This window comes from Echinicola jeungdonensis (assembly GCF_030409905.1).
Taxonomy (GTDB): Bacteria; Bacteroidota; Bacteroidia; order Cytophagales; family Cyclobacteriaceae; genus Echinicola; species Echinicola jeungdonensis.
On sequence record NZ_JAUFQT010000001.1, the window covers coordinates 3,048,015 to 3,163,357 of the forward strand.

At 40.0% G+C, this 115,343-nt stretch carries 91 protein-coding genes, 1 other RNA gene, 1 pseudogene and 1 riboswitch (2 of these 94 cut by a window edge); of the genes and pseudogenes, 44 read left to right on the forward strand and 49 right to left on the reverse strand.

Going from position 1 to position 115,343, the window contains the following annotated elements; translation table 11 throughout:
- Positions 1 to 1,294: the 3' portion of an adenosylhomocysteinase gene (gene ahcY, locus QWY93_RS12715; RefSeq protein ID WP_290248637.1), read on the forward strand. It extends 23 nt beyond the left edge of the window; 1,294 of the gene's 1,317 nt are visible here — the last part of the coding sequence; its start codon lies beyond the left edge, outside the window; its stop codon occupies positions 1,292 to 1,294.
- Between the two features lie 96 nt (positions 1,295 to 1,390).
- Positions 1,391 to 2,263 carry an SDR family oxidoreductase gene (locus QWY93_RS12720; RefSeq protein WP_290248638.1) on the forward strand — a complete coding sequence of 291 codons (873 nt, stop codon included), beginning with the start codon at positions 1,391 to 1,393 and terminating at the stop codon, positions 2,261 to 2,263.
- A gap of 172 nt (positions 2,264 to 2,435) precedes the next feature.
- On the opposite strand, the gene QWY93_RS12725 is transcribed toward QWY93_RS12720, so the two are convergent.
- The gene (locus QWY93_RS12725) at positions 2,436 to 2,975 is read right to left on the reverse strand and encodes a hypothetical protein (protein ID WP_290248639.1); all 540 of its coding nucleotides are present in this window, start codon (positions 2,973 to 2,975) and stop codon (positions 2,436 to 2,438) included.
- 88 nt (positions 2,976 to 3,063) lie between these two features.
- Positions 3,064 to 3,252, reverse strand: coding sequence for a CPXCG motif-containing cysteine-rich protein (locus QWY93_RS12730; RefSeq protein ID WP_290248641.1), 189 nt, complete (start codon positions 3,250 to 3,252; stop codon positions 3,064 to 3,066).
- A 261-nt stretch (positions 3,253 to 3,513) separates the two neighbouring features.
- On the opposite strand from QWY93_RS12730, the gene QWY93_RS12735 reads away from it, so the two are divergent.
- From QWY93_RS12735 to QWY93_RS12760, 6 genes are all read left to right on the forward strand, one after another.
- Positions 3,514 to 3,900, forward strand: coding sequence for an HYC_CC_PP family protein (locus QWY93_RS12735; RefSeq protein ID WP_290248642.1), 387 nt, complete (start codon positions 3,514 to 3,516; stop codon positions 3,898 to 3,900).
- A 275-nt stretch (positions 3,901 to 4,175) separates the two neighbouring features.
- Positions 4,176 to 8,000 (forward strand): efflux RND transporter permease subunit, encoded by a 3,825-nt coding sequence (locus QWY93_RS12740; RefSeq protein WP_290248643.1) that lies wholly within the window; start codon positions 4,176 to 4,178, stop codon positions 7,998 to 8,000.
- Positions 7,997 to 9,238 (forward strand): TolC family protein, encoded by a 1,242-nt coding sequence (locus tag QWY93_RS12745; protein ID WP_290248644.1) that lies wholly within the window; start codon positions 7,997 to 7,999, stop codon positions 9,236 to 9,238. Before QWY93_RS12740 ends, QWY93_RS12745 begins: the two co-directional genes overlap by 4 nt.
- Position 9,239: 1 nt before the next feature.
- Positions 9,240 to 11,033, forward strand: a complete 1,794-nt coding sequence (locus QWY93_RS12750; protein WP_290248645.1) for an efflux RND transporter periplasmic adaptor subunit — start codon at positions 9,240 to 9,242, stop codon at positions 11,031 to 11,033.
- Between the two features lie 42 nt (positions 11,034 to 11,075).
- Positions 11,076 to 11,696 carry a DUF3347 domain-containing protein gene (locus QWY93_RS12755; protein ID WP_290248647.1) on the forward strand — a complete coding sequence of 207 codons (621 nt, stop codon included), beginning with the start codon at positions 11,076 to 11,078 and terminating at the stop codon, positions 11,694 to 11,696.
- A 173-nt stretch (positions 11,697 to 11,869) separates the two neighbouring features.
- Complete coding sequence (locus tag QWY93_RS12760; RefSeq protein WP_290248648.1) at positions 11,870 to 13,948, forward strand: copper-translocating P-type ATPase; 2,079 nt, start codon at positions 11,870 to 11,872, stop codon at positions 13,946 to 13,948.
- A gap of 4 nt (positions 13,949 to 13,952) precedes the next feature.
- On the opposite strand, the gene QWY93_RS12765 is transcribed toward QWY93_RS12760, so the two are convergent.
- Entirely contained in the window at positions 13,953 to 15,248 is a 1,296-nt protein-coding gene (locus QWY93_RS12765; RefSeq protein WP_290248649.1) for an acetyl-CoA hydrolase/transferase family protein, read from the reverse strand.
- Positions 15,249 to 15,597: 349 nt separating this feature from the next.
- Here QWY93_RS12765 and QWY93_RS12770 point away from each other — a divergent pair, with 349 nt between their 5' ends.
- The 6 genes from QWY93_RS12770 (at position 15,598) to QWY93_RS12795 (ending at position 23,585) form a co-directional block, all read left to right on the forward strand.
- A complete protein-coding gene (locus QWY93_RS12770) occupies positions 15,598 to 18,978 on the forward strand; it encodes a methylmalonyl-CoA mutase family protein (protein ID WP_290248650.1) in 3,381 nt (1,126 codons plus the stop codon).
- Positions 18,979 to 19,038: 60 nt separating this feature from the next.
- Entirely contained in the window at positions 19,039 to 19,455 is a 417-nt protein-coding gene (locus QWY93_RS12775) for an OsmC family protein (RefSeq protein WP_290248651.1), read from the forward strand.
- Positions 19,452 to 19,691 carry a hypothetical protein gene (locus QWY93_RS12780; RefSeq protein WP_290248652.1) on the forward strand — a complete coding sequence of 80 codons (240 nt, stop codon included), beginning with the start codon at positions 19,452 to 19,454 and terminating at the stop codon, positions 19,689 to 19,691. The genes QWY93_RS12775 and QWY93_RS12780 overlap by 4 nt, the downstream gene beginning before the upstream one ends.
- A 27-nt stretch (positions 19,692 to 19,718) precedes the next feature.
- On the forward strand, positions 19,719 to 20,501 hold the full coding sequence (locus QWY93_RS12785) for a GAPES1 domain-containing protein (RefSeq protein WP_290248653.1): 783 nt from the start codon (positions 19,719 to 19,721) through the stop codon (positions 20,499 to 20,501).
- A gap of 370 nt (positions 20,502 to 20,871) precedes the next feature.
- Complete coding sequence (locus QWY93_RS12790) at positions 20,872 to 21,987, forward strand: PAS domain-containing protein (protein WP_290248655.1); 1,116 nt, start codon at positions 20,872 to 20,874, stop codon at positions 21,985 to 21,987.
- Between the two features lie 71 nt (positions 21,988 to 22,058).
- Positions 22,059 to 23,585, forward strand: a complete 1,527-nt coding sequence (locus tag QWY93_RS12795) for an ATP-binding protein (protein WP_290248656.1) — start codon at positions 22,059 to 22,061, stop codon at positions 23,583 to 23,585.
- 119 nt (positions 23,586 to 23,704) lie between these two features.
- Here the strand turns inward: QWY93_RS12795 and QWY93_RS12800 are convergent, their stop codons facing one another.
- The 5 genes and pseudogenes from QWY93_RS12800 to QWY93_RS12820 all read right to left on the reverse strand — a co-directional run bounded on the left by QWY93_RS12800 (position 23,705) and on the right by QWY93_RS12820 (position 29,725).
- Entirely contained in the window at positions 23,705 to 24,994 is a 1,290-nt protein-coding gene (locus tag QWY93_RS12800; RefSeq protein WP_290248657.1) for a dihydrolipoamide acetyltransferase family protein, read from the reverse strand.
- Between the two features lie 82 nt (positions 24,995 to 25,076).
- Entirely contained in the window at positions 25,077 to 26,333 is a 1,257-nt protein-coding gene (locus QWY93_RS12805) for a competence/damage-inducible protein A (RefSeq protein ID WP_290248658.1), read from the reverse strand.
- Positions 26,333 to 26,845 (reverse strand): dihydrofolate reductase, encoded by a 513-nt coding sequence (locus tag QWY93_RS12810; RefSeq protein ID WP_290248659.1) that lies wholly within the window; start codon positions 26,843 to 26,845, stop codon positions 26,333 to 26,335. Before QWY93_RS12810 ends, QWY93_RS12805 begins: the two co-directional genes overlap by 1 nt.
- A 695-nt stretch (positions 26,846 to 27,540) precedes the next feature.
- The gene (gene fmt, locus QWY93_RS12815; RefSeq protein ID WP_290248660.1) at positions 27,541 to 28,467 is read right to left on the reverse strand and encodes a methionyl-tRNA formyltransferase; all 927 of its coding nucleotides are present in this window, start codon (positions 28,465 to 28,467) and stop codon (positions 27,541 to 27,543) included.
- A 44-nt stretch (positions 28,468 to 28,511) separates the two neighbouring features.
- Positions 28,512 to 29,725, reverse strand: a pseudogene (locus QWY93_RS12820) (exo-beta-N-acetylmuramidase NamZ family protein).
- Between the two features lie 41 nt (positions 29,726 to 29,766).
- Between QWY93_RS12820 and QWY93_RS12825 the strand changes: the two are divergent.
- Positions 29,767 to 30,987 (forward strand): ABC transporter permease, encoded by a 1,221-nt coding sequence (locus tag QWY93_RS12825; RefSeq protein ID WP_290248661.1) that lies wholly within the window; start codon positions 29,767 to 29,769, stop codon positions 30,985 to 30,987.
- On the opposite strand, the gene QWY93_RS12830 is transcribed toward QWY93_RS12825, so the two are convergent.
- Positions 30,971 to 31,720, reverse strand: coding sequence for a polyprenol monophosphomannose synthase (locus tag QWY93_RS12830; RefSeq protein WP_290248662.1), 750 nt, complete (start codon positions 31,718 to 31,720; stop codon positions 30,971 to 30,973). The two genes, QWY93_RS12825 and QWY93_RS12830, sit on opposite strands and share 17 nt — an antisense overlap.
- A gap of 364 nt (positions 31,721 to 32,084) precedes the next feature.
- On the opposite strand from QWY93_RS12830, the gene QWY93_RS12835 reads away from it, so the two are divergent.
- The 3 genes from QWY93_RS12835 to QWY93_RS12845 all read left to right on the forward strand — a co-directional run bounded on the left by QWY93_RS12835 (position 32,085) and on the right by QWY93_RS12845 (position 34,360).
- On the forward strand, positions 32,085 to 32,258 hold the full coding sequence (locus tag QWY93_RS12835) for a hypothetical protein (RefSeq protein ID WP_290248663.1): 174 nt from the start codon (positions 32,085 to 32,087) through the stop codon (positions 32,256 to 32,258).
- A gap of 594 nt (positions 32,259 to 32,852) precedes the next feature.
- A complete protein-coding gene (locus QWY93_RS12840) occupies positions 32,853 to 33,278 on the forward strand; it encodes a heavy-metal-associated domain-containing protein (RefSeq protein ID WP_290248664.1) in 426 nt (141 codons plus the stop codon).
- Positions 33,279 to 33,301: 23 nt separating this feature from the next.
- Complete coding sequence (locus QWY93_RS12845; protein ID WP_290248665.1) at positions 33,302 to 34,360, forward strand: globin family protein; 1,059 nt, start codon at positions 33,302 to 33,304, stop codon at positions 34,358 to 34,360.
- A 99-nt stretch (positions 34,361 to 34,459) separates the two neighbouring features.
- Here QWY93_RS12845 and hisB read toward each other — a convergent pair whose 3' ends face one another.
- The 10 genes from hisB to argS form a co-directional block, all read right to left on the reverse strand.
- Complete coding sequence (hisB, locus tag QWY93_RS12850; RefSeq protein WP_290248666.1) at positions 34,460 to 35,557, reverse strand: bifunctional histidinol-phosphatase/imidazoleglycerol-phosphate dehydratase HisB; 1,098 nt, start codon at positions 35,555 to 35,557, stop codon at positions 34,460 to 34,462.
- Between the two features lie 55 nt (positions 35,558 to 35,612).
- Positions 35,613 to 36,680, reverse strand: coding sequence for a histidinol-phosphate transaminase (hisC, locus tag QWY93_RS12855; RefSeq protein WP_290248667.1), 1,068 nt, complete (start codon positions 36,678 to 36,680; stop codon positions 35,613 to 35,615).
- Between the two features lies 1 nt (position 36,681).
- Complete coding sequence (gene hisD, locus QWY93_RS12860; RefSeq protein WP_290248668.1) at positions 36,682 to 37,974, reverse strand: histidinol dehydrogenase; 1,293 nt, start codon at positions 37,972 to 37,974, stop codon at positions 36,682 to 36,684.
- Between the two features lie 26 nt (positions 37,975 to 38,000).
- Positions 38,001 to 38,861, reverse strand: a complete 861-nt coding sequence (gene hisG / locus QWY93_RS12865) for an ATP phosphoribosyltransferase (RefSeq protein ID WP_290248669.1) — start codon at positions 38,859 to 38,861, stop codon at positions 38,001 to 38,003.
- A gap of 276 nt (positions 38,862 to 39,137) precedes the next feature.
- Positions 39,138 to 40,424: a glutamyl-tRNA reductase gene (gene hemA, locus QWY93_RS12870; protein ID WP_290248670.1), complete on the reverse strand. Its 1,287-nt coding sequence runs from the start codon at positions 40,422 to 40,424 to the stop codon at positions 39,138 to 39,140.
- 334 nt (positions 40,425 to 40,758) lie between these two features.
- Positions 40,759 to 41,112, reverse strand: a complete 354-nt coding sequence (locus tag QWY93_RS12875; RefSeq protein WP_290248671.1) for a translation initiation factor — start codon at positions 41,110 to 41,112, stop codon at positions 40,759 to 40,761.
- Positions 41,113 to 41,114: 2 nt separating this feature from the next.
- Complete coding sequence (locus QWY93_RS12880; RefSeq protein ID WP_290248672.1) at positions 41,115 to 41,963, reverse strand: universal stress protein; 849 nt, start codon at positions 41,961 to 41,963, stop codon at positions 41,115 to 41,117.
- Positions 41,964 to 42,098: 135 nt separating this feature from the next.
- Entirely contained in the window at positions 42,099 to 43,010 is a 912-nt protein-coding gene (locus QWY93_RS12885; RefSeq protein WP_290248673.1) for a 1,4-dihydroxy-2-naphthoate polyprenyltransferase, read from the reverse strand.
- 50 nt (positions 43,011 to 43,060) lie between these two features.
- Complete coding sequence (locus QWY93_RS12890; RefSeq protein WP_290248674.1) at positions 43,061 to 43,651, reverse strand: glutathione peroxidase; 591 nt, start codon at positions 43,649 to 43,651, stop codon at positions 43,061 to 43,063.
- A 1-nt stretch (position 43,652) separates the two neighbouring features.
- Positions 43,653 to 45,443, reverse strand: a complete 1,791-nt coding sequence (gene argS, locus QWY93_RS12895; RefSeq protein ID WP_290248675.1) for an arginine--tRNA ligase — start codon at positions 45,441 to 45,443, stop codon at positions 43,653 to 43,655.
- Between the two features lie 515 nt (positions 45,444 to 45,958).
- A riboswitch (SAM riboswitch) is annotated at positions 45,959 to 46,068 on the forward strand.
- A 111-nt stretch (positions 46,069 to 46,179) separates the two neighbouring features.
- On the opposite strand from argS, the gene QWY93_RS12900 reads away from it, so the two are divergent.
- Both QWY93_RS12900 and QWY93_RS12905 read left to right on the forward strand, forming a co-directional pair.
- Positions 46,180 to 46,668 (forward strand): hypothetical protein, encoded by a 489-nt coding sequence (locus QWY93_RS12900; protein ID WP_290248676.1) that lies wholly within the window; start codon positions 46,180 to 46,182, stop codon positions 46,666 to 46,668.
- Between the two features lie 272 nt (positions 46,669 to 46,940).
- The gene (locus QWY93_RS12905) at positions 46,941 to 48,329 is read left to right on the forward strand and encodes an arginine decarboxylase (RefSeq protein WP_290248677.1); all 1,389 of its coding nucleotides are present in this window, start codon (positions 46,941 to 46,943) and stop codon (positions 48,327 to 48,329) included.
- A 175-nt stretch (positions 48,330 to 48,504) separates the two neighbouring features.
- Here the strand turns inward: QWY93_RS12905 and QWY93_RS12910 are convergent, their stop codons facing one another.
- Both QWY93_RS12910 and QWY93_RS12915 read right to left on the reverse strand, forming a co-directional pair.
- A complete protein-coding gene (locus QWY93_RS12910; protein ID WP_290248678.1) occupies positions 48,505 to 49,629 on the reverse strand; it encodes an alanine racemase in 1,125 nt (374 codons plus the stop codon).
- Positions 49,630 to 49,638: 9 nt separating this feature from the next.
- On the reverse strand, positions 49,639 to 50,673 hold the full coding sequence (locus QWY93_RS12915; protein WP_290248679.1) for an alpha/beta hydrolase: 1,035 nt from the start codon (positions 50,671 to 50,673) through the stop codon (positions 49,639 to 49,641).
- A gap of 361 nt (positions 50,674 to 51,034) precedes the next feature.
- Between QWY93_RS12915 and QWY93_RS12920 the strand changes: the two genes are divergently transcribed.
- Complete coding sequence (locus QWY93_RS12920; RefSeq protein WP_290248680.1) at positions 51,035 to 51,604, forward strand: hypothetical protein; 570 nt, start codon at positions 51,035 to 51,037, stop codon at positions 51,602 to 51,604.
- Positions 51,605 to 51,662: 58 nt separating this feature from the next.
- Here the strand turns inward: QWY93_RS12920 and proC are convergent, their stop codons facing one another.
- Together proC and QWY93_RS12930 are read right to left on the reverse strand one after the other, a co-directional pair.
- The gene (gene proC, locus QWY93_RS12925) at positions 51,663 to 52,463 is read right to left on the reverse strand and encodes a pyrroline-5-carboxylate reductase (RefSeq protein WP_290248681.1); all 801 of its coding nucleotides are present in this window, start codon (positions 52,461 to 52,463) and stop codon (positions 51,663 to 51,665) included.
- Between the two features lie 147 nt (positions 52,464 to 52,610).
- Positions 52,611 to 55,244: a valine--tRNA ligase gene (locus QWY93_RS12930; RefSeq protein ID WP_290248682.1), complete on the reverse strand. Its 2,634-nt coding sequence runs from the start codon at positions 55,242 to 55,244 to the stop codon at positions 52,611 to 52,613.
- A gap of 172 nt (positions 55,245 to 55,416) precedes the next feature.
- On the opposite strand from QWY93_RS12930, the gene fahA reads away from it, so the two are divergent.
- Entirely contained in the window at positions 55,417 to 56,691 is a 1,275-nt protein-coding gene (fahA, locus tag QWY93_RS12935) for a fumarylacetoacetase (RefSeq protein ID WP_379945459.1), read from the forward strand.
- Positions 56,692 to 56,904: 213 nt separating this feature from the next.
- Positions 56,905 to 59,166, forward strand: a complete 2,262-nt coding sequence (locus QWY93_RS12940) for a helix-turn-helix domain-containing protein (protein WP_290248683.1) — start codon at positions 56,905 to 56,907, stop codon at positions 59,164 to 59,166.
- A 343-nt stretch (positions 59,167 to 59,509) separates the two neighbouring features.
- Here QWY93_RS12940 and QWY93_RS12945 read toward each other — a convergent pair whose 3' ends face one another.
- The 14 genes from QWY93_RS12945 to QWY93_RS13010 form a co-directional block, all read right to left on the reverse strand.
- Positions 59,510 to 61,147, reverse strand: a complete 1,638-nt coding sequence (locus tag QWY93_RS12945) for a sulfatase family protein (RefSeq protein ID WP_290248684.1) — start codon at positions 61,145 to 61,147, stop codon at positions 59,510 to 59,512.
- A 15-nt stretch (positions 61,148 to 61,162) separates the two neighbouring features.
- Positions 61,163 to 62,746: a glucoamylase family protein gene (locus tag QWY93_RS12950; protein ID WP_290248685.1), complete on the reverse strand. Its 1,584-nt coding sequence runs from the start codon at positions 62,744 to 62,746 to the stop codon at positions 61,163 to 61,165.
- Positions 62,747 to 62,794: 48 nt separating this feature from the next.
- Positions 62,795 to 64,600 (reverse strand): family 43 glycosylhydrolase, encoded by a 1,806-nt coding sequence (locus tag QWY93_RS12955; protein ID WP_290248686.1) that lies wholly within the window; start codon positions 64,598 to 64,600, stop codon positions 62,795 to 62,797.
- Positions 64,601 to 64,739: 139 nt separating this feature from the next.
- Positions 64,740 to 66,980 (reverse strand): beta-glucosidase BglX, encoded by a 2,241-nt coding sequence (gene bglX / locus QWY93_RS12960; protein ID WP_290248687.1) that lies wholly within the window; start codon positions 66,978 to 66,980, stop codon positions 64,740 to 64,742.
- A gap of 8 nt (positions 66,981 to 66,988) precedes the next feature.
- Positions 66,989 to 67,969 (reverse strand): metallophosphoesterase, encoded by a 981-nt coding sequence (locus QWY93_RS12965; protein ID WP_290248688.1) that lies wholly within the window; start codon positions 67,967 to 67,969, stop codon positions 66,989 to 66,991.
- On the reverse strand, positions 67,966 to 69,555 hold the full coding sequence (locus QWY93_RS12970; protein ID WP_290248689.1) for a glucoamylase family protein: 1,590 nt from the start codon (positions 69,553 to 69,555) through the stop codon (positions 67,966 to 67,968). The genes QWY93_RS12965 and QWY93_RS12970 overlap by 4 nt, the downstream gene beginning before the upstream one ends.
- A gap of 12 nt (positions 69,556 to 69,567) precedes the next feature.
- Complete coding sequence (locus QWY93_RS12975) at positions 69,568 to 70,377, reverse strand: carboxylesterase family protein (protein WP_290248690.1); 810 nt, start codon at positions 70,375 to 70,377, stop codon at positions 69,568 to 69,570.
- Between the two features lie 12 nt (positions 70,378 to 70,389).
- Positions 70,390 to 71,889 (reverse strand): sulfatase family protein, encoded by a 1,500-nt coding sequence (locus QWY93_RS12980; protein WP_290248691.1) that lies wholly within the window; start codon positions 71,887 to 71,889, stop codon positions 70,390 to 70,392.
- Between the two features lie 71 nt (positions 71,890 to 71,960).
- Positions 71,961 to 74,273, reverse strand: coding sequence for a beta-glucosidase BglX (gene bglX / locus QWY93_RS12985; RefSeq protein WP_290248692.1), 2,313 nt, complete (start codon positions 74,271 to 74,273; stop codon positions 71,961 to 71,963).
- A 66-nt stretch (positions 74,274 to 74,339) separates the two neighbouring features.
- A complete protein-coding gene (locus QWY93_RS12990) occupies positions 74,340 to 76,301 on the reverse strand; it encodes a glucoamylase family protein (protein WP_290248693.1) in 1,962 nt (653 codons plus the stop codon).
- 67 nt (positions 76,302 to 76,368) lie between these two features.
- Complete coding sequence (locus QWY93_RS12995; protein WP_290248694.1) at positions 76,369 to 77,460, reverse strand: LamG-like jellyroll fold domain-containing protein; 1,092 nt, start codon at positions 77,458 to 77,460, stop codon at positions 76,369 to 76,371.
- Positions 77,461 to 77,499: 39 nt separating this feature from the next.
- A complete protein-coding gene (locus QWY93_RS13000; RefSeq protein ID WP_290248697.1) occupies positions 77,500 to 79,041 on the reverse strand; it encodes a RagB/SusD family nutrient uptake outer membrane protein in 1,542 nt (513 codons plus the stop codon).
- A 19-nt stretch (positions 79,042 to 79,060) separates the two neighbouring features.
- A complete protein-coding gene (locus QWY93_RS13005; RefSeq protein WP_290248698.1) occupies positions 79,061 to 82,162 on the reverse strand; it encodes a SusC/RagA family TonB-linked outer membrane protein in 3,102 nt (1,033 codons plus the stop codon).
- A 302-nt stretch (positions 82,163 to 82,464) separates the two neighbouring features.
- Complete coding sequence (locus tag QWY93_RS13010) at positions 82,465 to 84,351, reverse strand: 7TM diverse intracellular signaling domain-containing protein (RefSeq protein ID WP_290248699.1); 1,887 nt, start codon at positions 84,349 to 84,351, stop codon at positions 82,465 to 82,467.
- A gap of 167 nt (positions 84,352 to 84,518) precedes the next feature.
- Here QWY93_RS13010 and QWY93_RS13015 point away from each other — a divergent pair, with 167 nt between their 5' ends.
- Entirely contained in the window at positions 84,519 to 85,424 is a 906-nt protein-coding gene (locus QWY93_RS13015) for a flavin reductase family protein (RefSeq protein ID WP_290248700.1), read from the forward strand.
- A gap of 197 nt (positions 85,425 to 85,621) precedes the next feature.
- Here QWY93_RS13015 and QWY93_RS13020 read toward each other — a convergent pair whose 3' ends face one another.
- The 4 genes from QWY93_RS13020 to ffs all read right to left on the reverse strand — a co-directional run bounded on the left by QWY93_RS13020 (position 85,622) and on the right by ffs (position 87,668).
- A complete protein-coding gene (locus QWY93_RS13020) occupies positions 85,622 to 86,332 on the reverse strand; it encodes a cell division ATP-binding protein FtsE (RefSeq protein WP_290248702.1) in 711 nt (236 codons plus the stop codon).
- A gap of 6 nt (positions 86,333 to 86,338) precedes the next feature.
- Positions 86,339 to 86,542, reverse strand: a complete 204-nt coding sequence (locus tag QWY93_RS13025; protein ID WP_290248704.1) for a fructose-6-phosphate aldolase — start codon at positions 86,540 to 86,542, stop codon at positions 86,339 to 86,341.
- 268 nt (positions 86,543 to 86,810) lie between these two features.
- Positions 86,811 to 87,470: a fructose-6-phosphate aldolase gene (gene fsa, locus QWY93_RS13030; protein WP_290248705.1), complete on the reverse strand. Its 660-nt coding sequence runs from the start codon at positions 87,468 to 87,470 to the stop codon at positions 86,811 to 86,813.
- Between the two features lie 106 nt (positions 87,471 to 87,576).
- An RNA gene (ffs, locus tag QWY93_RS13035) (signal recognition particle sRNA small type) lies at positions 87,577 to 87,668 on the reverse strand.
- A 142-nt stretch (positions 87,669 to 87,810) separates the two neighbouring features.
- Here ffs and QWY93_RS13040 point away from each other — a divergent pair.
- Positions 87,811 to 88,095: a hypothetical protein gene (locus tag QWY93_RS13040; RefSeq protein WP_290248706.1), complete on the forward strand. Its 285-nt coding sequence runs from the start codon at positions 87,811 to 87,813 to the stop codon at positions 88,093 to 88,095.
- Positions 88,096 to 88,107: 12 nt separating this feature from the next.
- Here QWY93_RS13040 and QWY93_RS13045 read toward each other — a convergent pair whose 3' ends face one another.
- Entirely contained in the window at positions 88,108 to 88,338 is a 231-nt protein-coding gene (locus QWY93_RS13045) for a hypothetical protein (RefSeq protein WP_290248707.1), read from the reverse strand.
- Positions 88,339 to 88,743: 405 nt separating this feature from the next.
- On the opposite strand from QWY93_RS13045, the gene QWY93_RS13050 reads away from it, so the two are divergent.
- The 13 genes from QWY93_RS13050 (at position 88,744) to hisIE (ending at position 100,810) form a co-directional block, all read left to right on the forward strand.
- Positions 88,744 to 90,159 (forward strand): anthranilate synthase component I family protein, encoded by a 1,416-nt coding sequence (locus tag QWY93_RS13050; RefSeq protein ID WP_290248708.1) that lies wholly within the window; start codon positions 88,744 to 88,746, stop codon positions 90,157 to 90,159.
- A 484-nt stretch (positions 90,160 to 90,643) separates the two neighbouring features.
- Entirely contained in the window at positions 90,644 to 91,210 is a 567-nt protein-coding gene (locus tag QWY93_RS13055; protein ID WP_290248710.1) for an anthranilate synthase component II, read from the forward strand.
- 100 nt (positions 91,211 to 91,310) lie between these two features.
- Positions 91,311 to 92,321, forward strand: a complete 1,011-nt coding sequence (gene trpD, locus QWY93_RS13060) for an anthranilate phosphoribosyltransferase (RefSeq protein ID WP_290248711.1) — start codon at positions 91,311 to 91,313, stop codon at positions 92,319 to 92,321.
- A 9-nt stretch (positions 92,322 to 92,330) separates the two neighbouring features.
- On the forward strand, positions 92,331 to 93,149 hold the full coding sequence (trpC, locus tag QWY93_RS13065) for an indole-3-glycerol phosphate synthase TrpC (RefSeq protein ID WP_290248712.1): 819 nt from the start codon (positions 92,331 to 92,333) through the stop codon (positions 93,147 to 93,149).
- Position 93,150: 1 nt separating this feature from the next.
- The gene (locus QWY93_RS13070) at positions 93,151 to 93,780 is read left to right on the forward strand and encodes a phosphoribosylanthranilate isomerase (protein WP_290248713.1); all 630 of its coding nucleotides are present in this window, start codon (positions 93,151 to 93,153) and stop codon (positions 93,778 to 93,780) included.
- A gap of 11 nt (positions 93,781 to 93,791) precedes the next feature.
- Positions 93,792 to 94,973 carry a tryptophan synthase subunit beta gene (trpB, locus tag QWY93_RS13075; RefSeq protein ID WP_290248715.1) on the forward strand — a complete coding sequence of 394 codons (1,182 nt, stop codon included), beginning with the start codon at positions 93,792 to 93,794 and terminating at the stop codon, positions 94,971 to 94,973.
- A 70-nt stretch (positions 94,974 to 95,043) separates the two neighbouring features.
- Complete coding sequence (trpA, locus tag QWY93_RS13080; RefSeq protein ID WP_290248870.1) at positions 95,044 to 95,820, forward strand: tryptophan synthase subunit alpha; 777 nt, start codon at positions 95,044 to 95,046, stop codon at positions 95,818 to 95,820.
- Positions 95,821 to 95,823: 3 nt separating this feature from the next.
- The gene (gene aroF, locus QWY93_RS13085) at positions 95,824 to 96,843 is read left to right on the forward strand and encodes a 3-deoxy-7-phosphoheptulonate synthase (protein ID WP_290248716.1); all 1,020 of its coding nucleotides are present in this window, start codon (positions 95,824 to 95,826) and stop codon (positions 96,841 to 96,843) included.
- Positions 96,844 to 97,019: 176 nt separating this feature from the next.
- On the forward strand, positions 97,020 to 97,817 hold the full coding sequence (locus QWY93_RS13090) for a phenylalanine 4-monooxygenase (protein WP_290248718.1): 798 nt from the start codon (positions 97,020 to 97,022) through the stop codon (positions 97,815 to 97,817).
- Between the two features lie 221 nt (positions 97,818 to 98,038).
- On the forward strand, positions 98,039 to 98,623 hold the full coding sequence (gene hisH, locus QWY93_RS13095) for an imidazole glycerol phosphate synthase subunit HisH (RefSeq protein WP_290248719.1): 585 nt from the start codon (positions 98,039 to 98,041) through the stop codon (positions 98,621 to 98,623).
- Between the two features lie 3 nt (positions 98,624 to 98,626).
- Positions 98,627 to 99,343 (forward strand): 1-(5-phosphoribosyl)-5-[(5-phosphoribosylamino)methylideneamino]imidazole-4-carboxamide isomerase, encoded by a 717-nt coding sequence (gene hisA, locus QWY93_RS13100; protein WP_290248720.1) that lies wholly within the window; start codon positions 98,627 to 98,629, stop codon positions 99,341 to 99,343.
- 52 nt (positions 99,344 to 99,395) lie between these two features.
- Entirely contained in the window at positions 99,396 to 100,151 is a 756-nt protein-coding gene (gene hisF, locus QWY93_RS13105; protein ID WP_290248721.1) for an imidazole glycerol phosphate synthase subunit HisF, read from the forward strand.
- 53 nt (positions 100,152 to 100,204) lie between these two features.
- Positions 100,205 to 100,810 (forward strand): bifunctional phosphoribosyl-AMP cyclohydrolase/phosphoribosyl-ATP diphosphatase HisIE, encoded by a 606-nt coding sequence (gene hisIE / locus QWY93_RS13110; protein WP_290248722.1) that lies wholly within the window; start codon positions 100,205 to 100,207, stop codon positions 100,808 to 100,810.
- 149 nt (positions 100,811 to 100,959) lie between these two features.
- On the opposite strand, the gene QWY93_RS13115 is transcribed toward hisIE, so the two are convergent.
- Positions 100,960 to 102,297, reverse strand: a complete 1,338-nt coding sequence (locus QWY93_RS13115; RefSeq protein WP_290248724.1) for a S41 family peptidase — start codon at positions 102,295 to 102,297, stop codon at positions 100,960 to 100,962.
- Between the two features lie 121 nt (positions 102,298 to 102,418).
- On the opposite strand from QWY93_RS13115, the gene QWY93_RS13120 reads away from it, so the two are divergent.
- Positions 102,419 to 103,084 (forward strand): TetR/AcrR family transcriptional regulator, encoded by a 666-nt coding sequence (locus QWY93_RS13120; protein ID WP_290248725.1) that lies wholly within the window; start codon positions 102,419 to 102,421, stop codon positions 103,082 to 103,084.
- Positions 103,085 to 103,089: 5 nt separating this feature from the next.
- Complete coding sequence (locus QWY93_RS13125; protein WP_290248726.1) at positions 103,090 to 104,409, forward strand: ABC1 kinase family protein; 1,320 nt, start codon at positions 103,090 to 103,092, stop codon at positions 104,407 to 104,409.
- Positions 104,410 to 104,454: 45 nt separating this feature from the next.
- On the opposite strand, the gene QWY93_RS13130 is transcribed toward QWY93_RS13125, so the two are convergent.
- Positions 104,455 to 105,669: a PQQ-dependent sugar dehydrogenase gene (locus tag QWY93_RS13130; RefSeq protein ID WP_290248727.1), complete on the reverse strand. Its 1,215-nt coding sequence runs from the start codon at positions 105,667 to 105,669 to the stop codon at positions 104,455 to 104,457.
- Positions 105,670 to 105,766: 97 nt separating this feature from the next.
- On the opposite strand from QWY93_RS13130, the gene abc-f reads away from it, so the two are divergent.
- Together abc-f and QWY93_RS13140 are read left to right on the forward strand one after the other, a co-directional pair.
- Positions 105,767 to 107,701: a ribosomal protection-like ABC-F family protein gene (abc-f, locus tag QWY93_RS13135; RefSeq protein WP_290248728.1), complete on the forward strand. Its 1,935-nt coding sequence runs from the start codon at positions 105,767 to 105,769 to the stop codon at positions 107,699 to 107,701.
- A gap of 159 nt (positions 107,702 to 107,860) precedes the next feature.
- Positions 107,861 to 109,123: a type IX secretion system plug protein gene (locus QWY93_RS13140; RefSeq protein ID WP_290248730.1), complete on the forward strand. Its 1,263-nt coding sequence runs from the start codon at positions 107,861 to 107,863 to the stop codon at positions 109,121 to 109,123.
- A gap of 35 nt (positions 109,124 to 109,158) precedes the next feature.
- Here QWY93_RS13140 and cas6 read toward each other — a convergent pair whose 3' ends face one another.
- The 5 genes from cas6 to QWY93_RS13165 form a co-directional block, all read right to left on the reverse strand.
- Positions 109,159 to 110,076 (reverse strand): CRISPR-associated endoribonuclease Cas6, encoded by a 918-nt coding sequence (gene cas6, locus QWY93_RS13145; RefSeq protein WP_290248731.1) that lies wholly within the window; start codon positions 110,074 to 110,076, stop codon positions 109,159 to 109,161.
- Between the two features lie 104 nt (positions 110,077 to 110,180).
- A complete protein-coding gene (gene ychF, locus QWY93_RS13150) occupies positions 110,181 to 111,278 on the reverse strand; it encodes a redox-regulated ATPase YchF (RefSeq protein WP_290248732.1) in 1,098 nt (365 codons plus the stop codon).
- Positions 111,279 to 111,284: 6 nt separating this feature from the next.
- Positions 111,285 to 112,376 (reverse strand): AI-2E family transporter, encoded by a 1,092-nt coding sequence (locus QWY93_RS13155; RefSeq protein WP_290248733.1) that lies wholly within the window; start codon positions 112,374 to 112,376, stop codon positions 111,285 to 111,287.
- A gap of 131 nt (positions 112,377 to 112,507) precedes the next feature.
- Positions 112,508 to 112,849 carry a DUF3276 family protein gene (locus QWY93_RS13160; RefSeq protein ID WP_290248735.1) on the reverse strand — a complete coding sequence of 114 codons (342 nt, stop codon included), beginning with the start codon at positions 112,847 to 112,849 and terminating at the stop codon, positions 112,508 to 112,510.
- Positions 112,850 to 113,044: 195 nt separating this feature from the next.
- On the reverse strand, positions 113,045 to 113,392 hold the full coding sequence (locus QWY93_RS13165) for a 4Fe-4S binding protein (RefSeq protein ID WP_290248736.1): 348 nt from the start codon (positions 113,390 to 113,392) through the stop codon (positions 113,045 to 113,047).
- A gap of 168 nt (positions 113,393 to 113,560) precedes the next feature.
- Between QWY93_RS13165 and QWY93_RS13170 the strand changes: the two genes are divergently transcribed.
- Positions 113,561 to 114,574: an acyl-CoA reductase gene (locus QWY93_RS13170; RefSeq protein WP_290248738.1), complete on the forward strand. Its 1,014-nt coding sequence runs from the start codon at positions 113,561 to 113,563 to the stop codon at positions 114,572 to 114,574.
- A gap of 499 nt (positions 114,575 to 115,073) precedes the next feature.
- Positions 115,074 to 115,343 carry the 5' portion of a TIGR00366 family protein gene (locus tag QWY93_RS13175; RefSeq protein ID WP_290248739.1) on the forward strand. Its footprint extends 1,044 nt past the window's final position, so only the first 270 of its 1,314 coding nucleotides appear in the window; it begins with the start codon at positions 115,074 to 115,076; its stop codon lies off the right edge, out of view.

A 115,343-nucleotide genomic window follows, 5' to 3' on the forward strand; every position in this document is an offset into this window, starting at 1 on the left:
CGTCAAGTATAAAGTAAAGGATATTTCCTTGGCTGATTGGGGCCGAAAAGAAATCAGATTAGCAGAGGCAGAAATGCCAGGTTTGATGGCCTTGAGAGAAGAATATGGTGCTTCTAAACCCTTGAAAGGGGCGAAAATTGCTGGATGTTTGCACATGACCATCCAAACTGCCGTTTTGATTGAAACCCTAATCGAATTGGGGGCTGAGGTGACTTGGTCTTCCTGTAATATTTTTTCTACCCAGGATCATGCCGCCGCAGCCATTGCCGCTGCAGGAGTTTCTGTCTATGCATGGAAGGGGATGACTGCTGAAGAGTTTGACTGGTGCATCGAACAGACTCTTTTCTTTGGAGAAGAAAAAGAACCATTGAACATGATTTTGGATGATGGTGGTGACTTGACCAATATGGTATTGGATAAATATCCAGAATTGGTAGCAGGCATCAAAGGACTTTCTGAAGAGACAACTACCGGGGTTCACAGACTTTATGAAAGAATGAAAAATGGAACCCTGCCAATGCCTGCCATCAATGTGAATGACTCGGTAACCAAATCCAAGTTTGATAATAAATACGGTTGTAAGGAATCCTTGGTGGATGCCATCAGAAGAGCAACCGATGTGATGTTGGCCGGGAAAGTGGCTGTTGTGGCTGGATATGGAGATGTAGGAAAAGGTTCTTCGGCCTCTTTGAGAGGAGCAGGAGCTAGGGTGATTGTTACTGAAATTGATCCTATTTGTGCCCTTCAGGCTTCTATGGATGGTTTTGAAGTGAAAACCATGATCAATGCAGTAAAAGAGGCAGATATCGTGGTAACTGCTACTGGTAACAAAGACATTATTACCGGAGAACATTTCAAAGCCATGAAAGACAAAACCATTGTTTGTAACATTGGCCACTTTGATAATGAAATTGATGTTGCCTGGTTGAATAACAATTATGGAGATAGCAGAGATGAAATCAAGCCTCAGGTTGATCTTTACAATGTAAATGGGCATGATATTATCCTTTTGGCAGAAGGGAGATTGGTAAATTTGGGCTGTGCTACCGGCCACCCATCATTTGTGATGTCCAATTCATTTACCAATCAGACATTGGCACAATTGGAATTATGGTCCAATACAGATAAATATGAAAACAAGGTTTATGTATTGCCTAAACACCTGGATGAAAAAGTGGCTGAGCTTCACCTGAAAAAATTGGGTGTTGAATTAGAAACGTTGACTGAAGATCAAGCCAAATATATTGGTGTGGAGGTAAATGGTCCATTCAAGCCAGATTACTACAGATATTAATATTTTATTACCAAATATTTTTAAAAAGCCGCCGTTGAGCGGCTTTTTTTATTTTTATAGGTATATTGATACTATGACTTTTAATTGTTTAGACTTATGAAAAATTTGGAAGGAATGCTCAAAGAAGATGCTCTGGAAGGAAAAACCATCCTGATAACAGGTGGTGGGACAGGCCTTGGGAGATCTATGGGAAAATATTTTCTCCAATTGGGTGCCAATTTGATCATTGCAAGCAGGAAAAAGGATGTTTTGCAAGAAACAGCCAAGAAGCTTGAAAATGAAACGGGTAGGCAGGTTTTGCCCTTGGTATGTGATGTCAGAGATAAGGTTCAAGTGGAAACCATGTGGGCAAAAGCTAGTCAGGAATTTGAAGAAATTAATGGTGTAGTCAATTGTGCTGCAGGAAATTTTATCTGCCCAACCGAACGGCTTTCTGCGAATGCATTTGACACCGTGGTGGACATAGTTTTGAAGGGTACTTCTAATATGACCCTAACTGCCGGAAAGCATTGGATCCATAATAATCAGGAAGGGGTGTTTTTAAATATTGTTACCACTTATTCCTGGACGGGCTCGGCATTTGTTGTTCCTAGTGCTGCTGCCAAGGCAGGGGTTTTGGCCATGACCCGCTCTTTGGCTGTGGAATGGGCCAAATATAATATCCGTACCAATGCTATAGCTCCTGGTCCATTTCCTACCGAAGGGGCTTTTAGTCGGTTGATGCCCGGAGAGTTGGCAGATGAATTTAACCCAGCCAGGAAAATCCCACTCAAAAGGGTAGGAGAGCATCAGGAGTTGGCCAATTTGGCAGCTTATTTAATGTCTGATTATTCGGGATACATCAATGGGGAGGTAGTCACAATCGATGGAGGAGAATGGCTCCAGGGGGCTGGGGAGTTTAATCATTTAAGGAATATTCCAGAAGAACTTTGGGATTCTTTGGAAGAGGTTAGGAATAAGAAAAAATAAAGGTGAGGGGTTAGATTTGAGTCCCCTGCTTTGCACTAGCCCACCAAACCTAGTGAATTAACAAAGCCAATATAAAAAAAATGAAAATTAAGAATGAATTGTCTTTTTGACTTAGCGTAACCCTCCGATTCGACGATCCCACGGTTTTACAATTCGACAAAATTCCTGATAATTACAAATGAGGTGAAATTGCCCTTTCTGATTGCTTGGCCACAAATTCATCTGAACCCTTTGGAAATAAACTGATTGATCCATTCCAAGTGGGTAAATATTGATGTATGTTTGTTTCGTCAATCACCGATGCATCAATAAAATACCATTTTCCTGAATTTTCATTGGAAACCGCAATAAGGGTGTTTTCGGAAATCAGTTTACCTCCCGGTACGTCCAAAATGGATTTTACAGGGATCAAGGCATGAATTTCACCATTTGATTTGGTTATCTTTTTGGCCTTTCCCATTTTAATTTCCTTTAATTCCACCCCAGTGGATTTTTGAAAATCAATGATGTCCACCAAAGCATTCCTTAAAGCCTCTTTTCCTCCTGATTTTTGAAGAACATATGGGTAGGTGAAATCAATCAATGTTTCCACATCTTCCGATAATTGTGCTTTTGAATATTCCTGGGCAGCTTGATCCAGGGATGTTTGTTGCGCTTGACTACCTGTATAAGAAACTAATAAAAAAAGAGGTAGGATTAGGGACTTGATCATTCAGATGGATTTTGTTTTTCGCAAAGGTAAAGTATTAAATGTCTGAATACAAGAAGGTTAAAAATGTTTACGGTTTTGGTAATTTTCCTTATTCCTCAAGTGAATTTGTTGAAAAAAATATAATTTCTTCTCCATCTACTTCGAAACTGATTTCAATGGGCCGGCAACAAACTTCGCAATCTTCAATATATTTTTGCCTGGGGACACTTAGGTCCAAAATCACTGAGATTGTGGAAAAACAATAAGGGCAGGTAAAGAATTGTTCTTTGGTTAGCATGTTTCTGATAATAGTCAATACATAAAAATAGGTTTTTGGGAGGAAGGAATCAAGTTGTCTTATCCAGGGGAATAGTTTTTCCTTTTGAATATTTATTAAGGAATCCGGCTTAAGTTAATGGATAATTTGCCCAAACTACCCTATAAAGTCCAAGTTTTTGAGTTGCCTTCATTTCTAATTAAATAGTAGCGTATTAATTTTAACAAAGATTATATAAAACTTCCCAGAAAACCTTTTTTATATTTGTAAGTAATATTTGTCATGAGACGATTGCTTCAAATATCGCTATTGTTGATCTACCTGATGCTGAATGCTGGTTTGAGTTATTCCTTGCATTTTTGTGGGGAGGACTTTGCTAGGATCAATTTATTTGGAGAAGACAAAACATGCTGTCCTGAAGGGGAGGAAAAGCCGGGGTGTTGTGATGATATTTCCCATATTGACCTCCAAAATGGAGATGAAAACCCAACCTCAATCCCTCATTATCAATTTTTGAAAGCTGAAATAGCTCCTGTCCCTAAACTACTTTTTGATATATTGGATTGTCTTTCTCAAAACCTGGAATTAAAACCTCTACTTTATCAGGAGGATAATGCACCTCCTGAGGAAAACTCCCTTCATATCCGTCATCAGGTGTTTTTGATTTAGCATTTTTCGAGTGATTAATGGTTTTTCCCTATTGAATGCTGCTCAATGCCATTAAGTTATTGAAACAATGGTTTTACGCAAAGATGCAATAGGCAGTAAAGTTTTCTTATTTATAAACCTTTAAAACTTTGCGACTTTTGTTCCTCCGCGTGGAATTTTAAATTTCTTCATTTAATAGCAGGGCATTGCAGTTGGAGATGCCATGCTGAAAAGTTCAAATAATCTGGACTTACCTTCCTAATTTATTCTTTAAATTACCTGTTTGGTATTTTATCATGTTAAATAAGATTATCAAATACTTCCTAGAGAACAAACTGGTAACCGTTCTCCTGATTTTGGGCTTAATCATTTGGGGGATTGTGACTGCCCCATTTGGTTGGAAATTGGAGCCATTACCCTCCGATCCGGTACCGGTAGATGCCATTCCCGATATTGGTGAAAACCAACAAATTGTTTTTACCCAATGGGCAGGTAGGTCTCCGCAGGATATTGAGGATCAAATCTCCTATCCCTTAACTACCTATCTTTTGGGAATCCCCGGGGTAAAATCCATTCGAAGTACCTCCATTTTTGGGTTTTCCAGCATATATATCATTTTCAATGAGGAGGTGGAGTTTTATTGGTCCAGATCAAGGATACTTGAAAAGCTCAATGCACTCCCTGCAGGTTTGCTTCCAGAAAGTGTTCAGCCTGCCTTGGGGCCGGATGCAACCGCCTTGGGTCAGATATTTTGGTACACCCTCGAAGGCCGGGATCCGGAGGGAAATCCAACAGGTGGCTGGGATTTGCATGAAATCCGGTCTGTTCAGGATTTTTATGTGAAATATGGATTAAATGCCACAGAAGGAGTTTCTGAAGTAGCTTCAATTGGGGGCTTTGTTCAAGAGTACCAGGTGGACGTGGATCCTGATGCATTGAAAGCTTATGATATTTCGCTTCATAAAGTAATGCAAGCCGTCCAAAAGTCTAATAAGGATGTTGGGGCTAAAACCATTGAAATTAATCAGGCGGAATACCTTGTTCGGGGTTTGGGCTATGTGAGAAAAGTGGAGGATATTGAAAAAGCAGTAGTTGCCGTTCAGGACAATGTTCCTATACGCATCCAGGATATTGGAAGAGTCAGCTTAGGGCCTGCTACCAGAAGGGGTATTTTGGATAAGGATGGAGCAGAAGTCGTTGGAGGAGTGGTGGTGGCCAGGTATGGTGCCAATCCCATGAAGGTTATCAATAATGTAAAAGCAAGGATCAAGGAGATTGCACCTGGCCTTCCTCAAAAGACTCTGGGCAATGGGGTGAAAAGCCAACTGACTATTGTGCCTTTTTATGACCGCTCCGAATTGATCCATGAAACTTTAGGGACCCTTGAGGAAGCCTTGTCTTTGGAAATATTGATTTCCATTTTGGTGGTGATTGTGATGGTTTATAACCTGAGAGCTTCCTTGCTGATATCCAGCTTGCTGCCTATTGCCGTATTGATGGTATTTATTGCCATGAGGTATTTCGGGGTGGATGCCAATATTGTTGCCCTTTCCGGGATCGCCATTGCTATTGGTACCATGGTTGATTTAGGTATTATTCTGTCCGAAAATATCATTAAACACATGGAGGAGGCACCGGAAGGGCAAAGCCTAATAGAAACAATTTACCGTGGAGCTTCCGAAGTGTCGGCAGCAATATTGACAGCAGTTTCAACTACAATTGTCAGCTTTATTCCAGTATTTACCATGCAGGCTGCCGAGGGGAAATTGTTTGGGCCATTGGCCTTTACCAAAACCTTTGCCCTTATAGCTGCCCTGATTGTTTCCCTTTTGATACTGCCCACTTTGGCCCACTGGTTTTTCGGGATCAACATAAAAAATCCGAAGGCAAAACAATGGAGCAATATTGCATTGTTGGGGATAGGCCTGGTTGGGCTTTTATTGGGGCATATATGGGCCGGAACTGTTTTGGCGGTTTATGGAGCCGTTTTCATCTTGAAAAAAAGATTTTTGTCCAAGGAAAATCCAGTAAAAAACTGGAAGGGAAAGCTCCTTAAAAATGTGGACCTCATCATCATAGGTTTAAGTGTGGTCTGGCTTTTGGCCAAATATTGGCTGCCACTGGGACCTGGAAAAAGCTTGATCCTCAATGCTCTTTTTGTTTTCCTTTTGGTAGGGCTTATTCTTGGGGCATTTATTCTGTTGGAATATTATTATAAATCCCTTTTGAAATGGTGCCTTGAAAATAAAGGTAAGTTTTTACTGATCCCCAGCCTTTTCATAATCCTGGGTTTAAATATTTGGTTGGGATTTGATAAGCTATTTGGGTTTGTGGCCAATGGCCTTGAAAAAGTGGGTTGGGAGATCCGCAATACTTCCGTTTGGTCAGGTTTGACCCACCAATTCCCTGGAATAGGAAAGGAGTTTATGCCTTCTCTGGATGAAGGGAGTTTTCTGTTGATGCCTACTTCTATGCCCCATTCAGGAATTGCCTATAACCGGGAAGTATTGGGGCAAATGGACATGATGCTGACCAATATCCCTGAGGTAGAGCTGACAGTGGGTAAACTGGGAAGGGTGGAATCAGCCCTGGATCCTGCACCCATTTCCATGTTTGAAAACATTATCAATTATAAACCGGAATATGTGCTCAATGAAAAAGGATTTAGGGTCCGTTTTAAAGTTGATAAAATGGACCGATTCATTTTAGCATCAGGTGATAGTTTGTCAAATGAAGATGCCTTAAATCAAGGGGTTACAAAGGATCAGTTGATTCAGGATGATAATGGGCAATATTTCAGGAATTGGCGTTCCCATATCCAATCTCCGGATGATATTTGGGAGGAAATAGTCAAAGTTACCCAGATTCCGGGGATTACCTCGGCACCAAAACTCCAACCCATTGAAACCCGCTTGGTGATGCTTCAAACCGGAATGCGAGCTCCAATGGGGATAAAGGTCTATGGGCCTGATCTGAAAACCATCGAACAGTTTGGCCTACAATTGGAAACCATTTTAAAGGAAGTCCCTTCGGTCAAGAGTGAGGCAGTTTTTGCTGACCGGATCGTGGGTAAACCTTACCTCCATTTGAATATCAACAGGGAGGAAATTTCCCGGTATGGGTTGAATGTGGAGGATATACAGCAAACCATAGAAACGGCAATTGGGGGAATGAAAATTACTTCTACTGTAGAAGGAAGAGAGCGGTATCCGGTCAGGGTGCGGTATCCGCGGGAATTGAGAGATGACCCTGAATCACTGGGTAGAATACTCCTTCCAACCCCAACGGGTGCTCAAATACCTATCCGGCAGGTGATTGATTTTGAATATGTAAGAGGTCCACAAGCCATTAAAAGTGAGGAGACTTTTTTGGTAGGCTATGTCCTTTTTGATAAACGGGATGGAAATTCTGAAGTGGGTGTAGTCCATGAGGCCCAAAATTACATCCAGTCCAAGATTGATTCCGGGGAATTGGTAGTTCCTCAGGGAATTAGCTATAAGTTTTCTGGAAGTTATGAAAACCAGGTCAGGGCAGAAAAAAGGCTTTCTATTATCGTTCCCCTGGTTTTGGCTATTATTTTCCTGATCCTTTATTTCCAATTCAAATCAGTGGCCAATTCATTAATGATATTCTCGGGAATACTGCTGGCTTTTTCCGGAGGATTTTTGATGATCTGGCTTTATGGTCAGGGCTGGTTTGCCAACTTTTCCATTTTTGGAACCTCCATCCGCGACCTTTTCCAAATGCATACTATCAATTTAAGTGTGGCTGTTTGGGTAGGGTTTATTGCCTTGTTTGGTATTGCTACCGATAATGGGGTCTTAATTGCGACTTACCTGGATCAGAGTTTTAAAAGAAACCAACCCCAAAACCTACAAGAAACCAGGGAAGCGGTTATTGAAGCAGGAATGAGAAGAATCCGGCCAGCACTTATGACTGCAGGAACTACCATGATAGCCCTTTTGCCGGTGTTGACTTCCACCGGAAGGGGAGCGGATATCATGATCCCAATGGCTATCCCTTCTTTTGGAGGGATGGCACTTTCACTGATCAGTGTATTTCTGGTGCCGGTGCTGTATGCCATGAGGATGGAGTACAAACTAAAAAAACGACAATCATGAAAATTTTCATTTATATAAGCCTTTTATGCATGTTTTGCCTTTCCCCTTTGTCGGCCCAAACGCTGGAGGATTATTTTAGTATCGCTGCTCAAAATAACCCGGGGTTAAACGCCAAATACAGGGAGTTTGAAGCCTCCCTGGAAAAGGTTAACCAAGTAAATACCTTGCCTGACCCTACTTTTTCCTTTGGGTATTTTATTTCTTCTGTAGAAACCCGGGTAGGGCCTCAACAGGCCAAATTTTCTCTGACCCAAATGTTTCCATGGTTTGGAACTTTGGAGGCCAAGGGGCATGTGGCTGCTTTAATGGCAGAGGCCAAATACCAAGCCTTTTTAGATGCCCGGAATCAATTGTTTTATAAAGTGGCTTCTTCTTATTATCCCCTGTATGAATTGGAGCGGTGGAAAAAGTTGGAAATGGAAAATATCCAACTATTGGAGTCTTATAAGACTATTGCCACCAAAAAGTTTGAAAATGACCGAGGAAGCATGGTAGATGTGGTCAGGGTTGATTTAATGTTAAAAGAAGCTGAAACCAATTTGGAAATCCTTACCCAAAAAGAGGCACCATTAAAAGCCCAATTCAATCAATTCCTCAACAGGGATGAAAAGAAAGAAGTACAAGTCAATGAATCCCTTGAAGTTGAACTTATTCCGGAAAAATATCGAAGGGACTCCTTGTTGTCCATTAACCCGGGCTTGGAGGAATTAGAGATAAAAATAAAAGCCAGTGAAGCCCAAGAAAAAGTGGCCGCTAAGGAAGGCCTTCCCAAGTTGGGTATTGGTTTGGACTATGTCTTAGTGGGGGAGAGTCAGGGTACCGGAATGACTGTACCTGAGGAAAGTGGAAAAAATGTCTTTATGCCCATGGTATCAGTAAGCCTACCCATTTTTTGGAAAAAATATAAGGCAGCAAAAAGGGAAGCTCACTTGATGCAGGAAGGTTTTGCCTTGCAAAAGGAAGAATATTCCAATTCCCTGAAGTCAAAATATGAAATGGCAAGTTTTGAATTGGAAAAACAATTGTCACTTGTCAGGCTTTATGATCAACAAATACAAGAAACCCAACAGGCTTTGAATTTAATATTTTCAGCTTACAGCAATTCGGGAAAAGAATTCGAAGAAGTGTTAAGGATGCAACAACAATTGTTGAAATATGAAAAAATGAAAGCTTCAGCAAAGTCCCAGTATCAAATAACCCTTGCTCAATTGAATTACCTTACAGCCAAATCATACTGAAATGAAACCTAATCAAAAAATAATAATTGCAGCCCTCAGTACCTTGGTAATAGGCTTGGTTTTGGGAGGCTTGATCTTTGGTGGAGGAAACGCTTCCGAAAAATCAGCGGAGCATATTCATGCAAATGAAGAAAAGGAAGCAGGAGAAGTCCAAACCTGGACCTGTTCCATGCACCCCCAAATCCGTAAAAATGAACCAGGGAAGTGTCCCATATGTGGCATGGAACTGATTCCCTTGGAAAACGAAGAAAATGGCTTTCTGGACCCAATGGTCGTAAGTATGTCTCCAACAGCTATGGAATTGGCCAAGGTAAGTACTATTAGGGTAGGAGGAACCGAAGCAATAAAGCAAATAAGATTGAATGGAAAGGTCCAAACTGATGAGCGGTTGGTTTTTTCCCAGTCTTCCCATATTCCGGGCCGTGTCGAGGATTTACAAATCAATTTTACCGGGGAATATGTGCAAAAAGGACAAACCATTGCCAGAATCTATTCCCCTGATTTGGTTACCGCCCAAGAAGAGTTGTTTGAGGCTCAGAGTATTAAAGATACACAGCCTCAACTGTTTCAATCTGCCAAGGAAAAGTTGCTGAACTGGAAGCTAAGCCCAGATCAAATTGATCAAATTCTGAAAAGAGGAACTCCGCTGGAAAATTTTGCTGTTCAAGCGGATGTTTCGGGTTATGTTACAAAGAAAAATGTCAACCCTGGAGACTATATTAGGAAAGGGGAGGCTATCTACAAAATTGCCGACCTCTCCAGGGTTTGGGTGCTTTTTGATGTTTATGAATCAGAAATTCCTTGGATCAAAAAAGGGGACAAAGTGGAGTTTACTGTTTCCTCCCTTCCAGGGGAATTGTTTCAGGAAACTATTGATTATCTGGATCCAGTGATTGATCCCAAAACCCGGGTGGCCAAAGCAAGGGTAGTGATGCCGAATAAAAAATTGAGATTAAAGCCTGAAATGTTTGTCTCGGGAACCCTTGAAGCTCAATTGGAACAGAGAACAAAAAAACTATCCATTCCCAAATCAGCCGTCATGTGGACAGGGAAACGTTCTGTGGTTTATGTAAAACAGAATACCTCCAAAGGGGTAGGGTTTAAGATGCGGGAGATCGTTTTAGGGCCAGCCTTGGGTGACAGTTTTCTGGTAGAAAAGGGCCTGGAAGAGGGAGAAGAAATAGCAGTAAACGGAACCTTTAGCATAGATGCTGCCGCCCAATTGGCTGGAAAACCCAGCATGATGAGCCCTGAGGGTGGAAGTGCCATGACCGGACATCAGCATGGAACTGTTCAGGGAAAAATGGAGCCGGAAAAGAAAGGTACAGAACAGTCCATTTCGATTTCCTCAAAAGCAAAATCTGCTCTAGGGCATTTATATACCTCCTATTTTCAATTGCAAGGATCATTGGTATCGGATGACTTTGAGGAGGCCAAAAAAGCAGGTGTCCGTCTTAAAGAATCCTTGGGTCAGGTCAATATGAATTTGTTTTCCGGTCAGGCCCATGGCCAATGGATGACTTACAGCAGTGATTTAAAGGATGCCCTCCAACATGTTGACCAGTCGGGTGATTTGAAAGAATTAAGGGAAATATTCAAGGAAGTATCAGATGTTTTTATCCAAATAACAAGAGGTTTTAGGAATCCAATGGGAGATAAAATGTATGTACAGTTTTGTCCCATGGCCAACCAAAACCAGGGGGCAAGTTGGTTAAGTCAAAAACCGGAAATTCATAACCCCTATTTTGGCCAAGCTATGCATGACTGTGGAGAAACTACCACTACCATCCCCTAAATAGCCATTCTGAAAAAATACAAAACTTAAAAATTATATATCATGAAAAATTCAATGCACCTTTTGGTAATTCTTGCCCTCCTTCTCAGTAGTTGTAATGGGAAAAAAGAAAAAGAAAACAGCGGAAATTCCAAGGATGAAATGAATCATCAAACCACTGTTCAGGAACATGACCATTCACATGAAAGCATTGTTCCAGATGCCCAACAGGTAAATGTCAAAATAAACAATTCCACAACTAAATTTCTGGAAGCTTACCTTTCCATTAGAGAAGCCCTTGCTCAGGATAAAAGTGCCTTAGTGGCCGAGGAAAGTGAAAAATTAAAGCAGGGTTTTGAAAATATTAATCCCAGTCCAAAAGATGAATTGAGCAAGGATATATATGAGAATATCCTAAACCAGGTAGAAGCTTTGATCCAAAACAAAGGAAACATTTCTGATCAACGGGAAAATTTTGAAAACTTAAGTAATGGGGTCAAAACCCTGGTGGTCCAATTGGGGGCTGACAGGACCCTTTTCCAAACCTATTGCCCCATGTTTAAAGACAATAAAGGGGGGATTTGGTTAAGTTCAAGTCCCGAAGTGGAAAACCCCTATTTTGGTGGTAAAATGTTGACTTGCGGTAGTGTGCAGGAAGTATTATCTACCAGCCAAAGCCATTGATGGAGATGTAGGTAATTTAAGGAAAAGATTATTAGTTAATCGATGCCAACAGCTAGGGGTTTTTTCCACTGTTTCATTTAGAATCAAATAATTAATTTAAGTGGGGCTGGAAAAAAATCTGAATCATTGTGCCAGGTCCTCAAGAAATTCATTTAAACCTAAAAACTATTGCCATGGAACATCAACATTCTTCTCACCATGATCAACATGAAAACCATGATCATTCCTCAAAAAAGCAGAAAAATCACCATAGAAAGGAAGGGCACCAGGAACAAGGAGAACACCACCATGATCACGGAGACCATCATGGCCATATGATCAGTGATTTTAAAAGGAGGTTTTGGGTTTCTTTGATTTTGACCCTGCCGGTGTTACTGTTATCCCAGATGGTCCAGGAATGGTTGGGTATAAAATGGGAATTTACTGGGGACCGGTATGTGCTTTTTGCTATTTCATCCGTGATATATTTTTATGGAGGTTGGCCATTTTTAAGTGGGCTGAAAGGCGAATTAGCCAAAGGCAAACCGGCCATGATGACTTTGATTGCACTGGCCATAACAGTAGCATATGTTTATAGTTCAGCGGTAGTTTTTGGACTGGCTGGAATGGGTTTTTTCTGGGAGTTGGCGACTCTTATTGATCTAATGTTATTGGGACATTGGATAGAAATGAAGTCTGTGATGGGGGCCTCAAAAGCTTTGGATGAACTGGCCAAATTGATGCCTTCCGAAGCCCATAAGATTCTGGAGGATGGATCAACGGAAGAAGTGAAAATTACAGAATTGGAAAAGGGGGATAAGGTATTGGTCAAGCCTGGTGAAAAAATTCCTGCAGATGGAAAGGTGCTGGATGGAAACAGCTATATCAATGAAGCCATGCTAACGGGAGAATCCAAACCAGTCCAAAAGCAAAAAGGTCAAAAAGTAATCGGTGGTTCGGTCAATGAAAGGGGGGCATTGCAAGTGGAGGTGGAACATACCGGAAAAGAAGCTTATTTGTCCCGGGTTATTGATATGGTGGGAGCTGCCCAGGAAACCAAATCCAAAACCCAAAATCTGGCCAATAAAGCAGCAGGTTGGCTGTTTTATATCGCTTTGATAGCAGGGTTGGGAACCTTGGCAGCTTGGATGTTTATGGGGGAAGCCTTTGATTTTGCCCTGGAAAGAATGGTGACAGTCATGATTATTTCCTGCCCTCATGCTCTGGGCTTGGCCATTCCCCTGGTAGCAGCCATTTCCACCTCAGCTTCTGCAAGGGTGGGGCTTCTGATACGGAACAGGACTGCATTTGAAAAAGCCCGGAATATTACTTTAATGGTTTTTGATAAAACCGGAACCTTGACAAAGGGATCATTTGGAGTGACCCGGTTTGAAAGTGTAGATCAAGATCTTAACAAAAATGACATATTGAAAATTGCAGGGGCTGTGGAAAGCCAATCGGAGCACCCCATAGCCAATGGAATTATCAAAAAGTTGAAGGAAAAAGATCTGGAAATTGGTTCGGCCAAAGATTATGAAAATATCAGCGGTGAAGGAGTAAAAGCCACCTGGGAAGGGAAAAATGTGAAGATTGTAAGTCCTGGTTATTTAAAAAAAGAAAAATTAGAACTTCCAGAAGGAGCCTTTGAATCTGAAAAGGAAACCGTAGTGTTTTTATTGATGGAAGGAAAGGTGGCAGGTTATATTGCTTTGGCAGATGAAATCAGGGAAGATTCCTATGAGGCCGTGGAAACCCTGAAAAAAGAAGGTATAAAGGTAGTGATGGCTACTGGTGATAATGAAGATGTAGCAAAAGCAGTGAGTGAGTCTTTGGATTTGGATGGATATTACTCAGAAGTATTACCCGAAGAAAAGCAGGAATTGGTCAAAAAGGCCCAGAAAGAAGGTGAAATTGTTGCTATGACCGGAGATGGGGTGAATGATGCCCCGGCTTTGGCTCAAGCGGATATTGGAATTGCTGTAGGTTCGGGCACTGATGTAGCTGCAGAAACAGCGGATATTGTGTTGGTACATAGTAACCCGAAAGACATTGCTGCCCTGATACTTTTTGGAAAAGCCACTTACAGCAAAATGGTTCAAAATCTAATATGGGCAACAGCCTATAATGCTGTTGCCCTTCCCCTTGCTACAGGATTTGTATCAGGTTGGGTGATCAGCCCAGCTATGGGAGCAGTATTTATGAGTTTAAGTACAATTATAGTAGCCTTAAACGCGCAATTGCTCAAACGAAAATTAAAATTGCAAAACAGTTAGTTTCTTACGAAACGGGATGGGTCAGGGAGCCAAACCTTTTGATAATGGCTTTTTCCAGGTCATCCCGGTGTTCTGGAGCTGCTATTTTCATCAATTCATAAGCCCTTTGGTGCAGGTTTTTACCGTAAAGATAGGCTATCCCATATTCAGTGACTACATAATGCATATGGGCCCTAGTGGTTACCACACCTGCGCCTTCTTTTAAGAAAGGAACAATTTTGGAAAACCCTTTTTTGGTGGCAGCTGAAAGGGCCATGATAGGTTTTCCTCCTTCCGAAAGTGCAGCACCCCTCATAAAGTCCATTTGTCCACCTACTCCAGAATATTGGTAAGTGCCTATAGAGTCTGCGCAAACTTGGCCGGTAAGATCCATTTCCAAACAGGAATTGATGGAAATCATTTTAGGATTTTTTCGGATTACTGCGGTATCATTGACATAGGAAGTTGCGTGAAAGGAAAATATTGGATTGTCATTGATTCGGTCATACATTTTTTGGTTCCCTACCGCAAATGCACTAACAATTTTCCCAGGATGCCGGGTTTTGAATTTATTGGTCAATGCGCCACTATCCATCAATCCCAGAATACCATTGGAAAACATCTCTGTATGTACCCCTAGGTCTTTATGGTTGTGGAGGGCATCCAATACAGCATCAGGGATGGCCCCAATGCCCATTTGTAAAGTTGAACGGTCTTCAATTAATTCTGCTATATTCTGACCGATTTTTCTTTCATTTTCCCCGATTTTGGTGCTATAATCCACTGAGGGTAAAGGATCATTTGCTTCCACTACATGGTCAAACCGGCTGATGTGGACCATACCGTCACCATGGGTTCTGGGCATATGAGGATTTACTTGGGCAATCAGGATTTTGGCGGTTTCCGCTGCAGCTCTGGCAATATCTACGGATACCCCCAATGAACAATAACCATGGGCATCCGGAGGGCTGACATTTAACAGGGCAACATCCAAAGGGAGAATATTTCTTCTGAATAATATACCGATTTCACTTAGAAAAATGGGGACGTAACAACCCTGAGGTGAATTGACCGCAGACCTGACATTTTCCGAAACAAAAAGAGAATTGATAAAGAAACTGTCTCTGCACCTCTCCTCAGTTAAGGGCATAGCACCTAAAGTGGTGATGGATACTATTTCAACATTTTTCAACTCCTCTGACCGGTTGGCGAGTGCTTCAAGGAGGGTTGAAGGTGTGGCAGCACTGCCGTGAACAAATACGCGGTCATTACTTTTGATGACTTTTACAGCCTCATCAGCAGTGGTGTATGAATAACTCATATCCTTGTGGTTTTAGGATGAAAAGAAAGATTTCTAATTACTTCTATTTTAATCATTTATAATGGTACAAAGCAAAGGGTTATTTTTTGGGAACTAACTGACATTTGTCATGTTTAGGGATGATTTAAAGCTTGAGAAGGCCTGGAGAATCTTTAATATATTTGGATGGTGTTGATGTGGTAAGGGGTTCGCCAAATAATATATGGATCAAATGCTGTTTTAACCTGAAAGAAGTGGTTTGATTTTGTTATATTCGCATACATTATAAAGCAAATGGGACAATGGTTTTATCCGTTTAATTTCAAAAGGAATAAGTTCTCCTTTGTCCTGCCCAAAGTAAACCGCATACATGTCCAAAAAAAGTTCAACATACCGCCCACAAAATCCTGTAAGAATAGTCACCGCCGCCTCTCTTTTTGATGGACACGATGTGGCCATTAATATTATGAGAAGGATCATTCAGGCTGCAGGTTGTGAGGTTATTCATTTAGGTCACAACCGTTCGGTGCAGGAAATTGTGGAATGTGCTATTCAGGAGGATGTCCAGGCCATTGCCATTACTTCCTACCAGGGTGGGCATTTGGAATTTTTTAAATATATGTATGATTTGCTTCAGGAACGTGGTGCAGGTCATATTAAGCTGTTTGGAGGAGGTGGTGGGACCATCCTTCCTGAAGAAATCAAAGAATTACATGGTTTTGGTATCACAAGAGTTTATTCACCAGATGATGGAAGAAAGATGGGCTTGCAGGGAATGATCAATGAAGTGGTGAAGGAGTCTGATTTTCCAATTGGGAAAGATTTACAACCTGACCATTCCCTTGAACTAAATAATGTGAAAACAATTGCCAGGGCTATTTCTGCTGTAGAAAATTATCCTGAAGAATGCCAAAAGCTAATGGATTGTTTTCGGGAAAAAGCCCAAAAAAGTAATGTTCCCATATTAGGAATTACAGGTACGGGGGGAGCCGGAAAATCCTCTTTGGTAGATGAGTTTGTCAGGCGTTTTCTGAAGGATTTTCCAGATAAAAATTTGGCTATTATTTCTGTGGACCCTTCAAAGAGAAAAACAGGAGGAGCCCTGTTAGGGGACCGGATCCGAATGAACGCCATTAATAGTTCAAGGGTTTATATGCGGTCTTTGGCCACCCGTCAGGCCAATTTGGCGCTTTCAAATCATGTTCAAGATGCTGTAGATATTGTCAAAGCAGCTGGTTTTGACCTGGTCATATTGGAAACTTCCGGGATTGGACAATCGGATACGGAAATCACTGAGCACTCAGACCTTTCATTGTATGTAATGACGCCAGAGTATGGGGCTGCTACCCAGTTGGAGAAAATAGATATGCTGGATTTTGCTGATGTCATTGCCCTGAACAAATTTGACAAAAGAGGGGCTTTGGATGCCTTGCGGGATGTAAGGAAGCAATATTCCAGAAACCATGGCCTTTGGGATGCCAAGGAGGAGAATTTGCCTATTTATGGTACCATTGCCTCCCAGTTTAATGATCCAGGTATGAACCAGCTTTACCATTATATCATGAAAAAGTTGGGAGAACTTGCTCCTGAAAAACTACCTGTCAAGAAGTTGGGCGAATTTTCTTCCTCGGAAAAAATATTTATTATTCCACCGTCCAGAACCCGGTATTTGTCAGAAATAACAGAAACAAACAGGAGTTATGACCAATGGGTTGAGGAACAAAAAGAAATTGCTCAAAAGCTATTTGGCCTAAAAAAATCCATGGAGGCCGTCAAAACCATGGAAGTTGGGGATGTGGAGGGAATTTTAAAATCCCTTCAAAAGGTTTATGAAAAAATAGCCTTGGAATTAGATCCAAAAAATAAAAAATGGTTGGAAGAATGGCCTGAAATAGTTGGGAATTATGCCAAAGATCAATTTGTTTTTCAGGTTCGGAATAAGAAAATAAAGGTTAAAACTTTTTCTGCTTCTTTATCGGGAACGCGTATCCCCAAAGTGGTTTTGCCCAAATATGAAGCTTGGGGAGATCTTTTGAAATGGGGCCTTAGGGAAAATGTCCCCGGAGAATTTCCTTTTACGGCTGGCGTTTTTCCTTTCAAAAGAGAGGGAGAGGACCCCACCAGGATGTTTGCTGGGGAAGGGGGACCTGAAAGGACCAATAAGCGGTTCCATTATGTATCCAGGGACATGCCGGCCAAAAGGCTTTCTACTGCCTTTGATTCTGTAACACTTTATGGAGAGGACCCGGATTACCGTCCGGACATTTTTGGGAAAATAGGTAATTCGGGGGTCAATATTTGTTGCCTGGATGATATGAAAAAGCTGTATTCCGGTTTTGATCTGGCAGATCCACTTACATCGGTTTCCATGACCATCAATGGTCCTGCAGCAGCAATGACAGCTTTTTTTATGAATGCAGCCATAGACCAGCAATGTGAAAAATACATTATGGATCACGGTCTTGTAGAAGAAGTTGAGGGCAAAATTAAGGAGATTTATAATGAAAAAGGAGTGGAAAGGCCATTCTACGCAGCATCCTTGCCAGAAGGGCATAATAGGTTGGGCTTGATGTTATTGGGGGTTACCGGTGATCAGGTTTTGGAAAAAGAAGTTTATGAAAAAATTAAGGCTGATACCCTAACAAAAGTGCGTGGGACGGTGCAAGCTGATATTTTGAAAGAGGATCAAGCTCAAAATACCTGTATTTTCTCCACAGAGTTTTCTCTTAGGTTAATGGGAGATGTACAACAATATTTTATTGATAAGGGAGTAAGAAATTTCTATTCTGTATCCATTTCAGGCTACCATATTGCAGAAGCTGGGGCCAACCCCATTACCCAATTGGCATTGACCCTTTCCAATGGCTTTACCTATGTGGAATATTATGTTTCTCGGGGAATGGATATCAATAAATTTTCTCCTAATCTGTCCTTTTTCTTTTCCAATGGAATCGATCCTGAATATGCGGTGATTGGCAGGGTGGCCCGAAGGATATGGGCCAAGGCCATGAAATTAAAATATGGAGCCAATGAACGCTCCCAGATGCTGAAATACCATATTCAGACTTCAGGGCGTTCATTGCATGCTCAGGAAATAGACTTCAATGATATTAGAACCACCTTACAGGCCTTGTATGCCATTTATGATAATTGCAACTCATTGCATACCAATGCTTATGATGAGGCCATCACTACCCCTACAGAATCATCTGTAAGGAGGGCCATGGCCATCCAGTTAATTATTAACAAGGAGTTGGGCCTTACCAAAAATGAGAACCCAAGCCAAGGGGCATTTATTATTGAAGAACTTACCGATTTGGTAGAGGAAGCTGTATATTCGGAGTTTGATAGGATTACCGAGCGGGGAGGCGTTTTGGGGGCCATGGAAACCATGTATCAACGGGGTAAGATCCAGGAAGAAAGCCTTCATTATGAAACCCTCAAACATTCAGGGGAATACCCCATCATCGGAGTGAATACCTTCCTATCCTCAAAGGGATCTCCAACGGTGACTCCCGGAGAAGTAATCAGGGCTACTCCGGAAGAAAAGGAACTTCAAATTAAGGAATTGAATAACCTGCATTTAAAATATAAAAGCCTTGCAGCTGAATTATTAGTTGATTTAAAAAAATCAGCTGTTGAAAATGGTAATGTCTTTGGCCAACTAATGGAAACGGTAAAACATTGTTCTTTGGGGCAAATTACCCATGCGTTGTACGAGGTGGGCGGCGAGTACAGGAGAAATATGTAAGGTGGATATTATTCTAAACAAACAGGAAAAATTTATAACAATAAAATAAAATAATTAATAATGGCGAAAAGAAATGTAACCGTCACTATGAAGGATGATTATGAATATGAATCTGTCAATCCTTCTGGAAATAAAGTGTCCATTGACATGTATGATCCCGATAAAAAGCAACATCAATCTCCAATGGATTTGGTGCTTTCTGCAGTGGCAAGCTGTGCATCTGTGGATGCAGTATTGATGATGAAGAAAAAAAGAAAGACGGTTTCTGGTTTTACAGTGGAAGCTGAGGGTGACCGGGATGAAGGGATTCCTGCCTATTATAAAAACATCCATATGAAATTTATTTTGACCTCCCCGGATGCTACCGAGAAGGAGTTTGCCAAGGTTATCAAATTGGCGGTGGACAAATATTGCTCCGTTTCTGCTTCCCTCAATGCTGAGATAACCTATTCATCAGAAGTAAAAAAAGAAGCATGAGGGTAATCCGCGAATTTTCTAAAAATGATCTCCGAATATCCATTTTTGTTTGGAACAATAAATACCTCCTGAAATACGAGCAGGGAATGGCCGAACAGACCTTTAAGGTGAATGAAACGGATATTTTGGAAGAAAGCGACCTGGAATTGTTTTTCTCCGATGATTTTCTGGGAGAAGTCCAAAAAAGGTTTGAGGAAATGCATCAATCTCTTAGAAACCAGTTGGAAAATATTTAAATTCGTATATTGTTTAAATATTCAAAGATGAGATGGTGTTTTTCTGTAAATGTGGTGATTTTATTAATTTCTTCGGCTTGTAAAAAGGAAATTAATGAGGGAAATACCCAACAATTTGCCGATTTGGACTCCATTATTAATGTTATTGAGTCCAGGCTTTTTCCTTTGGAGGAAGACATTGATCAATTGACCAACTTTACAGAAGAACTTTTTCAAAATCAGGAGTTTTATATCCAAAAAGCAGAGAAGGAAAGATATAAAATTTCGGAAGATGGGGTGGTTTTCAAGGAAGATGTCCAACCTTATGAAAGCGGTGTTTATGTGGCCGCCAATACACCCAATAGGGAAAAAGCTTTGCAACAGCTTTATTATACAGAGGCCATGGATTCCCTTTTGAGAATAATCAAAAACAAGACTCCATTCATTTCCCAGGTTTATTTTAATACCAAACTGCAAATGTGCAGGATTTATCCTGAATTTGATGTGTTAAATATTGCTGATGCCAATTTGGACCTGACTTCATTTAATTTTTATTATCTGGCAGATGAAGTTAGAAATCCGGAAAGGGAGTCCAGATGGGTTGAAGAAGTATATATAGACCCTGCAGGCCGGGGCTGGATATTGTCCCTGATCCACCCGGTTTATTATTTGGGTGATCTCAAAGGGGTGTTAGGCATCGATATTACCGTTAAGGATCTGTTCCAACAGTTTTTAAATATTAAGGGAAAGAAAATTGTAATTGTGGATGGTTCGGGGACAGTTGTTGCCGGGACTTCTGCCGCTATTGAAACTTTAAACCTACCCCGTTAAAATATCATACTTACATTCAGACCATTAATTCAGATAATTACAGAAAAGAGGATTTCAATCTTTTTAAAAGTAAAAGCAAGGAAGTCAGAAAAATGATATCAAAATTTTTGCTGGAAAATGATAATCAATTTATGTACCGTGAGGGGCAAAATTCATATAAAGTGTTGTGCAGACAAATGAATCTGCTTAACTGGTATGTATTGCAAATAGGTTAATAGAGGAAAGGTTCTCAATGAAGGATGGGCTAAGATCACAAAAATTTCAATTATTGACAGGACTGACCTTTGGTTCAGTCTTATTGATAGTTTTTTTGGCATATTTTTTTTACAATGCCTTGTCCAACAACCATTTAAAAACCAATAGGCAATTTTTGAATAAACAAGTTGAGTCAGCCTCTAACGAAGTTAAAAGAAGGTTTAACACCCTAAAAGAAGACCTTATTTTTTATAAAACTAATTTGGAATCAGGCCTTGGAAAGGAAGGGAGAATTAATGAGGCCAGGATCCGCAAATTGCTCAATAGTTATATCTACCTTATTGATACCCTTTATGTGAAAAATCAAGGGGAAATGCTGGGGTATACCATTAGAAATAACAATTATTTTGAGGTAATACCCATTGATCAATGGCCCGACTTCAAGGATAAAGGAAGACATTTGTTAATATCCAGTGGGGATAAAAAGGTTGAGTTGGCAGTTTCTCTTCAGTTATCTCATTTTATCAATTATTTTTCAAATAATTATTACCTGGGAGAAACTGGATATAAGTTTTTTGTGGAAGGAGACCAAATTCACCAAATCTCATCTGACCGAGATGAAGGGGGGATGTTTGTGGCCCCTGAAATGGCTGCACAAGTAAAAAAAGATGTTCAAGAAGGGGTGAAAGGAGATTATTCAGGGGAGATTAGGGCAATAGATGGAAAACAAAAGGAATCCATATTAGCACAATATCCTTTTAATCTTTATCCATTACAACAAGACTTTGCATTGATTTTTGCCCTGGACAAATCTCCGGTTTTTACCAAGATTTATACAACATATTTTTACCTTTTTCTAGGGTTATTTGGATTATTACTCTTTATCATCTTTTTGATGATCAAATACTTCCGGAACATGAGCCAAAAGAACCAGGAATTGGAATCTAAGACAGGGGAGATCAATCTGCTTTTTGGGCAGCAAACCATGCTTCTACAGGAAACTAATGGCTTTGTTTATTATCATAATCAAAAGGGGATGGTTTCAAATGTTAGTGATAACCTGAAGGATGTTTTGGGGTATTCCAAAGAGGAGTTTATTGAAAATAATAAATCCTATATTGTCCCGGAAGACTTAAGGAGGCTTCAGAAAATGGCTCAAAATGCTTTGGTAAACAAAGAAGATTGCCTTTCCTATGAAATCAGCTTTATCAAAAAGAATGGAGAAGTTATCCGCACAAAAAACTTTGAAAAACTTTTTATGATGAAAAGGGAGTTTTTACCGGGAGTGTAGGAATTTGCACGGATATTAATGAAAAGTACCTTGCGGAACAGGAGTTGATCAAAAGTGAAAACCGGCTTAGGTTGGTCCTGAACAGCCTTCCGGATGTGATTTTCATATATGATCATCAAGGTTTTTATAAGGATTTTTATGTTCAGGATGAAACGCTTTTTGTTCAAAAACCCAGTGAAATATTGGGGAAAAGCGTAATGGAAGTTATTCCCAGTCCAATGAATGAGGATTTTATGGATGCCCTGAAAAAGGCGGTTAAAACCAATATGCTTCAAACCAGGCAAATTGAAATGGAAGGATCCAATGGAAAAAAATGCTTTGAGGTTAGGTTCTTTAAATTGGATGAAGAAAGGGTGATTTCAATAGGCAGAGAGGTGACTGGTCAAAAGCTTTGGGAAAAAGGGCTGCAGGAAGCCAAAGAAATGGCAGAAATAGCCAATAAGGCCAAATCTGACTTTTTGGCCAATATGAGTCATGAAATTCGGACCCCAATGAATGGCCTTTTGGGAATGATCCACCTATTGGAAGATACCCAATTAGATACCCAACAAGAAGAGTATATTAAAGTGATCAAAGACTCGGGGGAGTCCTTGCTTTCAATAATTAAAGATATTCTGGATTACTCTAAAATTGAAGCGGGCAAACTTGAATTAAACCTTAGCAGCATCCAGTTCAAAAGGGAAATTAACCGAGCCATCAATATTTTTTCAGGGATGGTGGCCAAAAAAAACATTAAAATTAATTTGTCCCTCAGTCCTGAAATTCCTGAATGCCTTATTATTGACAAAGAGAAATTAAATCAAATTCTATTCAACATTGTGGGGAATGCGATTAAGTTTACCCCTAATGGTGGTAGAATTAGTATTTCTATAAAGGGAGAGCATATAATGGAGGATAGTTTGATGATTAATTTCTCTATCTCTGACAATGGGGTGGGTATTCCTGTTTCTAAGATTGACCAATTGATCCATCCCTTTACCCAAGTGGGGAACGGAACGGAGACCGAAAAAAATGGGGCAGGCCTGGGCCTTGCTATTACCCATAAACTAGTAGAATTGATGGGTGGGAGTCTGAATGTCAGCAGCGAAGAAGGTAAGGGTTCGGAATTTTATTTTGCTATTTTTGCCACTATTTCCGAAAAGGAAAAGGTAGGTCTTGACAGTACGATCGAATCCAATCTTTCTGCCCTATATGATATGGATTATTTAGCAGGGCAATTTCCGTTGGATATTTTATTGGTGGAGGATAATGAGATTAACCTTCAGTTTATGCGGCTTTTGATGAAGCATTTGGGCTACCAACCTGAAATTGCGCTTAATGGTGTAGAGGCCTTGGAGAAAGTGAAAGAAAGAGAATTTGACCTTATTTTGATGGATTACCAAATGCCCTTGATGAATGGTCCGGAAGCCACCAAAGCCATAAGGAAATTAGAAAACGGAAAGTCGGTGAAAATCATCGGGCTCTCTGCCAATGTTTTCAAGGAGGAAATCGAAAAAGCCATGCTTACCGGAATGGATGATTACCTTGCCAAGCCCGTTAAAATTCAGGATTTGATCGATAAAATAAAGGAGAGTTTTGATTACATAAAAAAAGCCTGATTTTAATCAGGCTTTTTTCAGTCAGGAATAGTCAAAGGGATGGTTTTTGCTTAAATGGTGCAGGCATTTACAGTCCTCTTACGTGATGAATTATGACCATCCCAGATATTATTGAGATTTTATATTTTGGTTTCTATATCGAAACCTTCCAAGTAATCTGCCACCCTTTTTACAAACATTCCTCCTAAAGAACCATCAACTACCCTATGGTCATAGGAATGGGAAAGGAACATTTTATGCCTGATGGCAATTACATCCCCCGATGGGGTTTCTAATACAGCCGGTTTTTTGGTAATCGTTCCAATAGCAAGGATGGCCGCTTGAGGTTGGACAATAATGGGAGTTCCCATGATATTGCCAAACTGCCCTACGTTGGAAACAGTATAGGTCCCACCGCTTAATTCATCGGCAGATAATTTATTTTCTCTTGCCCTTTTGGCCAGATCATTGATTTTCTTGGAAAGGCCGGAAAGATTATATTCATTAGCCTTTTTGATTACAGGAACTATTAAATTACCACTTGGCAATGCAACCGCAATACCAATATTGATGTCTCTTTTCTTAATGATTTTATCTCCCTCTACTGAAATATTGATCATAGGGAAATCCTGAATGGCTTTAGCCACTGCCTCAATGAAAAAAGGAGTAAAGGTAATGGGTTCACCTTCTTTTTGCTTGTAAGCTTCTTTTACCTTGTTTCTCCATTGGACAATATTGGTTACATCAGCTTCTACAAATGAAGTAACATGAGGAGCAGTTCGCTTAGAATGTAACATCCTTTCAGCTATCATTTTCCTCATGCGGCCCATTTCAATGACCTCATCACCTGCATTAATGCTGGGTTCTGCTTTTGGAGAAGGAAAAGTATAAGGGGTTTTCTTCTCGGTTGATCGTGTTTTGAGGTAATTTAGAATGTCAATTTTGGTGACCCTACCTTCTTTCCCAGTACCAGGGATTTGGTTCAATTCATTTGCGTCAATCCCCTCTTCCTTTGCTATACTCCTTACTAAAGGGGAATAAAAACGATCTCCAAAATTACCCTGATTAAGGCTATTGCTTTCTAATAGGGAAGCAGTTTGTTCAGGTGCTGCTCCCAATAATTCCTCTTTATCGGAAATTTCCCCAGGTTCATCTTCCTCTTTTTCAAGGGTTTCTTCTTCGGGCTCGCCGTTGGTTTCAATCACCGCAATTGGGGCGCCCACGGCAACTACATCACCTTCATTGACTAATATCTTTTTTAAAACCCCCGCATGGGATGAAGGAACTTCTGTGTCCACCTTATCTGTTGCCACTTCCAAAACCGCTTCATCCTGTTCGATGGTTTCCCCTTCCTCCTTCAGCCAGGTAAGAATAGTGCCTTCTATTATACTTTCACCCATTTTGGGCATTACCATTTCTACAGTTGCCATGCTAATTTATTTAATTGGGTTTATTTCCGAGTTTTAAAATTATATTTTAATTATATGTTTCCAAAATCGTTGAATTGAAATTTTAAACCGTATCGTTTAAAATGACTTTTCTTAAAAGATTAAGAGCTCCCACCCCTGTTCGTTGTATATTTAGCATCCTTTCTTCCCCAAGTTGTAACTTTTTGGTGGTGACTTGGTTGTGGGTAGCACAAGCTATCCAAACAGTACCTACAGGCTTTTCCGGGGTTCCTCCCCCGGGACCTGCTACTCCGCTGCTGGCCAAACCATAATCAGCCTTAAACTTTTTTCGGACCAAAGCGGCCATTTCAGTAACTGTTTCCTCACTGACTGCGCCATGTTTTTCCAAAGTGTCCCTGCTAACCCCCAATTCTGCTGCTTTGAACTCATTGTGGTAGGGGACAATAGAACCATTATAATAATCACTGCTGCCCGCAATGCTGGTAATCAAATGGGAAATGTAGCCTCCTGTACAACTTTCTGCCAAAGCTACTTTTTTATTACTTGCTTTCAAAAGTCTTCCCACTACCGTTTCCAGGGAGTCTTGATCATAACCATAAACATAGGCTGTAATCATGGGAAGAACTTTTTCAATTTGATCTGCTACCTCCATTTGCAGTTGGGATTGGTCTTTGCCAAAAGCGGTTAATCGCAATTTGACCTCACCAAGAGAAGGCAAATAGGCTAATTTAATATGCCCCGGAAGCTGGTCTTCCCAATCCCGAATTAAGTCAGCCAACCAACTTTCTCCTATGCCTACCGTTTTTATTACTTTATGGTAAATTGAAGGTAGTTTAAATAGGGACTTGATTTTTGGAATAACAAACTCCTTTATCAAGTTTTTCATTTCGTGGGGTACCCCTGGCATTGACATCCAAATACAACCATTTTCCTCAAACCACATTCCCGGAGCTGTTCCCATTTTGTTGGGAACATAAGTACATTTGGTAGGCAGATGGGCTTGTAATTCATTCAAATGGGTCAATTCTTTTCCTCTTCGGGCAAAGAACTTTTGGAGGTCTTCTTTAGCTTCTGGAACCAGCTGGATATCACAATTAAAATATTCTGCCATCAGGGGTTTGGTCAGGTCATCCCTGGTTGGCCCCAGCCCACCTGTTATCAAAATAATATTAGCCCTGTGCTCGGCATGCTTAAATGCCGCCAAAATATCCTTGGTATTATCACCGATAGTGGTCTTTCTAACCACTTTGACTCCAATTTGGTCCAATTGCTGGCTGATCCAGTGGCTATTGGTATCCATTATCTGCCCATAGAGCAACTCGTCTCCTATAGAAATAATTTCAGCTTTAATGTCAGCCATTATACTTTTGGGGAAGATTTTATCCTTTTAAAAGTTAAAAAGGTACTGTCATACTCGTTTTTTTCATCTTTTGGATGAAATTCCTCGCTCACTTTTTTCCAATCAGACCAATCCACTTTGGGAAAAAAAGCATCTCCAGATGGGGCGCAATCCACTTCAGTGATGATCATTTCATGGGTGTAGGGAAGTGCTTGTTCATATATTTCAGCTCCACCTGCAATAAATACTTTTTCAAGATTTTTGGACTTTGCAAGTTCCAAAGCTTCATCTAACCCATGTACAATATAGTGTCCCTCTGGTATTGGATACTCAGATTTTCTCGTAATCACTATGGAAGTTCGATTGGGAAGCGGTTTTCCCATGGATTCATAGGTTTTCCTCCCCATGATCAAATAATGTCCAGTGGTTTGACGCTTAAAATGTTTTAAATCAGAGGAAAGCCTCCAAATGAGTTTATTGTCCTTCCCGATTACATTATTCTTGGCTTTTGCTACAATAATAGAAATAATCAAAACCCTGTTTTTTTTGTCGGCACAAGATACCAAGGTTTTTTTATCCGGTGAAAAGTGATGGATAAAAACTTTCTATTTACCCACGAAAACTGACATTGGTGGTGATTTTAGTCTTGAGTTTTCTTATTGTAGGGGCCTGAATAACCGGGACTGTTTAGAGTGTAAATAAATGGTAGGTGGACACTGGGCACGGCGAGTTTATGGTTTTGATATCCCAATGACTCAAAATATCACATACTCCTTTTCGCCCTTTGTACTTTTTGCATCAAAATTATCAACCAGAAGTAGTCACCATATCAGGGTATTCTTTCATTACGAAGTTAAAATCAGGGCTTTACCTATTACCAAACTTTCACTTTCTTTACCGCCACCAAAAGCCCGTTCCAGGTGTTTTGCAGTTCCCTTTGGGAAGCTTTTTGCACTTCCTCTTTCACTTTTTTTCTACCGGGTATTCAACCCCTGTTTGGCCTCTCTTTTGATTTTATTAAAAAATGTGCTTCTAATACCCTTGGAGACAGTAACCCTAAATTACTAGTTAAAAGGATTGTCTTTTTCAAAACACAAAATGGATTTATTGAGATGTTATGGTCCTGTTGTTGTTGAAAAAGGGTTGTTTACTAAATGGTGTAAACTAGAAAGCCAGATTAATACCTGGCTTTTGCTGCTACGATTGCTGAAGAAGAATGATCAGCTGATTAGAGAGAGTGCCCCCTAAGGAAGTCATCAATTTTCATTCTTTTTTTGCCTTGAAGCTGTAGCTCTTTGATGGAAATCACTCCATTACCTGTTTTGAAATGCAGATAGGTTTTATTGTCTGTTTCATATTCGCCAATTTCTTTGTCATTTAAAACTCCATGGTCCAAAATTTCGGTTTGGAATATTTTACAGGTTTTGTCCCCAAGCATGGTCCAAGCCGCCGGGTAGGGGGATAAACCTCTTACCAAATTATGAGTGGCTTCGGCAGGTAGGCTCCAATCGATTTGGCAGGTCTCCTTGAATATTTTTGGAGCATGATTTCTAGCCTGTGAATCATCCTGGGGCTGGGTGGTTGCCCTTCCTTCGGCTACTGCTTCAATGGTTTTAAGTACCAGTTTTGCCCCTTTTTCCATTAATCTTTCGTAAAGGCTGCCGACATTGTCCTGGGGATGTATGGGCTCTTTTTCCTGGAAAATAATGCTTCCCGTATCAATTTCATGTTTTAGGAAAAAGGTGGTTACACCGGTTTCCTTTTCTCCATTTATTATTGCCCAATTGATGGGGGCAGCACCCCGGTAATTGGGTAAAAGGGAAGCATGAAGGTTAAAAGTTCCTTCTGGAGGCATGCTCCAAACCGGTTCTGGCAACATCCTGAAAGCCACTACTACCTGAATGTCCGCTTTATAACTTTTTAGCTCTTCCAGGAATTCAGGGGATTTCAGGTTGGTAGGTTGCAATACTGGAATATTATGATTCAGGGCAGTTTCTTTTACAGGAGATGGGATAAGTTTTTGTCCCCTTCCTCTGGGTTTGTCAGGAGCCGTAATAACGGCAACCACATTCCAGCCATTTTTAATTAATATTTCAAGGGAAGGGACGGCAAATTCCGGGGTTCCCATGTAAACGATTTTCAAATCTTTATTCATAATTAAGGTTTTTTCGGTGAAAAAGAAGGGAAGCTTCCTTCGAGTTATTTATAAAGTAAATATTTTGATCTTTTTTTCTTGTAGTGATTCAGGTCTTTTTGCCAGGTGGCTTTGATTTCCTCTTCACTTTTTCCTGCTAAAATTGCTTTTTTTAGTTCATCCGTTCCTGCAAGGGTATTGAAGAAATTGTTGAAAAAATCCGGGTCTTTTCCGGACTTTTTGTACATATCAAGAAGGTATCTTAAAGTAAACCGGTGGGATAATTCCGAACCCCTTAAATCTAATCCATAACATTTTTTTCCTTCATAGGGAGGATTTTTGGACATGCCAGGAATACTTTTTGGTGTAAAGGTGAAATCCCCATATCTGGAATCAGGGGCACCAATTACCTGAAATGGAAAGGTGGTTCCTCTGCCAACGCTGATTTGAGTTCCCTCAAAAAACAAAGTGAAGGATAAAGCCTTATGGCCAATTCATTGGGCAGGTTAGGGGAGGGTTTGATGGGTAATGAATAGGGCATGGCATGATCCCAGTTTTTTACCGGAATAATTGAAATGTCTGCTTTAACCCCATTTTTTAACCATTTTTCCCCATTGATCATCCTGGCCAGTTCCCCAATGGTCAGTCCATGAACCACAGGTATGGGATGCATGCCGACAAAACTTTTAAATCCATTTTTCAATACGGGGCCGTCCACATAATCCCCATTTGGATTGGGTCGATCCAGGATGATAAGTGGTTTGTTATTTTCTGCACAAGCCTCCATCACATAATGAAGGGTACTGATGTAAGTATAAAAACGAACACCTACGTCCTGTAGATCAAAAATCAACAAGTCCAGGTCTTTCAGGTCTTCAGGGGTAGGTTTTTTGTGACTTCCATAAAGAGAAATAACAGGTAAGCCGGTGGATTTGTCCATGCCATTTTCAATGGCTTCTCCTGCATCAGCATCACCCCTAAAACCGTGTTCGGGCACAAAAATTTTTTTGACCGGGATATCTTCTGCTAAAAGGAAATCCACCAAATGTTTGCTTTTCTTTTGATTTATTATACTGGTTTGGTTGACCACCAATCCAACTTTTTTCCCCTTCAATAAAGGAAGGTAATGGAGAGGTTGGTCCGCACCGGTTTTGATTTCCGGTATTGCGGAGGTCGAAAGGGCATTTTTTTGGCTGTATTGACCTTCAGTTTCGCTTTTGCAAAAGGGCAATGTACCCAGTAAAAAAGTCAGTAGAAGTATTAATTTTAATTGCTTCATGTTAATTTGCGGTGGATTTATAACAAAAATAAGACACTTCATTGAACCTTCCCTACTTCATTGCTAAAAGAATCAGTTTTCAAAGGACCGGAGGTTTTACCGGGACAATCCACCGCATTGCAGTAGCCAGCATTGCCATAGGTCTATCGGTTTTGATCATTTCCTTTTTGATTTTGGGAGGATTTAAAAAGGTCGTTTCAGACAAGGTTTTTTCATTTACGGGTCATTATCAGGTGCACAAATTCACCTCCAACAATGCCTTTGAAGTTTACCCTTCCTCCAAGGAAAGCCAGTTTTATTCTCAACATGAAAACTTTGATTTTATCAGGCATGTACAGGAATATGCTTATAAACCAGGCTTATTGAAAGGGGAAGAAGAAGTGCAGGGTGTAATGCTCAAAGGAGTGGGACCCGATTTTGATTCTCTGGCTTTTGCGTCCTCTGTCTCACATGGAAGATTTTTGACCTTTAATGAAAATGGATCTGCTTCCAATGAAATTCTCTTAAGTAGGAAAATTGCTGATAAATTACTTTTGAAAGTGGGTGACAGGGTAACCATGTATTTTGTGCAGGATCCTCCAAGGTACCGAAGGTTTGATATTGTGGGAATTTATGAGACTTTTTTGGAGGATTTTGATGACAAGATCATTATTGGTGATATCCAAACCATCCGGAACCTGAATGGATGGGAAAATAATCAGGTGGGTGGATTTGAAGTGTTTTTAAACGACCCCAGTCAAATCAATGCCCATGAGGAGGAACTCTATGACAAAATTGATTATGATTTGAAAGTGGAGAAAGTAACGGATAAATATATTCAGATTTTTGACTGGTTGGGTTTGCTGAATAATAATGTATATGTATTTCTTGGCTTGATTTTGTTTGTGGCGGCTTTTAATATGATAGCGATACTTTTTATCCTGATAATGGAACGGACCCAAATGATTGGAATGCTAAAGGCTTTAGGAAGTACCAACCGCCAAATCAGGAGGATTTTTGTTTGGAATGGCGTGCGGATCATTGGCAGGGGAATGCTTTTGGGAAACTTAATTGGTATTGGGATAGGAGTTATTCAAGATTTTAGCCGCTTGATCCAGCTCGATCCCTACAATTACTATATGAGTTATGTGCCAATACACTGGGATTTTGGCCTGATCGTGGGCCTCAATATTTTAATTTTGTTGGTGACAGTTTTGGTGCTTTTTATCCCTGCCATGGTAATCAGTAATGTCAGCCCGATCAAGGCTATTCGTTTTGATTAAACTTTTTGTAAGGGGAAAAGATACTTCTGATTTTCATATAAATCACGCCCAATACGGCTTCCTTAAAAATATGTGTGGACATTTTTGAGGTTCCCCGTGTGCGGTCGGTAAAAATGATGGGGATTTCGGCAATTTTAAAACCCAATTTCCAAGCCCTGAACTTCATTTCAATTTGGAAGGCATAACCGACAAATTTAATTTTATCCAGGTTGATAGCCTCCAGCACTGATCGGTGGTAGCATTTAAATCCTGCAGTGGTATCCTTGATAGGAATTCCAGTAATAAACTGCACATATTTACTGGCAAAAAAGGACATCAAAACCCTGCCCATTGGCCAGTTGACCACATTTACTCCTTTAATATAACGGGAACCAATAGCCATATCATAATTCCCTTCAGCACAAACTCTATAGAGTCTTATCAGGTCTTTTGGATTGTGAGAAAAGTCTGCATCCATTTCAAAAATGTAATCATATCCATGAGATAAGGCATATTTGAATCCCGTGATATAGGCAGTTCCCAATCCTAATTTCCCCTCCCTTTGGATAAGGTGGACCTGGCCAGGATGTTTATCTTGCTGCTTTTTGACCAATGCGGCAGTTCCGTCTGGGGAGTTGTCATCAATCACCAATACCTCAAATCCATCATGCAAGGCTATGATAGCCTGGACGATATCATGGATATTCTCCTTTTCATTGTAGGTCGGGATGATGACGAGTTTCTTGTGGTTCATAATATTGCCCCCAAAAATATAAGGAAATGCTGTTTTTTAAATGTATAGTTGGAAAAAATATTGGAGAAATTGAATTTAAGGTGATTCCAATACCTCCGGTTATTTGAAAAGTAAAGTTGGGATCCGCGAATTGCACTAATCTTAGATTATGTCGATTCCCTTTTTATTGGAGTAAACAGAAAGATTTTTTCAATTATATTGAAACTATTAATCCGGAAATGGAACTAAATTTAGGAGTAAAGGTTCAATTGCTCCTTGGCATATTTACAGCCTTTTTTGCGACTTCAAGGAGGTATAGAAAGGCTTGTTTTGGGGATTTGTTAAGTATAAAATCCACTTTTCTAGATTTATTTTCATAGTGATCATGATCAGTTTATATGCCCTTGTTAAAATCACCAATGGCCCTTTCTACCATTCCCAGCCCCATAAAAGCAATTCCTCAGATGTAATGGGCTTTAAATTTTACAGGGAATATTTCAATTACATGTTGGATTGCGTGGCTGTTTCTATCGTGTCCTCGGAATTGGCAGTAACATGATAAAAAAATGAAAGTGTTTTCCGGAACCAAGTTACTGGCAAATAATAATATTCAATCTTAAATTGGAATTTTGATTTTTGATCATGGCCCCTACCAAAAGTAATTTTAAATCAGAACCAATTGGTTGTTTTTGGAAGCTAAATCTGGGGCTTTTCTGCTTGATTGAAATTCTGATTTTACAAATAAATAGAACCAATTCTATAATTGGCTTTGGTATTTCCAGGAGGTAATCGGAGCAATTTTTGGTAATCTACTAAGACATATTCGAATTATTATAAGGCCTGATAAGACGATGCCCCTTAATAATAGGGCCTTTATATCTGCCAATTTAAACAACAGTAATAGGTTCATTTTTTCAAATGCCTTTTGGTAATTTCCCTGGTTAAAGTTCACTTTTTCTTTTTTAAAATCAGCTACCCTCTATCAAAATTCTGCTGGGAAAAAAATAAGTATGTTTCGATAAGTGTGTTAAAGTTTCAGGTGTAAAACTATCAAGATAGTTTTTGGGGTGAATTTTTTGGGTCTAATTGGTAGGGGCAATCCAAGTCGGAGTTTCACTTCGTATATCTAGTCCACAAACCAAAAAGCCTAACTATGATGCTGAAAAAAATATTAATTGGAGCATGTGTTGTCCTGTTTTTATTGGTAGGAACCTTAGCAGTACACATTTATTTGGAGACAAAAGATCAATCCTTAGGTCCAAATTGGGCCATGAGCCAGGTTGATTTTAACGCTGATTTAGACTCTCTGAAGGGAGAGTCAATCAAGAAAGAACTTCTAGAATGGGAAGGGATGCGGGATACCAGGATTAATCGAACATCCGATTATTTAATAGTCTTATATGACCGGAAAAAACAGGATCCCAATGATATAGTTAAAAAGGTAAATGCTGATTATAACCTTCAAAGCACCCTTTTCCATCCATCTGATGCCCAATTGGATGGAAGTTGTCCAGCCATCAATAAAAATTCTGTTACATATCAATTGGGCAGTTTTTTCCGGAAAATCTTTAAAAACTAGTGCTCACATAAACCTTAAGAAACATGAAAACATTGAATCAATTAATGTATCTGTTCCTAATGGGGACAATTTTGGTTTTTTCTTCCTGTAATGATGAAGAAATGGATCCGCCCATGGAGGATGATTCTTTCTATGCCACAAAGCTAGGAGGGGAGGAAATGGTTCCAGATCCCGCAAATGAGGGTGAAATGATCGAACAAGGTTACCTAAATCTAAGAATTGTGGTGGATGGTACCGTAATGTTGATTGCCGGCGATGAAAAATATTCAGAATTGAAGCCCCATTTTAATGTCTTATTGGCTGAAGTCGGAGAAGATGATTTTTCCGGTTATAATGCTTTGGTGGAGGATTTTACAGATTTATTGGCAGAATCAACAGGAGCAAAAAACTATTCTTATACGGGACTAAGTATGGCCAATGCCCATAATCCGAATGAAAATCCCCGGATGAATGGGTTTGTTGATGATGATGACTTCGATTTGTTTGTAGAAGCGGTAGTTCAATCCGCCACTGGGGCGGGTTTTGGCAGTAATGATATCCTTGGGCCAATAGGAGAGCTGCTGGAAGGAACCCGTGATGCCATCGTTCAGCGTGAAGATGGAGCCATGTTGGATCTATACACTCGCCTAGGTGGTACTGTTATGGTGGATGATGGAGACGGAAATATGGTAGAAGCAGGATATTTACCATTGAAGCAAGTGGTGACGGAAACCGTACTTCTGATAGCAACCAATGAAGGCGGAAAGTATGACGATCTTCAACCTTATTTTCCTGTGTTGCTAGCCGAGGTAGGGGTCAATGATTTGTCTGGCTTCAATGCTCTTTTGGGCAATTTTAGCGATTTCCTTGCCCAGGCCATTGGATCAACCAATATTGAATATTCTGGAATGAGCATGGCTGATGCCCATAACCCTGAAGTCAATTCAAGAATGACCGGAATGGTCACCACCGAAGATTATGATTTATTTGTCCAGGCAGTAGTGGAAGCTGTCACCAACAAGGGCGTTCCGGAATCTGTTATTGCAGAGTTTGGAGTATTACTTAACAGCGAAGGATTGAAAGGAGCCATCATTCAGGCTTAACTAACTTAGGGTAGTTCTATGTGCAATAAAAATAAAAGGCCGGTACCATTTATGGTCCGGCCTTTTATTGTGTTAAAATATTTTTAATAGCTTACAAGCTTACAAAACCCCTTTGGTGCTTGGAAGCTGGTTAAGGGCATTTACATCTCTTTTTACAGCCATTTTAATAGCCCTGGCTAGGCCTTTGAAAATGGCCTCAATTTTATGGTGTTCATTGTTTCCTTCCGCTTTGATATTCAAATTGCATTTTGCGGTATCACTGAAGGATTTGAAGAAATGATAAAACATTTCGGTAGGCATATCACCGATTTTTTCACGGTTAAATTCCGCCTCCCACATCATCCAGGGTCTACCTCCAAAATCAATGGCCACCTGTGCCAAAACATCATCCATAGGCAAAAGAAAACCATAGCGGTTGATACCTTTTTTATCTCCTAGGGCCTGCAAATAAGCCTCACCCAAGGCCAAAGCAGTATCTTCTATGGTGTGGTGTTCATCAATATGCAAATCACCTGTAACCTTGATTTCCAGGTCAGTGCCACCGTGTTTGCCAAGTTGTTCCAGCATATGGTCAAAAAATGGCAAGCCTGTATCTATATTGCATTTCCCAGATCCATCCAGGTTGATGTTTATTTTGATCTGGGTTTCTGATGTGCTTCTTTCTACCGATCCTTTTCTTTCAGGAAGCCTTAAGAATTCATAGATTTCATCCCAAGAATCCGTATTGAGGGCTGTTCCTTCTGGTTTTTCTTCACCAATATAAATGGCCTGAGCCCCAAGGTTTTTTGCTAACTGGATATCTGTATGCCGGTCTCCGATTACATAGGAATTGGCCAAATCATAGGTCCCGTCCATATATTCGGTCAATAAACCGGTTCTGGGTTTTCGGGTTGGGGCATTTTCATGTTCAAATGACTTATCAATATGAATGGCTGCAAATACCACCCCTTCCTGTTCCAGCGTTTTCAGCATTTTATACTGTGCAGGCCAAAAGGTGTCCTCAGGAAAAGAATCCGTTCCCAACCCATCCTGGTTTGTTACCATGACCAGTTCATAATCCGTTTCCTCAGCAATTTTCCTCAGATTTGAGATGGCCTTTGGAAGGAATTCCAATTTCTCTAAACTGTCAACCTGATGATCTATGGGCGGTTCTTTGATAATTGTTCCGTCCCTATCTATAAATAGTACTTTTTTCATTTTTTTAAACTTTTACCACATTTTCCTTTCTAAGAGGAGGGAGGTTCCGATAAATTTATGCGGTAGGCAAATTTACGGCGTATTTTTTTAATGCTTCCAGTAACTGCTTATTTTCTTTCCTGGTGCCAACCGTAATTCTGAGGCAATCATCACAAAGGACTACTTTGGAACGATCCCTGACAATAATAAGCTGGTCAATCAGGTAATAATAGATTTTTCTGGCACCAGGCACCCTAACCAAAAGGAAATTGGCATCGGAAGGGTGGATTTTTTCCACCAAAGGCATAGCAGCAAGTTTCTTCTCCAAATAATCCCGCTCTTCCAACATCTCCTGGACCATTTGATCCTTTTTGGAGGTGTTTTCCAAAGCTGTCAAGACGGTTTCCTGGGTCAGTCCACTGATATTATACGGAGGTTTGATTTTATTGAGCACTTTGATGATTTCCGGAGAGGCAAAAGCCATCCCCAGGCGTAAGGCAGCAAGACCCCAAGCTTTTGAAAAGGTCTGCATGACCAATAAATTAGGATATTTGTCCAATTCCTGGGTAAAGCTGACCTCCTCGCTGAAATCAATATAGGCTTCATCCACCACTACCAATCCATCAAACCCTTTCAGTACTTTAAGAATGTCCTCCCTTTTGGCTTTATTACCACTCGGGTTGTTGGGAGAGCAGATGAAGATAATTTTGGAATGGTCATCTACCGTTTCCAAAATAACCTCTGGCCGCAATTGGAAATCTTCCGTCAGATTGACCTTTTTGATGGCTATATCATTGATTCCTGCACTTACCTCGTACATCCCATAGGTAGGTGGTAAAATGATAATATTATCCTTTCCGGGGATACAGAAAGCGCGCATCAAAAGGTCAATGGCTTCATCGCTACCATTTCCCAGGAAGATTTGCTCAGGGTTAACTTTTTTGATACGACTAATGCTGGCTTTTAAATCCTGCTGATAAGGGTCAGGATAGCGGTTAAACTGCTGTTCGGTGATAGAGCCAATTGGATTTTCATTGGCATCCAAAAATACCCCTTTTTTGCCGGAATATTCATCCCTTGCAGATGAATAGGGCTTTAATTGGGCTATGTGGGGCCTTAATAATTTATTGAGGTCAAAAGCCATATCAGTTATTTTCTTTGAGGTAATTGAGGCGAATAGAAACTGCATTTTTGTGTGCGTCCAGTAATTCATTGCCTGCTAATATCTCGATGGTAGGCCCTAAATTTTGAATTCCCTTTTTGGTGATTTTTTGAAAGGTGATTTTTTTGACAAAGCTGTCCAAAGAAACCCCGCTGTAATTTTTGGCATAGCCATAAGTTGGCAGGGTGTGGTTGGTACCCGAGGCATAATCTCCAGCAGATTCTGGCGTGAAATTACCAATAAATACGGATCCCGCATTGATAATCCGGGAAACCACTTCATCTTCATCTTTTACATTGATGATCAGGTGTTCGGGAGCATATTCATTGATCAGGTCAATGGCTTGGTCCTGATTGGACATGACAACCGCCACGCTATTTTCTAGTGCTTTTATTGCTATTTCCTTTCTGGGTAAAGTTTTCAGTTGTTTTTCCACTTCTTTTAAAGCTTTTTTGGCTACCTTTTCAGAACTGGCAACCAACACCACCTGGCTGTCCACACCGTGTTCGGCTTGTGAAAGCAAATCAGAAGCTACAAAAGAAGAAATAGCTGTTTCATCCGCATAAACCAATACTTCAGATGGTCCTGCAGGCATGTCTATAGCAATCCCTTTTTTATTGGCCAGTTGTTTGGCTGCTGTAACATATTGATTTCCTGGACCGAATATTTTGTCCACTTTGGGCACACTTTCAGTACCATAGGTCATGGCTGCAATAGCTTGGGCGCCACCCGCTTTTACTATTTTATCAATCCCAATCAAATCTGCAGTGTATAAAATGGCTGGGTGGATTTTGCCTTCCTTATTAGGAGGACTGCAAAGAACGATTTCATCACAGCCAGCAATATTGGCGGGAACTCCAAGCATTAAGACAGTGGAAAACAAAGGGGCAGTGCCTCCGGGAATGTAAAGCCCCACTTTTTGGATGGGGACACTTTTTCGCATACAAGTTACCCCGTCCATTATTTCCATTTTCAAATCCGGTGTAGCTTGGGCCTCATGGAATTTTTCAATATTATCTTTCGCCTTTTGAATTGCTTGTTTAAGCTCTGGATCCAACAACTTTTCAGCTGCCTTGATTTCTTCCCTGCTGACCAAGAGGTTTTTTATTTCCACGTGGTCATATTCCAAAGCAAATTTCTTCAAAGATTTATCCCCTTGCCGTTTCACCTTCCGCATGATCGGCTTGATAATCTTTTGGATTTCCTTCATTTTTTGAACAGGACGGGCCAGTTCTTTTTTCCACTCACTTCTTGTGGGATTACTAATGATTCTCATGGGTGTATCTTTTGAAAATATTCAGGTTAAAGGACCATCTTTTCGATAGGTACCACAAGGATTCCCTGAGCACCGGCTTCTCTAAGTCCTTCAATATTTTCCCAAAATTGATCTTCACTTAAGACAGAATGAACTGAGGACCAACCTTCCTGCGCCAATGGTAAGATGGTTGGGCTTTTCATTCCGGGAATCAGGCTTATGATTTTGTCCAGGGATTCATTTGGGGCGTTCAAGAGTACATATTTGTTCCTGTTACCTTTTTGGACGGCATTTATTCTGAATAGCAGTTTTTCTACAATGGATTGTTTTTCTTGGCTGATGCCTTTATGGCTGATCAAAACAGCTTCTGACTTGAATATTTCTTCAACTTCTTTTAGGCCATTCATCATCAAGGTAGACCCTGAGCTGACAATGTCACAGATTCCTTCTGCCAAACCAATACTAGGTGCAATTTCTACTGACCCACTGATTTCATGGATTTCGGCGTTGATATTTTTTGCTTTTAGGTAATCCCCAAGGATCTTGGTGTAGGAGGTGGCGATGTTTTTTCCCTCAAAGTAAGACAAACCGGTATATTCTTCACTTTTGGGGATGGCAAGGGAAAGTCTGCATTTTGAAAATCCCAGTCTTTTGAGGATGTCTACTTCCTTGTCCTTTTCTACCAACTCATTTTCACCTACAATTCCGAGGTCTGCTACTCCATCAGCAACATAACCCGGAATGTCATCATCCCTGAGGTATAGGAATTCAATTGGGAAATTGGTTGAAGTGGATTTGAGTTTGCCGGTACCATTATAAAATTTAATGCCACATTCTTTAATCAGACTCAATGAGTCTTCACTCAATCGGCCACTTTTTTGGACGGCTATGCGAATAATATTTTCCATGAAATAAAGATACGAATATGAATAAATCTTTTAAGAAATTCTGAAAATTGAAGGGTTGCCATACTGATCACCTGCAACCGCTTAGGGCGATATGTAAATAATATTCCTCCTCAGGAGGAATGATGGAAATGGTGAACAGTCACAGGGAGAGTTACTGTAAAAAGTGATTTGTTGGCAATATGTAGTCTTGTGCAGTTCATTTTATAACCGCAAAATTAGTGAGGTATTGTTAACATCCAAAAAATCAAAAAGTTTTTATTCTGAATTAATGATTCCTTAATGAAAAGTCTGGGAAATTAAAGTTGAATATTGGTTGATTTGTTTTTCATCTTTTAAAGATTTCATGGTGACAACCGTTTTTTTGATGATCTTTTGGATCATAGCATCCAAAATTTCATCTACCCCTTCTGATAGTTCAGGAGGGGTTAGTTTTTGAAATCTATCAAGTTCTTCTTCCTTGATGGTTTGTAAGGTAGATTTCATTTTTCGGATTACTTCCAAATTTTTGTTATCTGTTTTCCATTGCATAAACTCTTCCTGATGATCTTTTAGAATTTGTTTTACAGCTTGAACAGAGGCTTCTTTTCTGGCCATGCTTTGTTGGGTGACTTGACTGATGTTATCCATGTCAAAATAAATAATACCAGGTATATTTTCTACATCCTGGGCGATGCTTCTAGGCATGGAAATATCTACCAAAAGTTTATAAGTGGGGGAATAATCATTGAAAGTGTTTTGGGAAATTATAGGTTGGACTACCCTGGGGGTTGAAATAATAATGTCCAGTTTCCTTACCGCATCTTCCAGCTCCTTCAAAGGGAGATATTGGATTTGTGTGTTATGCTTTTTGTTGAATTGATCCAGTTTTTCCCTTGATCGATTTAATACAGTGAATTTGGTATTACCGCCCGAGATAAGGTGTTTACAGACATTTTGTCCCATTTCTCCAAAACCAATAATTCCAATTTTAGGAGAATGAATCATGGACTGGTATTCATAAATTAAATCAACGGAAGCATATGGGACCGAGCTTATTCCAGATTTGAAATCAGTTTGGGTTGTGATTTTTTTATGGGTTGCCAGCAGGATATGGATCAATCTATGAATATAAGTTCCTGCAGTATTTTCTTGAAGGGAGATTTGGTAAGCATTTTTTATTTGCGAAATGATTTGTGCGTCTCCCAATATCTGAGATTCCAAACCAGCAGATATTTTGAAAAAATAATTTAAAGCCTGTTTTTCATTTTGAATATTGTGAAAAGCTCTTTTGGCCAAGCTGGTGTTTTGACCTTTCAATTGGCTCAGGAAATTAAAAAAAGGCAGGGAAAGGTCTTTATCGGCGAAATAAATGATTTCAGTTCGGTTGCAGGTGGATAGGACCAATAATTCTTTAAGACCCATGGAGTTTTTTGAAGCCTGAATCAATTCACGAATTTCTGCGGGACTTAAAGCAAATGCTTCCCGGGTTTTTATATCAGTGTTTTTGAAAGAAAGACTTAATAATCTGAACTGGTCCATAATCTTTGATAGCTTTTTGGTATACCTTTTCAATAAAAATCTCATCAAGGAAGATTTTTCCCTTTGGTTAGAATTATATACGAGGTGTTTTCCTTTTTTGGATTTTGGAGGTGAAAAATAATTATTGTTTACTTGGAAACCCTAAAGCACATCTTTTCAAAATGGCCACTATTGAAAAGGAATTTGATAAATGCAGTGGTTTGATATTACCAACTTTAAAAAAAATAGCAATTCAACCTAAACCCAACCTTCGTATTTGGCCAGGAAGTTGGCATTCTTGAAAAAACTTTTGGTTTCGGTTTGTAGTTCTGTTTTATAAAAAAGAAAGGAGTGGTTTTTTTGACCACTCCTTTCTTTTTGGTTGGAAAAAATTAGTATTTCATCCACCAGCTTTTTTTGCTTTATAATTCAGTTTTAACAGGATGTCCAACACTTTGTCCCGGTGGTCCCCTTGAATAATGATTTCATCATCTTTGGCACTCCCACCTACACCACATTTGCTTTTTAAGGTTTTGCCAAGTTCTTTAAGATCATCTTCCTGCCCCACAAAACCTGTAATAAGAGTGACCTGTTTTCCGCCTCTGGCCTTTTTATCGAGCATAACCTTGAGGTATTGTTCTTGGGGGGAAAGGGTTTCTACATCCCCTTCATCAAATTCAAATTCAAAATCAGCATTGGTGGAGTATACTACACCTTCTCTTTTTTTCCAGTCGTTATTCTTTTTTTTACTCATAATTATTTGATTTTCATCGTCCATACCGGTCTTTTGGAATGGTTGACTATATCCTCTGCAATACTTCCACTTAGCAGATGCATAAAGCCAGTCCTGCCATGGGTGGCCATGGCAATCATGTCCATATTGTGGTCTTCCGCATATTGGATGATGCCTTCTTCTTCAGAATCACTGTTATAGATCTCTACCCTGGTATGGTTCAATTTATATTTTTCCACTATTTGCTGGATTTTCCCTTTGGAGTCCCGGGTGTTTTCAAACATACTTGGGGTATTGATTTTTACCAAATGTAATTCGGCTTGCAAAGCTTCCTGTAATTTTTTCAGTGAATTAATTACATGGGAACTTTTCTCGGAAAAATCACTGGCAAAAATGATGTTTTTAATTTTATCAGGGGTTATTCTCCCCTTAATGGTAATCACAGGACAGTCCGCGTGACGTACCACTTTTTCCGTATTGGAACCAATCAGTAGTTCTTCAATCCCACTGGAACCTTTAGATCCCATGATAATCAAATCTGCAGAAATATCGGAAACTTCTTTGGAGATGCCAGCATAGGGGTTGCCAAAAGTGATTTTTGAACTGAATTTGTAAGGAACATCTTTTTGGCTCCTTTTTATTTCCTCCATCTGCTTTTTTCTCTTTTCTACCAATTCGATCATGAATACATTATTCATTTCAGCACCGCCAACGCCAACTTCCCCCATCGTGCTAAAATTTTGGGAGGTAGGGATTTCAATAACATGGAGTAATTTAAGGTGCCCCTGTAAGTTGGTTGCCAGGCCTTTGGCAAATTCAAAAGCATTTTCGGCTTCTTCGGAAAAGTCAAATGGGACTAGGATGGTTTTCATGGTTTTGTGCTTTAATATGGATTTTGTGTATTTTCTAAGTTAAAATACAAAAAATGCTCATTTAAAACTAATTCGTTATAACCATTTTAGAGTGGGTCCATTTACTTGATAAAGTATTGTTTTTTTAATTAAGTTTTAAAAAATAATAAGCCCAATTCCAAAAGCCATCACCCATAGAAGAGTTGAAATGGCCATCTTTTTAAGATAAGGATCCAATTCTTTGGAGGATTTCTTTTTACCCACTGAAGAAGCCACTTTTACCATGATTGGAGAAATCAATAAAGCTAAAAGTCCCCCCAAAGCATTTTCCAGGGCTACAAAAAGTAATAAGCAGCCATTGCCTGCAAGTATAAGGCCCCAGTTATACACTAATGCAGCTTTCCTTCCAATTCTTACTGGAATTGATTTTTTTCCTGCGTTTTTGTCAGATTCAATGTCCCTAATATTATTGATGTTTAGGACAGCAGTGCTGAAAAAGCCCAGTGAGGCTGCGGGGAATAGAAGAGGAGCAGAAAAACTTAGACTATGAAGAAAATAAGTTCCTAAAACCCCTAAAAGTCCAAAAAAGATAAATACAGAAAGGTCTCCCAAACCAATATAACCATAAGGGTTGTTTCCAGATGTATAGGTGATGGCTGCATAAATGGATAACAGCCCCAAACCAATAAATGTCAGGACCAACCACCAACTTTCCAGGGCAACCAATAAAAGTGCAAAGCCACAAAGAAATGACAGGGAAGCCAAAAATATCATGGCTCTTTTCATTTCCCTGGGTTTAATAATACCGGATTGAACTGCCCTGATAGGGCCTTCTCGTTCAATACTGTCTGCTCCATGCACACTGTCCCCATAATCATTGGCCAAGTTGGAAAGGATTTGGAGGAAAGTGGTGGTTAGGGCTGCCAAAATCAATATCTCCCATCGAAATGTTTGATGGTAATAGGCAATAAAACTGGCCATAAGGATGCTTGCCAATGCCAGGGGTAAGGTTCTGAGCCTAATGGCATGTAACCAAGCTTGTTTCTTGCTTTTAAGAGAAATTTCCACGGAATAAATAGAGGATTTGGTTGGGGAACATTAGGAGAAGTGCAGGGCCTTTAGGCTTCTCCTAAGAGTTCCAGGATTTTATCATCCATTGGGTTGACGGAGGAAGGAAAGAAATGAGTAAGCTTACCTTCCTCATTGATAATGTATTTGCAGAAATTCCAGCTGGGTTCTTGATTGTTCCACCCATTTAACTCTCTATCTGAAAGCCATCGATAAAGAGGGTGTTTGTCCGCCCCGGTGACTGAAATTTTATCAAACATTTTGAAGGTCACCCCATAGTTTTGGCTGCAGAATTTTTTGATATCCTCATTGGTTCCGGGTTCCTGTCCTCCGAAATTATTGGCAGGAAAGCCCAGAATAACGATTTTATCTCCATACTGTTGATGCAAATTCTGCAAATCCGCATACTGAGGGGTATAACCACATTTAGAAGCAACATTCACCAACATGACTTTTTTGCCCTTGAATTGCCCAAACTCAACAGGGTTACCATCTATGTCATTGACTTCAAAGTCATAAAATGATTTTTTCACTTGTATGGGTTTTGTTGTCACTGTAGGTTTTATGCTTTTTTGATCGTTGGATTTGGCATGACATGCTACTAATGCCAAGGCCAGGCAGAAATAAATTAATTGCTTCATATTACATCCTTTCTGGAACATTAATACCTAATAACCTCATTCCGATTCTAATAGTTTTGGCAACCTGAGCGGAAAGGGCCACACGGAATGATCTGACTTTTTCATTTGATTCACTGAATATAGGAAGTTCAGCGTAAAAACGGTTATATTCCTTGGCCAAATCAAATAAATATTGAGCCAGAACAGCCGGGGAGTATTCTTCTCCTGCTTGTGCCAGTTTTTTCTCAAAATCGTTTAACAAAATGATAAGTTCTTTTTCGGTGGTTTCCAAGTTACCCAGGTCAGCAAATCCATTTAGGCTGTAATCCACTTCAATTTGGTCAGCTTTTCTTAGGATTGCAGAAATCCTTGCGTGGGAGTATTGAATAAATGGACCAGTATTTCCCTGGAATTCGATGGATTCCTGGGGGTTAAACAACATCCGCTTTTTGGGGTCTACTTTTAATAAGAAATATTTCAAGGCTCCCAGTCCCAGAATTTCATAAAGCTCTTTGGCCTCTTCTTCAGAAAAACCTTCAATTTTCCCTAATTCCTGGGTGTGTGTAGCAGCCGTATCCACCATTTCTTGGATCAGGTCATCAGCATCTACTACTGTACCTTCCCGGGATTTCATTTTTCCGGTAGGCAAATCTACCATTCCATAGGAAAGGTGGTAAAGGCCATCACCATAGGGGCGGCCCAGCTTTTTCATGATTTTGAAAAGGACATCAAAATGATAATCCTGTTCATTGCCCACTACATATACGGACTTGTTAATTTTATAATCCTTATACTTCAGGTCAGCAGTTCCCATATCCTGGGTGATATAAACAGATGTTCCATCACCACGGAGAACCAACTTTTCATCCAACCCTTCTTCTCTGAGATCAGCCCAAACGGAATTATTGTCTTTTTTGAAAAACACTCCCTTTTCAAGTCCTTCTTCCACAATGTTTTTGCCCAACAAGTAAGTGTCTGATTCATAATAAAGCTTGTCAAAGCTCACCCCCATTTTTTTGTAAGTGGCATCAAAGCCTTCATAGACCCATCCATTCATGGTTTTCCATAATTCCACGGTGGCAGGATCATTGGCTTCCCAATTTCTGAGCATTTCCTGGGCAGCCTGCATGAGGGGCGCTTCCTTTTTGGCTTGTTCCTCCGACATGCCCTGGCTCATCAATTCCTTGATTTCCTCTTTGTAGGCTTTGTCAAAAAGTACGTAATATTTTCCTGCCAAATGATCCCCTTTTAATCCACCGGATTCAGGTGTTTCTCCCTTTCCGTAAGCTTGATAAGCGACCATGGATTTGCAGATATGGATTCCCCTATCATTGATCAGGTTGGCTTTGATGACTTCATATCCATTGGCTTCTAAGATCTGGGATACTGCAAAACCAAGAAAATTGTTTCTTAAATGGCCCAAATGAAGGGGCTTATTGGTGTTAGGAGAGCTGAATTCCACCATCACCTTTTGGTTTTTGGAAGGTAATTGGCCCAGGTTTTCCTTTTGGTATATTTGTTGAAAAACTTCCATCCAGGAAGCTTCATTAACCGAAATATTCAAAAAACCTTTCACTACATTGTATTTGCTCACCAATGAGCAATGTTCCTGAAGGTAATTCCCGATCTTTTCACCGGTAGCTTCAGGTTTCATCTTGGTGTATTTTAAATAGGGAAAAAGTATAAAAGTGTAATTCCCCTCAAATTCCTTCCTGGTAGGTTGTAGGGCCAAACCATTTGCGGCTACAGGGTGATCAAATTCGGTTTCAAAGGCTTTGCTTATGGCAATGAGTATTTCTTCTTGGATTGTCATTGAATTTTGTAATTAAAAGTTTTGCACCTGGGAATTGAATCTTTTCCCTAAGGGTTTGCCTTTTGGTGGTCGTCTTTAACATATATAAACACCACCCTTTTCTATTCACCCTTATCCATGAACAAATCATGTCAAATTCCTGGAAGGAATTTGGAGCGTTGAAGGGTTAGGAATTTATTGGCACAAAAGTAGTTAATTTTGGGCATAAATTGTAAGTGTTAGCTAACATGATAGCCAGTTTTCTGGATACAATAATTGAAAAGCAAATATGAGAATTGAGTTGGTATTTAAGAAAGGTTATTTAAATTCCCTTAACGTGGGGATTGCGGGTGCAGGAATTAGAATTGGCTAAAGGTTAAATGCCCTTCTTCTTTTTGGTCTGGTTATGAGTGAAATCTGTGGTGTTAAATTTTATCATTTAATTCCCTACAAAATCTATAGGGTTGTTGTTATTTAAAAATAAAGTATTACATTTGAAAAAATTATTAGTGAAAAGCCGAAATGGTAAGTAGCTGATTTTATAAAGAATAGGGGAGAGAACAGGCTCTGGGAACCTATAGCAACCTAACCTTAAAAAGGCAAAGGTGCTAAAACCTGCCTAAATCAATTCAAGGACCTATAAATGTTAGCAATGATGAAAAACAGACGAATGCACACTTGCCCATTTCAAGACAACCGATGTTGATTAATTTTCAACATTTTAAATTATTACTAATAATCCAATTGAAAAGACACCATGACAGCAATAGCAAATTCATACAATCATTCAGAAAAAACTTCCCAAACATTTAGCTTCAATTCAATAAACAGAAATGAACCCAAAACCAGTCAGCCCAAGGATTTGTTGAACTGGCTGGAAGGTCATGAAGCAGTGGAAATTGAAGGGATTGGAGGTTTTGATTTTAAAAACTTCCCTGAATCCCAGAAGAAATTTCAAACCATATACTTCCATTTGAAAGGAGAAGTGGAGTCCTTTTATTCACTTTTCAGGGGATTGGTCCTGGCAGGTCACCCCAAAGAAGTGTTTATTGAAAGTATTCATGAAAAGAGGTATTTTACCTTAAAATACTACCAAAGCAATGAAGGCATCGCAAAGGCTTATGTCAATAAGCTTTTTAAGTTGATTGAAGATGAAATCCGCTTCAAAAAAGTATTGAAGAAGATTATTCAAAATCAAAAGAAACATCAATTGGAGGAGAGCTTGCTTTATAGTGAACTTTCCTGATAAAAAGAAAAGAAATTCATCCATTTCTTATCAAAGCTTCCGTTTATGAACGGAAGCTTTTTATTTTTTAGGGGAGGAGGAAGGGGTGAAAAAGGCTGATCAACCTTTGGTTCTGGAATTCCCCAAATCAGAAATTAAATGATAACAGGTTGATTTTGAAATGGCTTATTTTTTCCAGATAGATTTTTGCAAATTAGCTAAAGTCATTAATTTGATTTCCCCAATTATTAATGCAATTTTCGAATCAAAAAGTCATAAACCTCCATTGCCTAATGAACAAATACATTGATTTAATTAAACAAACTTTTGATTTTCCCACCAAGGAATTCCATGTAGAGGAAGATCAACTTTTATTTAATGGGGTGAATCTTATGGATATCATCCATACTTACGGGACACCGTTAAAATTGACTTATCTTCCCAAAATCAGTGAAAGCATTCAGAATGCCAAGAAATACTTTGGCAAAGCCATAGAAGACCACGATTATCATGGGAAATATACTTATTGTTATTGTACGAAGTCTTCCCATTTTAGCTTTGTATTGGATGAAGCACTTAAGAATGATATCCACATCGAAACTTCCAGTACTTTCGATATTCCTTTGGTTCGAAGTCTTTATAAAATGGGTAAAATCAGCAAGGAGACTTATATCGTTTGCAATGGGTTCAAAAGAGAATTGTACAAGGAGTACATAGCTGGTCTGCTTAATGATGGATTTGTGAACTGTATTCCGGTTTTAGATAACCTGTCGGAAATTGATTATTACCTTGAGCATGTAAAAGTCCCTTTTCAGGTGGGAATTAGAATTGCTGCTGATGAGGAACCTAAATTTGGTTTTTATACCTCCCGTTTGGGGGTGCGGTACAAGGATATCATCGAGCTTTATGAAACAAAGATTAAAGACAACCCGCAAGTCAGTCTAAAGATGCTCCACTTTTTTATCAATTCAGGAATCCGGGATACTGCCTATTATTGGTCCGAACTGACCCGGTTTATTCAGAAATATGTTGATCTGAAAGCCATTTGTCCAGAACTGGACACCATGGATATTGGAGGAGGCTGGCCCATTAAGACCAATGTGTTTTTTGATTACGATTACCAGTATATGGCCGATCAAATTATCAAAAATATCAAGTGGATGTGTGCCAAAAATAATACTACCGAACCCCATATTTTTACTGAATTTGGAAGTTATACGGTGGGAGAAAGTGGTGCGGTGCTTTATTCGATATTGGATCAAAAACTTCAAAATGACAAAGAGCTTTGGTACATGATTGATGGATCTTTTATCACCCAATTGCCCGATAGTTGGGGGCTCAACCAAAAGTATATTATGCTTGCTGTTAATAATTGGAAAGAAGAGTACCACAACATTTCCTTGGGAGGTTTGACTTGTGATAGTATGGATTATTATAATTCAGAAGCTCACCAATATAATATATACCTTCCCAAGAAAAATGAGGGAAAGCCCCTATATATTGGCTTTTTTCATACCGGAGCTTATCAGGAATCCCTTGGAGGTTATGGTGGAATACAGCATTGTTTGATTCCTGCACCCAAGCATGTACTTATAAACCGGGATGAAGAGGGAAACATTACACACGAATTATTTGCTGAGGAACAAAAAAGTGAAAATATGTTGAAGACCTTAGGATTTTAAATGGCAAAGGCCCGTTGAAAAACGGGCCATTGTAATCTTTTTTTATGAGATTGCAAATCAATTTCTAAGCACAAATTCAAATGGTAGAGTTATAAGGGTGAAATTGAATACTTCACCCAGTTGGGAGAAAAATACTATAGCCTTTGGGTATAAATCTTCTAGACAAAGTCCTCGGTTAAGTGGGGAGTTGTCTTTTTTGTCCACTAAGGTGATCAATTATTTGGCCCTCAGTGGACCAAAATTCCCCCATGCAATCTGCGGTTAAGCAACTGTGGACAGGCAAAATCCCTATTAAATCCCCAACTTTTAACTGATTTACCAAACCAGTGCTGGCTTGGATCAGGCCATGTTCTTGTGAAATACTTTTTAAATAAGAAGTTTCTTCTGATAAATTCCATCCATTTTCATTCAGCAAAACCACTTCCCCATAGTTTTTGCTTCCATCAGCATTCATTAAATATTCTTTAGAAAGATGGATAGCCCCTCCATGAACCAATATTTCATTTTTTTCTTCCTTGATATCAACAATGGGGACGGCTAAAGCCACAGCAATGTCCTCCTTGTGACAACTACCGATGGCCGTTTGCATCAGGTCATAAAAAATAAAATTGCCTGGGCTTATTTCATCAATTCCCTCAAAATTTTCCATTAAGGCGCAACTTGGGGTATCCCCTGACCGGGTGACCATTGTAGGGAAATCTTCTTTGAACTTGGACCTGAGTTTTTTTAACGCATTTTTTGTTTCCTCATGAATTTTGGAAATGCCTGCTATATCCGCCTGATAGGTATGTCCTGCATGAATGTAAAATCCCTTAAAATAAAGCTTATTGGTGGGCCGGGCAGCCTGAAGGATTTTTTCAATTTTTTCATAGTCCCATGCTTCCACGCCTGTCCTTCCGTAACCCGCATCAATTTCAATAAAAAAACCTACCGGAATTTTAAGTTGTTGGGCCAGGGATTTAGTGACTTCTTCATTGACCAGTTGGATGGAAACGGAGGATTGGTGGGCTAATTCATCCAGATGATGGGCCTCTAAAGGGTTGAATGGGAAAGCGATATGGATGTTTTGCCAATTTTGTTCCGAAAAATAGGATGCCATTTTAATAGAGGATACATTGATTTCTCCAATGCCAATTCCCTGGAACCAGTCTCCGATAAGCCTGGACTGATGGGTTTTAAAATGCGGGGTCAGGCGGGTGTGGTTTCTCATGGCCTTGTCCGCCATTGACTGCATATTTTTCCGGCATTTATTTTCGTCTAAAAGTAAAGTAGGAATCGTTATCGAGTCCAAATAAGACATGGTTTTGGTTTATTTAATTTCAGCTAATTTTTCTTTTGAGGGACTGGGGACTTTTGCAATATCTTTTAGAAATTTAATACTGGCATCAAGTACTCCTTCCCAATCATTTGAGGTAATAAATGAGCAAATAACATGATCCCCAGCATTAGGAAATGCTTGGGCTCTCTTAAAGTTTTCCTTTGTTTTGACCGATTCAAACATGTTTTTCATGGCTGGGACAGAAACAACATGATCCTGATGTTTTTCATTTTTATAATAGTAAGCCAGGAATAAAGGCTGTTTTACCTGTATAAAAGTTTCAGGGTTCATTGCCCCAAAAACCAGTTGGGCTAAGCTAGCATAGGCATTAACATGGTAAGCCTCTGACCAATACTTGGCCTTTTCTCCCTTTCTGTTATTGACCAGGACCCCGTGTTCATTGGCCATGAAGTTTTTAAGTACCCAACCTTCCCAAGGTCGGAAAAAAGCTTCCAGCTGATTGCCAAAATCCCTGATGCAAGGGCTGTAAAGTAGTAAAGAATGAATGTCCTCCCTTTCGGATGCCAATAAAATGGCAAGTGACCCACCCATGGAAGTGCCAATTAATATAACCCTATCTCCAAGCATTTTTCCTATCATTAAAGCTTCCCGGGCACCATCAGTCAATTTTTCAGCAGTAGTATATTCTAATGCATTTTTCCTTTTGATGCCATGTTCAGGTAACCTGGCCAAATATAAATTGGCCCCAAAATGGCTTGCCAACTTTCTGTGAACAGGGTCGCCTTCCTTTTGGCTGGCTCCAAACCCATGGATATAAACAAAAGAGAATGGTGTTTTAGCCTTATTTAAGCTGTCAGCCCAAATGATTCTTGCTTCATTGTCTGCCTTGAGACCTTTGACGGTATCCTCTTTTTCCTTAATATAAATTTCCAATTGCTCCAAATCAACAGGTACTTGAGGGTATTCCCCCTTTATCGTTCCAAGGGTTTCTTTGGGACCCCACATATAAATGAAGGAAAGGATAATGGCCAAAGCGAGTATTAGGGGTAAAAACCTCTTGATCATGGGCACTAATTCTTGGAATATATATAAAACTAAAGGCTTTTTTAGGATAATCCTACTGAATAATCCCCAATCCGGTAAGAATTTTCTTAAGGTGAAATTACTATTGGAAATGAGAAAGGAAAAATTAAAGGTGGACTTAAAGGTTTTCCTTATTATCTTATAATGTTGTATTTAACTTTCTCTTTAATAAGTGGGGAGAAAGTATTTGATTTGTATGATTTTTTAAATCACGATGGCGGATGTTTGATTTACAATAAATAAATTTGCCTGGATGACAATATCATATTCGGTATTCTTATTTTAAGGTATTATTCAATTTTGTACTTTTGTCAAATCTATTTTATTAACATAATTAAAACACATGAAAATAAGATTACTTACTTTGTTAATGGTGTTGCTTTCAAATTTTTCCATGGCCCAAGAAGCTAATCACCCGACAGAAGGAGTGTTTTTGGAATTAGGAGGAGCAGGATTGGTATATTCTTTCAATTATGATTTTAGATTTGATAAAAAAGATCAAAACTCTTGGGGGATGCGTGCCGGTGTTGGTGGCTATTCTTTGAATGACAATGCCTCCTTGCTGACTTTGCCAATTCAGGTCAATAAATTATTGGGAAGTGGAAAGCATTTTTTTGAAATAGGGGCTGGAGGTACCTTTATTTATTATCGGAATAAAGGTTATTCCACTAGCGAAACTTACAACCCTGTAACAAATGAATACACTTACTCGGAGACGAGATATACCGATAAGGACTTTGATTTTATCCTTAATTCAGGAGAAACACCTGCTTTGATGGGGACTTTAAACCTTGGTTACCGAAAAATTCCGGAAAATGGTGGTTTTCTTTTTTCAGTGAATGTAATACCAATTTTTAACCATAATGGTTTTTGGCCACTTTGGGCTGGTATGGGCTTTGGATATGCTTTTTAAGACTTATTTTGAAATAAAACTCAAAACCCCTCACAAATTCTTGTGAGGGGTTTTTGGCTTACAGTTTTTCGATTTTATTGTAAGAGGCTAATACCCCTTTTACCATGGCTGCACTGAATCCATGGTGTTCCATTTCATTTAATCCTACAATTGTACAGCCCTTAGGGGTAGTGACTTTGTCAATTGCTTCCTCAGGATGGATACCCTTTTTGATTATTAGTTCTGCAGCGCCCTTAACGGTTTGGTTAACGATCATATTGGCAGTTTTTGCATCAAAACCAATCTGAATTCCTCCCTGGGTCATTGCCCTCATAAACCTGAGTACATAGGCCACTCCACAGGCGCCCAGGACGGTGGCTGCTTCCATTAAATGTTCTTCTATGACAATACTTATTCCAATGCTGTTGAACAAGCATTTGATTTGGTTTTCTAACTCTGTAGATCCATTTTTTCCACAAATGCAGGTAATAGATTCCTGAATATCTGCTGCAATATTGGGCATGGCCCTGAATAAGGCAGTATTGGGATCAAGTTCGGTTTGCATCTCTTCCAAAGTCACCCCTGTGGCCAAAGAAACAATGGTTTGTTTGCCGGGTTTTAAAACCGGCCTTATCTCTTTAAGGATATTTGGAACATTATAGGGTTTTACCCCCAATACAACCAGGTCCGCATCAGATGCAGCCTGGGAGTTGTCAGAGATAACGGTTACCCCTTTGGGTTGTAGGTAAAAAAGGCTTTCCGGATGTCTTTTGGTGAGGGTGAGATTTTGAGGATTAAATTCCTCCGATTCCAGCAAACCATGGGCAATAGAAGTGCCAAGGTTTCCACATCCGATAATGGCGATTTTTTTATTTTTCATTCTTTTGTCCCGTGAAATTATGAATGGGTCTAATAATGCTGGACGAAATTAAATAATAAATTGTGAATAATTATTCCAAATATTATCAAAAAAAAATGCCCACTAAAAAATCAGTAAGCATTTTAAATCTATGGATATTTTTATTGTTTAAACCAACTTGGCAAGGCTTTCTTCCAAAGCTTTTATTTTGGCTTCCGCATCTTCTTGTTTTTTCTTTTCATTTTCGACTACCTTTGCTGGAGCGTTATTGACAAAACGGTCATTTCCCAGTTTTTTCATGACCGTATTGAGGAAACCTTTGGTGTATTCTAATTCTTTTTCAAGGTTTTCCCTTTCCTTTTCTATATCCAATTGGTCTTCTACTGGAATAAAGAATTCGTCAGATTTTACCACAAAACTCAAAGCATTGTCCACCTTTTTACCAAAACTGATAGAATCCAAATTGGCCAGTTTTTTCATAATGGCCTCAAAAGACTCATATAATCCTTGGCTTTTGGTGTTGATGGTAAGATCAAAAGCTTCTTTTGGGGAAATTCCTTTAGAGGCCCTGATATTTCTTATCTGGGAAACAACCTCGAAAACTTGAGCAGCCTGGTTGATCAGCTTTTCATTATAGGAAGCCGGTTCTGGCCAGGAGGAAACAATGAGGGCACCTTTAACATCTCTTCCTCTAAGTTGGTGCCAAAGCTCCTCGGTGATGAAAGGCATAAATGGGTGCAATAGTTTTAGGATGCCCTCCATAAAGCCCAGTGTCTTTTCATAAGTTTCCAGGTCAATGGGCTTTTGGTAATCCGGTTTGATCATTTCAAGGTACCAAGAGCAGAAATCATCCCATACCAATTTGTATGTTGTCATTAAGGCATCCGATATCCTGAACTTGCTGAAGTGATCTTCAATTTCTTCCAAGGCTTGATTATATCGACTTTCAAACCATTGAATTGCCGTGTGGTTATCGTGGTTTAGGATGGTTGTATCCACTTCCCAGCCTTTGATCAAGCGGAAGGCATTCCAGATTTTATTGGCAAAATTTCTACCCTGTTCTACCAGTTTTTCATCAAATGGGAGATCATTTCCCGCAGGGGAGCTGAACAACATTCCTGTTCTTACCCCATCGGCACCATAGTTTTTGATCAATTCCAAAGGATCGGGAGAGTTGCCTAGGGATTTGGACATTTTTCGTCCTAATTTATCCCTAACGATTCCTGTAAGGTATACATTCCTAAATGGCTTTTCGCCCATGTATTCATATCCGGCAATGATCATCCGGGCTACCCAGAAGAAAAGTATTTCAGGGGCAGTTACCAGGTCATTGGTAGGATAATAGTATTTTAGGTCCTCATTCTTTTCTCCAGAAGTGAAAATATCGGTGTCAAATACAGAGATAGGCCACAGCCAGGAACTAAACCAGGTATCCAATACATCTTCATCCTGCCTTAAGTCTTCTAATTTGTAATCTTCCTGGTATTTTTCATTGGCCAATTTAAGGGCTTGTTCTGCAGTTTTAGCCACTACATATTCCCCATTAGGAAGGTAGTAGGCAGGAATTCTATGGCCCCACCATAGTTGCCTTGAGATGCACCAGTCCCGGACATTTTCCATCCAGCTCCGGTACATGTTTTTGAATTTCGGCGGATACAATTTGATTACATCTTCCATAACCGCACTCAGGGCTGGTTTGGTGATGTCTTCCATTTTGAGGAACCATTGCAGGGAAAGCCTGGGTTCAATGATGGCATCCGTTCTTTCCGAATGGCCAACATTAGAAGCATATTCCTCTTCCTTTTCCAGTTGATTGGCTTCTTTGAGGAGTTTAGTGATTTTTTTCCTTGCCACAAACCTGTCTTCCCCGACCAAAATTTGGGCTTTATCATTCAGGGTCCCATCTTCATTGATGATATCAATAACTTCCAGTTTATGACGAAGTCCTATTTCATAGTCATTGACATCATGAGCAGGAGTGATTTTAAGACAACCTGTCCCAAACTCCATATCCACATAATCATCTTCAATGATAGGGATTGCCCTGTTGATCAATGGGATCATAGCTTTTTTCCCTTTTAGGTGGGAAAACCTGGGGTCATTGGGATTGATACAAATAGCCACATCAGCCATGATGGTTTCGGGTCTGGTAGTAGCGATGGTCAAATATTCATTCTCAGATCCCTCAATTTTATAATTGATGTAATAAAGTTTTCCTTGTACTTCTTTAAAAATCACCTCATCATCAGAAAGGGCAGTTTTGCCTTGAGGGTCCCAATTGACCATTCGGATTCCTCTGTATATTTTACCTTTATTGTGCAGGTCAACAAAAACACTGATGACTGCATCAATAAGATTGTCGTCCATGGTGAATTTGGTGCGGTCCCAATCACATGAAGCTCCTAATTTTTTTAGCTGTTCCAGAATGATTCCACCGTATTTGTGCGTCCATTCCCAGGCATATTTTAGAAATTCTTCTCTGGATATGGTGTTTTTATCAATTCCTCGTTCCTTGAGCATGGCAACAACTTTGGCCTCTGTCGCAATGGAGGCATGGTCAGTACCAGGAACCCAACAAGCATTTTTGCCCTCCATCCGGGCTTTTCTAACCAGAACATCCTGAAGAGTATTGTTCAGCATGTGGCCCATATGCAAGACACCGGTAACATTTGGTGGTGGAATGACCACAGTGTAGGGCTCTTTATTGTAATCAACCTTAGAATTGAACAAATTATTTTCCAGCCAGAAATCATACCATTTGGACTCAGCTTCAGCTGGGTTATATTTTGTGGATAGCGACATATTTGCTTTGAAGATTTGAAATGTAGAAACGGAATTATTTCTTAGAGGGCAAAAATAATATAAATATCTTTGAAGCCATCAAAAATGCCCCAATAACCTGTTTTTAAAAGAGGCAATTCCTCTATAATTATAACAGATTTAGTTTAAATTTGTATCTAACCACATTTTTACCATGAAAGAGCAAAAAGAAGCGATCATGAAAAGTTGGGTTTCAGGTACCCAAAATTCTGATTTTACCATTTATAATTTGCCGTTTGGGATTTTTAAAAATAAAAGACTGGGGCCCAGGGCAGGGATTGCCATTGGTGATAAAATTGTTGACTTGTCTGCGTTGCATGATCACGGCTTTTTTCCGGATATTAAATTACCAGAAAGAATATTTCTTGAGGGATCGTTGAACCGCTTTATCAGGCTCGGAAAACCAACCACAAAAAAAGTCAGGGAAAGGGTCCAGCAGCTTTTGTCGGAGGAAAACCCAGACCTTAAAGACCATCAGGTCAGGGGAAAGGTGATGATCACTCGAAAGGATGTGGAAATGTTGATGCCTGTAGAAGTAGGGGACTATACCGATTTCTACAGCAGTAAAGAACACGCTACCAATGTGGGAAGCATGTTCAGGGACCCTGACAACGCTTTGTTACCTAATTGGAAGCATCTTCCAGTGGGCTACCATGGAAGAGCATCCTCCATTATTCCATCCGGCCAACCTATATACCGTCCAAAGGGACAGTTTAAAGATCCTGAGAAAAAAGAACCAGATTTTGGTCCCACAAGAAAGTTGGATTTTGAATTAGAAATGGCTTTTATTACCGGAAAAGATACCAAAATGGGTGACTCTATTTCCACTGAAGATGCTGAGGATTATATTTTTGGTTTTGTGCTTTTTAATGATTGGTCAGCCAGGGATATTCAGGCTTGGGAATATGTTCCCTTAGGGCCTTTTTTGGGTAAAAGTTTTGCATCAAGCATTTCTCCCTGGATTGTTACTTTGGAGGCATTGGAACCTTTCAGGGCTCCATCCCCCATTCAGGAAGTAGAAGTGCTTCCCTATTTGAAATGCCAAAAGGATCATGGGTTTGATATCAACTTGGAAGTTTTCCTTCAACCTGAAAAAGGAAATGAAAATCTGATCTGCAAGTCCAATTATAAATACATGTACTGGAACATTGCCCAGCAACTGGCACATCAAACCATCAATGGTTGTAATATAAAAGTGGGAGATATGTACGCTTCAGGTACCATTTCGGGACCCACAAAGGAAAATTATGGATCCATGCTGGAATTGACCTGGAAAGGAAGCCAGCCACTTCAATTAGAAGGTGGTAAAGAAAGGAAATTCATTGAAGATGGAGACACTGTCAAGATGAAAGGTTATGGCGAAAAGGGGGGGATTAGAGTTGGGTTTGGGGAGGTGACCACCAAAGTTTTGCCCGCTAAAGGGAATTAGAATTCTTTGGTTTCCTAAAGAAAATCAATGCTGCTAAATAAAGGAAAGAAATACCCTTTTCTGGCAAACTTTCTCAGCGGGAAAGGGATATGTTGATTAAAGGAGCCCTGGTTCAGCTGGAATAATTTTAAGTCCGTTTTTCATGGTGAAAAATCATGTTGTTTTGTATTGCAGTATATGCTGTTTAAATTGTACATTTTAAACAGCTAGGAAATGGAGGAAAATCAGCGAACCGATAAATTGGAAATGGCAGCCCGGTTTGTGAATACAACTGGAGTTCCCATATTTTTGACAGGCAAAGCAGGTACGGGGAAAACGACTTTTTTGAGAAACCTCACAAAAAGCACCTATAAAAACGTTGTTGTTGTGGCTCCCACTGGCATTGCTGCATTACATGCCAAAGGGGTGACCATTCATTCACAATTTTTACTTCCTTTGGGAAGTTTCCTTCCGGTAAGGGAACCAGAAGGGAATTTCACGAGTCAACATGGTTTTTTTACCCAGCATACCTTGGGCAGAAAACATCCTCTCAATAATGTACGCAAGGGCGTCCTAAAATCTTTGGATCTTTTAGTCATTGATGAGGTCAGCATGTTACGGGCTGATATTCTGGACGCCATAGATTACAGGATGAGAAGTGCGAGGAGGAATTTCCGGGAACCATTTGGTGGGGCGCAGGTATTGCTAATTGGAGACTTGTACCAACTTCCTCCCATTGTCCGGGAGCAGGAATGGCCGGTGCTTAATCAATTTTACAATAGTATGCATTTTTTTGAAGCCAAAGCACTGCAGGAGTCTGGCCTGGTTTACCTGGAGCTGGACAAGATCTTCCGGCAGAAGGATGAGACATTTATCGCTTTGCTTAACCATCTTCGGGATAATAGGCTGGAAACAAAGGATGTGGAATTGCTGCAAAGTTACTACAGGACAGACAAGGAAGTAGAGGGATTGAGTGATATCATCACCATAACCACACATAATTATAGGGCTGATCAAATCAATAAGAAGATGTTGGAATCAATTTCTTCTCCTTCCAGAACGTATGAGGCAGAAGTGAAAGGGGATTTTCCTGACTCTTTGTATCCCCTTTCCTCAAGATTGGAAATTAAGACTGGAGCCAGGATCATGTTTGTCCGAAATGATAGTGGGGGTGAAGGTGAATATTATAATGGAAAATTGGCCACTGTATCCGAAACCAAAAATTCCAATATTACGGTGAAGGATGATGATGGTGTAGAGTTTATGCTAAAAAAGGAAACCTGGGAAAACAAGAAATATGTCATCAACCCAGATACTAAGGAGTTGGATGAAGATGTTGTGGGGACCTTCGAACATTATCCAATAAAACTTGCATGGGCAGTGACGGTACATAAAAGCCAGGGATTGACTTTTGAAAAGGCCATTATTGATGTGGGCCAGGCTTTTGTTCCAGGCCAAGTTTACGTTGCCCTCAGCAGGCTCCGTAGTTTGGATGGGTTGATCCTTAGAAGCAGGATAAATATTGATATGGTCTTTTCAGATTCAGATGTGGTCGGGTTTACCCAACGTTCAAATGAGCAGTTGCAACTTCATTCTTTGCTAGTCAAGCATCAAGAAAATTATTTGAACAGCCTTGTAGAACAAACCTATAATTTTTGGCCTTTGCTTAAGTTGATTGAGGAGTTTCAGAAGGAACATAGCAACAGTATGGTTTTTGAGGATCCCCAAATGCAGGAAGTTATCCCGTCTGTCCATAATTCACTAGTTGCAGAACGGGGAAATACCGAAAAATTTCGTGCCCAACTGCACAGGCTTTTGGCTAACAAAGATGAAAATACGCTTAAAGAAAGGTTGGAGAAGGGAACAGGTTATTATCAGAAATTGCTTTTTGATTGCTTAAGGAAAGTGCTTACCCAAAAAGCGATGGTTGCAAATTTTTCCTGGACCAAATCCTACCAAAAAGGTTTAGATCAGTTGGAAGAGAATCTAATCAGGAAATATAAAAGTATCGGCCATCTTCCTGAATTGATGATCAATATAATTGAAGGAAATATTCCAGAGAGGAAGGATAAGGAGGATCAGGCTTTTAAAATTTTACATGAAGAATTAATTAAGAATGCCAAGGCTGAGGCAGCGGAAAAAGTCAAACTAATTAAGTCTAAAACTGGTCGAAAAAAAGAGGGGGCACCCAAGCTGAAGCAGAAAAAAGGAGATAGCTTGGAGCTCACTTTGGCGCTTTTTGAATCAGGTAAAAAGATACCTGAAATTGCGGATGAAAGAGGGCTTGCAGAATCTACAATTAAAGGTCATCTGGCAAAGGGTATTGAAGCTGGAAGAGTGGCCCTTGAAGATTGCTTGACTGAAGAAGTAATCAATGAAATCCGTAAAGAATTTGGGAATTTTGAAAACCTGGGGGAACTCAAAGAGCATTTTGGAGGAAAATACGATTATGGTACACTAAAGATGGTTTTGGCCGGAAGTGAAGTAGAAAAATAACTTCCTATATGAAATACGGTAATTAAATACCTGAAATGTAGTAGCAGGTTAAATGATTAATTGAATAGGAAAGGTGAATTGTTTCAAGCAAGTAGTTTGTCCGGAAAACCTAGCCAATGGCTAAAAGATAAAGGTGGAAGACCGGGTTTTACTATTGAATAACTCATTATTTTTAGTTGATGGGGAATAATCTATAGTGAGTTAATGTTTTCGCTTAACATTAAAACTAATCACCTATCTTTAAGTTCACCACTAAAAATCATATAAAACCAAAAACAGGAAATAATCACTTATTGTTTCCTGTTTTTTTTAGCCAAATTTTATAATTTCTCAACTATCGGTATCAATCACTTTTTATAATACCGCGATCTTTATATTTCTGGATATAGTATTGATCCAGTTCTTTAGAATCTTTGTATTTGACACGCAGTTCTTTGAGCTTTCCTTTAAGTTCTTTAACTACATCGACATAAGCGGGATCGTTATAGACATTGTTCATTTCCATGGGATCTTTTTTTCGGTCGTACAGTTCCCATTCATCAATATCATAATAAAAATGCGCTAACTTAAAATCTTCATTTACAATTCCATAATGGCGTTTGACCATGTGAAAACCCGGATATTCATAATAATGGTAATACACTCCTTCACGAGTCCATTCTTCAGGGTGTCCCTCTAATAAAGGCATCAGGCTTTCCCCCTGCATATCTTCTGGAGCTTCCACACCTGCCGCTTCCAGAAATGTTTGAGCAAAGTCGAGGTTTTGAACCATTACACTGCTTTTGGTTCCTGCTTTAATTTTTTCAGGCCACTTTACCAGCAAAGGTGTTTTAAATGATTCATCATAAATAAAACGCTTATCAAACCAGCCGTGTTCACCCAGATAAAAGCCCTGGTCTGAGGTGTATACCACAATGGTGTTTTCGCTTAGTCCATTTTCATTGAGATAGTTCAGAAGACGGCCCACATTTTCATCCACTGCTGCAATACATCCCAGGTAATCCTGCATGTAACGCTGGTATTTCCATCGCATGTAGTCTTCATCGGTCATCGAAGGATATCGCTTTTTAAAATCTTCATTAATTGGTCCATATACAGCGTCCCATTCTGCTTTTTGTTCATCTGTAAATCTTGAATATTTACTTTTGAAGACATTATATCCCCATTCTGAGGGCTCCTCAATACCTAGTTCTTTTGCAATTTCAGGATAGATTTTATTGTCGGCAGAAACCGTCATGTGTTTTCTAATATTCATCTCTGCTTCTTTTGCTGCTGTTCCCCTGCCTTTGTAATCATCAAATAATGAAGCAGGTTCTGGAAAGTTCTTTTTGGTGAAATCCTTGTAATGCCGGGGAGCTGCAAACCATTCCCTGTGAGGTGCTTTATGCAGATAAAACAACATAAATGGCTTTTCCTCTTCTCTACGGTTTTCAAACCATTCAAGGGTTAAATCGGTAATGATATCCGTTACATAACCCATTATTGTAGTATCTCCTTTGTTGGTAATAAATTCCGGGTTATAGTAATCTCCCTGATCTGGAAGGATTTTAAACTCATCAAAACCTTTAGGGTTATTCCCAAAATGAAGTTTCCCGAACATGGCGGTTTGGTAGCCGTTTTCTTTTAAGATTTGTGGAAAAGTCACATTGGTAGTATCAAATGGAAAAACATTGTCAATTTTTCCATGAATGTGGGTATGTTTTCCCGTTAGGATGGTGGCACGTGAAGGCGCACAGATGGAGTTGGTTACCGATGCATTGGTGAAAAGCATTCCTTCATCCGCAATGCGGTCAATATTGGGAGTCCCAATCAATCTGTCATTGTAAGCACTGATCGCTTGATAAGCATGGTCATCACTCATGATAAAGACAATATTGGGTCTTTTCTCCTGCTTAGCGTTGTCCTTACAGGAATACATAAAGGTTAATATGGTAACCAAGATCATCAATGTTGCTACATTTATATATTTAGTTGGCCTCATATGTTTTTCGACATATTATTGCGGTGTGATTTTTTTTCCGTAGCGTTTAAAACCTAATCGATTGAGTCCACTGAGGATATCTTGGTTTTTCATAAAGTTTTCCCAAAGCAAACCCGACCGATAGTTCTCTATCATGATAATAATAGGACCCTGGTCGATTCCGATATAGGTTTTACGAACCTGTTCTTCAGGAACATCCGATACACTTAGGTTTATACCGTCATAAAAACCATAAGGTCCCCAAAGTTCTTTGCCGTAATTTCGGTAAAGGTTTTTCAACACTTTTATTGATTCATCGGGTGTATAAGGCATGGAAGAAAGGGCGGCCGTTGGAGTGATGGTCCCTTGATCACGGATATAGCCAGGCGCATGTGCTGAATATCCTTCAGGCACCCGATCACCTGCGGTAATTCCCCAGAAATCTTCCCCGTACCCAGGGTAACCATAAGGATTATCGATACAATAGGCCCGGTTGATGAGGGTATGTCTTCTGTTTTGGACCCAGTAGTTGGCGTATTTGTCGGATAGACCGCGAGGGTCGAGCCCCAAGTAGGAGTAATGGGCAAAAAACAAGGGGCCGCCATACCAACGCTTGTTACCCAAGGGGAGCACCATTCCAAAGTATTCCGTGTAGTTGGCAAAGTTGGGATTGTCCCAGCCTGCCCAACTTTCATGATAAGCCTCCTCCGGAATCGGATTTGTTGGCGAACAAACGCCCAGTATGTAAGCAATAAGACATTCGTTATATCCTCTAATCCCATGATTTTTAGCAAAACCGTGGTTGGGTGACCAATGCCAAATCAGCTGATTGCCACCGTTGGTATACCATGCCCAATCCATTTCATGCCAGAGTTTTGTGATGCGGTCACGTAATTGGGTTTCCTTCTTGTTGTCTTCATTGAAATATTGTTTTGCAGTAAGCAATCCTTGCATCATAAAGGCACTTTCTACGATATCGCCTCCATTGTCCATTTTGCCAAACTCACGGACAGTGCCTGTTTCGGCATTGTACCAATGGGCCCACATGCCATGAAAACGATCGGTATTCTGTAAAAAATCGGTGGCATGCAATAAGCGGTCAACTGCCTGTTGCCGGCTTATCCAGCCCCGTTCAACCCCCACAATAAGGGTCATCACCCCAAACCCACTTCCTCCAATGGTGACAATATTTCCTTGTTTGCTATGCGTCCGCTCATGTGATAAACCGGTATTAGGCTCTCCAAACTCCCAGAAGTAGCGGAACGTGTATTGCTGTACCATGTCCAGCAACTCTTCCTCGGTAAAATCATGCACAGAGGTTGTTTTTGGCCTCAAAGCTTTGTTTTCTTTGTCATCAACAACGGGGACCAATTTATAGGAAAGTTCGATGTTTCTTCCTAAATCAGTCACAAAGTCAAGGTAATAATCTTCATTTGTTTCGCCCCGAAATAAGAATCTTTCCTCTGTTCCTGTTTTGGCATAAATGCGGTAAAAGTCTACATTCTCATCTTTGTCCCAAGTCAGTTCCACATGACTGTCATAGCCTTTAACTTTGAAGTTATTATTGGCATAGGTCTGCGAACCTATCAGTACCGCAAAAAACACTAGGATTAACCTCATCTTTCTCATACTTTTTGCTTCTTTTCTTAATCTAGTTTTATTTTATAACTACTCAACTTCTATGACTTCTGTTTTCTCCGAAATGCCATTCTCGTTAAATGATTCTATAGAAAAGTAATATTTCGTGTCCCTGTCCAGACATCGCATGAAGTGTTCTGTTGTATCGTACAGTAACCAGGACTGGTACAATTTATCAGGGGCAATACCCCATCGAATGTTATAGCCTTGGGCCCCTTTTACAGGTTTCCAGGACAAAAATGCATCCCGTCGATCTTCTTTCCGGTCAACAATTAAGCCCTTTACTTTAGCAGGTTTTTTCCCAAAACCTTTTCCAAATACCCTGATTTCAGAGAGTGCAAAATTGTTTCCCGGAACTTTTACATTATTGTAGCGAACATATTTCCCTTCAACAGGCTGGGTGAGTACAATGTATGCATTAGGGGCATCCTCATAGCTTTCACTTCGGTCCACTACAGTTTTCCAGCTTTTCCCATCCTCTGAAACTTCGATGGTAAATCGGTGTCGCAAACCTTCAGTACGTGTATAAATGCCCGATTCATGGTCGTGAAAATTTAGCTGTAAAGCATATATTTGACCTGGCTTAAGCATTTCAATCTCCACCCATTGCTGATCATTATTGGCCTCCGCTACCCAAAATGATTTGGGACTTTCATCGGTCAACACTTTTGATAAAATCTCTCCATCATCACTTTTTTCCAGTGGCATTTCTGTTATTTCAAATTCATCATCTGTTGAGGTGCTTTTTTTGATTTGCATTTTCGATGAGGAGACTGTTGTTTTCCCCTTATAGGAAAGTAACATCCAGCCACAGTGTTCACCAGCTTTGGTTGGGTGGTTTGGTGCATAGCGGGGATAATCGCCATAATGGGTGTTTGAATACATCAATCCTTCATCATCAAAATAGGTAGGGAACATACAAAGCCGGCGTTCCCAATGAGAATTTGAAGCCAAAGCCATGGTGGCAAAATGCCAGTATTGACCATTGGTTTGTTTTACAGTAATCCCATGTCCTGCACCATTGGTGAATCCCCCTGGTTTAAAGCTCATGGGATTATTTTTCATATAGGTAAAAGGCCCAAGTGGAGAATCGCTCACATAAACCCCATCACCGTATACATTGAATTGCGTTCCAGGTGCTGCATATTGCAAATAGTATTTGCCATTGTGCTTGGTCATGGAAGCACCTTCCATATAGCCTTCTTTTAGGGTAGGGTGAAAGTTATTTTCCCCAAACCTTTCCCAACCATGCTCTTCTTCGACAAGGTTGATTAAATCTTTCTTTACACCGGTTTCAAGAAAGCGGTCATCTTTGTTCAACATTTTTACGCGAATGGGGTGCACATTGGATGAGCCCCAGTACAAATAAGTTTTTCCGTCATCATCGATAAATAATTCAGAATCTTGGATATTATTGGAAATTGAAGGGGTTGGTGTCCATTTACCGCTTTTCGGGTCATCGGTATAAAGGATGCTTCCATACCCTGCTGGATCGCCTGCAAAGTAAACTACCGAATCTTTGTAATTAAAAGCGGTTGGGGCGTTGCATCCCTCGAAATACCACTGTTCGGGTTTTATAAAATCCCAGTTGACCAAGTCGGTGGAATACCAATAACCGAAGGAGCGGGTAACGAACATGTAATATTCGCCGCGAAATTCAATCACTGCGGGATCAGCACCTGAGCGATAAGAAATGTTTCTTGCCGAATTATAGACCATGTAGGTATAGTCTATATCCAGCGGGTTGCAGTAGGTTTGAGGCACGATCTCCTGAGCACGGATAGGGGTGCTTAGGAGCAGAATTAGGGATGCAAATATTAAATTTAGCTTTTTCATAAGTTTGGTGTTTTTAATTCCCCGAGAAAAACCGGAGTGAATCTCACTCACTTTTTGCGGTAGTGGCTCCTTAATTTTCAAGGTTGGAAAACAAAGTGTTTTGTCAGGTTCCCAAATGGAAACTTTTTATTCCATTTAGTTACTTTTTCCAATGAACCTGCGCTGATTTTACGTCCGATGAATTGGTTCCGATGTAAATATTGAAAGCCCCTGGTTCCCAGTCATACTCTAAATCGCTGTTGTAGAATTTGAGTTCTTCCGGAGTAATAGCGAAATCAACCTTCTTAGACTCTCCCGGTGCCAGTTTAACCTTTTTATATGCTTTGAGTTCCTTTACTGATCTTGAAACAGATGCGGAAGGGTCGTTTATGTATAACTGAACCACTTCCTCTCCGGTATAATCTCCGGTATTTGAAACAGTTACTGAGGCTACCAACTGATCATCTCCGATAAGTTCATCCTTACTTAATATAATATCACTGTAATCAAAGGTGGTATAACTCAGGCCATACCCAAAGGGGAATAGGGGAGAATTAGAAACATCGAGGTACCTTGAGGTGAAAATTGAATGGTCATTTTCTGGCCTACCTGTTCTTTTGTGGTTATAATAAATTGGAATCTGGCCAACTTCCCTGGGGAAAGTCATGGTAAGTTTGCCTGCTGGGTTGTAATTCCCGAACAATACATCGGCAATACCATTTCCTGCCTGAACTCCTGCATGCCAGGTTTCCAGAATGGCATCAACATTTTCATTTTCCCAGCTTAGGGTTAAGGGTCTGCCGTTACTTAAGATAAGCACAACCGGTTTACCAGTTTCTAAAAGTAATTTGAGAAGCTTTTTTTGACATTGAGGCAGGCTGATGTTTGCACGACTGGAAGCTTCACCTGACCAGCTTCTTGGTTCTCCCAATACAGCAACTATTACATCCGATTTTTGGGCAGTTTCCAAAGCTTCGGTTAATAATTTTTCTGATTTTTTGGGATCAATTGTAAGCTGGTCCTCTTTCGGCCTTTTCCTGTTCAACAAAAAGTGATCTTCGGTAAAATAAGAACCCCGTGCATGCAATACATTAGAGCTCTCCCCAGCCACATTTCTAATACCATCAACAATCGAAATGATATCAGTGGTATCAGAAGTAGCCGCCCAGGTTCCCAGCATGTCTTCTTTTGAATTGGCAAGGGGACCTATCACCGCAATTGTTCCTTCTTTTTTTAATGGAAGCAGCTCATTGTGGTTTTTGAGTAATACACATGAGCGAGCTGCTAAATCCCTTGCAAACGCCTGGTGTTCATCACACAACCAGTATTTTTTTGCGCGGTCTTTATCGTGGTACTGAAAAGGCTTTTTGAACAAGCCCAATTTATATTTTGCCTCCAAAACCCGGCGACAAGCCTGGTCTAATTCCTCTTGTGATACTTTACCTTCTTTAAGTGATTTACCCAGAGTCCCGATATAACCCTGTCCCATCATATCCATATCCACACCGGCTTTCAACGCTTTTACAGAAACAGTTGACAGGTCACCTAATCCATGATGAATCATTTCGTTAATTGCTGTATAATCCGTTACTACAAACCCATCGAAGCCCCATTTGTCTCTCAAAAGATCGGTCATCAACCATTTGTTTCCTGTAGCAGGGACCATATCTATTACATTAAAAGAGGTCATGGCAGATCCTGCCCCTTCATCAAAAGCGGCTTTATAGGGCGGAAGATAATCCTGGAACATGGCTATTCTACTCATGTCAACCGTATTGTAGTCTCGTCCGGCTTCGGCTGCACCGTACAGGGCAAAATGCTTTACACAGGCCATTATTGTGTTTTCTTTTGACAAGTCATCGCCTTGATAACCTCTTACATAAGCCTTTGCGATCAAACTTCCCAAGTAAGGGTCTTCTCCGGCTCCTTCAGCCACACGGCCCCATCTCGGATCGCGGGAGATATCCACCATTGGGGAGTAAGTCCAGTTAATGCCACCTGCGCTGGCTTCAACCGCTGAAATACGGGCCATTTTTTCAATCCTTTCAACATCCCACATACAGGACATTGCCAAAGGTATTGGAAAGGTTGTTTTATACCCGTGTATTACATCAACACCTGTTATTAAAGGAATACCAAGCCTTGAGCCGTTTACTGCAGCCTTCTGGCCTTCATATCCTCCTGAAGCTCCGATTAATCCTTGTTTTATAAAGTCAATGGGGCCTTCGTCTTCTGAAATTACTTTTAATTCGCCTATCCCGTATGACAAATTAAGTTGTCCCAGCTTTTCTTCTAGGGTCATTTTACTCATGAGCTCATTAATAAACTCATCCATTTCCTTTTCTTGTGCTTGCACTATGCCTGTAATCAAAAGGAAAAAGAGAAATAATTTCGTTTTCATATTTAATTCTAATGCTTCATTTTAAGTTGAAGGGTGAAATGGTTTTCACTGTCATCAAGCCATTGATCCAACCATGGGGAATAAGTTTTTATTTCCAATTGATCTCTGTCTAAATCAATATTGACAATTCTCAGGTATCCATTGCAGCCATTTCCATAACCCTGTACTCCCCTTTGGTAATTGGCTAAAAACTGATACACTTTATTTCCATGCTCACCTTTGCTCACCAGCTTTCCAAGCCCCTCATGAAGGACATGTCCCGAGAAAGTGAATAGAAAATTAGGATGTTTGGAAACAAGTTTTTTCCAGATTTGTTGGCCGTCGTTAGGGGCATTTTCTGGATTGTTTTTTCCTATTCCATACCCATGGGGACGCCAATCGTCCCCTTCACTCTGACGCTTGTTTCCGACATACATATAACTATGGGTTAAAAGGATAATCTTATGGTCAGGATGTGCTCTGGCAACTTCATTGGCCCAAGCAAGCATTTCATCCGTGGGCCCAAACTCCAGAGAAAGAATCAACCATTTGCCCCCTTTTTTCTCAAAAGTATAGTATGCATTGTCAATTTTATCTTTTTCAAATTCCCCCTGTATGGGGGTATATTTTTTTAGGGTGTCCAGGGGGAAGTATTTATTGGCTAATTGACTGTCCCGGTTATCTGCATATTTCCCTGGCCCGCTTCCAAAATCGTGATTTCCAAGCGACAGTGCATAGGGGATTTTTCCATTGATATGGTCAAAATATTTACCTGCTAAAGCCCATTCTGCGGGTGTGTTACTTTGGGTAATGTCCCCTACATGAAGTACCATGTCCACCTTGTCTTTGTTTTTGGCCAACCACTTAAATTGGGATTCCATGATTTCTGGGCAGGATTCGAGATAGGATTGGGTGTCAGGTAATATTACCAACTTTAGGCTTTGCCCAATTGAATATTCCTTAAACCCAATTATGAGAATTAAGGTGAGGATTAGAATTGATTTTTTCATTTAGCCTCCCTGTTAAAACCCAACTTTTCTAATCCATTTTGGATTTCGGGAGCTTGCATAAAGAGTTTCCAACCCAAGCCTGATCGATGATTTTCTATCATGGCTACAATAGGCCCCTGGTCAATGGCCAGGTATCTTTTAGGGTAATAATTTTCCTCAGGGCTAAGGGCATCATAAAAACCATATCTGCCAAAAACCCTATCCCCGTAATTATAATAGAGGTTTTTAAGGACTTTCATGGATTCTTCAGGGGTATATGGAAAAGAGGAAAGTGCTGCAGTGGGGGAGATTACCCCAAAATCCTTTCCAGGACGATGGCCAGCATAACCATTGACAGAATAACTTGCTGTCAATCCCCATAAATCCTCCCCATAACCTTTGTATCCTTGGCTGTTTTCAACACACCAGGCACGGTTGATTAAAGTGTGGTTAGTATTTTCCTTCCAGTAATTGGCGTATTGATCCTCCAAGCCCTTTGGGTTAAGTCCGATATAGGAATAGTGGGCCCAGAACAACGGTCCGCCCATTTTTTCTGCACCATTATGTTTAAGGGTGAGTTGATAATCATAAGGATTTACCAGGGTGTTGATATCTCCATTTCTGGCCCAACCCTCATGGTAAACTTTGGCAGGAACTCCATGGGTAGGTGAGGAGGCTGCCAGGATATAAGTAATCAGGCATTCGTTATATCCTTTTAATGGAAAGTCCATTTCCCATCCATGATTGGGTGACCAGTGCCAGTATAAAACATCTTCACCTCCTTTGGTGTACCAGTCCCATTCCATGGCCTTCCACAGTTCATCGATTTTTTGGGCTATGGCTTTTTCTTGATCATTACCATTTTTAAAATATTCCCGAACCGCCAACAGGCCCTGCATCAGGAAGGCGGATTCTACTAAGTCACCCCCATTGTCTTTTGGGCTGAATGGTTTAACCTTTCCTGTTTCCCCATGAAGCCAATGGGGCCAGACTCCATGAAAACGGTCGGCATTTTCGAGAAAGTTGACCATTTTTTCAAAACGATCAACTCCTTCCTGTCTTGTGATCCACCTTCTTTCTATTCCGGCCAAAATCCCAAATATGCCAAATCCGGTACCTCCTGTTGTGACTACATTCCTGTCATTCTGAGGGTATTCTCCATCAATATGAATCCTTTCCCGTGCCATTCCTGAATTGGGCTCGGCCCCTTCCCAAAAATACCTGAAGGTGTAATATTGTACCATATTCAATAATTCCTCCTCAGAAAAATCATTTGTGGTAACCATGGTGCTTCCCAACTCAGTTTCCTCCTTGTTTTCATTTAAGGCCACGATTTTGTAATTAAGGTTAAGGTTTTGACCCAAATCATTAACAAAGTCCATATACATGGTATCCTGAACTGTTGCCCTTGGGGAGAAATTTTTTCCATCTGAACTAACAAGTATCAGATAGGAGCTTGCTTGGGATGCAGCCGGCCAATGCAATTCCACATGGCGGTCATATCCTTTTGCAATGATATTACCGTCAGATTCCTTTTTTGCCGGACCACAGCCCAAAACGAAGGGAAGCAACAATAGGGTAATCGGTAAGTATAGGTTGTATTTCATAGGATTGAGGGTTTATTTTTTATGGGAAAAAAGCCAGGGGAGTAATGCTGGGTTTTCAAATGTTGGATCCCAGGAATTATGATTGGCATCTGGATAAACAGTAAACATTACTTCAGCCCCTTGGTCTTTCAATTGATTGTAAATTTTTTCGGACAATTCAATTGGCACGATATCGTCCTTAGCACCATGGGCAATCCAAACAGCAGTGTTTTTTGCATATTTTTTTGTCAGGGAAAGATTTCCACCCCCGCAAATAGCCACTGCAGCTGCATATTTTTTTGGCCACCTGCCCAAAGTTTCAAAGGTCCCAAACCCTCCCATGGAAAGGCCCATGAGGTAAAGCCTCTTTTTATTTACCTTTTCATTTTTTACAAGATGCTCAACCAGTTTGTTGACCATGGTGAGCTCCTCGGAGGGTGCATTCTTGGTTTGGTCAAAATCGGGATCACCTTTACCTCTAAGTTCAGAACGGATACTTATATCTATCCAATACTGGTCTTCAGGACATTGAGGGAAAACAACTATTGCAGGAAATTTTTCCCTGTTTTCCTCTTCTAAGAAAAGGGAAGCCCCATGTATCAATTGTTTTTCATTATCATTACCCCTTTCACCTGCACCATGGAGGAAAAGCACCAATGGGAACTCCTTTCCTTTTTCATAATCCTTAGGAAAAAGAATCCTGTACAATAAGGAATCCCCATTGGAAAATTGAAAGGTCTTTTTTTGAAATAAGTCTTTGTCCTGACCAAATGAATTGCCACTTGAAGCCAAAAACACCATGGTGCCGAGAAGGATGAAAAGGATATTAATAGGAATTTTCATTTTTTTACTGGTTTAAAATGTGCCTTTAAAACGGTGGTCAAGTTTTGGATGCCGAATGGGTTTTAGTGGAATTTGACTTCCTCCGGTACCCTCTAACCAGTTCCATACTTGGTTTCTGAGGTCTTTGGATAATTCCTTGAAATCAGGATCACGGATCAGATTATTCATTTCGTAGGGGTCATTTTTGATATCATATAATTCATTGATGTCCCAAACCCCATGGTTGAAAATATATTTGTATTGGTCTGTTCTGATTGCAAAGACGGTTGGGGTGGAAGGAAAGGCCATTTCCCAATAATACTCATAAAATACCCTGTCCCTCCATGGAATTTCTTTTTGCTCCAATAAGGGCAGAAACGATCTTCCCTGAATCTGTTCAGGCGTTTGGTCCAATCCTGCCACTTCTAATAAAGTAGGGGCAATATCAATATTCATGACCATGGAATTTACCTTTACACCCGGCTGAACTTTTGATGGATATTTTACCAGCATGGGCACTTTCATGGATTCTTCATATGCATGCCGCTTATCGATCAGGCCATGCTCGCCAAAAGAAAAACCATTGTCCCCCATATAAATCACGATGGTGTTTTCTTCAAGGCCTTTTTCTTCCAGCCAATCCATCACTCTTCCAATGCTTTCATCCAATGCCATTAGAGTTTCCAGATACCTTTTATAAAATTTATCAAAGGGGATTTGGCCATGGTACATATGATCTACTCCATGCCAGCTATATCGCTGTGCCCTTACCCAATCAGGTATATCTTTAAAATTCACATGGGTTTCTGGGGATTTATTGATGTCCCCATAAAATTCACTGCTATCTGTTGCAGTCAAGTACATAGATGGAGGGGTGACAATGGGAAGGGTGTCATACATTCCTTTATGCCTTTCGGCCGGCATAAATTCGGAATGGACAGCCTTGTGGGAAAGATAAAGCATAAAGGGTTGGTCTTCCTTTAAGCTATTGAGCCAATCCAAAGCATGGTCAGTTAGCCTGTCAGAAGTGTAACTTCCCTCCGGTTGTTGAATCCTTTCACCATTTATATTAAACTCAGGATTATAATAAACCCCTTGTCCCCGGAAACTCACCCAGTGGTCAAAACCTGGCTGGGGCATGTCATCAGTATTTCCCATGTGCCATTTTCCGAAAAATCCGGTTTTGTAATCCATTTCCTGAAGGTATTGAGGAAAGAAGGTCAAGCCTTCGGGCAATGGTGCGCTATTGTCCACAATGGTATGGGTGTGGGCATACTGCCCGGTCAAAATGGAGGCCCTGCTGGGAGAACAAAGTGAAGTGCTGACAAAGGCATTGACCATATGAGCACCCTCATTGGCTAATCGGTCCATATTGGGAGTTTGAAGACCTGGCACCGCCCCGGTAAATCCCATAAAATCATATCTGTGATCGTCGGAAAGGATAAAAACAATATTGGGTTTTTCCTTTTGCCCGAATGCTTGGATATTGAGGCAATAAACTAATAATATTATTATGAATACATTTTTATGCATTTTGAGATTATTTTGGGTTATTCGTGTTTGCTAAGTGAAATTTTAGAATCACCCTGAAGAGGGGGATTGCTTTATTTTGTCCAATTAACTTTTCCTGTGGAGACCTCACTGGAATTTCCCCCTATCATGATCTCAAATTCTCCAGGTTCCCAAACATAATCCAGATTATGGTTATAGAATTTTAGGTCCTCTGGGCTGATTTCAAATTCTATTGTTTTGGTTTCTCCGGCTTTGAGGAAAACCTTTTGAAATCCTTTTAACTCCTTAACTGGGCGGGTCATTGTACCTACCAAATCCCTGATATATAATTGGACCACTTCTGCTCCATCATAATCACCGGTGTTAGCTAATGAGATACTTGCAGTAAGTTTTTGATCCCTTTCCAAGTTGTTGCTGCTTAGATTGATATCACCATATTCAAAGGTGGTATAGCTCAGACCATAGCCAAATGGATATAAGGGCTTATTGGAAACATCCAGGAAATTGGAGCGGAATTTTTGGAACCATTCTCCCTCAGGTAATGGTCTGCCAGTGTTTTTATGGTTATAGTAAATTGGAATTTGTCCTGTGTTTTGGGGAAAGGTGGAAGTGAGTTTTCCAGAAGGATTTACATCTCCAAATAATACATCTGAAATAGCGTCCCCACCTTCACTGCCAGCAAACCAAACATTGAGAATGGAAGGAATATTTTCCTTTTCCCAATTGATGGCTAAAGGTCTGCCAGTAAAAAGCACCATAACCACTGGCTTTCCGGTTTTTACCAAGGCTTTTAATAAATTCCTTTGGGTTTCAGGTAATTCTATATTGCTACGGCTGGATGATTCACCACTCATTTCAGCAGATTCTCCCATAGCTGCCACAATTACATCTGCTCCACTTGCTACTTCTAGGGCTTCCTGGATCAAAGCCTCTTCGGACCGGTCATCCCTATAGGTTGGTTTTCCAAAAACACTGATCCTGGATTCCAGTTCAGGGTTTTCCACAAAATTGGCTCCTTTTGCCGTTACAATGCGAGCCTTATCCCCAATAGCCTTTTCAATACCTTCTTTAAGCGATATGGATTCATCAAATCTTGCTGCCACACTCCAGGTTCCCGGCATATTTTGCTTATTATCAGCCATGGGACCGATCAATGCAATAGTGCCTTCCTTTTTGAGGGGAAGGATCTGGTCCTGATTTTTGAGGAGGACAAATGTTTGAGCGGCTATTTCCCGTGCGATTTGCCTGTTTTCATTTGAAAAAACTTCTTTTTTGGACCTTTCAAGATCGCAGTAACGATAAGGATCATCAAATAGGCCCAGTTTAATCTTGGCCTTTAAAATCAATCTGCAGGCATCATCAATTTGTTTTTCTGTAATGATTCCTTCTTCAAGGGATTTTTGAAGAGTAGTTAAAAATCCTTCCCCGACCATATCCATATGGATACCGGCATTAAGCGCCAGGGCTGAAACCGTCTGCAAATCACCCATGCCATGGGCAATCATTTCATTAATGGCGGTATAATCTGTCACCACAAATCCATCAAAGCCCCATTGGTTTCTTAAAACTTCAGTAAAAAGCCATTTATTGCCACTAGCAGGGATTCCCTCCACTTCATTGAAGGCGGTCATCACGGTTTCTACCCCGGCCTCTACAGCTGCTTTATAAGGGGGGAAATATTCATTGTACATCCTTTGGCGGCTCATGTCAACGGTGTTGTAATCCCTTCCTGCTTCGGGTGCTCCATATAACGCAAAATGTTTGACGCAGGCCAAGATGGTGTTAGGCTGGCTCAGGTCTTCTCCCTGATAGCCCCTTACCATGGCTTTGGCAATTTGAGCTCCCAGATAAGGATCCTCTCCACTGCCTTCAGAAACCCTGCCCCATCTAGGATCCCTTGAAATGTCCGTCATCGGAGAAAAGGTCCAATGTATCCCGTCAGCACTTGCCTCCCTGGCTGCCACCCTGGCTGATTTTTCTATCAGATCCAAGTCCCAACTGCAGGATAAACCTAAGGGAATTGGGAAAACGGTTTCGTATCCGTGTATGACATCCATTGCAAATAATAACGGGATTCCCAAGCGGCTTTCCTCAACTGCCACTTGCTGCACATCCCTGATTTTTTCAACGGTTTTGATATTGAAAAGACCACCAACCTTTCCAGCTTTGATCTTCTCGGCAATATTTGAACTGGCAGCCTGGCCGGTGGTGAAATCACCTGCTGCAGGTAAATTCAACTGGCCAATTTTTTCTTCTAGGGTCATTAAAGCCAAAACAGAATCCGCCTTTTGAGTCCATTGATCCTCCACGCTTTCTTTGCTTGCAGGCGGTGAACAAGATCCAAGGCCTACAATGGAGAATATGACGCCTATCAAAAGTTTTTTTGGATTTAAACATTTGAGCATATAAGAAATAGGTTTTTTGGGTAAAAGCTTCATTTTTAATATTGATTAGGTTTAATAGGTATGATCTTAATAGCTAAAGTCGAGCCGCCCCAATCCGGAACGAATGTCTTGGTCTTCCATAAATAGATCCCACAACAAACCGGTACGGTGATTTTCTATCATGATAATGATTGGACCCTGATCGATGGCCAGATAACTGTCGGCATACCATCCTTCAGTTATATTGAAAGCATCATAAAATCCATAATCTCCCCATAATCGGTCCCCAAGCAAATAGTAATAGTGATTTAATGCTTTCATGGATCCCTCCGGGGTGTAGGGAAATGAAGAAAGCGCAGCTGTTGGAGTAATGACTCCAAGGTCATTGGTAGGGGAATGGGCGGAGTATCCCAAATGATTATCACTTGCAGTGAGCCCCCAACTATTTTCCGAATAACCCACAAAACCTTTTGGGTTCCTTGCACAATATGCCTGATTGATGAGGGAGTGATTTACATTTTGCTCCCAATAGTTGGCATATTGATCAGATAAATTTCTAGGGTCCAGGCCCAGAAAACTATAATGGGCAAAAAACAAAGGGCCTCCATATTCATTTCCCAGTGGTAGGTTATATTGGTAGTAAGTTTGCCCATTGATGATTCCTCCTTGTCTGGCCCAGCCCTGATCATAAACTGCCTTTTCAATAGGGTAAGTAGGGGAGGATGCTGCCAGTACGTATACAATCAAAGATTCATTATAACCTCTTATGGGAAGGTTTATTTCCCACTGGTATTCAGGAGACCAATGCCAATACAAAACATCTTGCCCCCCTTGTGTGTACCAATCCCATTCCACTTCATGCCAAAGTTGGGTGATGGTATCTATGATTGCTTTCTCCTCCGGAATGTTTTGATTCAGGTAAGCTTTAACGGAAAGCAGTCCCTGAATCATGAAGGCTGTTTCAACCAAATCACCACCATTATCTCTTTGGCTAAATGGAATGGTTTCCCCTGTATTACCATTCATCCAATGGGGCCATACACCATGGAATCGATCGGCTTGAGCAAGGAAATTGACAATTTTGGTCCACCTTTCCACCGCTTGATTCCTGGTGATAAAGCCTCTTTCTACCCCCACAATCAAAGCCATTACCCCAAAGCCTGATCCTCCAATGGTGACCAAATTGCCTGAAGTATTCCTTTCCCTTGCGAGTCCACTATTTTCATGGGCAAAATCCCAGAAATAACGGAATGTTTGAGCCTGAACTTTGGTCATCAGTTCCTCTTCTGATATCATTGGGAACTTTGGGGATTCGTCAATTTCAGCATAAAATGATTCCGTAAACCCTTCAAAAGTTTCGCCATTGATACCTTTTAAAGATTCATCAATTTCAAGGGTGTATTGGGAAAGAAATTGGAGAGCGGTATTACCGGTAATGGTGACCTCCCGGCCGTCATTGGAAAAGGAATATTGCAAATTTGGTGCATTGGGTCCGTTAAGACTTATTGCATTTTGCAGGGATTCCTGATCGATGGGGATTGAAAATTGGACCTTTATGGAAAAGGAAACAGGAACATCAACAATGGTTCCGGTTGGAGTTGAATTACTGTTTTCGATGGTGAATGATCCAACTTGAATTTCCTCAAGGATGGTCTTGAAAAACACCTCTTTTCTTGGAAAGTTAACTCCATTGGCACTTTTTAGAGAATTTGATATTTCTATCCGGTATTGGGTTCCCCTTTTCAAAACTCCCTGGGAATTGATCACGACAGATCGATTTCCGGATAGGAGGTTGGTGGTAATGTTGACCGGAGTGTTTCCTTCATGCAAGGTGATCGCCCCCGCCACATGAGAAGGTGAAACCGGACTTGAAAATGTTAGGGTAATAGATCGGTCTACAGGAATGTTTTCAGTTATAGGAGCATTCAAATTGATTGTCAAATCCCCTGCAGAAACCTCCAACAACCCAAAAGATGGATCCCCGTTTTCATCATCATTACATCTGAAAAAAAGGGCAAGGCAGACTAAAAGAAGCAGAGAATACCGCATTTTTTACGAGTAAAGTTAAATGAGGACCCGGAAATTTTCCGGGTCCTTTTGGTTATCAACAATAGGCTTAAGGTTGTTCGTTTGCCATGATTTCCTGAATCTCACTTGCTGTAAGGGCTTTATTAAAGATTCGTAATTCATCAATAAAGCTCAAATCAGATAAGTGGTTGAATCCAGTAAACCTCGGAGCACCTGATGCAATGGAAATAATATCACATTCCGCCCAGCTAATTCCAGGAAAGCTGCCCTGGCTGACCACTTCTCCATTGATGTAAACTGCACATGCTGCTTCAGAAATGGTAAAAGCCATATGGACCCATCCAGTGTTAGTAGTGGGGTCAATAGATGCTGCAGCACCACCGTCAAACCAATTTTCTCCATCACCATTCCCGACATTTAATTTAAAGATCTGATTGGTGGGGCCCCCTTCCCTAAAGAACCTGAATCCTTCAGTTCTATCGTTTTGGGAATTGGGGTTGTCCGGATCTGGAGGTCCAATTACTAAAATCCCTGCCCTTGTAGGGTCAGCATTTATTTTATACCAGAATGAAGCACTGATTTCATTATTCAATAACCCTGTAGTGGGAAGGGTTAGGTAAGATCCAGTTGCACCCGCATAGGCATTTAAGCCTTCGACACTCTCTCCAGCAAACCCTGGGTTACCCACTGTGGTTGCTTCTGTGATGCTTACCAATTCCATATAGTCTCCATCAAATGGCATGTAAAATATTTCACCGTCATATTCAGGATTATATGGAGGGACTTTTTCAAAATTAACACTGCTTGTTGTGGACTTTCCATTGATGTCTGTGGCAACAATGGTAAGTGTGTGTTGACCATTGGTGAGGTTTTCATAAGTAAATTCCTCAATTGCCCTTCTGTAATCTATAAAACTATCAAATGTGGCAATTTCACTTCCATCCAAGCTCACGGTTATAGATTGGATTTCTATATCATCTGTTACTTCGAATTGGATGTTGATTGGGGTCACATCTTCCGTCACCCGTATCATTGTTCCCTCTAATGGGTAGTCGATCATTACTTCCGGGCTTTCTTCATCGGAACCCGGATCAACATGTTGGATATCATCAATATATTCATCATCACAGCCAAAGCTTAAAAGGAGCAATGCTGCTATTATCATATTAAAGGTTTTCATCTGCATAGTATTTTTTTGAATGGTAAAATCCCTGAGTCATTAGCCTTGGTCGGCTGCTTCTTTTAACTGAGGTAGAATTCCCTGTTGCCCCAAAGGATAAGGGAGAAACCGGTCTTCCGTTGGTTCGTATTCTCTACCGCCGTAGTTCAATTCTGAAGTCCTACCATAGCGGACAAGGTCATAGAAACGAATACCCCATTCCATGCCAAACTCAGCGAATTTTTCATCCAGTACCTGATCTAATGTTACTCCGGTAATATTTCCCAACCCCACCCTGGATCTTACCGCATTGACTGCGTCATCTGCAGACATTGCAGAACTGGTTGCTCCATTGACCAATGCTTCTGCGTGCATAAGCAGTACTTCTGAATACCTAATGCAAGTGAAATTTTTATTTTCTCCATAGTTAAACCTTCCTTCGGTTAATTGCACGGAGGGTAAGTAATGCTTACCGCTCAGGAAATTATACCTGGGATGGTTGTTGAAAATATCCCCGTCGGGTGATTCATTGGAAATCCAATTTGGAAGGTCAGAATAATTAGGATCGGATTGGATCTCTGAAATTCCATCAGGGGTAAACAATACTGTTGTTTGGAGCCTTTCCCGTTCTCCCCGGTCAAGCATAAACTTGATATATTTTACACTGGGTTCCCAGAAGCCCCATCCGGAACTGGCACCTGCTACTGCAGGAGTCCAACTTGATGGGCCGAAAAAGTTCCATAAATACCTGTTTACAGTACCTGTAGATGTTCCATAATCTGAATATTGAAGCTCCAAGAGGTTCTCGTCGCTTAATTTTCCTGGAATTTTAAATAATTGGTAATAATCAGGTTGCAAGGTGAACAAACCACTGCTAATAATTTGTCCAGTAGCATCAGCCACCTGTTGGTAATTTTGCAGTTCCAGCTGAGCCATTGCTTTTACTGCCAATGCAGTGGAACGGGTTACGCCTCCGCGTATATCCGAACGCTGATTGGGATGGACACTAGGAAGGGTAGGGATTGCCTCATCCATTTGGTCGGAAATGTGTTGCATGACCTCTTCAAAGGTGGATAATTCCACATTAAATAAATGGCTGGGCTCTGAGCTTTCCGGTATAAGAATGCTTCCCCACAATCTGGCAAGCTGTAAAAGTTCAAACCCCCTCAATACTTTAATTTCAGCAATATATTGTTGGGAATTGGTGGAATTGGCACCTGCTTCCTCGTATTTTTGGATTTCTTCCATGGCGCCATGCCAATACAAAATATCGGAATAAAGGTTCAGCCAGGTAGAATTATACATCCAGAAATTTCTGTCATAGCGGAATTCATCAGTTTCAATTAAAGGAAACTGGTCCCCAGCTGCATTGACGTCATCCCCCCTTACGGAGATAATGGGGAAAGTTTCCCATTGCAGATTATAAAACTGGCCATATGCTCCATAAAGCATTAGGACCATATCTTCTGACTGGGAATAATCAGTTTCTTGGGCAATGAGTTCATTTTCTAACGGCTCATCCAGCAGGTCATTACAAGACGTGGTGAAGGTCAGCGCCAATATCATTGCCAAGGCATATATTTTATATATTATATTTTTCATGGTTTGCTTGGTTTATTAATTAAAATTTGACGTTTAATCCTACAGTGTACACAGCCGGGATTGGGTAAACCTGTCGGTCTATTCCATTAGCTACTTCTGGATTAAACCCGTTGTAATTAAAAACCGTCAGCGGCCTTTCCGCTGTTAGGGTGATGCTGGTTGCCGGCATCATCATTCCCATCAATTCTTTGTCAAGCAGGGAGTAAGTCAACCGGACATTTTGTACTCTGAAGTAAGAACCATCTTCTACGAAATAATCGCTCATATTTTGGTTCCACCCTTTTCTTATTCCAGCAGCAGAAGGGTAACGATTGGAAGTGCCTTCACCTCTCCAGAGGTTTTTGACCAGTTCAGCATCAATGTTGGTGTCATTGGTAAAGATGACTTCCCCTCTTTTTCTGTTGAGGATATCATGACCTGATTGGCCTTGAATCAGTGCAGAGAAATCCAGGTTTTTGTAAGTAATTCCCAGGTTGACCCCATAGGTGAGGTCAGGTAGGAAAGATCCAAGGATTACCCTGTCTTCATCATTGACCACCATGTCTCCATTTTGGTCCCTGAAAATGAAATCTCCTGGAACCAGATTGTTGTCATTAATAAATTCCTGGGTATAACCACTGTTATTTATTTGTTCTTCACTTTGGAACACACCTACCACCTCGTAGCCAAAAAATGCTTGATAGGGTTCGCCGATGCGAGAAATTTGTCGGAATTCTGCAGATCCTGCACCTAAACCATCCGCACCCCCTAGGCCTTGAACGGTATTTTTAAGTGTTGCAAAATTTCCTCCGATATAATAGGAGAATTCGTTGGAAACAGCATTTTTCCAGTTTATGGAAACTTCCAATCCTTGGTTTCTGATTTCCCCGACACTTCTACGTTCCGTAGAACGGAAAACAGGGGGGATGATGCTGACGGAAAGGTTTTCAGTATCTCTGATAAAATAATCAGCTTCCAGGGATAAACGGTCTCCGAAAAATCTAGCGTTCAATCCAAAGTTTTTCTCGACGGTTGTTTCCCATTGTTCGATCAGGTCAAATGTTGGGTTTAATCTTCTACCAATCACCCGGACATCATTGATCGCTGCACTGGTTTCTTCCAGGGTGGGAACTCCCACTGAAGGGCTGATACCGTCATTACCCAGCTGTCCCCATGAGGCCCTTAATTTTAAAAAGTCTATGCCATCCACTTGGAAGAAATCTTCTTCTGTAATAGCCCACCCAGCAGCAACTGTGGCGAAATTACCCCATTTTTTCTGGAATTTATTATTACCATCCCTACGGAAGGTTCCGTACAATAAGTACCTTTCATCAAAATTATATGCGACTCTTCCAAAGAATGATTGATAAAAAAGGCGAGAATTAATGGTAGAGCCATTTGAATCTCCAATGGAATTAAGGTCAAAATTTTGGGCATTGGATAGGTACCAGTACTGTTCGTTTTCCCAAGTTGGATTGGGAGTAATTCCTTCCCCTCTGGCAAATAAAACCTCACTGTATTCACTTCTAAAGGAATGGCCAAGTGTTACTGTTAAGTTATGATCTCCAAAGAAATTCGAATAAGTGAAGAAGTTGTCCCAAATTTGATCATAGGCACTGAAACTTTGCCTTCTGATAGAAGATTGGGATTCGGTAACCCCATCATTAAAAGCAAAATTCAAATTTCGGTCATTGATCGTTTCCAATTTGTAGTTGTATGCTGTTCGGAACCGGAGAATATTTGGAATGATTTGAATTTCAGAATGGAAGTTACCATTGATTTTGGCAATGTTTTTCCTGTTGTCATTATATAAAAGTGGATAAAAGGGGTTTTGACTACCCCTGTAACCAATTTGTTGGGCATTGGACAATTGGAAAGGATTAGCAGCCGTATTCGTTTCGTCATAAACAGGAATGATTGGAACGGCAAAATAGCTTCTAAACCAAGCCGCATTTTCTCCCACATATTGTCTGGCTACAGAGAAATTAAAATTGCCCCCTACGGTGATCCAATCCCTAATCTCAGTATCCATTTTGGCCCTGATGTTAACCCTTTTATAATTGTTTCGGGTCTCATTAAGTAAACCTTCTTGGTCGAAATAACTTCCTCCAATAGAGTATTTAGTTTTTTCCGACCCTCCATTAAAGGATAAACTGTGGTTTTGGATGGAGGCCGGGCTCATAATTTCTGAATACCAATCGGTATTGACGGCTGGAATATTGGGATCTATCCGGCTACGGCCATAACGTTGCATGGCATTGTTGACAAAAGCAATGTCTGCGGCTGAACCAGTTTCGTTCACATATTGAACAAATTGTTGGGTGTTGGCCATTTGCAAAACATTTTGAGGTACCTGGGTACCATAATAACCATCATAAACTATTTCTGGTTTCTGCTCGTAATTTCCGGTTTTGGTTTCGATCAGAATCACTCCGTTAGAGGCCCTAACACCATAAATGGCAGCTGCAGAGGCATCTTTCAATACTGAAATGGTTTCAATGTCATTGGGGTTTAGGAAGTCGATGTTTTCAAAAAACATCCCATCCACTACATACAATGGGGCGGCACCTCCTTCAAATGATCCCACACCCCTAACCCGTACTGTTGGGGAGGAGCCTGGAGCACCGCTGCTTACAATTTGCACACCGGCAACTCTACCTTGCAGGGATTGCATGGCATTGGAAGTTGGAGTTCGGACAATTTCATCCGATTTTATTGTTGTAATAGCAGAAGTCAAATCTTTTTCCCTTTGCGTACCATAACCAATGATTACCACTTCCTCCAGTGAACTGATACTTTCCGTTAAGATTACGTTCAGGTTGGTCTGGCCATTTAAAGTTATTTCCTGGCTTTGAAATCCGATAAATGAAAAAGTCAAACTTGCATCAGGTGAACTCACTGTAAAGGAGAACTCACCATCCAGATTGGTTACCGTACCATTATTGGTTCCTTTTTCCAAAATGTTTACACCGGGGATCGGTTCCCCATTTGGGTCTGATACCGTTCCCGAGACATTTGTTTGTTGAGCAATTGTGGAGAAGGTAATGGTCAAAAATGCCATTACCATTAACATCCATAGCTTTCCTAAATAAGGGATTTTGGGTTTCCATGATTCCTTACTGTTTCGTAAAGAGTTAATCATAAGAGTTTGGGTTTTGGGTTTTACTAATTTAATTCCAAATAAATTTTCAATCGTTTGCAAGAGCGCCCTTTGCGAAATAAAAGGTAGGTTAAAGATTGATAAGCCGGATAAAAATCAAAAAAAATAAGGGGGGGTTGGCTTGAAATTATAGAGAATTAGCAACAATAAATATCGGATTAATATCGGTAAAAAACAGCTTTTATGAGGGTTTATAGGAGGTTTATTGTTTTGTTATCTCCTTTAAATACTAATTAAGAGGAGATGCATAAATTAATGGAAATGAAAATTTGGTAAAAAAAATATTATTTGGTTTTCACCTTATTGTCTTCAAGCCAAAGGATGTCCTGCCAATGGGGATTTATCAAGCCTTTTTCCTGAATTAGCTGTTGGATTTTCTTTTTAAAGGTCCAAACGGTATTTCTGCGTAAATCCAACTGTTCAGAAAGTTGGTCCAGGGTTTGTTTTTCCGAATTGGAAATGGTGGAATAGGCGATATAAAATGCTTTTTCGATGGGGAATTTGATGCCATGGAAAACCGTTCCTGCAGTTACTGAATCTATATGGCCACACTTGGAGCATCTTTTTGTAAATAACTTGGGGCCTTTGGAAAATTTGGTGTTGCCGCAGTGACGACATACAAATCCTTGTCCCCATTTGAATTCCTCCAGGTACCTGAAACAGGCTGCTTGATCCGGAAAAATCTTTTGGATTTCCTCATAGGACAATAACTTATTTGTAAGCCTTGCTTGGAAGGATGCTTTGATGCTGCTTTTTAGTTTCCAATTGTCTTTGTCCAGGATGGCGTTGAAGCGTTTGATTTCTTCATCTTTTTCCATCAACTGCTCGTTATATTTTTCTAAAAGCTGGTTTTTATCTTTCAATTCCCGGGTTCTTTCTTCCACTTTGAGCTCCAGTTCCTGAGTTACCTTTTCTTTAAGGGCATAGTTAATTTCTATTTGTTTGATGGCTCTTTTCATGGCCCTGTCCCGGTTGTTTTTAAGGATCCTGATCCGGTCACCCAATGCAAAAGTTAATAGTAACATTTCCAACAAAAAAGCAATATGAAGACTATAATAAATCAGGGTCATATGGGGGATAATGGCAGTATTTACCAAAACCTTGATTACTACACCAAAAAACAAAACACCGTAAGCAATTACGAAAAATCGGGCTACCTTATAGCCTCTTGACCATATATAGATACTGGCAAAAAAGATAAAGGAAAAAGGAATGATGTCATAATACCTAATTTCAAATAACTTTGGATCCCAGATTAAGCCTACCAGAAACAGCACTGATTTGATGCCTAAAATGGCTAAAAGAAATTGATGGATCTTTGGGGAGCGGTGCTTGATATTTAAAAATCTTATAGAGAACAATATGGCCCAAAGAACAATGGAATAACTGAATATTCCATTGGCAATTTGGTTCCAGGAAGGGTGGTTAGGCCATAGGTATTGGAAAGCTATGCCATCCACACACATGGCATAAATCCCCACACTGGCAAGGTAAAAAGTGTAATATAGGTATTTGATTTCCCTTACCGCTGTATAAACCAGGAGGTTGTATAATCCGATAATTGCTATCATGCCATAAAAAATACCGTAAACAAAATACTCATTGAGGGCATAATAGATGAACCGGTTTAAAGAGCGGATGGCAATCCGGATGTCTGCTTTTTGATTTGATCTGATTTTGATGTAATAGTTGTCAATTCCCTCTTCGTTATTGTTAAGGATCAGTTCAAAGTTTTTATGGGAAAATAACCTGGTTTGGAAAGAATGAGCATCACCAAATTTATACTTTTCATACCCACCAGTTCCATCGGGGGCAAATACCTCTATGGAATCTATGGTTTGGTCATAAAATTCCATCAACCATTTTTTATTGCTTTCGGGAGTTTTTTCGATAGATAGCTTAACCCAATAAGTGTTATGGATATCAAATTTATTCTTTGAAAAGGAAGGCCGTATTTTAAAATTGTCCTGAAAATCAGGGGCTACAACATCCTTAAATTCAAGTGTGTTTTCCTTGTCCTCAAAAAACTCTAATTGGGAAATTGAAAAAATCCGCTCGTTGAGGTTATCATCGATTTTTAATGTGGAACTTCCGGAAATCCTTTGGCCAAAAACCGAAATGGGTAGGGTTAGAACCAAAAGGATTAAAGCTTTTAGGAATTTTGGATTCATTAGTTTAGGGCTTATCTAAAGGTAAATTAAACAAAAATGCCAAAGCATTCAAATGCTACTTTTTGTTCTAATCCTGAACTTATTGGCTTATGATTAGCAGAATTGCTGGATAATTATGATATTTTGTCTTTGGGATTGAAATAAATGGAAATTTTTACCCATAATCTATGAAAATCATTGACCCCAAGGATGTTTCAGTTGCTGAATTTCATGGTTTGATGTTAGGTGCCATAGCCCCTAGGCCAATTGCTTTTGCAAGTACCATGGACCAGGAGGGTTTGGTAAACCTCAGCCCCTTTAGCTTTTTTAATGCTTTTGGATCCAATCCACCCCTTTTGATTTTTTCTCCTGCAAGAAGAGTTAGAAATAATACAACGAAGCATAGCCTGGAAAATGTAAAAGAAGTACCCGAAGTGGTGATTAATATTGTTAGTTATTCCATGGTTCAACAGATGTCTTTGTCCAGCACAGAATATCCAAAAGGGGTTAATGAATTTGTAAAAGCGGGATTTTCTGAAATGCCATCTCAAATAGTGAAACCGCCCCGGGTAAAGGAATCCCCTGCTGCTTTTGAATGCAGAGTGAGGGATATAATTTCTTTTGGGAAGGAAGGAGGAGCTGCCAATTTGGTGATTTGTGAAATTCTGTTGGCTCATTTTAAAGATGAGCTATTTGATGATCAGGGAAAAATTGATCCCCATAAATTGGATGCTGTAGCTAGAATGGGAGGAAATTGGTATTGCCATGCGCAAGGGCAAGCATTGTTTGAAGTGGAAAAGCCTGTAAAAAATATTGGGATCGGAGTGGACCAAATCCCAGAGCCCATACGCTTTAGCATGGTGTTGACAGGAAATGATTTGGGGAAACTTGGGAATGTGCCCCAATTACCTTTGAAAGAAGATATTGAAGAATTTGGGAATAGGGATGAAATCAGGGAAATGAAAGTAAGGTTTCAAAATGATAAGGAGGGGTTGGTAATACATTTGCATCAATATGCACAGGAGTTGCTTCATGAGGGGAAAACCATGGATGCCTGGAAAGCATTATTACAGACTACCCTTGAAATGGGGTAGTCCCCCGCAGTGTATTTGGATATAATATCCAGTTGCCTATTAGAGCCAGGGAAAAAAAGAATAAAGAACGCCGTATCATATTTTTGATTTCCTATTTTCCTTCTGGCCTTAAACATTCGGCATTACACAATTAGCCTATCCCTTGGAAAAAGAGAGGGACAACCAGTAAAGATTAAGTTTGGAGTTTTGCAGAATTTTCATTCCTTTTTGGCTTCCAATATTTCCGTTTCATTGGAATCCAATACTCTTCCTTTTTCACATTTCAGAATTCTATAGGGATATTTTCTAAGTAATTCATGGTTATGTGTGGCCATTAAAACAGCTGTTCCCTGTTTGTTGATTTCCTGAAAGAGCTTAAAAATCCCATCAGCTACTTCCGGATCAAGGTTTCCGGTGGGCTCATCAGCCAATAAAATAGAAGGCTCATTAAGCAATGCCCGGGCAATAACCACCCTTTGCTGCTCTCCTCCGGAAAGTTGATGGGGCATTTTGGTAGCTGCTCCCCCTAAACCAACCCGCATTAGCACTTCCACCATTCGGGTTTTCATTTTGGACCTGTCTTTCCAGCCTGTGGCTTTCATCACAAAATATAGATTTTCAGCTACTGTTCGGTCCGTAAATAGTTGAAAATCCTGAAAGACAATCCCCAATTTTCTTCTTAAATAGGGGACTTCCTTAGATTTAATTTCATTAAGGTTATAATTCACCACGGAACCCTGTCCCATTTTAAGGGGTAAATCTGCGTAAAGAGTTTTCAGCAAAGAGCTTTTACCACTTCCTGTCCGCCCAATAAGAAAAACAAATTCATCCTTGTCAATTTGAAAAGTAACATCTTGAAGGATGGCCGTTATCCCCTGGAAAATACAGGCTTTATTTAGGCGGACAACAGGTTCATTGGAAAATTGCATATTCGATTAAAGTTCAAGCTTTTGTAATTTGCCAAATGGCAGTGATTTAATCAGGTCTTCCATGGCTTCTTCCTTGCCTTCAAGGCCAAATTTTTCCAGGTTTTTAAGCGGCCTGTCAGCACGGAAATAAGCCACCAGGACAAAATTCTCATCCCGGATTTGGATATAATCTGGGATTTTAGCCTTGCCTTTTACCTTGATGATGTACATATAATTGGAGCAATGTGAATGCGAAATTTAAAAGATAAGGAAATGGGAAAAAAGTTTTCTATAAAATAAAACTATTGAGATTTTAGATGGTAGCAATAAGTTATTATTTCGAAATGAAAAAAATAGTAATAACTGATCTCAGAATTGGGGAATTGAATTCCACTTTTTTCTAAAGTTCCAGAATGCCTTCCTTAATTAACTAAAAAAATCCACTGACCAATATTCCTAAGGATTAAGTCAGTGGATCAAAATGCAAGTTAAATTACAATTATTTTGCTGCTGCACTTGCATGGTCAGCCAAGAATTTAGCCAATCCTGCATCAGTCAATGGGTGATTTAACAAGCCGGTAATTACTTTTAGAGGACAGGTTACCACATCAGCACCCATTTCGGCACATTTAACCAAGTGCATGGTGTGTCTCAAAGAGGCAGCCAGGACCTGGGTGTCAAATCCGTAAGTTTGGTAAATATGAACGATTTGTTCAATCAGGTCCAATCCATCAAAGGAGATGTCGTCTAATCTTCCAATGAATGGAGAAAGATAGGTCGCACCTGCTTTTGCTGCCAAAATAGCTTGGCCTGCAGAAAATACCAGAGTACAGTTGGTACGGATACCTTCACTGCTCAGGTATTTGATTGCTTTCACACCCTCCTTGATCATAGGAACTTTGACCACAATTTTATCATCTATTTTGGCAAGTTCTTTACCTTCTTTGATCATTTCATCAAAGTTGGTAGAAATCACTTCGGCACTTACTTTGTCATCCACAATGTCGCAAATGGTCTTGTAATGCGCCCTTATATTATCCTCACCAGTGATCCCTTCTTTTGCCATTAGGGAAGGATTGGTGGTTACTCCATCCAATACGCCTAAATCATGGGCTTCCTTGATTTCATCAAGATTGGCTGTGTCAATAAAGAATTTCATCGTAAAACGGTTTTTGGTTTGTTAGAATCTTGTTCGTAAAGGTAGTTGATTATTTTTATAATCAGGTAATAAAATAAATGTAATTTTGACAATTAATGAAAAAGTAAAAAAAGAAGCGGCATCGCACCGCTACAACCACTTACCCTTGCTTCCTTCCGGACCTGGGGGATTCAGCGGGAGCTGGTCGTGCCGCTCGGATACAAAGGTAAGCTAAAAACTTTCCTTTCCAAAAGCCCATTACAAAATAAATGAGTTGAATTTATAACCTGTTAGGAGTCAGGATGAAAAAATGGCAATGTTTTTGTATATTTTCTTAAGTTGATTAAAAACAACCTTTATTATGAAAAATCTACTGTTAATATTAAGTGTTACCTTGGTTTTGGGGAGTTGTGCGGTTTTCCAATCCAAACCTAAATATGAAATTGGAATGGAGGAAAGGGCCTTTCTTCGTCAAAATAAAAATGCAGTGATCAGTAGTCTTGAGGGAAATTTAAAGACTTACCGGGTTGTCAGGGATGACCGGTTTTACCTATTGGCAACCTTTGAGGATGAGGAATTGATCAAATTGGAGGAAAAAGAATTGCCCCATCATTGGCATCAAGGGGAAGAGGATAATGATCAATAATTCTGATAGGGGTTATTTTACCCCTTTTAGGAATAAGTTGAACTCCAATGGACTGCAGGGTTCAAATTCATCAACCTTAAGATCATCATAGATTTCTTCATCATAATCCATAATCGTTTTTTCGATTTTCCCTGATGGATGTATGATTAATTCGATGCCAGAATAATCTTCAGGGTTGACCTGAACGAGCACCTGATAATCATCAAAGGTTCTTTTATAGTATTTTGAAATGCCTTTCTTCATATCTAAAACTTTTAAGAAAACAAAGATATAGCAATTTTAACGACTGTCCAGACTCTTTTTCATTTCTTATCTTACACTCCTAAAAAATACAAACTACTGGTGTTTAATATATTCAGTTGATAATGAGCGGGTTTTTATAAGGAGGAAATGAAATGATCAGGATAATTGATATTAAAAGTATTATTTTTTGCAATTAATTATTTTGTAAAATAAAATGGCTTTTTAACTTTGCGGGAAATCAAGTTATGGAAAAGGTAAATACTCAATATTGGTGGTGGCAAAGTGAACTTCTTCAGCGGGAAGATAAGCTAGCTATTGCCTAAAATTGAGACCAAAATATATTAAATAAAAGGCTTGCTGGATTTTCCCGGTAAGCCTTTTTTATTTCCAATTTCACCTTAAATCATGGACACAGTGCAAAATTTTAAAATTAAAACCAGGTATAAAAAGCTTTTGGCTGATACCATTACACCGGTGAGTATCTACCTTCAGATTAGGGACAAATTTAAGAATCCCATTTTGTTGGAAAGTTCTGATTACCACGGGCAGGATAATAGCTTTTCCTATATTTGTTTTAATCCTTTGGCCACTTTTTCTTTTAATTCTGGCAAGATAAAGGAGAACCTGCCCCTTGACCAGTCACAATCCTACACGCTTTCTCCAAATGACAAGTTAGTTGATGCTTTAAGGGGATTTTCAGGCCGATTCAAAGAGGAGAAAAATGATTTTAAGTTTATTACCAATGGTCTTTTCGGTTACATGCAATATGATGCAGTGGCCTATTTTGAGGATATCAAATTGGAAAACACCAAGGAATCTGATGTTCCCCAGGTGCTGTATTCTGTATATAAAAATGTAATAGTGGTGGACCATTTCAAAAATGAACTTTACATTTTTGAGCACCATGTGGATGGTCAGGAAGAGGGGAGCAGTATTGATCAAATTGAAACCCTCCTAAACAATAAAAATATCCCTAGTTACCAATTCAAATTGGTAGGAGAGGAAACTTCCAATTATACGGATAATGAGTTTTTGGATATTATTCGCCAAGGAAGGGAACATTGCTTTAGAGGGGATGTTTTCCAAATTGTGCTTTCCCGCTGTTATACCACTGGATTTAAAGGGGATGAATTCAATGTTTATAGGGCATTGCGTTCAGTCAATCCTTCGCCTTATTTGTTTTATTTTGACTATGGGTCTTACAAGGTGTTTGGAAGCTCCCCTGAAGCACAAATTGTTGTGAAAAACAAAAAGGCCACCATATATCCCATAGCTGGGACCTTTAAAAGAACTGGAAATGATCAAGCGGATGCAGATCTCGCCCGGAAATTATATGATGACCCCAAGGAAAATTCAGAGCATGTAATGTTGGTGGATTTGGCCAGAAATGATCTGAGCCGATCATCAGAAAAGGTAGAAGTAGAAGTGTTTAAGGAAATCCAGTATTATTCCCACGTCATCCACCTGGTGTCCAAGGTGACAGGAATATTACCGGAATCTGCCAACCCATTACAATTGGTGGCTGACACCTTCCCTGCAGGAACGCTTTCCGGTGCACCCAAATACAGTGCCATGGAGATTATTGATAAACTGGAAAATACTAGCAGAAAGTTCTATGGAGGAGCCATTGGATTCTTGGGATTTGACGGGGATTTCAACCATGCCATATTGATCCGTTCTTTTGTGTCTGAAAATAACCATCTCAGGCTTCAAGCTGGAGCAGGGGTGGTAGCCAAGTCCTCCATCGAAAGCGAACTCCAGGAAGTCACCAATAAACTTGAAGCCCTCAGGGTAGCCCTCAAGGCCGCGGAGAACGTTTAAGGAGTTTTGAAAGGGGGTATATTGAAAGTGTTGGCAAAATTTACTGTTTTGAGGATTTAAGGTTTTAGCAAGAAACAACTGGTTTTGGGTTGAAATTATATGATTTGTCCAATTTTTACCCTTTAGGTAGAAATTAAAGAACAAGGGATCAGTTAATAAGGGGAGCAGTTTTAGTTTCCAATAATATTCTAGAAGAGATTGAGTATAACAGTAACAAATATTTTAGGAAATTCTTCCTATATGCAAGGCTCTGCAGGATATGTACGAAGCCAATTTGCTTAATTTGAAAGGAATGGTGGGTATAATATCCAGAAAATAAAATTCTCAAAGGTGAATTGCCTTACTATCAGAAAGATTTAAAGCTTTATCAATTACCTGGATAAACTTGAAAATAAAAATAATTGGAGGGGATAATGGGAAAAAGGAAGTTTTATAACATTAAAACATTTCAACATTTGAACCTTTAAACATCCAAAGGAAAAAAATGAAAATATTAGTTCTAGATAATTACGATTCTTTTACATACAACCTGGTTTACTTGATCAGGGACCTGGGGTATGGAGATCAAATGGACGTTTTCCGAAATGATAAAATTTCGGTGGAGGCTGTGGCTGAATATGATAAAATTTTGCTTTCTCCAGGGCCGGGAGTTCCTGCAGAAGCTGGGATCATGCCAGACCTAATCAAAAAATACGCCAAAGAAAAAGATATTTTGGGGGTTTGTTTGGGACATCAGGCCATAGGAGAGGCTTTCGGGAGTGGTCTGAATAACCTTACAGAAGTTGTTCATGGGGTTGCGTCTGAGGTTAAAGTTCAGGATGACTTATTATTTGAAGGTGTTCCCAAAAAATTCAAAATTGGCCGTTATCATAGTTGGGTAATAGATGAAAGTACACTTTCTAAGGAGTTGGTGATTACTGGAAAAACACCGGATGGTCAAATAATGGCCGTTAGACATGAATCCTTTAAAGTGAGAGGGGTTCAGTTTCACCCAGAAAGTATCCTGACTGAGCATGGGAAACAAATTATGTCAAATTGGATAAAGGGCTAAACCCTTTTATATTGTAGGGGATTTCAACCAAAAATTCAGGAAAAACACCTGATTTCAAATAATCACAGGGATCGAGGATTCCAGCCAAAAGGAAAATATCATGAAAGATATATTAAATCATCTTATCGAACACCGGACCTTGAGCAAGTCACAAGCCAAGGAGGTACTCAAAAAAATTGCCACCAACCAATACAACCAAAGTCAAATTGCTGCTTTTATGACTGTCTATATGATGAGGTGCATTACTGTGGAGGAGTTGGCGGGCTTTAGAGAGGCCATGTTAGAATTATGCATACCGGTAGAAATCGCCGAATATGATGCTATTGATCTTTGTGGAACCGGAGGAGATGGTAAAGATACTTTCAATATTTCGACACTATCTTCCTTTATTGTAGCAGGAGCAGGCCAAAACGTAGCCAAACATGGTAATAATGGGGTTTCATCTATTTGTGGGTCTTCTAATTTGTTAGCGCATTTTGGGTACCAGTTTTCCAATGACATGGATGAGATAAAGCGGGGATTGGATGAGGCTGGCATCTGTTTTTTGCATGCACCTTTGTTCCATCCAGCCATGAAAAATGTGGGGCCAATCCGGAAGGAATTGGGGGTAAAAACTTTTTTTAATATGTTAGGGCCCATGGTAAACCCCAGTTTCCCCAAAAAGCAATTGGTGGGGGTGTTTAGTTTGGAATTGGCCAGATTGTACAGTTACCTTTACCAGAATAACAATGTGAAATTCAGTATCTTGCACTCCCTTGATGGGTATGATGAAATATCTCTTACAGGAGAATTCAAATTGATTTCCAATCAAGGGGAAAGGTTGGTATCTCCAGAATCTATTGGACTTAAAGAGGTAAAACCTGATGCCATCCAAGGAGGTGCTACTATTGAAGAGTCGGCTAAAGTTTTCCAGAATATCCTCAAAGGAAAAGGTACAGAGGCCCAGAATTCAGTAGTTATTGCTAATTCTGCTGCGGCACTATATACAGCCAATCAAAAATTAAGTTTCCCAGAGGCCATTGACAAGGCAGAAGAGTCCCTAAAAAGTGGTAAAGCACTGAAAGTATTTAATAAGCTTGTCAATCCCAAAACATCAATTTCGATAGCATAATATTGAGTCATGAATATATTAGACAAAATCATTGCCCATAAAAAAGAGGAAGTAGCTGAGAGGAAATCCCTAGTACCTGTGAAGTTACTTGAAAAGAGTATTTTCTATGAAAACAGGGTGGTGTCCATGAAAAAGTATGTGACCCGGCCTGATAAGACAGGGATCATTGCGGAATTTAAAAGAAAATCTCCTTCCAAAGGATTAATCAATGGAACAGCTTCTGTTGAAAAAACCAGCATTGGTTATATGCAAGCAGGAGCTTCTGCATTGTCGATTTTGACAGACAAGGAATTTTTCGGTGGATCCAATGATGATTTGACTACTGCCAGAAAATTTAATTTTTGTCCCATCCTGAGAAAGGATTTTGTGATTGATGAATATCAGATCATTGAAGCCAAATCCATCGGTGCAGATTGTATTCTATTGATTGCTGCGGCCTTGGACCCAAATAGGTTGGAAGAACTTGCCAAATTTGCGCATACTTTAGGCTTGGAAGTGCTGATGGAAGTTCATGATGAAGAAGAATTGGAACGATCTCTTAACTCCCATTTGGATTTGGTAGGAGTAAATAATAGGAGTTTAAAATCTTTTGAAGTTTCATTAGAGACTTCTTTGGATTTGGTGAATAAGATCCCTTCAGAATTTGTTAAAATTTCAGAAAGTGGCATTTCAGATCCCCAGACTTTAGTGGATTTGAAAAGGTCAGGTTTTGATGGATTCTTGATTGGAGAAAATTTCATGAAGTCCATCCGACCACACCAGGCGGCTTATAATTTTATGAGCAAATACAAGGAGTTAAGCCCTGATTTTGAAAACCTCAACCAATAATATGCAGGTAAAAGTCTGTGGCATGCGGGAACCTGAAAATATTCAAACATTGATCCGGGAAGTGGGGCCGGATTTAATGGGGATGATATTTTATCCAAAATCTTCCCGTTATGCCGGAGAAAAAGAAGGGCAGGAATTTTCTTCCTTTCCGGTTTCCAAAGTGGGAGTATTTGTCAATGCCAGTTTGGAAGAAGTATTGGGTACGGTTAATGATTATGGGCTTTCCTTTGTCCAGTTACATGGGGATGAGGATTTGAAATTTGTAAAAAAACTTCATCAGCAATCCGCAGTTAAAATCATCAAAGTATTTAGGGTCGAGGATCAAGTGAACTGGAAATCATTGGAACCATTCGAGCCATATATAGAATACTTTCTTTTTGATACCCAAACTAAAATGTATGGGGGATCAGGGAGGAAATTTGATTGGGCCCTGTTGGAGCAATACCCTCTTAAAAAGCAGTTTCTGCTCAGTGGCGGGATTGATGAAGATAGCGCTTCCATGATACATGCTTTGGCCAATAAGGTTCCCCAATTGGTGGGAGTAGATATCAATTCAAAATTTGAAGAATCTCCAGGTTTAAAGGATATCGGAAAAATCAGGCGGTTTGTAGAAGCATTAAGAGAAAATTGAAAGATAATAAAATGAAAATTGAAGTTGATAAAAAAGGGTTTTATGGCAAATTTGGAGGGGCGTATATCCCGGAAATGCTACAACCCAATATAGAGGAACTCCGGGACAATTATGAAAAAATCATGGAGTCCGAGGAGTTCAAAAAAGAATTTCATTCCCTTTTACAGGATTATGTAGGCAGGCCTACTCCCTTGTATTATGCCAAGAGGATGTCTGAAAAGTATGGGGCAAAGATTTACCTGAAAAGAGAAGATTTATGCCACACGGGAGCCCATAAGATCAACAATACAATTGGTCAGATAATCCTAGCCAAAAAGCTGGGCAAAAAGCGCATCATTGCTGAAACGGGTGCAGGTCAACACGGGGTGGCTACAGCAACTGTTTGTGCATTAATGGGGATGGATTGCACCGTATATATGGGAGCCGTTGACATGGAACGGCAAAAACCCAATGTGGAGCGTATGCGCATTTTGGGTGCAGAGGTTGTTCCTGCCAATTCTGGTAGCAAAACCCTGAAGGATGCTACAAATGAAGCATTGAGACAGTGGATCAGCAACCCTGTAGATACTCATTATATAATCGGGTCGGTAGTTGGCCCTCATCCTTATCCTGAAATGGTTGCCCGTTTTCAATCGGTGATCAGTGAAGAGATCAAAAAGCAATTAAAAGAAAAAGAAGGGAAAGAAAATCCTGACTTGGTCATTGCCTGTGTAGGTGGAGGAAGTAATGCCGCAGGAGCGTTTTACCACTACTATAATGAGGAAAGTGTAAGGCTGATAGCTGTAGAAGCTGCTGGTTTGGGGATTTCTTCAGGGAAATCAGCTGCCACCACCATTTTGGGTAAACCGGGAGTACTTCATGGCAGCAAAACACTTTTGATGCAAACTGAGGATGGGCAGGTAGTAGAACCTCATTCCATTTCAGCAGGGCTTGATTATCCAGGCATTGGTCCGGTACATGCACATTTGTTTGATGTGGGAAGAGGAGAATTTTTTGCAGTGAAAGATGAAGATGCCATGAAAGCAGGGATAGAACTCAGCCGTTTGGAAGGGATAATTCCCGCCATAGAATCTGCCCATGCCTTGGCAGCAGTGAAGGAGGTGAAATTCAAATCATCGGATATAATTGTACTGAATCTTTCAGGTAGAGGAGACAAGGATTTGGAAACATATATCAAATGGGGAGGCTATTAAGCCAGAGGTGAAAAAAAAGTTGGTTATCAGTCCAAATGGACTTTAAACTAAAATCAGAATGCTTAAACGTATGAACCGAATCGATCAATTATTTGAAAATAAATCAAAAGACATTCTTTCCATCTATTTTACTGCTGGTTTTCCCGAATTAGAAGATACCTTGCCTGTTATGCAATCTATTGAAGAAGCAGGTGCCGATATTATTGAAATTGGGGTACCCTATTCAGACCCAGTTGCTGATGGCCCCACCATCCAGGAGAGCAATATGGTTGCCCTGAAAAATGGAATGAGCCTAAAAAAGCTGTTTGACCAATTGGAGGGGTTTAGGGATAAAATTTCCATCCCTGTGGTATTGATGGGGTACTTAAATCCTATCATGCAATATGGGATAGAGGAATTTTGTAAAAAATGCCAGGAGGTGGGTGTGGATGGATTGATCTTACCCGATCTTCCCATGCAGCAGTATTTGGATGAGTACAAATCCATATTTGACCATTATAATTTGAGAAATACTTTCCTGATTTCACCGCAGACCAGCGAAAAAAGGGTGAAGGAAATAGACCAGTATTCGGATGGATTTATCTATATGGTGTCCTCCCACAGTATCACAGGTGCAAAATCTGGTATTTCTCCGGAACAGGTAGCATATTTTGAAAGGGTGAAAGCCTTGAATTTGTCCAACCCCCGTCTGATTGGGTTTGGGATTTCTGACAACTCTACTTTTGCTAAAGCATCTTCTTATAGCAATGGAGCCATCATTGGAAGTGCTTTTATCAAGGTGCTTCATAATTCCAATGATTTGCAAAAAGACATTAAAAACTTTATACAAAGCGTAAAACAAGGTTAAGCTATGATCATACAAGTAAAGCCTGATATAACAGAATCCCAAAAAGAAAGTTTGATCAAGGAGATCAATCAAGTGGGATATAAAATCACCGAAGTTATTACCCAGGAGGGAACTTACTTGGTAGGCACAGGAAAGGCGATTTTTGATATTCGCCGTTTTGGGCACCATGAGGGTATTCAAGATATTCATATCGTTTCCGATGATTATAAATTGGTATCCAAAAAATGGAAAGTAAAACATACCTCTATTGACCTTGGCGATGGTGTTTTTATCAAGGAAGGTGATATGGCGATCATGGCTGGACCCTGCTCCATAGAGTCAGAGGATCAGATTTCCAAAGTGATTGACCATTTGAAGGAAAATGACATTAAAATCATGAGGGGAGGGGCTTATAAACCGAGAAGTAGCCCATATTCTTTCAGGGGATTGGGGATAGATGGCCTAAAATTATGGCATAGTCTTGCCGAAAAAGCAGGCATTAAAATCATTACAGAAGTAATGCAGGTTTCCCAGATTGAGGAGATGTATGACTATGTGGATGTTTTCCAGGTAGGGGCAAGGAATACCCAAAACTTTAACCTCCTGGATGAATTGGGTAAGGTGGATAAGCCTGTCATGATTAAAAGAGGGATTTCAGGAACCATAGAGGAATTGCTTCAGTCTGCTGAATATGTTTTCTCCGGAGGAAATGAAAAATTGATCTTTTGTGAAAGAGGAATCAGGACCTATGAGAAAGCTACCCGAAATACTTTGGATTTGAATGCAGTTCCTGTATTGAAGGATAAATCCCACTTACCTGTGGTAGTTGATCCTTCACATGGTATTGGGATTAGAAAATTTGTACATCAAATGGCTCTCGCTGGAGTAATGGCCGGAGCAGATGGGATCATCTATGAAACTCATGAGGTGCCAGAAAAAGCTTATTCCGATGGTCAGCAAACCCTGGATTTTGCCCAAAGCTCTCAGTTGGCAAGGCAAATCCGGGAAACTTTTGCTCTGAGAAAATCATTTGAATTGCTTTAAAAGAAAATCTTTTGGAAAGGATTTGAATAATTTCCTTATCAAAGGCTTTTAATATTAATCCTTGGAGTTAAAGAAAAATCCAAACCTGGTTCATTTTTGAGTCAGGTTTTTTTATTGGCCTGAACCAGAAATTGGTTTTGCCGTAAATGATATTGAAAGCTAACTCCTAAAAAGCCATGAAATATAAGGCAGCAGATTGGGTTTTTAAGGACCCCAGGCTCAAAAAAATGAAGCAGGATTACAGTGCCTATACTAAGGAGGACTTTCAGGTGTGGAAGATCCTTTTTGAAAGGCAAATTGTCAATCTTCCAGGAGCCGCTTCCAAAGCTTATTTGGATGGGATGAAAAAGATTAATTTTTCGTCTGACAGGATTGCCAACTTTGAAGAGGTCAATAAGATTTTGGGGGAAACCACCGGATGGGGAATTCAGGTGGTGCCCGGCCTGATTGATGATGATTTGTTTTTTGGTTTATTGAGAAACAGAAGATTTCCATCTTCCACATGGCTCAGAAAAATGGAACAACTGGATTACCTGGAAGAACCGGACATGTTCCATGATTCCTTTGCCCATATGCCCCTTTTGACCAACCAGCATTATGTCGACTTTTTGGAGGATTTGGGGGGTATTGCCCTGAAACATATTGAAGACAAATGGGCTGTTGAAATGTTATCCAGGATTTATTGGTTTACCATTGAATTTGGTTTGATCAGGGAAAATGGTGAACTGAGGATTTATGGGGCAGGTATTTTAAGTTCTGCAGGGGAATCGAAATTTTGCCTTACCGATGAACCGGCACATATCGACTATGACGTCAGAAAGATTATGCGCATGCCCTATTGGAAGGATAAATTCCAGGATAAATATTATGTCATAGAAAGCTATGAGCAGTTATACCATTCCATACCAGAAATCGAAAGGGTATTGGAGGAGGAACTGGCAAATTCATCTATGGGAAAAGGGAAGGAAAAATAACAGGATAAAGTGTTTTTACCTCAACAAAGAAAAAATCCTTCCATGCTATTTACCCAAATCCATGCAAGATTACCTTCATAAATAGGGAATATTGATTAATTTTGATGAGCAGAATTTTAGACCGTCTGCATAACACGATTTTATGTCAAATTCCCAGGACCATGAACCAGGACCCCAAAAGGGGAATTTCAAAGGCATGGATTCCTTCGTAAAAAAAATAAATGGAAGTAGCGGTTATCAAATACAATGCTGGAAACGTCCAATCGGTATTGTATGCAATGGAAAGGTTAGGAGTCAATGCTACCCTGACAGATGATGTGGAGCAAATAAAAAAAGCCGATAAAGTAATTTTTCCAGGACAAGGAGAGGCCAAATCGGCCATGAAATATTTAAGGGAAAGAAAGTTGGACCAACTTATCAAAGAGTTAAAACAGCCATTTTTTGGAATTTGTCTGGGGCAACAATTGCTTTGTGAATATTCTGAAGAAAATGATACCGAATGTCTGGGTATTTTCCCCATTCAGGTCAAAAAATTCCCTCCTTTGGATAAGGTGCCCCATGTAGGCTGGAACAACCTGGAAAACCTCAGGTCGCCGCTACTGGAGGGGCTGGATGACAGTGCTTATGTTTACTATGTTCATAGTTATTATGCAGAAGTCGATCCAAAATATACCATAGCCAGTACTCATTATTTGGAGGATTTCAGTGCCTTATTGCACAAAGATAATTATTACGCCATGCAGGCTCACCCGGAAAAAAGCAGTGTTTCGGGAGAAAAAATATTGACCAACTTCTTGAATTTATAATCCATGGAAATCATTCCTGCAATTGACATCATTGGTGGAAAATGTGTACGCCTCACCCAAGGCGATTACGACCAGAAAAAAGAATATGCAGACAATCCCCTGGAAATTGCCAAGCAATTTGAACAGGCTGGGATCCGTCGTTTGCATTTGGTAGACCTGGATGGGGCAAAAGCAAAGACCATCGTCAATAAGGCTGTTTTGGAAAACATTACCTCTAATACCAGGTTGAAAGTGGACTTTGGGGGAGGAGTCCAGTCTGATGAAACCATCCAAATGGCATTTGAAGCAGGAGCTTCCCAGGTGACCGGGGGAAGTATTGCGGTCAAAAATCCCAGGCTCTTTGAAAGTTGGATCAAGGACCATGGTCCGGAAAAAATTATCCTTGGCGCAGATGCTAAAAACCGTAAAATCGCAATTAGTGGATGGGAAGAAACCACAGAAGCAGATGTAATCGATTTTATTAAAAATTATCATGCAAAAGGCATTCGCTATGTAATATGCACTGATGTGGCTAAGGATGGGTTACTGCAGGGGCCTTCCATCGAACTTTATAAAGAGATTCTCCAAGAAATTCCGGGGATCAAATTGATTGCGAGCGGTGGAGTTTCACAAGTAAAAGATTTAGAAGATCTGGAAAAAGCAGGGGTTTATGGAACGATTTTGGGTAAGGCGTTTTATGAAGGTAGAGTGACCTTGGAGCAAATGGCTGCTTTTGTATAAAAGATCAATGATTTAAAAAGAGCCAGGGTTATACCTGGTAAATGATAAGAATATGCTGACCAAAAGAATTATCCCTTGTTTGGATATCAAGGAAGGTAGAACAGTAAAAGGTGTTAACTTTGTGGATCTAAGAGATGCCGGGGATCCCGTTGAACTGGCAAAGATTTATTCTGATGAAGGGGCAGATGAATTGGTTTTTCTGGATATCACAGCTACGGTTGATAAAAGAAAAACCCTGGTGGACCTGGTCACAAGGGTGGCCAAAACCATCAATATCCCTTTTACAGTTGGAGGGGGAATTTCCACGGTTGAGGATGTCAAAGTTTTGCTCAATGCGGGTGCTGACAAAATCAGTATCAACTCTGCAGCGGTTAAAAGGCCGGAGGTTATCAATGAGATGGCCGCAGAATTTGGTAGTCAATGTATCGTGGTAGCAATAGATACCCGGAGCGTGGATGGGGTAGATTTTGTCCATACCCATGGTGGCCGTATGCCTACCCTGATCAAAACCCAGGGATGGGCCAAGGAGGTTGCTGAAAGAGGAGCAGGGGAAATTCTATTGACTTCCATGGACCATGATGGTACTAAAGCAGGTTTTGCCAATGATCTTACCAGCGAAATTTCTTCTGAACTCAGTATTCCGGTAATTGCTTCTGGCGGAGCAGGAAATATGATCCATTTCAAGGATGTATTTACAGCCGGAAAGGCGGATGCAGCCTTGGCAGCAAGTATTTTTCACTTCAAGGAAATAGCGATTCCGGATTTAAAAGGTTATTTGGATAAAGAAGGGGTAAGCACACGAGTTTAAAATTTTAATAAATAGTAATCCCCGTGATGAAGGGAATTGGATGAAATTAAGGAATGAAAAATTTGAATATTGATTTTGAAAAAGTAAATGGCCTTGTCCCAGCCATCATTCAAGATGCCAACACCAATAAAGTATTGATGCTTGGGTATATGAATGAGGAAGCCCTTGAAAAAACCCGAAAAACTGGCAAGGTGACTTTTTATAGCAGAACCAAACAAAGACTTTGGACAAAGGGAGAGACCTCTGAAAACTTTTTGATGTTAAAAGATATTAAGGTAGACTGTGACCAGGATACACTTTTGGTTTATGTAGAGCCAGTTGGCCCGGTTTGTCACAAGGGGACTGACACCTGTTTTGCTGAGGAAAATAAATCCAAAACGGCCTTCATTGACCATTTGCGTGGAATCATCAAGGACAGAAAAAATAATCCATCGGACAAATCCTACACTACCTCTCTTTTTGCCAAAGGGATCAATAAGATAGCTCAAAAGGTAGGGGAGGAAGCCGTAGAAATTGTCATTGAGGCAAAAGATGAAAATAAAGACCTCTTCATGGGTGAGGCTGCTGATTTACTTTTCCATTACTTGGTATTGCTTGAAGCAAAGGGCTATGAATTGGATGAGGTAATGGGTGTGTTGATCAAAAGACATAATAAATAATCGAATTAAGTTGCAAGATGGTTTCAATTAACTAGAAATTCCTGTTTCCATCATTCAACAATAAAAAGGCCTGTGTCCAAACAGGCCTTTTTATTGTTTTTAAAGAAAAACTATTGTGTCTTACCTTCCTATTGGGTTCTAATTATTTTTCAATAAACAGGAAACTCTTTTTTTAGCCCTTCAAAGTCATCAATCATATTCCAGGAAGGGGTAACCACCTTTCTTCTTTCTTCGGCAGGGAAGCTTCCTTGGAGAATATAGTTCAAAGCAGCCTCCAGTCTAGGCTCTCCTTGCTCTCCCCAGTTTTTGGAAAAGTCATCCCCAATAGAGAAGTCCACTGGGAAACCCTCATAATATTCTGCATTTCCATTGGCATTGGCAGTAGCGAAGGTAATAGGAACCAGTTCCAAATCGTTTTCTGCTAGGGTCCGGTAATAGGTAGAAAGCGGAAATGCCCCAACAGGTTTCCCGTAGGTGTTTTCCCCAATTAGAATTACATCCAGATATGGGGTGAGGCAATTAATCACAAGTTCACTGGAGGAGGCAGACCCTCTGGAAGTGATAAAAATGATTCTTTCCAGTTCCAGGTTTCCTTTTTTATCAAACGTTTTGGATTCATTGAATTTGGCTTTGTCCACGTTCAACTGATTGGTGTACATGATTTTTCCATCCCCATGTGAAGGTACCAGGTAATTTAATATTTGTTCGGCAACAGCTACCGAACCTCCTCCGTTATACCGAAGATCGATTATCAGTTCATCAATGGATTGAGATTCAAAATATTGGAGGGAATTATCTACTTCGAGGCTTTTAGTAGGGGAAATTCCTGCTGTTGCTTTAAAGCTGTTGTACGCCCAGTACCCCACTTTATTACCGGATAAATCGATGATGTCCTGGTAAAGCACTGAATTGGACTGGTAGGGTGCTTTTGTGTTATTTCTGGTTGTGGTGCTGCCATCCGGTAATAAAAAGGTGAAGGAATTACTGATTCCACTTTCCGAAGGGCCCAATTCAAAATTATAGCCTTGTTCGGTTTTGTAGTTGGAAATGGGTTGACCATTGATTTTCAGAATTTCCCATCCCCGCTGCCAACCATCTTGACCAGCCGGAGAATCTTCGTATACAAAAGTCAAAAATAAATTTTCATTCTCATCCAAGCTCCAACCAAATCCATGCCCTATATTTTGGCCGGTAAAAGCCCGGGCAAAGGCCTCTTGAGTAGTTATATAAGACCATCTATCCAGAGGTTCATAACGCAACTGGTCCAGGAGTCCTTCATAATCATCATATAATTCGGGGTTTACAGAAGCAGGTAATCGTTCGTTCCAATAATACCATTCCTTCATGGATTGGTAAATGGTGGATTTGACCTTTTTTTCTATATGAACAGGGTCTTCTATATCCTCTTGGCAGCCTAAATAAAAAAACAGGGAAGGCAAAAAGACCACTAGGCTTAGAAGTCTGGGAAAATTAATCTTTATGTCCATTAAATTTTCTTGTTTGAAGTAAAGTTAAATATTTTCTAACTGAATTTTTTCAGATAATACTCTTTCTGATCAAACCTCATGGCCTGGTTACTTGTTATAGAAAGAGTAAAACAAAATGACTATGGAAAAAACAGCAGTCAAAAAAACAACAAAGATAGACAAAAGGAAAAAAATTCTTGATGGGTATAAGCATCATGTATTGGAACATGGGAGAGAACCTGTTTCAGTATTTAAGTTCTCGAAGGATATAAGCATTAAAGAAACAGATTTTTATGCCCATTTTGCTTCCTTTGGAGCCATTAAAAGTGCCGTATGGCAACAAATTTTTTCGGATACGGTGCATGGAATTGAATCCGACAATGTATACCAGGAATACAATAGCAGGGAAAAACTATTGGCTTTTTTCTTTACCTGGATCGAGGAACTGAAAAAAAATCGAAGTTATTTGTTAGCCTTATATGAGGATAAAATCGATTTGAAAAACCTTATGCCAAAAGAGATGCAGGGGTTCAAAAAGGATTTTAAGGAATTTGTCAATGACATTTTGGATGAAGGTAAGGATCGGGAGGAAATAGTAAAAAGACCCTATATCAGTGAAAGGTACGATGAGGCCCTTTGGCTGGAAGTGATGTTTATTTTCAGATATTGGATTCAGGATGAATCTGAAAGCTTTGAGAAAACCGATGAAGCCATAGAAAAATCCGTAAACCTTGCCTTTGACCTAATGGGGAAAAGTGCCCTGGATACTTTTGTGGATTTTGCCAAATTCCTTTACCAATCTAAATAGAATCCATGAGCGAAGAGAAAAATGAGCAGGGAAAAATTCCTGTAGGAAAGGTCCGAAGGGCTGCCAAATTTATTGGTACCGGTGCAAAGGTGGGTACTAATTATGTTCGGTACTATGCAAAAAGAATGACCGATCCGGAGTTGGACAGGGAGGAGTTGGACAATGAAAATGCTTCTGATATTTATGCTTCATTAAGCGAGCTGAAAGGTAGTGCCCTCAAAGTAGCCCAAATGATGTCCATGGACAAAAATATGCTACCCAGAGCTTATCAGGAAAAGTTTGCCATGGCACAATACAGTGCTCCACCTCTTTCCTATCCTTTGGTAGTAAAAACCTTCCAAAAATATTTTGAAAAAAGGCCAGAGGAAATTTATGATACTTTCACCAGATCCGCAGTCAATGCTGCTTCAATTGGACAAGTTCATCAGGGTACTTTGGAAGAAAAGTTGTTGGCCATTAAGATCCAATACCCCGGTGTTGCTAATAGTATAGGTTCTGACCTGCGTTTGGTAAGACCGTTTGCCCTTCGCCTGCTAAATATAAGTGAAAAGGAGCTCAACCATTATATGGAGGAAGTGGAGGAAAGGCTTTTAGAAGAAACTGACTATAATTTGGAGGTGGAAAGGTCCAGGGAAATTTCTATAGCTTGCCAGCACATTCCCAATCTGGTTTTCCCTAAATATTATGATGAGCTAAGTTGTGAGAGGGTGATTACCATGGATTGGTTACAGGGAAAGCATATAAAGGAATGGTTAAAGACCTCACCCAATCAGGAGGACAGAAACAGAATAGGACAGGCTTTATGGGAGTTTTACCATCATCAGGTTCATAATCTAAAGCAGGTCCATGCAGATCCTCATCCTGGCAATTTTATTATTCAGGAGGATGGGAAGTTGGGCATCATTGATTTTGGCTGTGTAAAGGTAATTCCAGAGGATTTCTACTTAGGTTATTTTTCCCTAATCAAGCGGGAACTGATGATCAATGAGGCTGAGTTGAATCAGATTTTTTATGATCTGGAATTTATTTCGGACAGAGATTCGGATTCGGAGAAAGCTTATTTTAAAAGTTTATTTAGGGAAATGATTTCCCTATTGGGAAGGCCATTTCATCAGGAAACCTTTGATTTTGCTGATGATGGGTATTTTGACCAAATATTTGCTTTAAGTGAACGGGTAAGCAATGATAAGATGTTTAAAAAATCCCGGCAGGCCAGGGGCTCCAAACATGGTTTGTATGTCAATAGGACTTATTTTGGCCTTTATAGCCTTTTGAACCAATTACAGGCAAGGGTGGAGACAACCAAACCAGATTGGTTAAAGTAAAAAAATAATCCCTTCAAGGTTTAAATAATCTTGAAGGGGTTATTTTTATTTCTCATAAGTAATCCGGTAGATACAATTTGCATAATCATCAGAAACCAACAAACTCCCATCTGTTAGTTCCTGCACGTCAACAGGCCTTCCCCAAACCTCTTGTGTGGCATCATTCAGCCAACCTGTTGCAAAAACCGTTTCGGATTCAACATTTCCCTGGTTTAAATTTACCTGGGTTACTTCATAGCCGATTTTTGTACTTCTGTTCCAGGATCCATGTTTTGCAATCATAATGGAATTGAGGAAATCTTCCGGAAACATTTTCCCTTCATAAAACCGCATTCCCAAAGGCGCAACATGGGGGCCGAGTTTGGCCTTGGGAGCGACATAAGCATCTTGCCCTTGGCCCTTATCTCCAAATTCAGGATCTTTTACATCGCCTGAATGCCAATAAGGGTAGCCAAAATGTTGACCTGTTGAAGTGACTTCATTCAGTTCACAATCAGGTTGGTTGTCACCCAAATGATCTCTGCCATTATCGGTGAACCACAAATTTTGATTGGAAGGGTTCCAGTCAAATCCTACTGAATTCCTCACGCCATGAGCTACAATTTCTGGTTGGATGTTGTTAGTCCCTACATCAATCCTGGTGATGGAGGCAAAGATATCATTTTCCGGATCACAGATGTTACAAGGCGCTCCAACGGGTACATATAATTTGCCATCCGGTCCAAAAGCAATAAATTTCCAGCCATGATGGCCCTCCGTAGGATATTGGTCATAAACCACCTCAAAAATAGGATTGGCCAGGTTGGCTTTAATATCTTCAAATTTTAATATTCGGCTAATTTCGGCGACATAAAGATCTCCATCTTTGAGGGCAACCCCATTGGGCATTCTAAGGTCACTGGCAAGTGTGTAGCGAAAATCTGCTTTTCCATCACCCTCAGTATCAATGAGGGCATAAACTTTTCCCTCTTGCCGTGTGCCCACATAAACGATTCCTTCTTCTGAAATCGTCATGGACCTTGCATTCGGGACATCAGCAGCCCAAACGCTAATTTTGAAATTAGGAGGCAATTGGATGTTTTCCAGCTTTACCTCTGCATTAGCGTTGGAAATGTCCACTCTGTTGTTTCCTTCTACTGATTCAATGGTGGGTAGCCCACGATTTTTTTGAGATTGCCTATCCTCATTTTGGTCAGGGGAGCAGGCCATGATAACCAAAGTCAAGCAAAAGGAACTAAATAGGGATTGATAGGAGTTCATAAGTCAAGTTTCATTTAATTCAATAATCAAAAATAAGAAATAGAGGAATTTTTCCTGCATTTATATTGATAAACGGGAGATTCCTTATTTTTGCAGCATGTTATCCATCAATAATTTATCCTATCATATTGGAGGAAGGGCATTGTATGAAAATGCTTCCCTTCACATTAAACCAAAAGATAAAATTGGCCTGGTTGGGCAAAATGGGACAGGTAAGTCCACCCTGCTCAAATTGATCCATGGTGATTACCAGCCCAGCCAAGGAGAAATCCAAAAATCCAAGGATTGCACTCTGGGTTTTTTGAACCAGGATTTGCTTTCCTACCAATCTGAGGATAGTATCCTGGATGTTGCCTTGGAAGCATTTAAGGAAACCTTGCAACTCCAGGAGCAAATTGACAAGGTGCTCAAACAGATGGAGACCGATCATTCAGAAGAAATTATCAACCGCCTTGCCCACCTACAGGAAAGATTTGAAGCTAATGAGGGTTATACCATTAAATCAAAAGCTGAAGAAGTCCTGGAAGGAATTGGTTTTTCAACCGAAGATCTCAGCAGGCCATTAAAAACATTTTCCGGAGGTTGGAGGATGCGGGTGATGCTTGCCAAGTTGCTTTTGGAGAAGCCCTCCTTATTGATGTTGGATGAGCCTACCAACCACCTGGACCTACCCTCTATTCAATGGGTGGAAAATTACCTAAAAAATTATGAAGGTGCAGTAATTGTTGTATCCCACGATCAGATCTTTTTGGATAATTGCATCAGCACAACCGTAGAGGTCTCCAGAAAAACATTGACTGCCTATCCGGGAAATTACTCATTCTATAAAAAGGAAAAAGAAGAACGGGAAGAAATCCAACAAAATGCATACGAGAACCAGCAAAAAATGATTAAGGATACGGAACGCTTTATTGAGCGGTTCCGGGCCAAGGCAACCAAATCCAATCAGGTCCAATCCAGAGTGAAAGCATTGGAGCGAATGGATAGAGTGGATGAGGTGGTAAGTGATGAAGTGGCGGTCAATTTCAGGTTTAAATTTTCCCGAAAATCTGGTCGGGAAGTAGTTGGACTTGAAGAGGTTTCCAAATCTTACGGAGATATCAAAATTCTTGAAAACACTTCTGTAAGGATTGAAAGGGGAGATAAAATTGCCCTGATCGGTGCCAATGGTAAAGGGAAATCTACTCTATTGAGGATTATTGATGGTTCAGAAAATATTCAGGGAGAGAGACATGAAGGATTTAATGTAATTAAGTCCTTTTTTGCCCAGCACCAATTGGAGGCCTTGAATGTAAATAATGAAATCCTCCAGGAAATGACCCAGGCAGGAAGTGCAAAAACTGAGACAGAATTAAGAAATGTTTTGGGTTGCTTTTTGTTTTCCAATGATGATGTGTTTAAAAAAATCAAGGTCCTTTCCGGAGGTGAAAAGTCCAGGGTGGCTTTGGCCAAAACCTTGATATCAGAGGCCAATTTCCTACTTCTGGATGAGCCTACCAACCACCTGGATATGCAATCGGTGAATATTTTGATACAAGCTTTGCAGCAATATGAGGGGACATTTATTACTGTTTCCCACGACAGACATTTTATCAAAGGAGTTGCTAACAAAATTTGGTACATCGAAGATCATCAAATTAAAGAGTATTTGGGATCTTATGAGGAGTATGCTGATTGGAAAACCAGACAGGAAGAAAAGGAAATTAACTCTAGAGCCACCTCCTCTCCTGCAAAAAAAGTAAAGGAAAAGAAATCTCAGGTTTCCAGAAATGATACTGAAGTCCAACAGGCCAAAAAAGAGTTGAAAAAACTGCAGAGGGAAATGGAATTGCTGGAACAAAAAATCATGGACCTTGAAATAGAAAAGGAAGAGCTGGAAGGGAAACTGGCTGATCCAAGCATTTATGAAAATGAGCAGGAAAGTGCCGGTCTCAATGAAAAATATGCCAAATTGAAAAAAGAAGAAGACTCACTTACCAAATCCTGGGAATCCCTTGGTGAAAAAATTGATGGATTACAGGAAATGGTTTAATTGGCAAGTGACACAACAAAGGGAATGTTCTCAATTCCCGGAAATCTTTTGGTCCTGATTGCAAATCAGGACCAGCTTTTTTTATTTAGAGTTTATACATCCTAGCAAGTTTCCACTGCCAGGCCCTTATTTTTTAAATCACAATTGTATTTTTATGGAATGAGAAAATTGTTAACCCTTGCCTTTCTTGTTTTTTATCAATTTGTCGTCAATGGACAAACGGTGATGCAAAACAAAGTTTTTGAAGAAAACATCCAATCGGTTCAGCTTTATCCTAATACCGGGGATTTTTCAGACCAATTTAATCCTCCTCTGATACCCTTGGGGGCCACCAATCTTGTTTTAGAATTTGATGACCTGGCATATGAACCTGACCGATATGCTGCTAAAATGATCCATTGTAATGCAGACTGGACACCTTCAGGATTAAAGCCTGCCGATTATTTGAGTAGATACAATGAGTTTAACCTTAATACTTATGATTATTCTATTGATACACGGGTTCCATACATTCATTTCACTTTTCCTGTTCCAAGGGTAAGCCGGTCGGGTAACTATATTCTCCAAGTTTATAGGAAACAAGATCAGGAAGATATCATAATTACCCGGAAGTTTATGGTTTATGATCTACAAGTCCAAGTGGGAGCAAAGGTGGTACCTCCCAATCAGACGGAAGATAGAAGGGAAGGGCAACAAATAGATGTCCAGGTAAATTATTCCAATAAAGCCCTTCAGGACCCCATGAACAATGTGAAGTTGGTGATAAGACAAAACCAATGTTGGGATAATGCCAAAGTGGGTATCCAGCCAACTTTTATCAGGGAAAATCAGAAGTTGTTGGAATACCGGTTATTTGATGGGAGCAATGTGTTTTTGGCAGGAAATGAATTTCGTTTTGTGGATTTAAGATTTGTGAGGACCACAGGAAGGAATGTGGTAAATATTAAAATGGAGGATGATATTGTTTTTGCTGAAGCAGGCTTGGACAGGGACAGGTCTGGGAATGGTTATGTGGAATATTTGGACCTGAATGGCCAATATGCCATTGAAAACCGTGACAGGGCCAATAATGATTTGACCGGGGAATATGTATTGATCACTTTTAATTTAGATGCCCCGGAATTGTCCGTTGCTCCTTATGTTTTTGGCGCTTTATCCTATTGGGGGGAAGGAAGCAGGGCTGAAATGGAGTTTAACCCAAATACGGCTACCTATCAGGCGACACTATTATTAAAGCAGGGATGGTATGATTATCAATTTGCCCTGAAAACTTCCGAGGGTTGGAACACAAAGGAACTGGAGGGTAGCCATTTTCAAACCGAAAATGAATATGATGTCCTGGTTTATTACCGGGAACTCGGCTCCCGATATGATGAATTGATCGGTTATGCTGCATTGAATGCTAACAAACGAAGATTCTAAAAAAAATCCCGGCTGTATTTTCAGCCGGGATTTTTTCAATCTTTTTTTTCATCTTCACTACCACTACTTTCCGTGTCAGGACCTTCCCCAGGGCCTTCCCCAGAACCTTCCTCAGGGCTTTGTTCTTGTTGTTTGGGTTTGTAAGGTACAAAACCTTCCCTTTTAAACTTGTAAGGTTCAGTTCGCTGGCTTGGGCTGTTATTGGCTAAATCCAGCATACCAAATCCTTTGTGGGTAAAGGCACCTAATCCACATTTAAAAACAAATTCCTGAACTTCTGGAGCAGCATAAAGGGTAAAGGGAAGTGTATAACCCCTGACCTCATACTTTACATCCATGTCATACACAGAGTAAATTCTTGCGAATTTCTTTTGCTGTTCCTTGAGCTTATTTACGTAATTCATGTCCGGAACCACCTGGAACTTGTAGAAAGATTCCATTTGCTCCTGTGAGTACCAACCAGACTTTTCCATTCGGGTTAATGTTGACTCATACAAAAGATCCGAAAATTCATCCGTGTCCGGATTAATAAACCTTTTGCCTGAATCATCATTAAATGATGGGGTCAGTAATACCAGGGGAGAGATACAAACAAATTTGTTGGAAGTCTCCAGTTCTGGCTCAGTCTCCATCTCAGTGTACTCGGGAGAGATAATCAAGTTTCCTAACTCAATTTTAGGCGTTTTAAACACTTGCTCTAGCAAATAATCCAGAAACTCTTCATTGGGTGATGAAAGCACTAGGGTAACTAAGCTTGAGTAATAATGTAAGCCACTTCTACTTACTTTTGTTTGGCCTTTCAGGCCAGAGAAGTTGAAGTAATTGTAGTTGAAAAACTCTTCATTTCCTCCCTTTACAATGAGGCCTTTTAGGAACTGGGCCAAAATGTACTGGTGGTGAAAGGGTAAATAAGCGCCTTTGTTCTTTAACGAAAATATTAATCTTATTCTCACGGCATTAAAAATAAATGTTAAACAATAAATTAATCGGGCTTTTTCCTATCCTAGGAAAAGACCTTCAGCTTAAGTGCAAAACTACAATAAATTCTGGAAATATGTTAAACATTAAACCTAAAATGCATTATATCACCATCTTCCACCACATAATCTTTGCCCTCAATGGCTATTTTTCCGTTTTCCCTGCATGCAGATTCGGTTTTAAATTTCTCATAATCAGATAGTTTTATGACTTCTGATTTGATGAAACCTCTCTCGAAATCAGTATGAATAACCCCAGCTGCGGCAGGTGCTTTCCAGCCTTTTTTGATGGTCCAAGCCCGTACTTCCTGGGGACCTGCTGTAAAGTAAGTTATCAAATTAAGCAGTTCATACCCAGCTCTGATCATTTTGTTTAGACCACTTTCTTCCAGTCCGTATTCGGAAAGGAACATTTCCTTTTCTTCTGGATCTTCAAATTCTGCAATTTGGGATTCTATGGCAGCGCATAAAGTGATGACTTCAGCATTTTCACTTTTTACATTTTCCCTTAATTGCTCTACATATTCATTACCGGAAATAATGCTGGACTCATCCACGTTGGCCACATATAATACCGGTTTAATGGTCAGCAGGTGAATATCTCTTATTGCCTCAAGCTCTTCTTCTTCTACATCAATAGCTCTGGCATTTTTTCCTTCTTCCAGACCTGTTTTAAACTTATTCAGAATTTCCAATTCTTTTTTGGCTTTGCCATCCCCTGACTTGGCAATTTTCTCGATCCGGATAATTTTTTTGTTCACTGACTCCAGGTCCTTCAATTGGAGTTCTGTATCAATGACTTCCTTGTCAAAGAGTGGATCCACATTACCTGCAACATGGACGACATTATCATCCTCAAAACAACGAATTACATGGACAATAGCATCCACTTCCCTGATATTGGCAAGGAACTTATTGCCCAGGCCTTCCCCTTTACTGGCCCCTTTTACCAAACCTGCAATATCCACAAATTCTATGACGGTAGGCAGTACCTTTTGAGGTTTCACGAGTTCTTCCAGGGTTTTTAGCCTATGGTCCGGAACGGTTACTACCCCTACATTGGGCTCAATGGTACAGAAGGGAAAATTAGCCGCCTCTGCTTTTGCGTTGGATAATGCGTTAAATAAAGTTGATTTTCCTACGTTGGGAAGCCCAACAATGCCACACTGTAATGCCATTTATTATTATGTCTGATTGATTTTAAATATGCGGTATTCTTTATACCCTTTGTAAAATTCCTTTACAGAGACCCTACAAATAGTATATACGGGTATTGCTAAAATCATACCCAGTATCCCGCCCACTTTTGCACCTGCAAAGATAATAACAAAAATTTCAAGTGGATGTGCTTTTACAGATTTAGAAAAAATTAATGGCTGTAAAACAATATTATCGGTTAATTGGACGACCGAAAAAACACCCAAAATCTTTAAAATTAAAAATGTGATTTCCTGACTGCCTGCAAAATCCTCCGTGGACAGCCCCACCAAAACGCCAAAAGTTGCTCCCAGGATAGGGCCTGCATAAGGGATAAGGTTAGCTACTGCAGCAAATACTGCAATGGTAAGTGCGTAATCCACTCCCACAATTTTTAATCCAAGTGAAGCAATGGTGAAGATGGAAGTCATTTGGATTAGCAAGCCGACCAGGTAATTGGATAAAAGTCTTTCCACTTTGTGAAAGGTGGCCACTGAAAGTTCAAAATATTTATTGGGGACCAAATTGATGAAGTTTCTCCTCAATAGGCCGTTTTCTAGCAAAAGAAAAAAGGTGATAAAAACTACTGCCAATATGGTAATCAAAAAGGAACTGGTAGTATTGATTAGACCATTTACCAATCCTTGAACATTGATCTCATTCAGACTGAAAAACAAGGCTTCCCTAGCTTGAGTAAAGAGAAATCCAGGTTCATTTTTAATCAAATTCAAATCAATCAAAATGGATTCTATCTTACTGATAGGCTTTTGGATTTGGTCATAGAGAAACTGGATGTCCAAGCCCTGCAGAACTTCGATTTGGGTAATTACCAAGGGGACAAACAATAAGGCTATTAGGAAAAAGATGGCTCCGATAGTGGCAAATGACGCCAAAATGGCCATCCACCTAGGGATATGCTGGCCAAAGACATGAATGCTGGTTAATTTATTGGTCAAGGGCCTCAAGGCCGCAGACAAAACTAGTGAAATAATGAAATAAAAAGCAATATTGGAAAAATACCATCCTATAAATAAGATGGCTGCAACAAATAAAATGACATAAGTAATTAATTTCTGCATAATGTAAAAATAAGAAAGAGACTGTTCCATTACCACCATGCCCGGGAAAAATGTGCCGGAATCATAAGTTTACGGGATAATTTTCCCGAGGTGGTGAATGGTACAGTCTCTTTTGTAGAATGCTTGGGATATTAATCCCACTTCAAATCTTCCCCAAATTTATTGTCAGAATTGCTGGTTTCAGGTTCTGCTTCATATTGGGAAAAATCAAAGTCTGGCATCAATTCATTTTTGACATGGTCTACAGTATCCTGCAGGGCGTCAACGAATTTAGCAAAATCCTCTTTGTACAGGAAAATCTTATGTTTTTCATATACAAAATTGTCATCTCTAATTTTACGTTTACTCTCTGTGATGGTAAGGTAGTAATCGTTTGATCTTGTTGACTTGACATCAAAAAAGTAAGTTCTTTTTCCTGCTTTTACTTTTCTAGAGAAAATCTCCTCTCTGTCGTTTCCTTTATTCTCTTCCACTGTCCTAATTTTTTATTACTTAATCAAGGATTTAAATACGATTGACAAGTTAAATCAATTCGGGAATTAAATTCAAGGGCTTTGAGAGATTTTTTTTTAAAAGCCCCTATTTTTTTTGGGGAAATAATTGATAACCCGTTGAATTTCTGAAAAAAATGAAATGAAAAAAGAGTGGCGGCCGGCCACTCTTTTTATTTATTCAGCGTGCAAATATTCTTTCTTTGCCAATAATTCTTCTTCCGATTCCCTATGGTCTGGATCATCAACACAGCAATCAACTGGGCAAACTGCCGCACATTGTGGTTCCTCATGGAAACCGGTACATTCGGTACATTTCCCTGGAACAATATAATAAAACTCATCTGAAATAGGCTCCTGGGGCTCATCTGCGTCTACAACGGAACCATCTTCCAGTTTTGCTTCTTTCAAATTTGTTCCACCGCCCCAGGTCCACTCAATACCGCCTTCATATATAGCAGTGTTAGGGCACTCGGGTTCACATGCACCGCAATTAATGCATTCGTCGGTTATTATTATAGCCATTTTTTCTCCTTTTTTAATTTGAAATGCAATATTAACATCCTTAAATCAATATACCAATACTCTGCTTGTAGTGCTAATTAATTTATAATGAATCTAGGTTAAACGTCCAAATTTCTCTTTTTGTTTACATTTTGGGTATCTTAGCGCTTTGAATTTAAAATTGGTATTATGACCCTTCACGATAGAATCAATTCATTCATTGCTTTAGGAAAACGAATCAAACAATTGACTCCTGAGGAGTTTGACGAATTGGCAAGAAAGGTGGAAAACCATAATAATTGGTTCACCCCAGACCAAACCCGATTTGCTCTTAATCATCTTGAGGAAATTTTGCAGGAAAGATCTTTGGTGCAATGGTTAAAGCGGTATCCACTTTCTGATGATATTGACCCAAAAAAAGTGGGGATTATGATGGCTGGAAATATCCCTGCAGTGGGCTTTCATGACCTTATGACTGTCTTGCTAAGTGGACATGATGCCCATGTCAAACTTAGTTCTTCTGATAGGGTGTTGATCAAATGGTTGGTCAGGGAATTGATTACTATGAATCCTGCTTTTGCCAATAAGGTGTTTTTTGAGGATTTTCTGAAAAATAAAGACGCCTATATTGCCACTGGATCCGATAATTCTGCACGATATTTTGATTACTATTTTGGCAAATACCCAAGCATAATCCGGAAAAACAGGACTTCAGTGGCTGTATTGGATGGATCGGAAACTAAAAGGGATTTTCAGGATTTAGCAAGGGATGTGTTTCAATATTTTGGGTTGGGCTGTCGTAATGTATCTAAATTTTATGTCAAAGATCCTGACCAGATCAAAGAGTTTTTGGATGCAATAGAGGGGGTTCAACCTCTGTTAAGCCATCACAAATACCTTAATAATTACGAATATAACAAATCCATTTACCTAGTCAATAGGGAAAAACATCTGGACAATGGGTTTTTATTATGCAAGGAAAGTAAAGAGCTTGTTTCACCCATTGCAGTGCTTTATTATGAAGTTTACCAGGATGAAGCTTCCTTGAAATCCAAATTGGAAGATAATCGCGATAAGATCCAATGTATGGTGAGCAACGGGGCTTGGCTGAAAGGAAGTGTTGCCTTTGGACAAGCTCAAAAACCAGGTGTGGAAGATTATGCAGACCATGTTGATACCATGGAATTCTTATTGTCCTTATAAAAGGGGCTTACTCAACCGCGATTTGTCTATTACTCATTTTGGGCATTATTTGAACATGTTGGAAAGTTCAATTGGGTTTTTGGGTGGCTAACCTTTAAAATCGAATATGAATTTGATGAAAGGCTATTAGGTCATAAATCGTGGATTTATTATGTTTTTCTCTTATTATCACAGTATTGGATCCCTTCAAGGTAAAAAAAGCCAAGCTTAGATTATCTGCTTTTGTCATTTATCATAATGAGAAAATCATCCCCAAACCTGCTTGAGGGCCTCCAGCCACAACGGTACATTCTTTCAGCATTATTTTTTTGCATACTTACCTGAGCTACAGGCCATTTTTTGAATAATTGCCATTTGCATTTTAATTTAGTCCACTAAAACAAGAGAGGGTAGTCCAAAAAAGGATGAAGGGAAAGTTCTTTGTGAACTAGGCATTTTTGAAAATCCATGTAAATTGGAAAAAGAAACTTTTGATTCATTTTAGATCCAATAAAAACTTTTGCCTCAACAAAAGAAAAACATATCCTTTCCATCACCATTCGAGATAGCCATAGGTTTGACGGTTATCAGTATTATTTGGGCTTCTTTTGCAACTCTTGATACTGGGGAAAAGGTATTGGGAAGAACCTGGGAGGTCCTTGGGTTTTGGAAAGATGGTTTTTGGGGACTTTTGGAATTTACCATGCAAATGGTATTGATCCTGGTTTTAGGCCATGCTATCGCCATTTCCAAACCTGTTAACCGGATGTTGAACAAAATAGCAAACTTG

What these genes read in the sequence shown, in the direction of transcription:
- QWY93_RS12720 (WP_290248638.1), top strand. Translation starts at nt 1,391, where the DNA reads ATGAAAAATTTGGAAGGAATGCTCAAAGAAGATGCTCTGGAAGGAAAA.
- QWY93_RS12725 (WP_290248639.1), bottom strand. Translation starts at nt 2,975, where the DNA reads ATGATCAAGTCCCTAATCCTACCTCTTTTTTTATTAGTTTCTTATACA.
- QWY93_RS12730 (WP_290248641.1), bottom strand. Translation starts at nt 3,252, where the DNA reads ATGCTAACCAAAGAACAATTCTTTACCTGCCCTTATTGTTTTTCCACA.
- QWY93_RS12735 (WP_290248642.1), top strand. Translation starts at nt 3,514, where the DNA reads ATGAGACGATTGCTTCAAATATCGCTATTGTTGATCTACCTGATGCTG.
- QWY93_RS12740 (WP_290248643.1), top strand. Translation starts at nt 4,176, where the DNA reads ATGTTAAATAAGATTATCAAATACTTCCTAGAGAACAAACTGGTAACC.
- QWY93_RS12745 (WP_290248644.1), top strand. Translation starts at nt 7,997, where the DNA reads ATGAAAATTTTCATTTATATAAGCCTTTTATGCATGTTTTGCCTTTCC.
- QWY93_RS12750 (WP_290248645.1), top strand. Translation starts at nt 9,240, where the DNA reads ATGAAACCTAATCAAAAAATAATAATTGCAGCCCTCAGTACCTTGGTA.
- QWY93_RS12755 (WP_290248647.1), top strand. Translation starts at nt 11,076, where the DNA reads ATGAAAAATTCAATGCACCTTTTGGTAATTCTTGCCCTCCTTCTCAGT.
- QWY93_RS12760 (WP_290248648.1), top strand. Translation starts at nt 11,870, where the DNA reads ATGGAACATCAACATTCTTCTCACCATGATCAACATGAAAACCATGAT.
- QWY93_RS12765 (WP_290248649.1), bottom strand. Translation starts at nt 15,248, where the DNA reads ATGAGTTATTCATACACCACTGCTGATGAGGCTGTAAAAGTCATCAAA.
- QWY93_RS12770 (WP_290248650.1), top strand. Translation starts at nt 15,598, where the DNA reads ATGTCCAAAAAAAGTTCAACATACCGCCCACAAAATCCTGTAAGAATA.
- QWY93_RS12775 (WP_290248651.1), top strand. Translation starts at nt 19,039, where the DNA reads ATGGCGAAAAGAAATGTAACCGTCACTATGAAGGATGATTATGAATAT.
- QWY93_RS12780 (WP_290248652.1), top strand. Translation starts at nt 19,452, where the DNA reads ATGAGGGTAATCCGCGAATTTTCTAAAAATGATCTCCGAATATCCATT.
- QWY93_RS12785 (WP_290248653.1), top strand. Translation starts at nt 19,719, where the DNA reads ATGAGATGGTGTTTTTCTGTAAATGTGGTGATTTTATTAATTTCTTCG.
- QWY93_RS12800 (WP_290248657.1), bottom strand. Translation starts at nt 24,994, where the DNA reads ATGGCAACTGTAGAAATGGTAATGCCCAAAATGGGTGAAAGTATAATA.
- QWY93_RS12805 (WP_290248658.1), bottom strand. Translation starts at nt 26,333, where the DNA reads ATGGCTGACATTAAAGCTGAAATTATTTCTATAGGAGACGAGTTGCTC.
- fmt (WP_290248660.1), bottom strand. Translation starts at nt 28,467, where the DNA reads ATGAATAAAGATTTGAAAATCGTTTACATGGGAACCCCGGAATTTGCC.
- QWY93_RS12830 (WP_290248662.1), bottom strand. Translation starts at nt 31,720, where the DNA reads ATGAACCACAAGAAACTCGTCATCATCCCGACCTACAATGAAAAGGAG.
- QWY93_RS12835 (WP_290248663.1), top strand. Translation starts at nt 32,085, where the DNA reads ATGATCAGTTTATATGCCCTTGTTAAAATCACCAATGGCCCTTTCTAC.
- QWY93_RS12840 (WP_290248664.1), top strand. Translation starts at nt 32,853, where the DNA reads ATGATGCTGAAAAAAATATTAATTGGAGCATGTGTTGTCCTGTTTTTA.
- QWY93_RS12845 (WP_290248665.1), top strand. Translation starts at nt 33,302, where the DNA reads ATGAAAACATTGAATCAATTAATGTATCTGTTCCTAATGGGGACAATT.
- hisB (WP_290248666.1), bottom strand. Translation starts at nt 35,557, where the DNA reads ATGAAAAAAGTACTATTTATAGATAGGGACGGAACAATTATCAAAGAA.
- hisC (WP_290248667.1), bottom strand. Translation starts at nt 36,680, where the DNA reads ATGGCTTTTGACCTCAATAAATTATTAAGGCCCCACATAGCCCAATTA.
- hisD (WP_290248668.1), bottom strand. Translation starts at nt 37,974, where the DNA reads ATGAGAATCATTAGTAATCCCACAAGAAGTGAGTGGAAAAAAGAACTG.
- hisG (WP_290248669.1), bottom strand. Translation starts at nt 38,861, where the DNA reads ATGGAAAATATTATTCGCATAGCCGTCCAAAAAAGTGGCCGATTGAGT.
- hemA (WP_290248670.1), bottom strand. Translation starts at nt 40,424, where the DNA reads ATGAGATTTTTATTGAAAAGGTATACCAAAAAGCTATCAAAGATTATG.
- QWY93_RS12875 (WP_290248671.1), bottom strand. Translation starts at nt 41,112, where the DNA reads ATGAGTAAAAAAAAGAATAACGACTGGAAAAAAAGAGAAGGTGTAGTA.
- QWY93_RS12880 (WP_290248672.1), bottom strand. Translation starts at nt 41,963, where the DNA reads ATGAAAACCATCCTAGTCCCATTTGACTTTTCCGAAGAAGCCGAAAAT.
- QWY93_RS12890 (WP_290248674.1), bottom strand. Translation starts at nt 43,651, where the DNA reads ATGAAGCAATTAATTTATTTCTGCCTGGCCTTGGCATTAGTAGCATGT.
- argS (WP_290248675.1), bottom strand. Translation starts at nt 45,443, where the DNA reads ATGACAATCCAAGAAGAAATACTCATTGCCATAAGCAAAGCCTTTGAA.
- QWY93_RS12900 (WP_290248676.1), top strand. Translation starts at nt 46,180, where the DNA reads ATGACAGCAATAGCAAATTCATACAATCATTCAGAAAAAACTTCCCAA.
- QWY93_RS12905 (WP_290248677.1), top strand. Translation starts at nt 46,941, where the DNA reads ATGAACAAATACATTGATTTAATTAAACAAACTTTTGATTTTCCCACC.
- QWY93_RS12910 (WP_290248678.1), bottom strand. Translation starts at nt 49,629, where the DNA reads ATGTCTTATTTGGACTCGATAACGATTCCTACTTTACTTTTAGACGAA.
- QWY93_RS12915 (WP_290248679.1), bottom strand. Translation starts at nt 50,673, where the DNA reads ATGATCAAGAGGTTTTTACCCCTAATACTCGCTTTGGCCATTATCCTT.
- QWY93_RS12920 (WP_290248680.1), top strand. Translation starts at nt 51,035, where the DNA reads ATGAAAATAAGATTACTTACTTTGTTAATGGTGTTGCTTTCAAATTTT.
- proC (WP_290248681.1), bottom strand. Translation starts at nt 52,463, where the DNA reads ATGAAAAATAAAAAAATCGCCATTATCGGATGTGGAAACCTTGGCACT.
- QWY93_RS12930 (WP_290248682.1), bottom strand. Translation starts at nt 55,244, where the DNA reads ATGTCGCTATCCACAAAATATAACCCAGCTGAAGCTGAGTCCAAATGG.
- fahA (WP_379945459.1), top strand. Translation starts at nt 55,417, where the DNA reads ATGAAAGAGCAAAAAGAAGCGATCATGAAAAGTTGGGTTTCAGGTACC.
- QWY93_RS12940 (WP_290248683.1), top strand. Translation starts at nt 56,905, where the DNA reads ATGGAGGAAAATCAGCGAACCGATAAATTGGAAATGGCAGCCCGGTTT.
- QWY93_RS12945 (WP_290248684.1), bottom strand. Translation starts at nt 61,147, where the DNA reads ATGAGGCCAACTAAATATATAAATGTAGCAACATTGATGATCTTGGTT.
- QWY93_RS12950 (WP_290248685.1), bottom strand. Translation starts at nt 62,746, where the DNA reads ATGAGGTTAATCCTAGTGTTTTTTGCGGTACTGATAGGTTCGCAGACC.
- QWY93_RS12955 (WP_290248686.1), bottom strand. Translation starts at nt 64,600, where the DNA reads ATGAAAAAGCTAAATTTAATATTTGCATCCCTAATTCTGCTCCTAAGC.
- bglX (WP_290248687.1), bottom strand. Translation starts at nt 66,980, where the DNA reads ATGAAAACGAAATTATTTCTCTTTTTCCTTTTGATTACAGGCATAGTG.
- QWY93_RS12965 (WP_290248688.1), bottom strand. Translation starts at nt 67,969, where the DNA reads ATGAAAAAATCAATTCTAATCCTCACCTTAATTCTCATAATTGGGTTT.
- QWY93_RS12970 (WP_290248689.1), bottom strand. Translation starts at nt 69,555, where the DNA reads ATGAAATACAACCTATACTTACCGATTACCCTATTGTTGCTTCCCTTC.
- QWY93_RS12975 (WP_290248690.1), bottom strand. Translation starts at nt 70,377, where the DNA reads ATGAAAATTCCTATTAATATCCTTTTCATCCTTCTCGGCACCATGGTG.
- QWY93_RS12980 (WP_290248691.1), bottom strand. Translation starts at nt 71,889, where the DNA reads ATGCATAAAAATGTATTCATAATAATATTATTAGTTTATTGCCTCAAT.
- bglX (WP_290248692.1), bottom strand. Translation starts at nt 74,273, where the DNA reads ATGCTCAAATGTTTAAATCCAAAAAAACTTTTGATAGGCGTCATATTC.
- QWY93_RS12990 (WP_290248693.1), bottom strand. Translation starts at nt 76,301, where the DNA reads ATGCGGTATTCTCTGCTTCTTTTAGTCTGCCTTGCCCTTTTTTTCAGA.
- QWY93_RS12995 (WP_290248694.1), bottom strand. Translation starts at nt 77,460, where the DNA reads ATGAAAACCTTTAATATGATAATAGCAGCATTGCTCCTTTTAAGCTTT.
- QWY93_RS13000 (WP_290248697.1), bottom strand. Translation starts at nt 79,041, where the DNA reads ATGAAAAATATAATATATAAAATATATGCCTTGGCAATGATATTGGCG.
- QWY93_RS13005 (WP_290248698.1), bottom strand. Translation starts at nt 82,162, where the DNA reads ATGATTAACTCTTTACGAAACAGTAAGGAATCATGGAAACCCAAAATC.
- QWY93_RS13010 (WP_290248699.1), bottom strand. Translation starts at nt 84,351, where the DNA reads ATGAATCCAAAATTCCTAAAAGCTTTAATCCTTTTGGTTCTAACCCTA.
- QWY93_RS13015 (WP_290248700.1), top strand. Translation starts at nt 84,519, where the DNA reads ATGAAAATCATTGACCCCAAGGATGTTTCAGTTGCTGAATTTCATGGT.
- QWY93_RS13020 (WP_290248702.1), bottom strand. Translation starts at nt 86,332, where the DNA reads ATGCAATTTTCCAATGAACCTGTTGTCCGCCTAAATAAAGCCTGTATT.
- QWY93_RS13025 (WP_290248704.1), bottom strand. Translation starts at nt 86,542, where the DNA reads ATGTACATCATCAAGGTAAAAGGCAAGGCTAAAATCCCAGATTATATC.
- fsa (WP_290248705.1), bottom strand. Translation starts at nt 87,470, where the DNA reads ATGAAATTCTTTATTGACACAGCCAATCTTGATGAAATCAAGGAAGCC.
- QWY93_RS13040 (WP_290248706.1), top strand. Translation starts at nt 87,811, where the DNA reads ATGAAAAATCTACTGTTAATATTAAGTGTTACCTTGGTTTTGGGGAGT.
- QWY93_RS13045 (WP_290248707.1), bottom strand. Translation starts at nt 88,338, where the DNA reads ATGAAGAAAGGCATTTCAAAATACTATAAAAGAACCTTTGATGATTAT.
- QWY93_RS13050 (WP_290248708.1), top strand. Translation starts at nt 88,744, where the DNA reads ATGGACACAGTGCAAAATTTTAAAATTAAAACCAGGTATAAAAAGCTT.
- QWY93_RS13055 (WP_290248710.1), top strand. Translation starts at nt 90,644, where the DNA reads ATGAAAATATTAGTTCTAGATAATTACGATTCTTTTACATACAACCTG.
- trpD (WP_290248711.1), top strand. Translation starts at nt 91,311, where the DNA reads ATGAAAGATATATTAAATCATCTTATCGAACACCGGACCTTGAGCAAG.
- trpC (WP_290248712.1), top strand. Translation starts at nt 92,331, where the DNA reads ATGAATATATTAGACAAAATCATTGCCCATAAAAAAGAGGAAGTAGCT.
- QWY93_RS13070 (WP_290248713.1), top strand. Translation starts at nt 93,151, where the DNA reads ATGCAGGTAAAAGTCTGTGGCATGCGGGAACCTGAAAATATTCAAACA.
- trpB (WP_290248715.1), top strand. Translation starts at nt 93,792, where the DNA reads ATGAAAATTGAAGTTGATAAAAAAGGGTTTTATGGCAAATTTGGAGGG.
- trpA (WP_290248870.1), top strand. Translation starts at nt 95,044, where the DNA reads ATGAACCGAATCGATCAATTATTTGAAAATAAATCAAAAGACATTCTT.
- aroF (WP_290248716.1), top strand. Translation starts at nt 95,824, where the DNA reads ATGATCATACAAGTAAAGCCTGATATAACAGAATCCCAAAAAGAAAGT.
- QWY93_RS13090 (WP_290248718.1), top strand. Translation starts at nt 97,020, where the DNA reads ATGAAATATAAGGCAGCAGATTGGGTTTTTAAGGACCCCAGGCTCAAA.
- hisH (WP_290248719.1), top strand. Translation starts at nt 98,039, where the DNA reads ATGGAAGTAGCGGTTATCAAATACAATGCTGGAAACGTCCAATCGGTA.
- hisA (WP_290248720.1), top strand. Translation starts at nt 98,627, where the DNA reads ATGGAAATCATTCCTGCAATTGACATCATTGGTGGAAAATGTGTACGC.
- hisF (WP_290248721.1), top strand. Translation starts at nt 99,396, where the DNA reads ATGCTGACCAAAAGAATTATCCCTTGTTTGGATATCAAGGAAGGTAGA.
- hisIE (WP_290248722.1), top strand. Translation starts at nt 100,205, where the DNA reads ATGAAAAATTTGAATATTGATTTTGAAAAAGTAAATGGCCTTGTCCCA.
- QWY93_RS13115 (WP_290248724.1), bottom strand. Translation starts at nt 102,297, where the DNA reads ATGGACATAAAGATTAATTTTCCCAGACTTCTAAGCCTAGTGGTCTTT.
- QWY93_RS13120 (WP_290248725.1), top strand. Translation starts at nt 102,419, where the DNA reads ATGGAAAAAACAGCAGTCAAAAAAACAACAAAGATAGACAAAAGGAAA.
- QWY93_RS13125 (WP_290248726.1), top strand. Translation starts at nt 103,090, where the DNA reads ATGAGCGAAGAGAAAAATGAGCAGGGAAAAATTCCTGTAGGAAAGGTC.
- QWY93_RS13130 (WP_290248727.1), bottom strand. Translation starts at nt 105,669, where the DNA reads ATGAACTCCTATCAATCCCTATTTAGTTCCTTTTGCTTGACTTTGGTT.
- abc-f (WP_290248728.1), top strand. Translation starts at nt 105,767, where the DNA reads ATGTTATCCATCAATAATTTATCCTATCATATTGGAGGAAGGGCATTG.
- QWY93_RS13140 (WP_290248730.1), top strand. Translation starts at nt 107,861, where the DNA reads ATGAGAAAATTGTTAACCCTTGCCTTTCTTGTTTTTTATCAATTTGTC.
- ychF (WP_290248732.1), bottom strand. Translation starts at nt 111,278, where the DNA reads ATGGCATTACAGTGTGGCATTGTTGGGCTTCCCAACGTAGGAAAATCA.
- QWY93_RS13155 (WP_290248733.1), bottom strand. Translation starts at nt 112,376, where the DNA reads ATGCAGAAATTAATTACTTATGTCATTTTATTTGTTGCAGCCATCTTA.
- QWY93_RS13165 (WP_290248736.1), bottom strand. Translation starts at nt 113,392, where the DNA reads ATGGCTATAATAATAACCGACGAATGCATTAATTGCGGTGCATGTGAA.
- QWY93_RS13170 (WP_290248738.1), top strand. Translation starts at nt 113,561, where the DNA reads ATGACCCTTCACGATAGAATCAATTCATTCATTGCTTTAGGAAAACGA.